The sequence below is a fragment of the Paenibacillus agricola genome (assembly GCF_011440305.1).
Taxonomy (GTDB): domain Bacteria; phylum Bacillota; class Bacilli; order Paenibacillales; family NBRC-103111; genus Paenibacillus_S; species Paenibacillus_S agricola.
This window is the reverse complement of record NZ_JAAOIW010000001.1, coordinates 865,073-969,877: the sequence shown is the minus strand read 5'-3', so window position 1 is coordinate 969,877 and position 104,805 is coordinate 865,073. Positions and strand designations below refer to the sequence as shown.

Here is a 104,805-nt window from a genome sequence, read left to right as displayed (position 1 = left end):
TGAGTACCCTGAGGTCCTTGAGTACCTTGAGGTCCTTGAGTACCCTGAGGTCCTTGAGTACCCTGAGGTCCTTGAGTACCCTGAGATCCTTGAGTACCCTGAGGTCCTTGAGTACCCTGAGGTCCTTGAGTGCCCTGAGGCCCTTGAGTACCTTGAGGTCCTTGAGTGAGTGCCCTAAGTGCCCTAAGTGCCCTAAGTGCCCTAAGTGCCCTGAGTGCCCTGAGTGCCCTGAGTGCCCTGAGGCCCTTGAGGCCCTTGAGGCCCTTGAGGCCCTTGAGGCCCTTGAGGTCCTTGAGGTTCTTGAGGTCCTTGAGGTCCTTGAGGTCCTTGAGGTCCTTGAGTGCCCTGAGTGCCCTAAGTGCCCTGAGGTCCTTGAGGCCTTGAGGTCCTAGGAGTCCTTGAATACCTTGAGTACCTTGAGTGCGCTGAGTGCCCTGAGTGCGCTGAGTGCCCTGAGGCCCTTGAGGTCCTTGAGGCTCTTGAGTACCTTGAGTGCCCTGAGCGCCCTGAGGCCCTTGAGGTCCTTGAGGTTCTTGAGTACCTGTTCTTCCGGTTGCACCGGTCAGACCGGTCTGCCCGGTCTGGCCGGTCTGACCGGTTTGCCCAGTCTGCCCAGTCTGTCCAGTTTGTCCCGTCTGTCCATCTACCATTTCAATACCCCTTTCATGTTAATCTAATAAAGTATATGTAGTTGGATTTTAATGGAAACGGTAAATGACTCAGACTATTGGTATGAAATAATGTTAAATAGAAGAAATAGGCCTTTTTAGCCCTTTACATCATGCATCTATCTAGGAAATGTATAAATTACTATACTTGATCGACGTGAAATGAGCGTAAACAAGAGGATTGCAAACTGCGGATGCGGGCGTTGATGAAGCTGCACCATGAGTTTTATAAAACGTTAAAATATAATTAATAAATAATAGGTTTCGAGCTAGCCTGCTACATACTCTATCTTATAATTGGGAGAACTTAGTCTCCAGAACGTATGGTTATAGATTGTAAAAAGAGACAGCTTTCATTAATAGCCTATTTTAAAGCGGAGTCCGGCAAGAGAACTGGGTTTGTTTAGTCCCGACCATTATGAGGTGGGAGGTTCCATGTCATGGTTCAAGGGATGTAGCAAGTGGACATTTACACACTAAATCAACTTTGTCAGGCACTTGTTGATGCTATTATCCCGCCTACACGGCATTTAGCGGGAATATTAGAAGTTGAACCAGTTCGGCCACGCACGATTAATCTATTAGACCAACTTGATATCTCTTCAAAAAAAACGGAACGAGTTGGTTCATATCACGGTCGAAATTTTGCGAAAAGCGTCAGATTGGCCAGCTGCCTTGATGATTCATATGGAAAGTACCATGAGGATAGGGTTTGTCGTCGATCTAAACTGTGAAGCCTAAGTATTTTAGTTAGATGCTTATGATACATATCGAGGGGCATTTTGGTAATAATAATAAAATAAGACAAGATGGAGATGAGAATCTATGAATTTATTGGAAATATTGAAGGATGCAATTAATCCATTCACAGATGGAGAGAAGCCTCCTTTACATGTTGGGGAAGTTATGAATCTTTGGTTCTTTTTGACAGCTACAGAACAAACGTTGCGAGGTGAACAAGTGTCCTATAACATTGTGCAAGATCATGAACTTAAAGAAAAACTGCAAGATGTCATAAACAATGTTCACGAACCGATTCTAAAAGAATTAACCCAATTTTTGAAAGAAGAAGGGGTTCCTCTACCACAATCCACACCTGAGAAACCGATTGGTGATTATCGAAGCGTTCCGGAGGGAGCCAAATTATCGGATGAGGAAGTTGCTAATCTTTTGATGTTCAATATAATACTAGGGATTACATATGCTTGCCGGGGAATGACGGAGTCCGTACGGCCGGACGTAGCAGCCATGTTCGGAAAATATCAAATAACGAAGATTGCATTTTCTGTAACTTTAAAGGAACTAGCAGCAAAAAAGGGGTGGTTGAGAATACCTCCATACTTTGATGCAGGAAAATTTGTTCAGCAGACGTAAATTAAACATTCCGGTCTACAAACAAATAATTGTGAAGCTGTACCATAAGTTTTGTAGGAGTAGAATATGAATTTGTAACGAGTCTGCCTCGGCAGGCTTGTTTGTTGTTAACGGTGCATGATGAGTATGGTCCATGCTCCATGGCGATATTGCAAATCTATGAAATCAAGGTTACTATGGATTCGGAAATGTTTTTTTGGGAGGAGTTATTTTGTCTGTCTCATATTTAGAACAAATCGATCAGTATATCCAATTTTTACATGTGCAACGAAAAAGTCATAGTATTGAATTTCATCTGCATCAAGGCTGCGAAATTTACTTTCTCCTTCAAGGGGATGTGAAATACTTTGTAGAAAAAATGGTATACCCACTGCAGTTTGGCGATTTGATCATTACGAACCAGCATGAAATCCATAAACCATCCTTTTCCTCAGAGGTTCTTTATGAAAGAATCACGATTGAGTTCGATCCTCAAATTGCTGCGTTGTACCAAACAGCGGATTTTAATCCTTTATCCTGCTTTTATGACAGACCCCTAGGCAAAAAAAACAAGCTCTCGCTGACGAGTAATGATTCATCAGTATTACTTAGTCTATTTATGAAATATGATGCTCTAAAAAAGCATCCGTCCTTAGGAAGCGCAATCATTAAGATGGGTTGTTTTATGGAAATCATTGTTCATATTAACCGTCTGTTCCAAGAGCAGAAGCATACGGATCAAGGGCTTGCTTTGCATCATAAGCTTTCTCCGGTTCTGGACTATATCGAACTGCATCTGGGAGAGGATCTGAGTCTGGATCTATTGGAAAAACAGTTTTTCATAAATAAATATTATTTAATCAAGCTCTTTAAAAAATATACAGGAAATACGATCCATGAATACATTATTTATAAACGTATCTCTCTGGCCAAAAAATTACTTGCCGAGGGAAGTAGTGTTACAGAAGCTTGTTTGGTCAGCGGTTTCAACGATTACACTAGCTTTTTACGTATGTTCAAGAAAAAAGTAGGGATCCTTCCTAAGGATTATCAAAAGGGATATTTAGGATATGAAAAGTAGTACACATGGATGAATGTCTATATTGGAAAGTATGCATCCATTTCAACTTTTATAGTTACGGCAATAAAATTTTATGTTCTTTGTGGTATGGCTTTTTGATGATTTGGACGGATTGTTATTTTCTATGACTTATATCACTTACCTATTTAACCGAACGACTTATAATCATTTCTATAAGTAACTAAGTTAATCATTAATAATGTGGGGGGTATAATTTATGGAAATCATCAAAAATACCGAATCGAACAAGAAATTCAGTGGGCTTGGAATAGTTATTATTCTAATGGGTCTAATTACGATCTCACCGATTATATACTTTCTGATTATCTGGGGGCTTGGCGATGTGCCCACGGTTTCCGGAGGAATCATGAAGTAAACAGAAAACTATACCAAATGGCTGAGCTTATTTGAATACACTACACCTGAAGGATATACCTACGTTAGGGAAAGTCAGGGGCGCATAGCGAAGTTACGAGGGCAAAATAAAGAACCTCCATCCCACTTATAAAGTGGAGGGGAGGTTCTTTTTCTTACAGTTCTCCAAGATACACATACTCGTTCGATTTGGCAAGCACCTTGTCTTTAGAATCCTTAACTATGATTTCAACATTCCATGGAAACTTATTCATGAGAGTAGGTTGTATTTCAGCAGTTAACTCATTTTTGCTGATCCAATTTGTAGCCATTTGCTGACCGTTAATCCGTACTATACTGTTAGGGGGGAGGTCGCTGCCTACAATCTTTAGCAGCTTGCCATCCTTGAAGGCTTCCGTTCGAAGCTGGCTAATGACCATGCGGCCAGAGCCGAGTGTATAGTCATGGTTTTTGATCTTGTTTTTCATGCTATTGTATCCGTATTGTTCCCCAAATATAATATCATACTGTAGCTTCTTATATAGATTCAGGTTATCCTTGTTAATTTTCATCTCCGCATAATGGTTTTCAGGAGGGATTACTGGCATAGATTGCGACAATTGGTATAAATAATCGGTGAAATAGCTTCCCGTCCTTTGTGATAATTTCAAAAGATAGGGCCCCAGAAACGAAGGACTCATATCAAGGCTTTCTTTTTCCTTGGGCAAGTAATTATTCCAAACCAGGATGGGTACACGATACATCTTGTTAAGAAAATCAGGATCATTTTCTTTTAAGAAACCGATGTCCTTATACGCTTTATAATCTTGGCCGAGGCTCGGCTTATGGTCTCCAAAAAAAACAAGAATAGTCGGCTCATTGAGATTTTCATAATGTTCCACTAAACGTTTGAGCATGGCGTCCACATCGACAAGGCCTTGGGCATAGGTTTCGAGCAGCCCTTTGGATTCACCCGTAACTCCCGTAATTTCAATTGTATTTTCTTTGAATTTGCCAGGATAGTAATGGTAATGGTTTTGCATCGTATTCGCGTAAATAAAATCGGCACCTTCACTATTCGTGCTGGTTTCTATGATCTCGTTAGCGACCTCACGGTCAGCCAAATAAGGACCTTCATAATCCGGTTTGAAAAATTCCTGTGGAATATAGTTGGCAAAGCCGAAGTTTTCATATACTTTTTTGCTGTTATAAAACCAGCTGTGAAAAGGGCTGATCGCCGTGGCCAGATAGCCCTGGCGAGTCAAGATACTGCCTAAGGAATCAATTTCCTTATTTACGTATTGGTTGTAAGGAATCGAGCCTTGTGGCAAGAAGCGCATGGAATTGCCTGTAAGCACTTCAAATTCAACATTTGCCGTCCCACCACCGAATTGGGGGCTCAGCAAGCTGCCGCTGCTATAGGTTTGAATCATCTCATGATAGAAGGGAAGCGGATCTCGGCTGAAAGTGAGACCCTTGGCTTGTGTGGCATCCCAGAAGGACTCGCTTAATACGATAATAATGTTAGGTTTAATTTCTCCTGCATCTGCGACGGCTGGGACGATTGAGGACGAGACGGCTTGAATCGATGCATTGTCATAGCTATCAGGCTTATCCAGATAGAGGAACTTCAGGTTCATGATTGTCGATAAGAGAAAACCATTGGCGCGGACGTTTTCGGCCTGGTCCCAGGCCAAATTCTGAACATTGGTCAAATTTTTCAATGATAGGGCTTCGTCCGTATAAAGGGAGCCGATGAGAAGAGCTGAAGCGATTCCCATAATCGTGCGGTGCTTCCAGTTTAAAATGAGCGCAAACCAAGGAAGTTTGTACAGCAGAAAAATACTTATGGCTATAAATGTGGTTAAACCCGATAACACCGTAAAGTTAAAAAAGCCTGTGATATAGGGTGCTACATCTTTCGTTTCATCAGTCAGCAGTAAATCCCATGGCAGAAAAGGTACTCCCAAGATTGCCAACTTGATTCCACTAATTGCAGCAAAAACCAAACAAGTCGTACTGACCAGCCAAAACGAGATATGGAGCTTCCCCGTGATTGCTGTCACTAGAAATAACAAGCTTAGCACCAAGACGATATTCAGTAGAAGCTCAGGCAAGGCACGAAACGGCCATCCCAAAGAATCACCCCACTGGCCTCTGCTCATCAACTCTACCAGAAGCACAATCCAAAACGATAGTAGGACAAAAGGAAGCCTTTTTGCCGCCTTCCATCCCGCATTTTTAACTACAAACTGCAGCTCACCCATAGTTAGCACCACACTTACATTATTAATATTTCGTAAACACCTCCCCTAGTATAGCATATATTTTCTGTGATTTATTGATAAAAAAAACGGTTCCACAATTGTGAAAGTAGTGCTCTATCTTTTGGCAACAGGTATCCATATTTCGCTTTTAAAAGTAGGAGAGGTTACATCCTTATCCGCGTTCCACAACAGCTCTGGCCCTTCTATTTGTTCATAGCTGGAGGCTGGAAACCATTCGGAATAGATGCGTCCCCAAATATTTTGCAGGGTGTCAGGAAAGGGGCCGACGGATTCGAATACAGCCCATGCTGAAGCTTTAACCTCAAGCTGAATCAGGTGATCCGGGCATGGCTTAGTGGTTGCCACACCAATATAATGGTCAAGCTCTCCTTGTTCCTCCATGCGGCGTTCAGAAAAATTCGTGGATGCACTAAGCAGTCCCAAGGGCTCGACATTGGAAAGCTGCTTAAGCTCAGTGATCGTCTCCATACTTAATTGTTTCCACATGGCCGCAATCCCTGGGTTAACACCGTGGAAAATAATAGGTACCCTTTTCTTGATACCGACGATGCCAAACGCTGCTTTTTCTTCAATACGATAGTTCATTTCAACACCTCCTTTAATAGTTAACTGAAAGGTCATTCGTGGATAGGCTTTTAGTGGCTGGCCATGACGCCTGGCTTCTGACGGTGTTATCCCATGCAGGCTTTGAAAAGCTCTTGTAAAAGAATCCGGTGAGCTATACCCGTATTTGATCGCAATGTCAATGACCTTTGCGGGGCTATGAATAAGCTCAAAGGCTGCAAGAGTAAGGCGTCTGTGGCGGATGTATTCAGACAACGTAATTCCGGCAAGGAAAGAAAACATCCTTTTAAAGTGATATTCGGAGCAGCAAGCTTGCCTTGCTATTTCTTTAAAATCTATCTCATTGTCTAGATGGTCTTCCAAGTAATGCAAGGCTCCATTCATTTGTTCAAGCAAATTCAAACGTATCACCTCCTTCTCCTCCAAAGAATAACAGATAATAAAAGTGTCCATCCGACATTCCATGCCCAATTATGCAGGGGTAGACCGATGTTAGCTGCAACCTTTAATGTAACCTTCACGTTAGTAGATTTGAAAGATACAAATTATAGACCAAGAGGAGAGAAACCATTATGAAAAAAATCGCAACCTTATCGATAGCTTCCTTACTTCTAAGCAGCATGACTTTCAGCACCGCCTTCGCATTCACGGATGTAGGTGAATCACAGGCAGCAGCGGTGAATGCTTTAAAAGACCGCGGGGTCGTGAGTGGCGTGGACAGCGAGCATTTTGTGCCTAAGGGAATCGTTAGCTACGCACAAAGCGTACAGATGATCGTAAAAGGCTTGGACTTGAATCTGGACTTGCTGCGCTTTTTTAAACAGCCCTTGGCCTCGGATACGTATACGAACATCCCTAATGATGCTTGGTATGCAGATGCCTTTATTATTGCCCAATATTCCGGCTTGGACATTCCCAAGGATGTGTTACCCCATGCGACGATTACGCGGGAACAATTCGGGGATTTGCTTGTTCGTGCTTTAGAGAAGAAGGGCGACTTTCCATTAGTGAAAATGTTTATACAGATCAAGGACGAGGATCAAGTGAATATTGATTACCAAGGAACCTTGCAGCGGCTATTGCTTTACAAAATTGCTGCACTGGATCAGGACGGTAAGTTTAATCCTAAAAGCGAGCTCACACGCGGCGAAGCGGCAAGCTGGGTCTATAATGCGATTCGCGTGTTGGAAGCCAATACGCAACAGCCTGCTACACCCGTAGAAGCGGTTTCAGTCACTGTGGACAAGATAAACGCGGATGTAAACCAAGTGACACTCTCTCGAGGTGACAAGCCGAATGCAGGCTACGGTATTGCTATCAGCAGCATCCGATTTGACCAGGCTGGAAAGGCTGTTATCAGCTATACATTAAGCGATCCACAGCCGGATAAGATGTACGCAAATGTGATTACTGAAGCTAAAGCGATCACATATCTTCCAGCCAACTATACAGCCGTAGCTGAGCTTGCTGCTGTTGCTGCTCCAATGCCTGCTCCGGGTACGGCGCCAGCCACTGATATAAGCAAGCAGCTTACTGAGCTAGTTGAGCTTGCCAAGCAAGGGAAAGTGCCAGGAGTCCCGTTTGCCGCGCATACAGGATTGATTGACGACGTAGAGAAAGAGTGGGGGAAGGCCGATCTTCAGGATTCTGAAGGCAAAGGTTTGGTTTATGCAACCTACAACCAGAAAAATGCGGTCATTGGCTTTAACAAGGGCAGCCAAATATTCGACGTTCGCTCCAGCCAGCCTAATTTACAGGAGCTAACCCTCCAGCAAATTGAGCAAGCTTTAGGAAAAGCGGATGACATGAAACTAAACCTAGACGACAAGATCTATATTTACCAGGTCAATGAGCAATTCCAGCTTAAGTTTATTATCCCAGGGTCAACGGGCAAAGTGAAGCATATTTCCGTCATTTCTCCGCAGGATGCAGTTAATCTAATGGCTGAGTAATTAGCTGGACTTTATGAAAGCTGAAGGAGAACCACAATGCGACTAATCCTCGTATTGTGGTTCTTTTGTATGTATAAGTCATTTTTTTTTCAAAAAAGTCAACTTCGTTTCTTATGTGGGTACGTACGGCTGGGTACAATATATTTAGAAAAATCAACAAAGAGGTGGCTTATGAAACCGCAGATGGTATCACAGCAAAGTCCGAAACGCCGTGGGTTATCCCGCCAACAATGGGTGGAGACACTTACAGGTTATGTCTTTATAGGTCCTATGGTTCTTGGATTATGCGTGCTTACGCTTTTCCCGATTATTGCTTCTTTATTGCTCAGCTTTACGGATTGGAATTTTGTTGCGGGCTTCAGCAAAACAAAGTTTGTCGGCTTTGATAATTTTACGAATTTATTTTCGGATAGCCTTTTTATTACGTCATTTGTAAACAACATTATTTTTATGCTAGTGGTGCCGATCACTTTGGGTGTTTCATTGGTACTGGCGGTAATCATCAACAAGAAGGTGTACTTCAAGGATTTTTTCAAGGTCGTCTATTTTATGCCTTATATATCCAGTGTTGTAGCGGTTGCTATAGTATTCCAGGTGCTTTTCCATCCGACTTATGGGCCTGTCAATCAAACACTGATGTCATTGGGATTTGCCAATCCACCGCAATGGCTGGCTGATCCGACATTCGCCCTATATTCGGTAATGGCGATTATGATCTGGATTGGTGTTGGCTATAATCTGATTATTTATATTGCAGGGCTGCAATCCATTCCGAAGGATCTATATGAAGCCGCAGATATAGATGGCGCTAGTCCATGGAAGCAGTTTATGAAGATTACCCTTCCGCTGCTTTCACCCACATCCTTTTTTCTGCTGGTAACGGGGATCATTGGATCGTTCAAAGCATTTGACGTTATTGCCGTTTTAACCAAAGGGGGGCCGGCAAATTCTACATCCGTTATGGTGTATTATTTATATGAAACAGCATTTATCAAATTAAAAACAGGTTATGCCTCATCAATGGCGGTTATTTTGCTCCTTTGTGTGCTGTTAATAACGCTAATCCAATGGTACGGGCAACGTAAATGGGTGAATTACTAGGAGGTGAAATGGAGAATGGCCGCGCGAGAATCTTTAGTGAAAGTACTAATTACAATAATTATGGCCGTATTCGGCCTGATGTTTTTACTGCCATTTTTATGGATGCTAACCTCTTCTTTTAAACCTGAAGTTGATGTCTTTAAATATCCGATAGAATGGATTCCGAGTACTTGGAACGCTGTAAGCAACTACACACAAGTATGGGCCAAATCGGATTTTCCGATCTATTACTGGAATTCCATTAAGATAGCGGTATCCACAACGGCTTTGTCCGTTATGTTCTCCTGCATGGCCGCATACGGATTTTCCAAAGTGAATTTCAAGGGGCGGGAAGCCATCTTTATTCTGGTGCTCGTCATTTATATGGTGCCGCACCAAGCGATTCTTGTACCCCAATTTTTAATCTATAAATGGATTGGATTGTTCGATAATCACTTTGGCCTAATCTTATTAAACAGCTTCAGTGTATTGGGAACTTTCTTGCTTCGTCAGTTTTTTATTGGCATCAACAATGAATATTTGGAATCAGCACGCATGGACGGAGCCGGACATTTCCGCAGCTTCTTCTCGATTGCACTGCCTCTTGTCCGTCCTGCGATTGCGACTTACGCGATTCTTCGTTTTATATGGACGTGGAATGATTACCAGAATCCGCTTATCTTCTTGAGAACCAAATCATTATTCACTCTGCAGCTCGGAATCAATTCCTTTGCTGATATGAACGGTGATTTCTATTCCCTGATTATGGCGGCTGCGGTTTCAGCTATTCTTCCGTTATTGATTGTATTTATCGCAGGTCAAAAAAATGTAATCGAAGGTATAGCTATGGGTGGGGTTAAGGGTTAGCATTTAACATAAAAACGATGAATTCAGGAGGATAACAATGAAACAGATGAGAAACATGAAAAAGTGGTCTACAACAATCGTGAGTGCTTTATTAGTAACTGCACTTGCAACCGGATGTGCCAGCCAGGGTGACTCTGGTACAGCGTCGACAACAGACAAGGCGGGAGCTACAGCCAAAACAACAACGATTAAGCTACACACCTGGTACACAGAGGAGGCTGGTAATTGGAACAAAACCATTGCCGAATTTGAAAAGAAAAATCCGGATATCAAGGTAGAGTTTGTAGGCCTGTCCGAAAAAAATGATTCCCAGGAAGGTCTGAAAAAGCTGGATTTGCTGGCTGCCTCAGGAGAAGACCTTGATGTGATCATGTTCTCCAATGCCGCTTACATGTCTCAACGCGCAAGTATCGGTCTGCTTGAGCCCATGGATGAGATGATTAAAAAGGAAGGCATTACACCAAAAGACGAATACAAAATAGATACAAGCGTTGACGGCAAATATTATGCATTACCGGGCAAATATATCGAATATTTGGTATTGCTGAACAAACAGATGCTTGATGATGCCAAGCTTCCGGTTCCTACAGACTGGACCTGGGCAGAATATATGGACTACGCCAAGAAGCTCACCAAAGGAGATGGACCTTCCAAGCAATATGGAACCTATCTGCACAACAACTGGGCGGAATATTATACATTGGCGTTGCTTAATCATCCTACCGATAATACCATCCTGAAAAAAGATGGATCCTCCAATTTGGACAGCCCGCTTGTAAAGAAATCACTTGAAATGCGCTACCAGATGGAGAATACGGATAAATCCTCCGTACCTTTTGCAGAAATTATTTCTCAAAAAATGAATTACCGTAATGTATACTTCGGCCAAAAGGCAGCCATGCTAATGCAAGGTAACTACATGGTGCCAGAGGTTGCTGGAACGGAGAAAGTGCCTGCTACTTTCAAAACGGCATTTGCCCTTTATCCCAAAAATGAAGCCAGCGATCCGGCGGGTTTGACAGCTGTAAACTCCGACTTCCTAACTATTGCGGCGAATTCGAAAAATAAAGAAGCTGCTTATAAATTCATTCGCTGGTACAGCACAGAAGGCATCGAAGTACAAGGAAAGTTCTTCTCTCCTTGGAAAAAAGCAGACATCAATAAAATTGTTGACAATATATTGGCGCAAGCCAAGAATCCTGAGATGGTTGACAAAGAATCGTTGATTCGTGTATTATCCAGTTCTAAGGGTGCCGATTTCACAGTGCCAAAGGACTATTATGAGGAAGCCAGAACCTTATATTTCACAGAGGTTGAGAAGTTCTTGCTCGGCAAGCAGGATGTGGACACTGCTATTAAGATAGCTAAGGATAATGTTCAAAAAGTAATTAATGCCAATAAAAAATAATACGGAATTACAGGAGGGAACCCAGTGGGTTCTCTCCTCTTTTGCATCGTGCCCGGCTTGGAGGAGTAAGGATGAATCGCTTGCGTCGTTTGTTTCGAAGACTTTCCATAAGGCAGAAGCTGATGGCTTCGGTTGCCATTTGTTTACTCTTGCCCGGATTGATTGCTGTAAACATCTCCAATTATTTAACAAAGGATGTCCTTCAGGAAACTGCGCAGAAAACAGCCTCAGAAGCTTTTGGGGTCGTAGACCTGTATATGTCCAACATGTTCAGCAACATGATGGATGTCACTAACTTGATTCAATTTGATGATGAATTGGCTCCTCTTTTGAAAGAACTTGGAAAACTGGATGCTACAGATGATTTGAACAATTGGGTTCTTGATGGGCAAAAGGTGACCAGAAGGCTGGAGCGCATGGTCTATGAGAAGGATTCCATGTACATTTCCATCCTCCTTCCTAACGGGCGATACTTCTCCAACCATACGTTGGATTTATCACCATCTGATATAATGAATGAACCATGGTTTGCACAGACCCAACAGCTCAAAGGCTATGATATCTTATGGTTGGGAACCCACAATACTTATTTTAAATCAAGGGCACAGGAAAGCCCTTATTTAATTACGATTTTGCGTCCCCTTAGAACCGCTTCGTTAACCTATGGATATGTGGTGATAAGCATTGAGGAAAAGCAAGTGCGCCAGGTGCTGCAAAAATATGCGACAACCCAAGAGTTCGCTTTGTTGAATAAGGATGGCCGCATCATGGCACACCGAAATCAAGCTCAAATAGGGGATGTTTTTCCATTCCAAGGGCTGCCCAACCAAGGAGAGGTCAAACAGGTAGAATTGGATGAAAAACAGTTTTTTTTATTAAGCAAGCCTGTCTTATCCTCGGGATGGCAATTAGTTAGCCTAACACCCTATGAGACTGCTATCGGCAAGATCAGCGACATCCGGCAGAAAGACTTTATTGTTCAACTGTTCTATGTGCTGTCATTTGCGCTGGTGCTTCTATATTTGTTAGACCAGCTAATGAAACCGGTCATTCGGATCAGCCGTGTATCAGCTAAAGTAGAGGAGGGTGATCTGGAGGTGCGGTCTCACGTGCGCGGGGACAACGAAATCGGTCGATTGGGTCATGCCTTTGACCGGATGCTTGACCGGATCGAATCGATGATTGAACAAATTACTCGTGAGCAGCAAAAGAAGCGTATGGCGGAGCTGAGTATGCTACAAGCGCAGATCAACCCACATTTTTTGTTTAATATCCTAAATTCAATCCGCATGAAAATTATGCTGAAGGGCGACGAGGAGAACGCGGATCTGCTTGGTTCATTGTCCACACTGCTGCGCATGACGATTAACAGGAACAATGAATGGATTCCGCTGCATGAAGAGGTCAATATTATCGAACAATATATCAAGCTACTCAACTTTCGTAGTAAAGAAACGATTGTTCTGGAGTTAAAGCTTGCTTCCGATACATTATTAGAGGAAGTACCCCGGTTTCTGATCCAGCCATTGATAGAGAACTCTTATATTCACGGATTGAAGCAAAAAAGCGGGACGATAAGTATTCAAGCTTGGAAAAATTCTGCTGAAACGTTATATATCATAGTAGAAGATAACGGGATAGGGATGGACAAGGCGCAAAAAAAGCTGCTTATAGCGAGCTTGGATGGAGCTGAAGGAAATTCTTCGCACAGCAGTGATGCGGGCTTGTCAGGGATTGGGCTCTATAATGTGATAGAGCGGTTAAGAATGATTTATCGGGATCAATTTGACTTCAATATCGATAGTATACCCGGTGAAGGAACGAAAGTGACGATCCAATTGAAGAGGGCGGTGAATAAGCATGGGACACCTACTGAAGGCGATTATAGTGGATGACGATTTGCCAGTGCTGGATTTTTTGACTGCACTCATTCCGTGGAAGGAATGCGGCTTCGAATTGGTTGGCGCTTTTGATTCCCCCATTGCGGCATTACAGCATGTGGAGTTAGAAAAGCCTGATTTGATAGTTACGGATATCGGTATGCCTGAGATGAATGGAATTGAGCTTCTAAGATCGGTGAAATCCCATTATCCTTCGATTAGAGCTGTCATCCTGTCTTGTCATGATGACTTCCATTATGCCCAGCAGGCAGTAAAGCTTCATTTGGATGAGTATATTCTAAAGGAGAGTATGAAACCGCAGGTTATTAAGGATCTGCTGATCAGGCTGGCACAAGATATTAGAACGGAGCAGACTGCGAAGAAGGAAAACTTCCGATTGAAATCCGGGGCCGAGCACAGCAAAGCATTGATGAAGCAGGGCTTCATCAGGTCGATACTGCAGTATCCTATTATGAATGTGGATACAATGAATTCACAGGCGGCGGAATTCGGAATCCGTCTGGAACAAGGTCTATACCTTCCCGTAATTGGGTATATCAATCGGTATCAAGAGGCAGTGACTAGATTTATATCGGAAGATTTACTTGTGTTCGCTGTGGAGAACATCGTGGAGGAGGTTTTGAAAGAGAATAATGAAGGGATAAGCTTCCGCTATGAAGGAGACCGCTTCTTCCTGTTGTTCCCCTATGCCAAGTTCATTCATACCTACAACGAGGCTCAGCTGGAGGCTATACTGAACCGGATATGTCGGGTAATCCAGAAATATATCAAGGTTATGGTATCCTTTGTTATCGGTGAGCCGACAACCCATGTATTTGAGCTAAAGGAACATTTGCAAGAGCTGTTGAAGTCATTGGGGCATCGCTTTTTTTTGCCAGAAACTTCTGTGATATGGTTGAAGGATGTGTTGCCTTATCAAGCAGGAATTAGAGAGCTTGATTATCATTTTGCGCAAGCCTCAGACGAATTTCGGCAGGTCATTTTCGAAGAAAATTTGGAGCAGGTTCCGCAGGTGGTCAGACTATGGATGGAACGTGTTCGGGCAAACCGCTATCATCCGGAGCTGGTTAAAGAATGGCTATTAAATATTTTGCTAGAGATCCAGATGAAGCTGAAATCCTTGCAGCAATTTCAAACGACTTTTTCCTCGGAGGTGCTCCATCATACCTTGTCCCAGATTCATTCCATCCATCATTTGGAGGCGTGGCTCATTGGTTTTATGACGGAAAAAATCATGCAAGTAGGACATATCAATAGCCTTTCCAAAAGGATGGAGATTCTGGCCTGCCACTCCTATGTGGAGACTAATCTGCACAGGAAATTGTCACAGGAGGAGATGGCGGCGTATTTACACCTAAATCCGAGCTATTTTAGCCGTTTGTTCAAAAAAGAAACCGGAGAAACTTTTATTGAATATGTAACACGTATCAAAATGGAGGCCGCCAAAAAGTGGCTGAATACATCAAACAAGTCGGTGGAAGAAATTGCCGAAATGCTTGGCTTTGACAATAAAAGCTACTTCTTGAAGGTATTCAAGACTTATACAGGAATGGGACCGAATGATTACCGGATGAGCTCGGGAGTTGTGTAGTAAAGAGTTGACCACAAGACGGGCTGGACTCGCTTGTGGTTTTTTTGAATTGACATTAACTGAACGATCGATTATTATAGTCAAACGCAGGATTTTAGCATTGTGCCCTATTCCTGAGGTTACAGCAAATTTATTCCAATAAGGGAGAATGAAGCTTCCATGCATATAAAGCGTATTGAGAATCATAGGGAAACCCATAAAATCAATGTTATTATTACCGGTGCCACTGGAATGGTAGGGGAAGGGGTGTTGCATGAATGCCTTTTACATGCCGATGTGGAACGCATATTGGTGATCAACCGTAAGCCATGTGGCGTGCAGCATCCCAAATTAACGGAAATTGTGCATCCTGATCTTTTTGATTTATCATCGATTGAATCACAACTGGAAGGCTATAATGCCTGCTTCTTTTGCCTCGGTGTATCGTCGGTAGGTATGGATGAGGCTAAATATAGCAGGATAACCTACGATTTAACGCTATATATAGCAGGCCTCGTGTCCAGTGTAAATCCAGGGATGGTTTTTTGTTATGTGACTGGGACCGGGACAGATAGTACTGAGCAGGGGAAAAGTATGTGGGCGCGTGTCAAAGGGAAAACAGAAAACCAGCTTCTAAAGCTGCCTTTCAAAAGAGCTTATATGTTCCGTCCCGGTTATATCCATCCCATTAAGGGGTTGAAAAACATGCATCGCTATTATGCCGCATTTACCTGGCTATATCCAGTGCTGCGCCGGCTTCTACCCAAGCATGTTATTACATTGAGTGAACTGGGCAAAGCTATGATTGATCTTGTCAACCATGAGTATGAGTCCAACATTTTGGAGAGTAAGGATATGGTCAAGATCGCTCAACGTTGAAAGATTTTGAATTCATTGCTTGAAGTATGTATGTTACACTAAGGAGGGAAGATAACGATTTGGAAGGGGCTGGGAGAATGGATCGGTTTCAACGTTTAACTCCGCTACTTAAGAGCTTTATGGAAAAAGGACCTGCTGGATGTGCTTGCACTGTTGTCAAAAACGGAGAAGTGTTATACGAGGAAAGCTTCGGGTATGCAGATTTGGCCAATCATAAAAAGATAGGCGCAGATACGATTTATCGGATTTATTCGATGAGCAAGGTGGTTACCTGCGCAGCGGCGCTAATGCTTTATGAAAAAGGGCTTTATCTGCTGAACGATCCGGTGGAAGCTTACTTACCGGAATTTAAGGATATATCGGTATACAGCTATAATGAGCTTGGTTCAAGAACTGTAGCTTCCGCTTCAGGATCGATACGGATCAAGGATTTATTCACCATGTCCTCGGGGCTTACTTATGGTGGGGAGCTAACAGAAACCGAAAGGCAAACTCGTACCCTTATGCAAAATGCGGTTTCAACGATGGATATGAGAGCGCTTTCCAAAGCGCTCGCTACCGTTCCGCTTGCTTTTGAACCCGGTACCCATTGGAAGTACGGTACAAGCCATGATGTCCTGGCAGCTTTGATCGAGGTGTTATCCGGTGAAAGCTTCGGCGAATTTTTACGGAAGGAAATTTTTGAACCACTCCAGATGGTTGATACCTCCTTTCGGATCGCCGAGGAAAAGCGCGACCGCCTATGCTTGATGTATGACCGTGCAGAAGATGGCAAGCTGACGCTTAATACGAACATGGACGCCCCTTATCAGCCAGGATGCAGCTATGAGAGCGGTGGAGGCGGGCTATTATCAACAATCGGTGATTACAGCCGGTTTGCGCAGGCATTGGCGCGGGGCGGTGAGCTTGCGGGGGCACGGATTCTTAGCCCGAAGACGATCCAATTGATGGGAACCAATCATTTGGGGCCACAGCAGCTCAAGGATTTCAATTGGACACAAATGAGTGGCTATGGCTATGGTTTGGGAGTCCGTGTCATGATGGATCCAGCAGCCGGGGGGATCAACGGCTCAATCGGCGAATTTGGCTGGGCCGGTCTAGCCGGGTCTTGGGTGTTAATTGATCCATTGGAGCAATTGTCTGTGGTTTACATGCAGCAAATGCTGCCAAGCCTGGAGCCGTACATTCATCCGCGGATGCGCGCTGTTATTTATGGAGCGCTGAAGTGAAATCGGAGCGCTTGTGAATGATTTACCTATATTTACCTAAACCTTGCTTGGCTATAAGCCATTCAAGGTTTTTTTGCTGATTTTAAGAGCGAGGGAGGATTGGAATGAGGACTTTTACCAAAAGCAGCGCATTATTGATTATGACATTACCCGGCTTGATTTTATTGATTGCTTTCCATTACTTGCCGATTGGCGAAGATGTACCAGACCACGATTTTATTGCCCTATTTTCTGTCTTGGATTGCAGTTAGCTACCTGTTCTATGGATTTCTGAGTGTCGATTGTATTGTTTATCTCTCTTCGATTACGGGAATTGATCCGGATTATTATGAAGCCGCCGCGCTTGACGGCGCATCGAAATGGGTTCCGCTGAATGCCGGTGCATTGTTTGACGTCACCAATGTCATCGAGACCTACGTGTACCGTGCCTTGATCAATAGTGGTGATATCGGGATGTCCTCAGCCGCGAGCACGTTCCAGGCGTTTGTTGGTTTTGCCTTGGTGAATATAGGCAAAAAATGTGTGGCACCTCGCAATTGAATGGTTAATATGTTATAATACCGACAATCATAAATTAAGCGTTGATCAAAGACATGATTTCCAATGCGAACTGTCCAGAGAGAGAAGCTCAGGCTGAAAGCTTCTCCAGTTATCGGTTGTGTTTTTACCCCTTTGTAGCTGTGGCGTTGAACCCGATGATTTGTTTTCGCGGCATTATACGGCACCGTTTTATCCCCGTTATCGGATACCAATGAGGATCTTGCATCTGCTTACCTTGGCGAAAAGCTGAGGAATGACATGAGGTAGGTCGAATTAGGGTGGAACCACGAGTCGAACGCACTCGTCCCTTTCTGGGCGAGCTGCGTTTTTTTGTGTTCAAATTAATGGAATAATTAGGAATGGAGGCTAAATTATGGAGATCAATGTAACGTTGCCGGATGGAACAATTAGGAGGTATCGACAAGGAACGACAATCGAACAAGTAGCGGAATCGATTAGTACGGGCTTAAGGAAAAATGCCGTAGCAGGCAAAATAAACGGCAAGCTGCTTGATCTTAACCATCAGATTGAGCATGATAGCCACATGGAACTAATTATGTTGGATAGTAAAGACGGACTTAACCTATACAGGCATAGCACAGCGCATGTGATGGCTCAGGCGATTAAACGGATCTATGGGGATAAGGCAGTGAAGCTGGGGATTGGTCCGGTCATCGAAGATGGATTTTATTATGACATCGATATCGAGCAGCCGCTATCCAGTGATGACCTTGGCGCCATTGAGCAAGCCATGGCAGTTATTATCCAAGAGAACCTGCCTATTGTCCGGCGGGTCGTCAGTCGGGCAGAAGCGTTGAACATATTCGAGGAGCTTGAGGATGCTTTGAAATTGGAGCTTATACGTGACCTCCCAGTCGATGCCGTTATTACGATTTATGACCAAGGTGAATTTTTTGACTTATGCCGCGGGCCGCATCTTCCCTCTACAGGTCGTATCAAAGCATTCAAGCTGTTGAGTGTGGCGGGCGCCTACTGGCGTGGAAACTCTAATAATAAGATGCTGCAGCGCATTTACGGAACTTCTTTTCCGAAGAAAGCCCAGCTTGAGGAGCATTTGCACTTTCTGGAGGAAGCCAAAAAGCGTGACCACCGTAAGCTTGGCAAAGAACTTGAATTGTTTATGTTCTCTGAGGAAGCACCGGGGATGCCCTTCTTTTTGCCAAAGGCGATGGCGATCCGCAATGAGCTTGAAAACTTCGCCCGTGAATTGCAGAGGCAGCGGGATTACGACGAGGTTCGTACACCACTGATGATGAATAATCGGATTTGGGAGCAATCCGGGCATTGGGAGCACTACAAGGACAATATGTATTTTACGAACGTGGACGAAACGAAATTTGCTCTTAAGCCTATGAATTGCCCGGGACATATGCTTATTTTCAAAAACAGTCTGCATTCCTATCGAGAGCTGCCGATCCGCCTTGCGGAATTTGGGCAAGTACATCGCCATGAATTTTCCGGTGCGCTTAATGGTATGATGCGAGTTCGTACATTTTGCCAGGATGACGCCCACCTGTTCGTGTTGCCGGAGCAGATTGAGGATGAAATTGGGCGTATCATTGAGCTAATTGGGCATATTTATCAAGTATTTGGTTTTGAATATAAGATCGAGCTGTCCACACGTCCCGAGGATTCAATGGGCTCAGAGGAGCTATGGAACCAAGCCGAGCAGTCTTTACAGAATGTACTGGAAAATCGAGGTATTGAATACCGGGTCAATGAAGGCGATGGAGCCTTTTACGGCCCCAAGATCGATTTTCATATTTTAGATGCGCTTAAACGAAGTTGGCAGTGTGGGACGATCCAACTGGATTTCCAGATGCCCGAAAAATTTGACCTTACTTATATAGGCGAGGATAACCAAAAGCACCGGCCGGTCGTTATACATCGTGCTGTTTATGGGTCGATTGACCGCTTTATGGGGATTTTAACCGAGCACTTTGCCGGTGCCTTTCCCCTGTGGCTGGCACCCGTCCAAGCAAAGCTATTGCCTGTTTCGGAGCACTATATCGATTATGCCTACGAAGTGAAGAAGTCGTTGGAGGCAGCCGGGATTCGGGTTGAAGTCGATGTGCGCAATGAAAAACTCGGGTACAAAATTCGTGAAGCCCAGCTTAAAAAATCACCCTATATGCTCGTGGTTGGCGAAAATGAGAAAAATTCCGCCAGTGTGTCTGTGAGAAAACGTGGTGAAGGCGATCTGGGTTCAAAAAGTATCGTGGATATTATATCGCAAATAAATGAGGAAATTCATGACAAGCAATTAAGCTGATACCTATTTGTTTTAGTGCTTTGTCATAATGGAAAAACGGTTCCGGAGGTAGGCCTCCCCGCCCAAAAGGTGCACCAACAGAGCGAAATGATGAAGTGTCTTGGTCTTATTCGAGCACGCCGTTCCGATTCCAGTCTACCCGTGATCGCCCTCCAATTCTTGGTCATGAACTTGGAGCGATGACTACGGGTTTTTCTTTTTCCTTTTTTTCATTAATCAGGAAGGGAGGAATGAACGATGATAAGAAGGATACAAGCAACTCTAGTATTTCCCCACCTAACAGTATTCTCTGAGGAAAACTTCCGTGGAGCCAGTCGTATTTTCAGAGGCAATCTTGGTATCCGCAGCACAGAATCTATCCTGGACGGAGCAGAAAGTCTGCGTTTTTTCTCTACCAGCCAGAATGCAACGCTTGTCGTGTTTACGAGAAAAAATTTCAAAGGTAATTTTATCGTGTACAGAGGCAATCGCAACTTGCGGGATCTCGATGATCTTATACGCGGAAACGATGTCGAATCTTTAATTTCTTTCAATCAACTTTACCCAGAGGGTTCCGCCGCATTTGACAGTGGATCTGGAGGCTTTTTCTTTGGGACTGGGTCCTGGTCTGGCTAATACTGCTATGAATCCACAAGCTTGATACAGACGAGGCAACTGCTGGGATATTGTATTGCTCCACAAGAATCGTTTTTTTTCGGCCACATGAAGGATCATGTAAAGAGTCTTCCGTTACCCTGCTGCGACTCACACCCGTAACTGAGAAATCCATGTCCACCAATTATGTAACTTTCGATTGATAGACATTTATTTAGCTAGTGTTAGAATGGTAGTACCAAAAATTTATTTTATGCGAAATGAGGATAGGGATGCTACCATCTAGTATAGATCAGCTGGGCAGGGAGCTGTCTCAGCTTAGACTGCACTTCGAGCATATTTTTAATAACATTGACGTAGCTATTTGGTCTTTAGAACCTCTATCCAATCATTTGACCGTATCTGCGGGCTATAAGAAACTGTTCGGATATTCACAGGAGGAGTTTAACCGCAATGAAAACCTGTGGAAGGAGCTGATCTACGTTGAAGATATCGGCTTGGTCGAGGATCAATTCGTCTTATTAATTTCCGGGCAATCGAGTACCGTTGAGCATCGGCTGGTTCTTCATAACGGTGAAATAAGATGGGTTCAATCTATTGGTACACCTGTGTTGGATAGCCAAGGCAAGGTTATTAGAATTAACGGAGTTGTGCTCGACATTACAGCGCGAAAAACGGTGGAAGAAGCTTTAAATCATAGTGAACAAAGGTATAAATCTTTATTCGAGTACAATTCCCACCTGATTTGCGAAATAGATCTTAATGGAACTATTATTTCTATTAATCGGGCTACCGAAGACCTTGCCGGCTTTTCCCTCCAACATTCCTGGGTCGAGCTTTTTGGGATTCAAGATGTACAGCGATTAAGTGAATTTCTTGAAAAAGCTAAGCAAGGATTGCCGCAAAATTATGAGACTTCCTCCTGTCACAAAAACGGAAAATTGTTTTACTGGGACATTAAGCAAGTACCCATCTATATCAATAATGAAATAGTAGGTGTATTTGCTATTTGTAGAGATATCACTTCGCAAAAATCAACCGAGAAAGCGCTGGCTACCAGTCAATGCAAATACAGATTGATAACTGAAAATATGTCTGATTTAATTGGGGTGGTGGATATTGAGGGTAATCTGCTTCATATTTCTAATCTAGCACTTGGCTTTGAGAGCGAATCGATAATCGGCACTTCAGGATTTGATTATATTCATCCTGAGGATCTTGATTATGTTCAAATCGAATTTGCTGAGATTATGAAGAATCAAACCAATAAGCTTATACAATGTCGCTTAGTCCATGCTGATGGACACACCATTCATACGGATGCCATGTTTTCACCTGTTATGGGAGATGATGGAGAAGTCATTCTAGTTGTGATAGTGGCTAGAGATATCAATGAAAAAGTTACAATGGAAAAGGAGCTTGAAGAAAGTGAAGAACGTTACAGGAGATTGGTCGAACTTTCGCCGAGAGCGATTTTCGTTCATGATCATTATAAATATACTTACGTAAATCCTGCGGGTCTTTCCCTATATGGTGCATCTAGTTTAGAGGATATAATTGGCAAGTCCGTATTTGATAATATCCATCCCGATGATAAAGTGAAGGTAGCAATACGATTGAAAGATGTGTATGAGCGATCAACGACCAGCCCTCTTGTTCAGCAAAAAATCATTCGTTTTGATGGAACGATCATTGATGTTGATTCGATAGCGACTTCTCTTCCCTCTAAGGGAAGAAATGCGGGCCTTACCATGATGGGTGATATTACGGAACGAAAAAAAGCAGAAGATGACCGCAAACAAGCGGAGCAAATGATTCGCGAGAGTGAAGAGCTTTATTATCTTTTACAGACAAGCCTGGATCGTTTTTCTCATGACCTCTTTTCAGTTATGAAAATAAGTGAAGTAGAGTGGAGACTAATTAAAGAGGTTCGAGAGATAACTGGAGCTGAAAAAGTAAGTATTCTGATTGTGGACCATAACAACAAGATATGGGTTACAAACGGAGATGACAGGCTTTCAAGTAAGCTTTTGCAGGACATCATGGAGCTTAATCCTAAAGATCTTCCCATATGTGAAATTATCACAATGCCAGATGCTTACTTAATCAAGATAGGAGAGTTTCGTGGACTAGGTTATTTCCTATGTATGGATGAGCAATCTGCATGCTTACATATCACTGCCCAAAGAGTGTGGCTTAAAACCATCACCCGTTATGTCAGTGTATTATATGATAATTTTCGGATTATCGAGGATTTGACCAAGGATCTGGAGCAGCTTGCAACCCATCAGATAGCGCCCTCTTGGCTATTACGTCTTTTGTTTAGCATATCCGAAAATGAAAGAAAACGATTGTCACAAGATTTGCACGATTCCGCTCTTCAAGAGCAGATCATCTGGTATCGTATACTGGATCAAATTTCTACGGATCTATCGGTTCCTAAACATTTTCGGGAGCACTTGCAGCAGGTTACGCAAGGCTTACTGGATGTCATCTATCAAATACGTATCACTTGTAATGAACTCAGGCCGCCAATGCTGAAGGAGGAAGGGATTGTATCTTCTCTTCAAGCACTTTTTGATTTAACTCAATTGCGTACCAACTTTTGCATACATTTTGATAGCGGCGATTTTCAACATAGTTTAACTGACGATTTATTAATAGGGGTGTACCGTATTGTACAGGAGCTTCTGGCTAATGCCAGTAAACATTCTAATTCCTCTAGGGTGCAAGTTAAGCTTTCGAGCCAACAGGACAAAATTTTACTGACTTACGAAGACAACGGGATTGGTATGGAATTAAGCCAGATGGAGGACTCGTTTAACAGCATGGGTGTTTATGGAATGAAGGAAAGGGTTCGCAGTCTGAATGGACGCATTAGTTTTCAGTCGGCACCTGACAATGGCTTTGCCGTATTCATTTCAATCCCCATACATTAGATAACTAAGAACTATTAATCACAATCGAGGTGTTGGAAATGATTCGAATTTTATTGCCAAGCAGATAATAACGATATCTTCGGATGTGGCGTAGCCAAGGGGAAAAGCAATAAAGAAATTGCAGCAATCGTTTTTAAAGAGCCAAAGGTCCTTGGAATATTGCCTAACCAATCTCTTTCAGAAATTACATATAAAATCGCGGATTAAGGCTACCATCAAGGCTAAGGAAATGGACTTACTGACAGATTCTGATTTTATAAAATCTTAATTTCTAACTATTTGCTAGCCTGATCATTCTGTCTAACCACTGGACGAGGTCGGGTTATTTGGCATGATTACTTAAATTCAACATTCGATAAAATCCCGCAAATTTCTTTGCGCAACCCCGCCGAACTTTTTCGGTTACGTGTAATAGATTACGACTTAATATAGATAGTACTAAAGAACTAATGTTAGGGGGAAATTAAGTTGAAACCATTATTAAGAACTTACAACCGAATGGAAAGAATGAAGGTTCTTGATTATGAGTTGGGATTGATATTGGGGGTTCCGTTGTCGGAAACTACTGCCCAATTAAATGCAATGTCAACAGAGGAGCTAGTCAGTTTTACTGATGACTTGATGAGGATTAGAGTTTATATTCATAATATGAATAGTAATCCTGAACAAGAAACTAAAGAAAAGCAGGTCAAATAAAACAAATATAAGGGGAATGACCTATGCAATGGTTTTATAATATGAAAACGGCGGTGAAATTAATATCCGCCTTTATTCTGATTGCTATAATTGTGGCTTTTGTCGGATTCTACGGACTTACAAATATGAGTACAACCAATGATGAGCTGTCGAAAATGTATGACAATAATTTAATACCGATCAGCGAACTATCCAATGCGCTACTCCTTTTTCAACAAATCAAAGTTGATGTTAGAGATATGAATACGATGGCAAAAACTAAAGCAGAGAATGATAAATATAAGGATACTATATTAGGCAATAGGAAAGAAATTGAGACCCGGATTGATACATACAGTAAGACTCGTTTAACTACAGAGGAGCAAGATATGCTGAGGAATTTCACTCTTAAATGGCAGGCTAACAATAAATTGTTGGATCAAGCTATGCAGATGAATGCTGAGAATATAAGCCCGGAGCAGTTTACGGAATTTCTATTAATAGGTGGTTTTAAGCAAAGTAATGATGAAATCGCAGTTATTTTGAATAATTTAATTGCACTTAATATTAAGCTTGCCAATCAATTGGATAAAGACACGGATGTTGCCTATGAAAGCTCTCGGAATATTACCTTGGTGATCATTCTAGTTTCACTAATTATCAGTGTTGGCTTAGGTTACTTAATCTCCCAGATGATCGCACGTCCTTTAATCCGTGTTGTGGCATTAGTAAGTAAAGTAGCGGGCGGTGACTTAAGAGAAACCATAGAGATCGACTCGAATGATGAGGTAGGTCAATTAGCGAGAGCTGTTAATGCAATGATTCTAAGATTAAGAACTACTGTAAGCGGTATTATGGCTTCCTCGCAAAGCGTCGCTGCTGCTGCTCAACAAATTTCGGCCAGCGCCGAGGAAGTAGCCAGTGGCAGTATGAGCCAAGCTAATGATGCTCAAATGATGAATGAGTTGTTTAAAGAATTATCCACCGCTATAAATTCAGTGGCGCGAAATGCGGAGCAAGCCTCGGAATTGTCTGATAAGACCATGGGTATTGCCCAAGAGGGAAGTGCGGTAGTTCGCATTTCCATTGAAGGCATGAGTCGTGTCAATCAGCAAGTGTCCCGACTCGAAGAGGATTCCAACAAAATCGGGGAGATTATCGATGTCATTGACGATATTGCCGATCAGACGAATCTGCTAGCATTGAATGCAGCCATTGAGGCGGCTCGTGCGGGGGATCAAGGACGGGGGTTTGCAGTTGTTGCAGATGAGGTTCGCAAATTGGCTGAACGCAGCAGCGAAGCTACGAAGAAAATTACTGCGATTATTAAAGGCATGCAAACCAATACACAGCAAAGTGTAAAAGCAGTAGGTGAAGGAGTTATTGCATCACAGAAAACAGGTGAATCCTTTGAGAATATCGTCAAGATGGTTAATGAATCCGCACAGAAAGTAACTGAAATAGCGGCTGCAAGCGAGGAACAAGCTGCTCAATCCACGGAGATGCTGACTTCGATCGAGAGTATTTCGGCTGCTTCTGAGGAAGCGGCCGCAAGCACCGAGGAAACAGCAACGACGGCCCAATCTCTTGCCCAGCTTGCTGAGGAATTGAATGATGCAGTATCCGTTTTTAAAGTGAATTAAGTCACGATTTGAGCAGGAACAATATGTCGAATTTGGCATCGAAAATGGAACACTATGCGATACGCATTCAGGATATTCATGAAATCATAAAAATTAAGGATATTACCCAAATTCCAAATGTATGGTCCTGTGTAAAGAAATCTATTTCGTCTTGGCTGCTTTTTCCGACTTACAGCCGCCGTCGACATATGTGGGTGGTATTGATGAACTGGTTATCGACCAGGCACGCATTCATCAGGTGGAACAAACCCAAAGAAAACATAGGGTCGGTGAAACCGTGAACGAGCTTGCTCAAATTTCCGACCATCTTTCGATGATTATTGGAGAGCTGCAGGAAAGTGTGATGAAGGCGAGGATGCTGCCGATTGACCAGCTATTCAACCGCTTCCCACGTTTGATCCGAGATTTGTCGAGAGATTTGGATAAAGACATTGAATTGGTTATAGAAGGAAAAGAAACCGAGCTCGACCGCACCTTGATTGAGGAAATTGCCGATCCCCTCATTCATTTGATCCGCAATGCGGTTGACCATGGGATCGAAAATCCGGAGAAAAGAGAACAATCCGGCAAAGCCCGCAAAGGAACCCTGAAAATTAGAGCGGCTCATGAAGATAATCAGGTTGTGATCTATGTGGAGGATGACGGGGCAGGTATTGACCCTGAACAAATAAAAAAATCTGCCTTGCAAAAAGGCGTCATTGGAATTGAAGAAGCTAAGCAGCTTAGCGATTTAGAGGCGATTGAGCTGATATTTCGCCCAGGGTTTTCTACAGCGGCCACAGTAAGCGATGTTTCAGGACGTGGGGTTGGGATGGACATTGTACGAAGCCATATTGAAAAGCTGAATGGGCTGATCGATATCGAAACTAAGCAAGGTCAAGGAACCCAATTTAAAATCAAGCTTCCTCTTACACTTGCCATTATCGACGGTTTGTTGGTAAAGCTTCATAAACAAACATTTATTATTCCGATGAGCAACATTGCCGAGATTGTTAGAGTGACTCACAATGAAATACAAACCGTAAGAGGGGCTCAGGTTATATTGCTGCGCAACAAGGTGATCCCGGTGGCTTGGATCCACGACCATTTTCAACTGCCCAAAATGCTGACTGGCAAAAATAATCCCTTAGTTATTGTAGGCTCGGCGGAAAAACGGATTGCTCTAGCTGTGGATGGATTGATCGGCAATCAGGAGATTGTTATCAAATCATTAGGGTCTTACATTGGCAAGGTAGATGGAATCGCGGGCTCGACCATTTTGGGTGATGGGAAAGTGGCATTGATATTGGATGCATCAGGAATTATTAGTAAAATGACCGAAAAATAAGATGGAAATGCAAGGTCTAATAGGGTTATATTTCACGATTTTTCGATGGGAGAGGTTTCTTCATGAATGTTGTCGAGCTTCCTTTTTATAGAAACATGTTTCAAACCCTCATTGACAATGCACCTGTTGGCATTTATGTCATAGAAGACGGTGCTTTTTCCTATGTAAATACTAAGTATTCTCATCTATTTGGATATGAAAGACAGGATTTTGCACTAGGCCTGATTTCTATTGAAAAAATTGTTCACCCGGATGATTTTGCTATAGTACAAAATAATATGAAGAAAAGATTATTGGGAGACAAGGAAGAAGCTCATTATAAAATCAGGAGTTTTCATAAAAACGGCAGCTTAATCTATACGGAAATGCACACAACAGCTATGGAGATTAGCGGAAAAATAATAGTATTTGGTAGTGTTATTGATAGTACTGAACAAGTGTTGGCACAACAGCAGCTCCAAGAAAGCAAGGAACGATATAAATCGTTGTTTGATAATAGCCCGAATGCCATATTTTCTTTTGATGACCTGGGAAAATTCCTTTGCGTAAATGCGTCTAGCGAACAGATCACTGGTTACTCTGAAGATGAATTATTGAACATGCACTTTACACCCCTTATTATTTCTGAGGATATTCCCCAAGCAACGAAAAATTTTATAGATGCAAAAAAAGGAATATCAAGCAATTCTGATCTCGCTATTACTCGAAAAGATGGTAAGAAGATACATTTAAATGTAATTCAATTCCCTATGAAGGTGAATGGAGAAATTGTCGGCTCCTATGGGGTAGCAAGGGACATCACACAGAAAATAGAGTATGACCAACAAATGGAACAATTCGCCTTTTATGACCCTCTGACAAAACTCCCAAATAGGAAGTTGTTCGAAGACCGCTTGGGACAGGTGATTAACTTTTCAAAAGAAGGTCGAAATCACTTTGCTGTGTTATTTATCGATTTAGACCGCTTTAAGTTTATTAATGACTCCTTTGGACATCAGTTGGGCGATGAGTTTCTGAAGCTGGTATCCGAACGGCTGCAGCTGAGTTTACGTAAAGTAGATACCTTGAGTAGATTAGGCGGCGATGAATTCACGATCCTGTTGCCCGATATCTCGGAAGAAGAGGTTATCCGATTTGCAGAGCATGTCAATCATATGTTGACTGAACCTTTTCAATTAGAAGGCCACTCCGTTACGATTTCAGCCAGTATAGGGATAGCTTTGGGCAAAGGGAAAGAAAATGGTGCTCAGGAGTTAATCCGGCATGCAGATATAGCTATGTACCATTCAAAAAAAAACAAAAAAAATACGTATGCCATTTATTCCAAAGAAATGGATATAACAACCACCTATAACCTTACAATTGAACGAGACCTAAAGTTTGCTATACCAAATAAGGAGTTGGAACTATACTACCAGCCAATCGTAGATTTGAAAAATGGACAGCTAAAAGCAATGGAAGCTTTAATTCGGTGGCACCACCCTGAGTTAGGCCTGATTCCACCGAGTGATTTTATCCCCATTGCCGAAGAAAGCGGACAAATTATTAAGATCGGAGCTTGGGTACTTCAAACTGCATGCAGCCAGTGGAAACAATGGGAGGCGGCAGGAATCCCTCCTTTTAAACTAGCGGTCAATATTTCTACCAAACAATTACAGTGTGATAGCTTTGTTGATTCTGTCATTCATATACTTGTAGAAACAGGTTTCCAACCAACGTGGCTAGAGCTTGAAGTCACAGAAAGTATATTACTAGATGACGTAGTTGTTATTAAAGAAAGTCTCATGAGGCTAAAACAATTAGGTATTTCGATATCTATAGATGATTTTGGTACAGGGTATACCTCATTAAGCTATCTCCGCCAATATCCATTTGATAAAGTGAAAATTGATCGCAGCTTCATTGATGATATAAGTCGAGATATGAATGGTAAGCGAATTGCATCTGCTATCATATCATTAGCCCACAACTTAAATATGAGTGTTGTTGCTGAAGGGATTGAGCATGATATGGAGTTCCAATATTTAATGGAAGAAAATTGTGATGAGGGACAAGGATATTTCTTCAGCCGTCCTTTGCCGCCCCATTTACTTCAACTCTTCTTGCACCAGCAATAAAGGAAGGATAAGAATTAGCCACACATACCTTTGGTTTCCGAGGCACTTTTAGTTAGCACTACCACGATTGTTGGCGTTGATGCCGGCAGTCGTGGTATTTTTGCTATTTAAAAGAGAATCAAAGTGCTGATGTTTCATTGTGCGTTTATATGGGTAAATAACCTTTTAAGCTTATTGAGATAATCGGAATTTAATTAAAAACAGCTTCAGGATATAGGGGTGTAATTAATGGAAACGGCAATTATATATTGTGAAAAAGAATTAGGAACGATGGATGGCAAGACCGCTAATGGATTAATCAGAAATTCGAAAAAATATCAAATTATCGCTGTGATCGACAGCTTGAGAGCAGGAATGGATGCAGGTGAATTTATCAATGGAGAACCCAATGGTATTCCCGTTTTTTCCAATCTTGATGAGACATTACAGAAGCTTTCCCAAAAGCCAGATCATTTTATATATGGAATTGCTCCTTCAGACGCTTTTCTCAAAGAGGATGAAAGGGCTATCATATTCAAGGCTATTGAAAATGGCATGAACATTGTGAATCCACTACAGGAATTTTTCACAGAGGATGAGCAATTCGTTAAGCATGCTGCTAAATATAAGGTGAAAATGATTGATGTCAGAAAGCCGAAGCATAAAAGGGATATGGGTCTTTTCTCGGGACGAGTATTAAATATTAATACGCCTATCGTTGCTGTTCTAGGTACGGATGGAGCTATCGGCAAAAGAACCACCTCTGTCTTATTGGAAGAGGCTTTGCTCAAAGCGGGCTTAAATGCTGTTTTTGTGGCAACAGGCCAGACCGGATTGATTCAAGGTGCCAAATATGGAGTTGCGATCGATGCCATTCCTTTTCAATATATGATAGGTGAAATCGAAAACGAAATTATGAAAGCGCATGACCAAGAGAACCCGGATATCATTATTATTGAAGGTCAAGGTGCTCTAAGCCATCCTGCCTATATTAGCTCCTGCGGAATTATTCGTGGGGCGAGGCCAGGAGCGATTATTGTCCAACATGCGCCTAAGCGAGAAAATTTGGGTGATTTTAATTTCATGAAAATGCCGCAGCTGGATAATGAAATCAAGCTAATTGAAGCATTTTCCCAGTCCAAGGTAATCGCCATTACGATTAACCATGAACGGATGTCGGATCAAGAAATCGATAGGGCGATTACGGAATATGAGCAGCAATTTAGCATTCCTGCAACGGATGTTCTTAAGCATGGCTGCGATAAGCTGCTGGACAGTATTTTTGACAAATATCCTGAATTGAAAAATAAAACAAAAAAAGCAGTTGCAAATTGATACATGCTTCAGTTACACCCAGAATCGAGATCAATCTAGCAAAAATTGCTTATAATGCAAACCAGCTTTTGCAATTATACGGTGCCAAGGGAATCGGAATTATGGGTGTGACGAAGGTAGTTTGCGGAAATCCCGCCATTGCCGAGGTGCTAGTCAATAAAGGGATCGGTGTCCTTGCCGACTCCAAGCTGGAAAATCTCAGGAAAATGCGCGAAGCAGGCATCCAGGCGCAATTCGTGCTGCTTCGAACACCTTCCTTAAGTGAGGTAAACGAAGTAATTGCTTACGCGGATATTAGCATGAACACGGAGCTCGCCATTATTCAAAAGCTTTCAGCTATAGCCCATGCCCAGAACAAGCGGCACCAAATTATTCTTATGCTCGAAATGGGTGATTTAAGAGAAGGCATTATGCCAGCAGATATGGCGGGCTTCATAGCCGAGGTGCTTGCGCTTCCGGGCGTTCAAGTTGTTGGTCTGGGAGCAAGCTTTGCCTGCTTCGGAGGGGTTAAACCAAGTGCTGTTAAGATGGACGAGCTATCTGCTATTGTACAAGGGATCGAAGACCAATTTTCATTGCCACTTATGTATATTTCGGGTGGGAACTCAGCAAATTATAACTGGCTGATGGAGGTCAAGGATACGGGAAAAATTAATAATGTACGATTGGGAGAATCGATTTATTTGGGACGGGAGCCGGTGTTCCGCGAAGCGATCTCTGGCTTGTTCACCGATGCGTTTACCTTTGTTACTGAGGTTATCGAAGCGAAAGTAAAGCCCTCCGTTCCTTATGGGGAAAAAGGGCAGGACGCTTTCGGTAACCTACCGCAATTTCAAGACCGTGGCATGATGCGCAGAGGGCTGCTTGGTGTCGGGGAGCAAGACGTGCTTGTTTCCGGGCTAACGCCCCAGGCGAATATTGAGGTGCTTGGCTCCAGCAGCGACCACATCGTGCTTGATCTGAAAAAGTCCAACCTGCAGGTAGGGGACGAGGTAAGCTTTTCTCTGAATTATAGCGCTTTGCTATCCGCTATGACATCGCCCTATGTGTTAAAAGCTTATACGCATTAAACCATAATGGCTCTTAGCGATCATAGTCCTTAGCCGCCGCAGCCCTTGGAAATCCCAAGGGTTTTTTGAAATATAAGAATTTATATGTTTGGGGTAAGCGGTGCTTACCCTTTATTTTATAAGGATTTATATGCGGCTCAACGCTCAAAACAGTGCTTGACGAAGTAAAGTTCTAATGAAGTAGACAAGAAGTCAGGAACAGGTTGAGAAAAATGAGCAATACACGAACAGTATGGAGCCCCTGGCCATCCCGTGGATGAAAGAGCTGGAAAAGCTCCAGTTAATTAATTTATAAAACCCTTTTCTAACAAATTAAAGGGAAAAACTACCGTTAATTCGAGGTAATAGGCTCGAATTGAAAAAAAAGAAGCTCATTAGCTGGAGTTTTTCCAGTAAAATGGATTATTACTACAGTTCCAGCACAATTAGCGGGAGAAATTCCAGCTCATTCATTTCATGGATTGTTGTAAATTCGTCAAGCACTGGTTTCGGTAGAGCCTTATATGCTTTTGGGTTTTAGGGCAGCCGAAGGGTTAGCCCTTATATGAATTTTTGATAAAAGGCCCAACGTCATCAAAGAAGTACAGAAATTTCGTGGCTCTGCGAATACGGGCTTTCACACAGGTTTAGGAATTAAAGAAGCAGCGACAAGCAGGGAGTAGAAGGAAGAGGACATGGGTATGGGGTGGAGGAGCGATAGCGTTCGCCTTTGAAGTTCGTGTTCCAACCGCTGGAAGCCAATAATTCAAGGAATACGAACTTCAACAGCGACTGGAACCCCATATCCATGTCCTCGCCCAACGTACAAAGGTATGGGTTTGCACAACAAAGGACCGTCCGATGGCTTCGGACGGTTTTTCTTACGTATTCTTTTCGTGCTACGGCTGGGGTCCGATGATTTTCCTGTAGCTAAGACGACGGATTCGGTGGCGTTGGAACGGCAGGCTCTCCATGCCTGCCAAGCCTTCTGCTTGCCGTTTCGCGTTTGCCGGTAGCAGCAACATGGCTGCCTGCTTTGGCGAGGCCGAAAATCGGCATATTGTTATAAACACTCTCGTATTGTCCTTCAGGTACCAGATACGTTTCATGGTAAATCCCAACAACACCGCCCGTTCCCACCTTTTTGTTGAAGCTTCGCCATGCCTCTAGATGGATCGCGCCATTGCGGGCATAATGCTCCAGCTCTTCGAAAGAGCGCCAGTATTGGACCAGGGATATCCCGCGCCAAGACATAAAAAAGCTGGTATCGAGAAAGCCCAAATCCCGATTTTGATATAGCTCTTTAACCATCGGTCCCATCGCCATAAACACAGGCAGCCATTTATGGATCGCCCATATTTTGTTGACCCGCATTCCAATAATGAAGACCACGAACGACCCCTCCATTTCAGCCGTATATCGCCCAGGTATTACTTTGCCCATGTCCGTTTCCTCCTCCTCTACCTCTGCTCCAGCAATTGAAGATGGATTTCGTAAAAATTCATAATTTCCGTGGATTCATACAATTGTGCAGACAAAAAGGCCCCGTAAAATATGGTGAATAATGTAGTGACTGCCATATCCACCGTGACATGCTTTCTTAGCCTACCATTCTGGTTCGCCTCTGCCATACAGCTTTGGAAGAGGGCAAACATATTAGGCTCCTGAGCCGCGATTACCTCATGGCCAGGGAAGAGTAGGCGAATTTCCGCATTGCTCAGCTCCGGCATACAAGGATGCATCTTCATTTCAGCCAGAAAAGAGATCAGGCTGGGCATTAAGCCTGGAGTTTCCCTGGCTTGCTCCGCCACTTTATTTAATAGATGCCGAACGGCTGAGAACTCCCTTTTACCTTCAGCTTCGATTTCAAGGATCCGGTTGGTTAACCAGACACGCATAAAATAAACGAGCAGCTCCTCCTTTCTCTGGAAATATTTGAAAAAGGTAACTCGAGACACCTCCGCTTTCCGGCAAATATCATCAAGCATGACCTCCCTGAACGTCTTATTTGCGATCAGTGATAAGCTGGCCTCATATAGGGCTACTTTATTTCGAGCCTTTTTCAATTCTCTTAAGGGGATATCTGAATGGGGCATGGGGTACACCTGCTGACTTTTGTATTAGTTAACTTCAATACATATATTAACATGAGTTAACTTATTTAGTCAAAGCAATCTTTGATTTTGCTATAAAGCTATACGCTAAAAAGTGGTGTAAAACCGCAATTCATGATAACATGATGGAACTGAAAGCTAAACGGATAGCACGGCGTTTTTGAAAGGAATATGGCGAAATGAAAATGAATAATCAAGAGCATTTTTTTCTCCGCAAGCATCTCGAAATTGGTGTAACTCTAAGCTCGGTTCAGAAGCAGGCAGTCCTTCAAACGGAGGGAGCCCTGCTTCTTTTGGCATCGCCTGGATCAGGCAAGACAACGACGATTATTATGAGAATCGGCTATTTGGTAGAGGTCATGGGCATTGCCCCTTCGCGGATTAAGGCGGTTACCTTTAGCCGTGCCTCGGCCATGGATATGAAGGAGCGGTTCAAGCGGTTTTTCCCAGAGCTTCCGCCGATCGATTTTTCCACCATACACAGCTTGGCATTCGAGATGGTCCGCGAGCATTTTCGGAAAACCAGAGTAGATTACCAGTTAATCGAAGGCAACGTGGAGCTAGCAGGCGAAGGACAGGGCCAGAGCCAGAGGAGCCAGGGTCAAAGTCATGGCCAAGGTGAGAGCTATAATCGGAACCGAAGCACACATGAAGGCATGCCCTTGCATAAAAAGCTGATTTTGCGCGATCTATACAAATCCCTTCATAACGAACCGATAACCGATGACCAAATGGAAGAGCTGACCACCTATATCAGCTATATTAAAAACAAAATGGTTCCCGAGGAAACCTGGCCATTAGTTAAATGTGAGGTGCCCAAAGCCGACAAGATTTTATGGGAATATGAGCGTTTTAAACGCACAGGCACCGACAGGCTGCTGCTGGATTTTGACGATATGCTGACGCTTGGCAATGAGATTATGGACAGGGATCGCGAGCTGCTGCACAAATATCAGATGAAGTATGACCATATGTTGACTGATGAAAGCCAGGATACCTCGCTGGTTCAGCATGCCATTATTGAAAAGCTGGTGCGTGGGCATGGCAATTTGTGCGTGGTAGCCGATGATGACCAATCGATTTACAGCTGGAGAGGTGCAGAGCCGTCCTACTTGCTCAATTTCAAGGAGGCTTACCCGCAAGCTGTCACCTTATATATGGAGCAGAACTATCGATCCTCCCAGGATATTGTAAGTGTGACCAACCAATTTATTAAACGCAACCGAAACCGTTACGACAAAAATATGTTTACGAATAATCCCTCCCATAAACCGATTCAGATAAAAAAGTTTGCCAACTATCAGTACCAGGTTAAATATCTGATTCAAGAGATTGGGAAGGTTGCGAGTCTTCGTGAGGTCGCTATCTTATATCGGAATAACGCTTCGTCAGTTATATTGATCAATGAATTCGAGAGGGCAGGAATCCCCTTTTATATGAAGGACCATGATCTGCGATTTTTCTCCCATTGGGTAGTAAGGGATATTTTGAATTTTATGCGGATGACCTTTACGGATAAACGCTCCGAGCTTTTGGAAGCTATTTACACGAAAATCAGCGGGTATATTACGAAGCAGCAAATGTCCGCACTGAAGGAAATCAACAACAATGAGTCCGTGTTTGATAACCTCCTGAATCATGTGGAGCTGCAGGAGTACCAGCGCAAGCACTTGCTTGAATGCAAAGAAACATTGGGCCAGATGAAGGACATGCCGCCGCTGCAGGCGATCAAAGTGATTCGGAGCAAGCTTGGTTATGACAAAGCGATTGAAAAGCTCAGCGAACGGCTTGGATTCAGCAAGGAAGCGGTTATTGGCATTTTGAACACGCTTGAGGAGATTGCCAACACCTTGGATACGATGACGGATTTTGCCCAGCGGCTGAAATATTTGGAAGCGGTCATGAAGCAGTCCAAGCACCAGCGCGACCACAATGTGGTGACCTTCTCTACGCTGCATAGCTCCAAGGGCTTGGAGTTTGAGCGTGTGTATATGATCGACCTGATCGACGGGATTCTGCCTTCAACGGAGGATATTGAAAAACAGGCCAAGGGCGACCCAGCACTGATGGAGGAAGCGGCCCGCTTATTTTATGTAGGCATGACACGGACCAAATCACAGCTGGAGCTGCTTACCTATCAAGAGCGTGATGGAGAAAAGGTGGTTGCATCCCAATTCGTGTCGGCGGTTCAGCATATTTTGGATCCGTCCTCGCAGCCGGTTGCGAGCAAAGCGAAGTCGGTGAAAATATTGGTGCAAAAGCCTAAGGGCTCTATAAGTCCCAATGCGATCAAAAGCAGCTCCGAGCTGGAAGTCGGGCAATTTATCCAGCATAAGGCGATTGGTCAGGGCGAAATTATGAGTATTGAGGAGGATCGGCTACAGATCCGCTTCAAAGTGGGGGTCAAGGTTTTATCGATCCGTGTTTGTATCGAGCTTGGTGTATTGGAGCGGGCTTCGGCATTATTTGATGAAAAGGCTTTTTAGTGAGATGATGAGATAGATTGGAAAATCCAAGTAGATAAAGGAGCGTGTGTGCATGTCAAACCAAACGATTAAATGGGGGATTGCCGGTCCAGGTAATATTTCCAAGCAATTTGTTAAAGATTTGGCTTTTGCTTCAGGAGCGGAAATCGTAGCTGTGGGCGGACGTAATCTTGAAAAGGCCGAAGCCTTTGCCAAGATGCATCATATTGCGAAGGCTTATGGCAGCCTGGACGAGCTGGCTAATGATCCGGATATCGATATTGTCTATTTGGGGACGCTGCATCCTGCGCATAAGGACAACACACTAACCTTTTTGCGGGCAGGCAAAGCGGTGTTATGCGAAAAGCCGTTTACGATGAACGCGGCGGAAGCCGAGGAAATGGTCACTTACGCGAAGGAGAATCGAATCTTCCTGATGGAAGCGATGTGGACGCGCCACCTGCCGGCAATCCATCAGGTAAGGCAATGGCTGGCTGAAGGAAAAATCGGCGAGGTCAAATTAGTGAAGGCCGATTTCGGCTTTAATATTGGCTGGAAGCCTGAAAGCCGTTTGCTGAATCGCGATTTAGGCGGAGGAACCTTGCTGGATGCGGGCATTTATCCGATTTCCTTTGCCTCGATGGTCTATGGCGCTCAGCCTACGAACATCCTAAGCAGTGTCAGGATGGGTGAAACCGGCGTGGATGAACAGTTTTCGCTCATATTCGAATATGAAGGCGGGCAGACTGCCGCGATTAATGGCTCGGTTCAGCTGGCAATGACCAATGAAGCCTACATATTCGGCTCTAAAGGGCATATCCACATCCCTTTATTCCTTTCAGCCCGTACGGCTACGCTTAGGGTAACAGGCGAAGAACCGGAAGTATTTCAAGATGAGCGTGTAGCGCATGGCTTTGTTTTTGAAGCGGAGGAAGCGATGGCCTGCCTGCGCGACGGACTGACAGAAAGCACCTTTATGAAGCTGGATGAAACCTTGGCTATTATGACTACTTTAGATACGATCAGAAAGCAGTGGGGTTTGGTTTATCCTGCTGATTAAACGCATTAATCCGCAGAGGCTGTCCCGAAAGTCATTACAATGGCTAAGGAACAGCCTCTTTATTGTCCGCTTCATTGTGCCACAACTTTCATTTGGGGCTTTTTTACGATAGAATTAGAGATTGTTGGATAAACTTTATTATAGAATGCTTATCAATAAATGAATAAGTGAGGATAGCCCAAACATGAAGATAACTTACACCATGCTGCTAACAATAAGTATTGCTCTATTCGTTGCCCTTTGCCTGCCTTCGCACACCTTCGCTGCCAATGATACCAGCACCACCATTCACCAATTCTATGACAATCCCAAGTCAGGTAAAATCATTGACTTTGTAGGCGATAGCACGACGGAGTCTGCTTCTGGCTTGTACGCTCGCATTTCCCAGCAATACGCGGCTCCTGGCGGTCCGCTGGAAGGAGTCACGGTCAATAACCGTGGAACGAATGGCGACACGTTACATAATTTTGTGAGTAATAGATCAACCAACTATAATACGCTGGATACGGTAATCCAGGATCATGCAGATCTCTATGTCCTATCTTATGGAATTAACGATATACGGCGAGGACCGGCACAAGGAAGCAGCCCAAATCAGATTAGAGCGGATCTGCAGAAGGCAGTGGATCGGATTCTTAATGAGACGACCGGACATATTCTTCTTCGTATCCCTAACACCTTTTTAACGAAAAATCCGCTAAAAAGTGAGCAAATCTCGCCCATTGAGAATGCCCAGTCCTATTCAGACCAATTATGGAATGTGTACCAGAGCTTTGAGGGCTACAGCGAGCGTGTCGATATTATTGACATCCCCAGCCTTATATTCGGGCGAGTAGCCATGCCGGAGCACCGCTTTATGCAGGATGCCTTACATCCCAATAGTATGGGGTACCGTGCCATAGCCGATGTGATCGTCGACAGAATTACAGGGGAAATTCCCTTAGGCGAGTGGCAAAATAAGTCCTTTGCGCCCAAAACCTTCACGGTGGAATTAAGACAGCCGACGCAGCTATATAATGACCAGAAGCTGAACTGGCAGCCGACCACTTTCTTAACCCCACAGGTGCTAACAGCGATGAAGCAAAATAGCTACTACGAAACGGCTACGGAAGCCTGGTTTCAAGTCGAGACGTGGCTTGGGAACAAATGGGTCCATGTGGACCACCCGATTATACGCTATAAGAGTTGGCTTACCAACATTCAACCCACCAACAGCAAAAAAGCCACGGTGGAGATAACTAATCAAACGTTGTTGTATAATGATGCCTATACCGACACCAGCACTTGGTATGTCATTACCCCGCAAACCGTCGAAGTAACGGATGTAGGGAATTATATGTACCGAATCAAGACTTGGGTGGGTGATAAGTGGATTCCTGCCGGAGCAACAAGCTCGCCCTTGGACTATCCCAATGGAAAAGTTGCCAATCCCGAGGACAATAAGATTGTCCCGATCGACCAGGTTCTCCAGCTTACGGCACCTACCGTTTTATCCGAATTGCCCACAACCGTGGCAACGAATAAATTAGGTGCATTGTCTCCCCAGAAGGTCAAAGCCTTTGAGAAAAAAGGTGATTGGTATCACATCCATACGACTTGGGCGGGTGATGCTTGGCTTTATCATGATATGTGAGTAAAAAAGCGTGCCTACAGCTTCTTCAGTATCCATTGAAGGGCTGTAGGCACGCTTTTTTGGTTTGTCAACGGTTGTCGGCTATATGAGCCACTTCATGGTCAGAGCTTGGCGGTTTTGCTCTTTTGGTCTAAGCTACCTTGTAAAAGCATTCCCATATTGTCACACCATTCCATATAGCTTCGCTCATAGCCCATCCTCAGATTAAGGATAGCAGCCGTTGAAAAAAGCGGGGTCTCGATATCACCATACTCCGGCCGAACGGCAAGCTCCTTCATTTTATTCGCATAAAGTAAAAGCTTTTCCTCATGCTGTCGTTTGCGGTCCGCAAGGATATTTATCATTTTTTCAGGCTCTAATAACCAGGAATTGAAAAGCTTAACGGTAAATTCGTCCCGAATTACATCGGTTTCACTAGGTGCAGCAATCCATTCCTTTAATTTTTCAAGCCCAGCGTCTGTAATTTCATAAATCTTTCTAGCAGGCCGATACCCATCTTGTTCTATAGCTTTTAGCTGAATAAAGCATGCCTTTTCCAGCTTGCCAAGCACGGGATACAGCTGGTTATTACTAATTTTCCAAAAAGGATTAATTTTGAGGTTAATTTGTTGCTTCATATCATAGCCGCTGAGTGGCTCCCGAGCAAGCAAGCTCAAGAGTGCATATTGGATGGTGTTCATACGAAATAACTCCCTTATCTTATAGTAAAGTTGAAAATATTACATGAATAAATCCGAGTTAATTTTAACCTATTCATAGATGTGCAAGCAAGCAGAAAAACCTATTGTTAAGATTATATGAAGATTGCGTTAGCAAGCAGTTTTTCTGAATAAAATTAGCTAATATAGAAGGGATACACATGTACATGGCCAAGCTCAAGCGCAGCACAATCAAGTTAGTCCTATACTAGGAGGATGAATGTTTGGTGACTACAAGAAAATGGACTACATATGCGGTATTGGCGACTTTTTTTCTAGTTGCTTATTTGGTAGTGGTGAAGCCATCTCCGGCTTCCAACAGCTATGCCGCAGTTCCCGATTCGAACGTTATTCATATTCGGGGTTCTGATACGGTACTGCCTATCGTTCAGCTCATCGCTGAAAGCTACATGGCAGACAATCCGCAGGAGAAGGTGGTTGTAAACGGTGGAGGTACAAGCCATGGAACCAAGTCATTAATCGATGATACGACCGATATCTCGATGGCTTCTGCAGGAATGACGGAAGATTTGGATCGAATGGTAAAGGACAAGAAGCTGAAATTCACCAACTATTTGATTGGTCGGGATGCGCTTGTTGTATTTGTACATCCGGAGAATCCCGTAACTGGGCTGACCCTTGAGCAGATCAAACAGATCTACAAAGGAGATATTAACAATTGGTCCGAGGTCGGAGGAGCTAATTTGGAAATTGAAGTCACCTCACAGGATCCTTCACAAGGCACCTACGAGACCTGGCGTGAGAAAGTAATGGGATCGACTTCATTTCTTACTAAGAAAACTCGCATACTTGAGTCTAGGGCGATCCAATCTTATACGGCAGCCCATAAAGGGGCTATCGGTTATATCTCTACCTTATCTGTGAACAAAACCGTCAAGCCTCTGCCTATTAACGGAATTAGCGCAGATGCCCATACAATTAAAGCTGAAACCTACCCTATTTCCAGAAACTTGTCCATTTATGTGAGGGAAGAGCAGTTGGCTCATAACAAATTATTTATAGATTACATCTTGGAGCCTGCGAAGGGACAAAAAATAGCACAAAACTACGGAATTATACCTGCGAAATAAAAGTGGAGGTGAATGGATATGAAAAAAGGGCTCATCATCTCGTTGCTATCCTTATGCTTGATGGCAGCTGCTTTATATGTAGGCTATTCGGCGTGGGCCACAGGCGAGGATAAACAAACCTTGCTGATTGCCGGTTCTTCCACGGTAGATCCATACACCGCTGTACTTGCAGAGGAGTATAAGAAAAAACATCCGAATGTGATTGTAAACCATACGGGCGGAGGATCGACACCAGGATTACTGGCCTTGAAAAAGGGTGCTATTGATTTGGCTACAATGTCGAGGGATCTCAAATGGACCGAAGAGGATGAATACACCAAGCAATATTTAATAGGGAAAAATGGTGTGGCGATAGTGGTTAATCAAGCTAATGCCCTGACCGACATTAGCTCGGATCACATTTATCAAATTTTAACAGGTGCTATAACCAATTGGAGTGCAATTGGCGGAAAGAATGAAGAGATTAAAGTGATGGGACGCGTCAAAACCTCCACGACCCGAATTATGGTTGAGGATTTAGTCATGAAGGGAGCCCCTTACACAGCGGCGATGCAGATCTTCCAGACCGCCGAAGAATTACGCAAGGCGATCGAGGATACACCCAATGCGATCGGAATATTGGGCTTGCAGGATGTAAACGACAGTATCAAAAAGCTAAAGGTAGGCGGTATTGAAATGACGCCAACAACGATCCTCACAAGCAGGTACCCACTAACCCGTTCCTTTTATTATGTTTTATATAGTGAGCCCGGTATGGAGGCTTTTGAAAAGACGAAGCTCGATTTCCTGGATTTTGTACGCAGCGAACAAGGACAAGCCATTATTGAAAAGCGCGGCGGCGTGCGAGTTTACTAAAAGGGGCAGGTGTAACGCGTGATCGACGAAGAGGTAGGCTCCAAGTTTTTGGAGGACTGGTTTCAAAAGATAATGAGCCATAAAATTGTCCGTTTGGCTTTGATTATTGTCCTTGTTGGCGTGGTTACTGGTATTTTAGGGTATTCCATATATTCCGTTATTCCCAAAAGCTATGAATTGAGCATTTCTGGCGGTGATATTTTGAGTAGCCGGCATTACTTCGCCAAAAAGCTGCAGGAGGAAGCGGAATCCAACAGGTTAAAGCTGCTTATTCAACCCGCAAACGGGAGCTTGGAAATTCTTGAGCAGGTGAATGAAGGCAAGCTTGATGTCGCTTTTATACAAGGGGGACTGGATAAAAAGTTTCCTAACGTGAATCATGTTGCTACTTTAGTACCCGAAATGCTGCATGTGCTGGTTCGTGGAGATCTTGTGGAGGATGATCTGAAAGGAACCGTCATTGACCTGGGACCGCGTGATGAAGGAACGAGAATCATCGGTAAAAAGGTACTGGATTATATGGGTCTCACGGAAGGGGTAAGCTACGTTGAAACCAATAATAGCGCCGAGGATTTAATCAGTATGCCTGCAAACAGGCTGCCTGATGTGATTTTTAATATTTCACTGACACCCTCCTATATTGCCGATTATTTTGTGAAGGATCGCGGCTACAAGCTGATGGAGCTGCCCTTTCCTAATTCTTTGGCATTACGGCAGGGTTGGGTGGCTAACGCTGAAATTTTGGCCTTTACCTACAATGTTGACCCGCCCGTGCCTGCCAAAGATATTCAAACAGTAGGAACCAACCTGCAAGTTGTAGCCAATTCCGAAGCTGATCCCAAAGCAATTTCGAAAATGCTGGAGATTTTGTATAGCCCGGCAATGGTAGGCAAGACCCGTCAAAATTTGAAGGAAGAAAACATCCTTATTGCAGCAAGCTTTCCCGTTTCGGCAGGTACGGAGTTATTTATGGCGCGTAAAGACCCGATATTTTCACAGGAGGATTTTGAGAAAATTCAAGGTATAGTCGGGATTGGTATTACTGTGCTTTCTACTCTGCTTATTGCTTTCCGCAAGAAGAAAGGGAAAGAACAGGATACAGATGATGCCGAATTCATCAGCTTGTTTAAAGAGCTTGCAGCCATTGAGACTGAGCTGAATCAACTGGATGCGAAAGGCGATTTCCAAGCGAGGCGTCTGGAGGATATCGTCTCAAGGCTGAACCAGCATAAGCAATGGGTACTGGAGCATTACGCAACCTCCGTATTGAAGGATGCCGGAATTGTGGATCGCCTTTTGTTTAGTATTAATGATTCCCGCAGCTATGCCCTGCTCCGTATTCAAAAAATACGAGGGCATGCGAGCTGAGAAAATTTTGTGGGATCCCCAGCAACCTTTATATGGAAATCACCGTCTAGAGATTAAGCGTGTAAAGGCAACGCAAAAAAGGGGGAATTCCTATGAAAATGCTCAAACAAGCAAGCACTGTAGCACTTACTTCCATGCTATTATTTTCCAGTATTCCAATGGCTATGGCAGCCGAAAGCCTGCCTGCAGCTACGAGTTCAAACGCTGCATCTGTTCCAGGAGGAGGTGACACGGGGGCAGCTTCCGTGAATGGAAGCCCAGCCTCTGATCCAGCAGCAAGCAGCTCGGCTCCTGTTTCTATGCCTGGCTCGATGCCCTATACTTCAATTCCTGCGCCCATGCCGGGCGGTGGCTCCTCCGTTTCTCCTGAGGAAGCGAAGATTACTAAGGAACAGGCGATTGAGCTCGCGAAATCTTATGTAGCCATACCGGATGGTTATGTAGTCCAATCGGTTAATTTGAGTTCGAATGGTATGGGGATCGACAGCAATAAAATTATTTACTGGAATATCAGCTTTACGAAGCTTGTGGAAGGCAAAAGCATCGGCAATATGAATGTAACGATTAATGGAGTCAGCGGCAGGCTTTTGGATTATTCCTCCTATAGCAACGACCCTAATGTTAAACCGAGCTATCCCCCGAAAGTGGACTATCAGAGAGCTAAGGAAATTGCGGCTCAATGGATTGCCAAGCTCAATGTGAATGAGCAAGGGCAGCTGCGCTTTAATGATATTTTGGAGCAGTCGCTGAAAGCGCCGCTAAACGGCTCCTATCAATATGCGATCAGGTATGACCGCATCCATAATGGTGTGGCTTTTCCGATGAATGGGATCAATCTGCAAATAAACGGGGACGGCAGCGTCACGAATTACAGCTTTAATTGGGATGAGGCAGCCACCTTTGAGCAAGCTACACCCATAAGCGAAGAAGCTGCGGCCAAAGCCTTCAGAGATAACGCTAATCTTAAGCTAAATTATATGATGCTTTATGAAGCGAAGGGTGAGAAAAAGCCTGTTATTACCTACAGCATGGATCCGCTGGTCTTGAAAGCGGTAACGGGAGAGCCTTGGAAGGAAGGACTTGCTGCCAAAGCAGTCCCTCAATCCGAACAGCCGTTGACGGAATCGCCAATAAGCGAGCCGCCGGCGAGCCATCTTAATTTGACGAAGGAACAGGCATGGGAAAAAATCAACTCTACATTTAAGCTTCCCGAGGGAGCTAAGCAAGAGGAGGCTTCCTATAATGAATCCACGAACCCGATCACAGGCGAGGTGCAATCTGTCTGGAATCTGAGGTGGAGCCAAGCGAAGGAAGACACCGTAATCGGGAGGGGTGGCTCGAACGTCTGGGCGACTGTAAATAGCAAAACTGGCGTAATTACCAGCTTTAGCCGTAATACGTATATTCCGTATGACGAACAGAAGCCAGTTGAGCCAAAGGTTACTGTGGAAGAGGCAAAAGCGAAGGCGATTGATTTTGTGAAAAAACAGCTGCCCGCGTATACCCATCAGCTAGTGCTGGATACATCCATGATTGATCAGATTCCTGCCGAACAATTAAAAATGATGAGCGCCTGGGATATTTCGTTTAAACGAATCATTGATGGTGTGTATGTGAATCAGGAAAACGTACAGGTTTCTATAGATAAAGCTACCGGCGATATGATGAACTACCATTTTAATTTCTCGAATATTGCTTATCCGGCTACGAAGCCGGCAACGATCGATGCGAATAAAGCCAAAGAACTATTACTTTCTCCTTATGTAATCAAGCTGAATTATGTAATTTTCAACCAAATGGCAGGCGGACCGATCCCGATGGAAAAGATCCGTGTGATGATGGCTGCCGGGGAGCTTCCTCCTGGCTCCGATGTTAATGGCAAGGTGGACAAAGAGGCTAAGCTGGTTTATGTGTTAACGTCGAAGTATAGTGGCGAGAGCTATTTCCTTGATGCAGCAACGGGTCAATGGAGGAGTAGCACTAATGGCGAAGTCATCTCTTTGGAAAAAATCCAGGTAACAGACCTCGAGGGCCATTGGGCTCAAAAAGAGCTGCAAATTATGCTGGATTACCAAGCTCTGGATGTAGCGGATGGGAAAGTGAATCCGAATGCTTCCATAACACGCGGCGAGCTAATCAAGATGCTCGTAATCACGATGAATGGCGGGCGTTCCGGAATCGCTTATGGAGCTGAACGCGCGGCATCATTCAAGGATGTAAGTAATGGTTCTACCTATTTTGCCTATGTAGAGAATGCGGTAGACCGTGGGCTGATTGACCTCGGGCAAGAATTTAATCCGCAGACAGTCATGACCAGGGAAGAGATGGCCGGACTCATTGTACGTGCACTTGGCTATAAGAAGCTAACGGCATATGATCATATTTTTAACAGCAGCTTCCAGGATGCAGGCTCGCTCAAAAATCGTGGCGAAGCCGCTATCGTACTTGGACTTGGCATCATGACGCTTGCTGAGAACAGCTTTAACCCTAAGCAGGAGGTAACTCGTGCTCAAGCAGCTGTTGCCTTCTTCCGCTATTTAGAGAAGCTTGCTGAATTGCAGCCTGATCAGCGTTATTATTAATAAAAGTAAGCCATTAGTTGGAATTAATGGCAATTAATTCTACTTTATAAAGTTTCCTTAAACCAGAACACGACTAACCATCGTATTCTGGTTTTTCTTTTTATCCGATCCGACTCTTCCGCTTTACATAATCTCCACATCAGAATGACACTCCCTTAATACTCAATGTTTATATTAGTAATATAAATGAGCACGAATGAACAAATAGTATCCCTAAATGTTTGAATGTGTGCGAGATTTTGTGCCGAGAGAGGAAACCATTACATGACGGATTTACTGACGCGCATTAAACAGAAGGCAGCAGGGCTCGATGAGCATGCGCAACAAAGAATTAATCTGGATCGAATCACCATTGAAGCCGGAGCCTTACAAGAAGTAGCGCCTTATCTTTTACAGAAGTCCTATCAGCAAGCTATTATCGTGGCGGATGCCACTACCTATGAGGCAGCAGGACGGAGACTTGAGGCGTTGCTTGCCCGAGCAGGGATCCAAGCGCATATAACGCTCATCAAGCCGGATCGGACCGGCGATGTATTAGCCGATGAAGCTTCGCTTATTCAGCTCATTCTCGATGTTCAACGCATGCACGCAGAGGTTGTGATCGCTGTAGGCGGGGGGACGATTCACGATATTGCGAGGTATAGTGCTTATACCACGCAAATCCCTTTTGTTTCTGTTCCTACAGCTCCATCTGTAGATGGCTTTAATTCAAAAGGAGCGCCGATTCTTATCCGTGGAGAGAAAACAACGATTTTGGCGGTTGGACCGGATGCGATTTTTGCGGATCTGGATATTTTAATGGGAGCACCGCAAGCTTTAGTGGCCGCCGGATTTGGCGACATGCTGGGTAAATATACATCTTTGTTCGACTGGAAGTTTGGTTCGCTAACCACTAATGAGCCTTATCTGCGAATAGCTGCCGATCTAACGCGGGAAGCGCTCATGCGCTGCGTCAATCAGGTGGGACAAATGGCGGGCAGGCAAGAGGAGGGCATCCACACACTAATTGAAGCCTTGATCGAATCGGGGCTTGCGATGCTGCTGTTCGGCCAATCGCATCCGGCTTCAGGTGCGGAGCATCACTTATCGCATTATTGGGAAATGGCATATATCCGTTTGGGCAAAAGGCAGCTGATCCACGGCGCTAAAGTAGGTGTAGCTACGATCCAAATTAGCAAGCTGTACCACAGAATTGCCTTGGAAGGCAGCAGACCGTGGGAGCTTGTCCTTCGAGGGGAGCAGGCAGGGCAAGCCTTCCAAATTGTCCAACAATGGGAGGCCATTTCCAAGGAACTGCAGCAAATTCCCAAGGAAGCTGAGCTTAGCGAGCTATTGAGGCAGGTTAACGCCCCTTTAACTGCTGAGGATCTAGGAGTGGGTGAGGAGCTGCTGGCAAGTAGCTTGCGGGAAGCCCATCATGTCCGTTATGGGCGGTCTACCATGCTTAAAGCCTATAACGAAATGAAGTACATGTGAATGGAGGATGGAGCTTGTTAGCAGCGGAACGGAAGCTCAGAATTATCGATTATGTAAGGCAATATAATACGGCTACAATTAGCACGCTGGCCAAGGAATTTAATGTTCATGAAGCGACCATACGACGTGATTTGAACGATATTGAACAAGAGGGAACGCTGAGACGAACGCACGGCGGGGTTATCGTCGAGCAGTGGACCCACGATGAGCCTTCCTTTGCGGAAAGATCCACACATAATTTGGAGCAAAAAATGAGGATCGGGCAAATGGCTGCCAGCCTAGTTGAGGATGGGGACCATATCATCATCGACTCAGGGACAACGACCCTGCATATTGCCAAAAATTTGGTGCATCGCTCCAACATTACGGTTGTGACGAATGATATGAATGTGGCCGCAGAGCTGAAGGATGCACCACGCATTAAGGTGATTTTAACTGGAGGCGAGCTGTATCCTTCCAGTTATATGCTCAACGGCATGTTCACCGAGCATGTGCTAAGGTCGCTGCATACGCTCAAGGCATTCATCGGGACGCCGGCGCTTCATCCACAGCATGGGTTAATGCATCCGGAAGCTCCGCTGGTTCCAGCGAAGCAGGCGATGATCAGGGCGGCGCGGGAAATTTTTGTAGTAACCGACGATACCAAGATTGGCAAGCTATCCTTGCATATGGTGGCACCTAATAGCTCCATTCATAATTTGATTACAGGCAAGGAAGCATCCGAGCAGGATCTCCATCCCTTTGTGGAAAGTGGAATCCGGGTATACACGGTGTGAAGCAAAAGCATGCATTTGATATAGAGTGAGGTGGTTTAGTTTGGCTTCAATTGAGTTTGTGAAGGTCACGAAAGCATTTGATAAAAGCATTATTATTAATGAATTGGATCTGAAAATTGCCGATGGCAGCTTCACGGTATTGGTCGGTCCCTCAGGCTGTGGGAAAACGACGCTACTCCGAATGATTGCGGGTATTGATCCGCAGACCTCCGGCTCGGTGCTAATCGACGGCAAGGATGTAACCGATGTGGCTCCGGGGCAAAGAGGCGTAGCAATGGTTTTTCAAAACTATGCGATTTATCCAACGATGTCGGTACGGGAAAATATTGAGTTCGGCTTAAAGAACAACAAGGTTGGCAAGGCGGAAAGAACCCAGCTCGTAGAAAGTATCAGTGCGACGGTTGGGCTGAGTGAGTATCTGGACCGCAAGCCTTCGACGTTATCCGGAGGGCAGCGTCAGCGTGTAGCCTTGGCCAGAGCGATGGTCAAGAAACCATCCGTATTTCTAATGGATGAGCCGCTTTCCAATCTGGACGCCAAACTAAGAGGGCAGATGCGTATTGAGCTGATTGAGCTGCACAAAAAGCTGGGAACAACCTTTGTTTATGTGACCCATGACCAAGTAGAAGCGATGTCGATGGCCGATACGATTATCCTATTGAACCAAGGGGTGATTCAGCAGGAGGCTCCGCCGGACCGGATGTACCGTCAGCCCAACAATTTGTTTGCAGCGCAATTTATTGGGGTACCACCGATGAATGTAGGCGATTTGGGCATGGATGGGGTGAGATTTGGTTTTCGCCCGGAGAGTGTCACCTTGTCCGAGGAGCCTGGAGACACCCATTATGCGATACGTGGTTTGATCGTGACGCGCGAAATGCTCGGCTCTGAAACGATCTACCAGGTGAGGCTTGAGGGGCATTCTTTTATGGTGAAGTGTACCGAAGACCTGTTCTCGGTGGGACAGCAGGTTTACTTAGGGGTAGAGGCAAGCAAGATCTATTTCTTTGGACCAGATGGCAACCGAATCAGCGAGGAGCATATCCGCTTTTATACCTATATGAAGGCTTTACGGGGACAACCTGATGAATAAAAAAAGAGTGTGGACCACCTTTCGCTCGTATCTGATGATCACCCCGGCTATGGCAGGCATTTTTATTTTCGTGATGTACCCGATCGTTTATTTAACTTACTTGAGCTTTTTTAAATACAATCTGATGAATAAAGCCAAAAGCAAGTTTATCGGCTTCGATAATTTCACGCAGATTTTCACCCGTGGCGATTTCTATAAGGCATTGGGCAATACGATGGTGTATACCGTAGGTGTCGTGGTGCTGACGCTCGCCATTTCTCTGCTAATTGCCATGTGGCTGAGCAAAAGAACCCGGTTTAATGCCATTGTCCAGGCTGGACTATTTACCCCGCATATCGTTTCGATTGTGTCTGTGTCACTCATTTGGTTATGGCTGATGGAGCCGAATCAAGGCTTACTCAATTTTCTACTCAAAACGTTGGGCTTACCCACCTCGCAGTGGCTGCAAAGCTCCAACACGGCACTATTATCCGTCATTATTGTCTCGGTCTGGCAAGGGATTGGTTATTACACCTTGATCATTGTGGCTGCCTTGCAAAGTATACCTCCTACGATCTACGAGGCGGCAGCGCTTGATAATGCAAGTAAATTCAGGGTGTTTACCAAAATTACGTTACCGTTGATCTCACCGCAGCTATTTTTCATCTTAATTATTATGACGATTGGCTCCTTTAAAGTATTTGATACGGTGCAGGTGATGACAGGAGGCGGTCCCAATGACGCAACAAAAACCATTGTCTATTACATCTACGGATTCAGGACAACCAATATTGGCTATTCGGCGGCTACAGGCGTAGTGCTGATGGCTATTATCGGAGTGCTAACGTTCATCTACTTCCGGTTGCTTTCCAAAAAGGTACATTACCAATAAATCGCCACTACGCTATGGAAAGGGGTTCGTTGCTTGAATACCTATGATTTTAAAAATATGGGCTCGGCGTTGAGTGTGGTCATGAAGGCGGCTGTTTTAATGATCTTCGTTTTCCCGTTTCTGTGGATGATCTCAACCTCACTCCAGACCTTTCGGGAGACGATGTCCTTCCCGCCTACATTGATTCCCGCAACGCCGCAGTGGAGCAACTTTGTTGATGCGATGAATGCCGGGCCTTTCCTGATGTACGCGAAAAATTCGATCATCGTGACCGGATCAATCATCTGCTTACAGCTGATCGTGATGATCCCGGCGGCGTATGCCTTTGCTAAGTATAAATTTGCCGGGAAATCGATTTTGTTCGGGATGATTTTGTTGGCGTTTATGATTCCTGGCCAGATCACCTTTATCCCTGTCTATCTGATGCTGGCCGATTGGGGAATTACGAAAACTCTGCTTCCGCAAATTATTCCCTTTATGTCGAATGCCTTTGGGATCTTCCTGCTGCGCCAATATTTCATGCAGATTCCTGAGGAAATTATTGAATCGGCGCGTTTGGACAATGCCACTGAATTTAAAATTATGTGGAAAATTATGATCCCTATGTCCAAGCCAGCACTTGCCACGATTGCTTTATTCAGCTTTGTCAGCCATTGGAACGATTATTTCTGGCCGCTCGTCATGACCGATACCGCTGGAATCCGCCCGTTGACGCTAGGCATTGCGATGCTTAGGGAAACGGAAGGGATCAGTAACTGGCATATTATTATGGCAGGCAACGTCGTACTGGTCGTTCCGATTTTGCTCATTTACCTCTTTTGTTCCAAGCAAATCGTCAAAGCTTTTGTTTACTCAGGAATTAAATAACACCAAAAACGGAGGGAATTTAAACATGAAAAACAAGTCCAGTCTACTTTTGTCCACAACGATGCTGGTCAGCTTACTTGCTGGCTGCACAGGCAATCAGCCACAGCCGACAGCAGCGCCCACACCAGGCTCAGCACCAACAACGCCGACAGCCTCAGCTACAACACCCGCTGTTACTGCGCCAGCAGCCCAGACATCGACTACTACAACACCCACCAAAGCGGGTAAAACAACGGTACAGTTCTGGCATTCCTTGGGTGGTAAAAACGGTGAATATATGGATGCCCTGATCAAACGATTCAATGAAAGCCATCAGGATATCGAGGTTGTTGGCAATTTCCAGGGCAGCTATGATGAGACGGTTACGAAGCTGCAGCAGGCGATTGCCTCCAAAACCGCACCGGATGTCAGTATGCTGGAGCGTGCCTATGTAGAGCTGTTTGCTGATGCGGATGTGTTGGAGGATCTCAACCCGCTGCTTAAAACATCTGGCCTCAGTGCGGATGGCTTTACCGCTGGCCTTATGGGGCACTCGACCTTCAACAATAAGCTGGTAGCCCTACCGCTTAACCGTTCGACTCCAATTCTACATATCAATAAAACAATGCTGGATGAGCTGGGGCTTGCTGTTCCTTCAACCTGGGAAGAGCTAAATAAAGCCGCTAATGCGCTTGTAGTTAAAGAAAACGGCGAAGTTAAACGTTATGGCGTGACCATGCCTTATGATACATGGTATCCGATTGCCTTGCTTTCACAGGCAGGCGGAAAATTTTTTAGCGATGATAAAAAAACAATCGGTTTTTATGACAATGGAGTAGGTGCTAAAGCCTTTAACTACCTGAAAGACTTACAAAATACAGGGGCTTTGTATTACCCGCCAGCGCAGGATTCCGGGAATATTACGTCGAAAATGTTTGTAGACGGCAAAGTCGGCATTATGTATGGATCGACTGGCAGCATCGGCGGCCTTGCCAGCACCGTTTCCTTTAACTATGTAACAGCGTTCCTGCCCAAGGACAAAGTGATTGCTACACCGACCGGTGGAGCCAATGTGGCCCTGCTATCATCCTCACCGAACAAAGCGGCTGCCTGGGAATTTGTGCGCTGGATGGAAACAGACCCTCAAGGTGCGTTGCCGTTCATTCTGCAATCCGGTTACCTGCCTTTTACCAAAGCCATGGTTGAATCCAAAGAGATGAAAGAGCTTTGGGCCAAAGAGCCTAACCGCAAGGTAGCTTATGACCAGCTTCAATATGCAGTGGATACCAATAAGGACGTAGCTTGGCCGGAAATTATGCATGAGTTTTTCTCGGCGATTGAAGCGATTATGTACGACAGCAAAAATGTCCAGACGACGCTGGATACATTCAAGAAGGAAGCAGAAAGGATTTTGAACCAATGAAAAAAGCCCTAGAAACGATAGAAGCTCTTGCTGATCAATCATCACTTATAGTTGCTGCCCATAGAGGCTATAAATCTGCTTACCCGGAGAATACACTGCTGGCCTTTCAAAAAGCATTGGAGCTAGGTGTAGATATGCTGGAGTTTGACCTGCGGCTGTCCAAGGACAACGTATTGATGGTGCTGCATGATGAGACGCTGGATCGCACAACAAATGGCACAGGTCCAATAGGTGACTACAGCTTGACTGAGCTCAAACAGCTGGATGCGGGAGGCTGGTTTAATCAGGTTTTTGAGGGGCTTAAGATACCTACGTTTGAGGAGCTGTGCCAGCTGCTTCAGCCCTATTCCGAGGTTCTGTTGAATGTGGAAATTAAAAAAAGCGAGAATGCGCAGGAGGCTGTGGATAAAACCATTGCCCTGCTTCAACAATACGGCTATTTGTCCCGCTGTGTGTTTACCTGCTTCGATGCTGATATTCTGGCTTATCTCCATGACAAGCACCAGGTTCGCACCCAAGGTTTTCTTGGGGACGTTATGTCCAATTTTGTGCCCGGCGATACCGGAACCTATTCTAAAATGTGGGCGGCGGGTATCAGTATGAGCTTGTTGACGCCGGAAGTAGTCGCATCGTTTCAGGATATGGGGATTTTAGCTTGGTGCTATTGCCCTGACGATGAACAGCAGGCAGCTTATGCGCTGGAATGCGGCGTTACCCTAATGACTTGCAACGATCCAGTACCTGCTCTGCGTATGCGACCAACGATTATAGCTTGAAACGTTGAAACGTTGTATCACCTGACAACCTGCAACAATCCAATGCAATAAACAAAAAAATCCTCTGAATTCACTGTAAAAGTGGAATCGGGGGCTTTTTTTATCCATGTGCTTATTTTTTCTGGGCTATAGACGGCTCCGATTTTGAAGGATCCGCTGCATCGCTGCCATGGGCGGGGCCAAAGAGGTTTAGTACAGCGACTCCAATGACGATTAAAGAAATGCCAATAATACTCCCTATATTGATTTTCTCTTTCCAAATAAGTACCGATATGGCAACAGTAGCAATCGTACCTAAGCCAGACCAAATGGCGTAGGCGGCATTTAAGGGTATCGTTTTGAGCGATAAGGATAAAAAGAAGAACGAACAACCAAAGCTAATAATCACTCCTAAGATAGGGAGCAGCTTTGTAAACCCTTGGGATGCTTTTAGCATGGAGGTTCCAATAAGCTCGCTTACAATGGAAATCGCTAAAAATAAATAAGCCATGCTTCACCATCCTTCCTTTATTGAATCTACCAACTGCTGGAAGGTTAAATATACCGTTTAGGCGGTACAGTTTCAAGCGTAGCCTCGAATGAGAAAGAAATCAACGCAACAAAATGAACCCTTTCCAACCTACCCATATGTTGCGAGGTTGGAGAGGGTTCATTATACAGTTACAACGGTAATTCCCAGATCCTGCAACCGCTCCAATGTTTCCTTGTCCAAGCGGCGGTCTGTAATAATAACATCGACCTCGGATAAATGGGCAACATGGGTGAATGCTTGTACGCCGAATTTACTGGAATCCGCCAAGAGGATCACCTGATCTGCCATGCCGATCATCCGCTCTTTGATGCGAGCCTGCAGCTCATTGGACTCACTGATGCCACGGCCCAGATGTACGCCCTTGCAGGAAAGGAAAACCTTGTCTACATGGTAGGCATCAAGCGAACGTTCGGCGAGCGGCCCCACAAAGGACAAGGAACGTTGCGCCAAAATGCCGCCCGTCGAGATCACCTGGATTTTCTCCTTGCTGCTAAGCTCCGTAGCGACCTTGATTGAATTCGTAAGCACGGTCAGAGGCAGATCAGGCAAGTCGGCAGCCATATACCAGGCCGTCGAGCTGGCGTCGAGGAGAATCCGGTCCTTGGAGCCGATCAGCTTGATCGCTTCCTGGGCAATCCTTTTTTTCTCTTCGGCGTGGGTAATTTCCCGTTCGGAATAAGGGATTTCCGGTTGCTGGTTATCTTTAACGCTAACCGCACCGCCATGCGACCGGCGAAGACGGCCGGCTTGCTCCAAGCGGTCCAGGTCGCGGCGAATCGTCTCCTCCGTAACCTGGCAGAGCTCGCTAAGCTCGGATACCCTAATGCCGCCTCTTTCGTTAACCAAACCTACAATCATCTCATAACGCTCCGCAACTAGCATGGCGTACCTCTTTTCACAAACAATATATGCAGCATAGGCTACTCGGCAATCCCTGTCAACTTTGTGAATTGGCCGTAGGCCTCAGCCCACAATTCCTGCTCCTCTGGCTCATAGGTAGCAAGCGGGAAGGAATCCCGGATCACTTGGCGTGCCTCCCAAATATCCTTGAATACACCTTGGGCGATCCATTGGACAGCCAAATTCCCAATGGCACTTCCTTCTGAAGGACCCGCCCAGACCGGCTTGCCTATTGCATTAGCTGACCACTGGCAGAGTAGCGTATTTTGAATGCCGCCTCCGACCATATGCAAGCCATTAAATTTCTGTGTGGATAGGCGCTCGGTCATCTCGAACACGAACCTGTATTTCATAGCAAGGCTTTCCAGAATGCAGCGGACGATTTCCCCAACGGACTCAGGCGCCTGCTGGCCTGTCTGTAAGCAATATTGCGTAATTCTTGCAGGCATATCGCCAGGTGCAAGGAACATCGAATCATCCGGATCGATAAAAGCTCCAAAAGGTTTAGCCACACCGGCCATTTGAACCAATTCGGGAAATGCATACGATTTTCCTGCTCGTTCCCACTCGCGGCGGCATTCCTGCAAAATCCATAAGCCCATAATATTTTTAAGTAAGCGGTATGTTCCCTCGACACCGCCTTCATTGGTGAAATTCAGCTTTTGCGCCAAATCGTTAATAGCTGGCTTTTGCACCTCTGTACCCATCAACGACCAAGTGCCGCAGCTTAAATAGGCAAAAGAACAGTCGGTTGCTGGAACAGCCGCTACGGCGGAGCCGGTATCATGCTCGGCTACTGCATAGACGGGAATCGACTTCATGCCGAGCTCCTCGCAAACGGAGGCTTGCAGCATACCGGCTTTACTGCCAGGCTGGAGCACATCGCCAAACCAAGATTTAGGGAAATCGAGCAGCTTGAGCAGATCTTCATCCCAATCACCCTTAATGGGGTTAAATAATTGTGTCGTCGTAGCATTCGAAAACTCATTGTGCATGTCCCCGGTTAGGAAGTATCTCAGCAAATCCGGGATCATAAGAAATCGGTTGCCTTCTTGCAGCCAGGGGGAATTAGCTTGTTTAAGAGCAAATAATTGGAAAATCGTATTAAACTGCAAAAATTGAATGCCTGTTTTTCCGAAGATAACAGATGCTGGAATTTGGGCAAAAAGCTGCTCCATAGCATCCTCCGTATGGCGGTCACGGTAATGGTATGGGTTGCCGACCAATTCGCCGTTTTTGCCGATAAAGCCAAAATCGACCGCCCAGGAATCGATTCCAATGCTTTGCACGTCGATTCCTTGGTTTTTGGCGATTAACAGCCCTTGCTTGATTTCGTGGTACAACCGCAATATATCCCAATGCAGGCGTTCGCCCACCTGCACAGGATCATTGGAAAACCGATGAAGCTCCGTTATTTCGATCTTGCCATCTACCAAGCGGCCAAGCAGCGCTCTGCCGCTGCTAGCCCCTAGATCAAAAGCGATAATATCACCCAAGGTTATCACCCTTACTCGTCAATTTGTATCCACTCCACACCATTTTATCGTTTAAGCAGCACTTCTTGCTCATAGCTTTTCACTTCGGCCAGCCATTCCTCGCGAACGGGAACGTTTTTGGAGGCACAATAGTAATCCCAAATCGCGCCAAACGGATACGATTTGAACTCTTCGGTCAAAGCAAGGCGTGTGGTGTAGTCGCCCTCAAGCTCAGCTTTTTTCAAAGCCTCCACCGGATCAAGCATAGCACGAAGTATAGCTTTAATGGTGTTGCGCGTACCGATTACCCAAGCAGCTACACGGTTAATGCTTGCATCGAAGAAATCGAGGCCGATATGTGTTTTGCCAAGCAGGTTGCCGCGTACTAATTCTCTGCCGATCTCAATTAACTCATCATCCATAGTTACAACGTGGTCGCTGTCCCATCTCATCGGACGGCTGACGTGCAGCAGGATACCATCGGTAAACAAAGAAAGAGCCGATAATTTATTGGAGATCACCTCTGTCGGGTGGAAGTGGCCGGCGTCGAGGCAGATCAGTTTGTTGTTCTGGATGCCATAGCCCATGTAGAACTCATGAGAGCCAACGACATAGGCTTCGGACCCGAGGCCAAACAGCTTGCTTTCAACGGCATCCAGGTTATGTGCGGGATTGAGCTCCTCGGCAAACACTTCGTCGAGTGCCGACTTCAAGCGTTGTCTTGGCGCCATCCGGTCAGCGGGGACATCCTTATAGCCATCCGGTACCCAGATGTTCGTTACGCAGGTTTGGCCCAATTGCTCACCGAAGTAAGCACCGATTTTTCGCGATGCTTTGCAGTGGTCAATCCAAAATTGGCGGATTTCAGGATCGGAGTGGCTTAATGTAAAGCCGTCACTGGATTTTTCATGGGAGAAGCAGGTCGGGTTGAAATCAAGTCCCAGCCCTTGCTCCTTGCACCATGCTACCCATCTTTCAAAATGCTTCGGTTCCAGATCATTAAGCTCAACCTTTTCATCTGTATCTGCATAGATAGCATGAAGATTGACCTTATGCTTGCCGGGAATCAAAGAGAACGCTTTCTCCAAATCTGCACGAAGCTGGGCAGGGGTTTGCGCCGCTCCGGGGTAATTACCTGTTACGGAGATGCCGCCAGTCAAATCCTGGTCACGATTCAAGAAGCCCTTTACATCATCACCTTGCCAGCAATGCATCGAAATTTTCACATTTTCCAACTGCTTAAGTACTTGATCTACATCAATTCCATGCGAGGCATATAGCTCTTTGGCTAATTCATAATTGGCTTGAACGTTTTTGTCCATGGGTTAGGCTCCTCTAACTTAGTATTGGATGAATGATTATACAATGAGATAAGCAATCCTTTATTTGACGGGATAAGCAATGACCGACATTAAGGCATTCTCAGCCTGGGTCGCATCCAAGCGGCTATATTGGACAATAACCGGAATATCACTTTTTACTTCAATTGCATAGGGTACGGCAATTGGGATCGATTTACCTTCTTTGGCTAAAGAGCTAGTGCGGATATGCTTCGTCCGGCGGGCTGGAACAACCTCCCATATATCCTCAATGGGCTCCCGATCCTCAAAAAAGATCGTAATGCTAAGCTGGGCATCCTCGGATGCGGTATTTAGTACACAGATCGATTCATGGCTGGTTAACGCTCCGGAGCTAAGCTCCGGAATGTAACCGTCAGGAATAATCCAAAGCTTTTCCCCTGTAGCTGACGGCATATAGGTAGTCTCCTTTATAGGTTAATCAAGATCAAGATCATCGATTAGCGAGTAAATGCAGCCGGTACGCCGCCATCGATAGTTAGCATGCAGCCTGTCGTTTTATCCGATTTCGAAGAAGCAAAGAAAGCAATGCCTTCGGCAATATCGCGTGGATAAATATTAACGAGCAGGGTTGTGCGTTTGCGATAATGCTCTTCCAATTGATCCGGCTCAATGCCGTAGGCAGCGGCACGCTCTGTACGCCAGCTTCCGTTCCAAATCGCCGAGCCTTGCAGGATCGCATCCGGCAAGATCGTATTGACGCGAATGCCGAACTCTCCGCCTTCTGCGGCGATGCAACGTGCAAGATGAGCCTCTAATGCTTTAACCGAGCTGTAGGCCGAAGCGCTTTTACCAGCATAAATGGAGTTCTTGGAGCCGATGAACACCATATTGCCGCCGATGGCTTGTTCCTTCATGAGAATGAACGCTTCGCGGGCAACGAGGAAATATCCCGTTCCAAGCACATTCATGTTCAAATTCCATTCCTTGAGCGAGGTTTGGTCGAATGGGCTAGAGGTAGCAAGACCTGCGTTATTGATAATAATATCCACGCCGCCATAAGTGATGGAGGTCTCGGCATAAGCAGCTTTAATCATATCTTCGCTGGTTACATCCATTTTAACGGCAATCGCCCGGTTTTCGCCGTATTTTGCGTTAATCTCGGCTGCAACCTTTTCCGCACCTTCAAGGTTAAGGTCTGCCAGCACAACATGCGCACCCTCAGATACAAGGCGACGTGCAGTTTCGCTGCCAATGCCACCGGCTCCGCCAGTGATAAAGGCAATTTTGCGGGAAAATTCAGCTTCCGCAGGTGCCAAGGACAATTTGTAAAGCTCAAGCGGCCAATATTCGACATTATACGATTCGTTTTCGACAAGGGAGACGAATTCGCCAAGGGCAGTAGCGCCACGCATAACGGCAATTGCACGGTGGTACAAAGCCCCGCTAACCTGCGACATAGCCCAGCTCTTGCCAGTGTTAATCATGCCGACACCTGGAATCAGAATAACACGCGGCGCTGCTTCGAACATCACATCGCCTTCGTTTTTGTTGCGGTCGAAATAAGCTTTGTACATCTCTTTGTAAGCAGCGACGCCTTCTTTAAGCTTTGCTTTCAGGCCATCGATATCGTCAGCATTCGGCGTCCAATCAATGAATAATGGAACAACCTTCGTGTGGACAAGGTGGTCAGGGCAAGCTGCACCTACTTGGGAAAGAGTTGCGGAATTTGTACCGCCAACGAATTGCAGGACATCATCAGCATCGTCGAAGGAGAGGATCATTTTCTTTGCATCGCTTACAGCGCCGCGGATCGTAGGCATCACTTGTGCGGCAACGCTTTTACGAACGTCAGCAGCTAAAGCGGCGTGCTTCACACCACCGAAAACTTGCTCTTCTTTAATGCGTGCTTCAATAAAGCTTTCGGCTTCAGTGATGATTTTGATCGTTTGGGCATAAGCCTCCTCGGAGGTTTCTCCCCATGTAACCAGACCGTGCTTCTCCATAAGTACCAGCTCGGCATTAGGGTTGTTAAGAACACCTTCAGCGATCATCTTGGAGAGGGTGAAGCCAGGACGTATATAAGGAACCCATACAAAGCGGTCGCCAAAAATTTCAGTAGCTAGCTCTTTGCCATTATCTGCGCAACAAAGGCTGATGATGGAATCGGGGTGGGTATGGTCAACATGTTTAAATGGAAGAAAAGCGTGAAGCAAGGTTTCAATTGAAGCACGAGGGTCCTTGGCATCGATCATGCAGTTCGCCAGGTAAGCGACCATTTCGGCATCGGGCATTTCCGGTTTGTCGAACAAAGGACGAATATCCTCCATGCGTAAGCCTGTAAAATTAGCCGCTTTCATCGAAGCCAAGTCGGAGCCGCTGCCTTTCACATACATAACTTCCACATCACGACCACGGAAATCCTTGACAACTGTCTTAGTTGAGGTATTACCTCCGCCAAAATTACATACACGACGATCAGTACCAATTAAATTCGAACGATAAACCAATTGATCAAGACCTGTTACCTTCTCTGCTGCTTTAGATGCTTCCCACAAACTTTGTACCATGTTTTTACCTCCGAATGTATGTTTATTTGGTTTTGTTTACAGTCTATCATATTTGTTTGTGTTTGAATACGTGTAATTTAAAGAAAAACAAACATGTAGAAGAAGAAAACAAGAGCAACTCGACTTAGATTTTCTTTTTGACAAAGGGTAGTAAATGCATTGTGTTCCCGTTATAGATGTTTGATCTGCGTTATTTCGTGTAACAATAAAATCAGTTACGCTATACATATAGATCGAACAAACGATCAGAGAGATTCTAGGAGGGTTCAATAGATGAATCAACAACTGAAAAAATGGTTACCGACCGGTATTGTGGCAGTAATGGGAATGAGTTTGCTTGCCGGATGCGGGAGTACGACACCAGCACCTGTAACAGATGCGAGCAAGCCGGCAGCAGCGAAACCTTTCGAGGGTAAAAAACTGACTGTTGTGACAGCCAATCACCCATGGGGCGAAGCAATCAAGCCATTAATTCCCGAATTTGAAGCACAATCAGGAATGAAGGTAGAGCTTCAAAGCTTTTTCGAAGACCAGCTCACGCAAAAATTAACGGTTCAATTTACTTCCAACTCTGCTACACCGGATGTGTTCATGTATCGTCCGCTGCAAGAGGGCAAGCTGTTCTACAAAAATGGTTGGGTACAAGCATTGGACGAGTTTACTAGCAAAGATGCCAATTATGATTTTGGCGATTTTACGAAGTCTTCCATTGGTTCTACCACAGTAGATGGCAAGCTTGCGGGAATCCCGATCATCACCGAGCAGGAAATCCTGTATTACCGTAAGGATTTGCTGCAAAAAGCGAATATTGCTGTGCCTAAAACAATCGACGAATTGATAGCGGCTGTAAAAAAGCTGCATGATCCGAAAGCTGAAATGTATGGATTCGTAGCCCGCGGCCAACGATCACCGCTTGTAACTCAAGTATCCTCGTTCTTATATTCAGAAGGCGGAGACTTCACCAAAGGTGACAAGGCAACGATCAATTCCCCGGAAGCTATTAAAGCCTTTACAACCTACAGCAGTCTATTAAAGGATTACGCTCCTCCAGGCGTTCTTAATATGTCATGGCCGCAAGCACTTGGTATTTTCGCACAAGGAAAGGTAGCCTTTATCACAGATGCAAATTCTCTTTATAAAAATGTAACAGATCCAGAAAAATCGACAGTTTCCGACAAGGTAGGTTATGCGTTGTTCCCTGGTGGTGCCGCGGGATCGAAGCCATACAACATTACCTCTTGGGGATTGGCCATGAATGCAAAAACAGCTAACAAGGACGCATCATGGGAGTTCATTAAATGGGCATCCAGTAAAGATGTTGTCTTAAAAACCCAGAAGCTCGGCAACCCGGGTGCCCGAACTTCTGTATGGGAAAAACCTGATGGTGTCTCCGGCTTCCCGGCAGAGATGGTTCAAGTCATTAAGGATTCCGCTAAAGGCGGCATTGATCACGATCGCCCCGTATTAATAGGAGTAGGTGAAGCTCGTGACGTGGTCGGAGGCGTTGTGCTACAAGGCATTACCGGTGGTGACATCAAGGCTGCTGCAGATAAAGCAAATGAAGAGCTGCAGGCTATTATGGATAAAGAAAAAGGAAAATAAGGTATGGAAAGGAAGGGGCCGGTGTTAGAGCCGGTCCTTTCTGTATTCTAGCCGAGAAAGGAAGAATCTATCATGAATCAAACCTGGTTTGACCGTAATATTAAATGGATTTACACGATGCCTGCCGTAATATTCGTTCTAGTTATGATGGTATTCCCAATTGTATACACGCTGCGCATCAGCTTCTATGAATGGAGCATGTCGGCGACGACTCCGCCCAAATGGGTCGGTCTTAGCAATTACACCGCTTTACTAACAGAAAGTCGGTTCTGGCATGCGGTTGGCAACACCTTTTATTTTACATTTGCAGCACTCATCCTGGAAACGGTATTAGCCATCGCGATTGCTTTACTCTTATATCGTGATTTCAAAGGGAAAAACATTGTCAAAACCTTATTTCTATTGCCGATGGTTGCAACTCCGGTAGCGATGGGTCTTGTCTGGATGCTGATCTATGAGCCGACAATCGGTATAGCCAACACGCTGCTGAAATCGCTTGGGTTGGACCCCTTACTGTGGCTAGCTTCGCCCTCCCAGGTTATTCCATCCCTTGTTATTGTGGATGTATGGGAGTGGACACCGATGATTGCGATGATTGTCATGGCCGGCTTGTCTACGCTGCCAAGCGACCCTTATGAAGCAGCTGACGTGGATGGAGCAACCGTGTGGCAAAAATTCATCTATATCACACTACCGTTATTGCGTCCGACAATTATAGTGGCTGTTATGCTGCGTCTGATCGACGTGCTGAAGACGTTCGATATCATCTATGCTACGACGCAAGGCGGACCGAATCTGGCCTCCGAAACGTTAAACGTCTACGGCTATGTGCTCGGCTTCCAATACTTCAAGCTGGGTATGGCTTCTTCGCTGCTCGTTATATTTTTTGCGCTGGTGATGGGTCTTACACTAGCCATGATCTGGATCCGTAAAAGGATGGAGGTGTAAGTGGATAATGAAAAAGAAAGGCGCTTATAATAGGGTCTATACGCTGTTAACGATCATTGTGATTCTTTTGTTTTCGTTCCCGTTTATATGGATGCTGTTGGCCTCGTTCAAGACACAGGCGCAAATCATGTCGTCCGGACAGTTTTTAGTCTTTAAGCCGACAATCAAAAACTACGTGAACGTGTTCGAGCAATACGAATTTATGCGTTTTATTGTCAATAGCTTTATCGTAGCTGTTGGCTCCACAGTTGGCTCCTTGCTTCTGGGTTTGCCTGCGGCATATGCTATCGCCAGATACCGTCTGCAAGGTCTTGGCCTGGTTATTTTAGTCGCTAGAATTATACCGGGGATTACGTTTTTGATTCCGTGGTTTATTTTGTTCTCAAATTTGCATTTGGTCGATACGTATACTGCGCTTATTTTGAGCCACATGCTGGTGGGTTTGCCTTTTATCATTTGGATTATGATCTCGTTTTTTGAGGGACTTCCATTGGAAATCGAAGAAGCTGGACTTATTGATGGTTGTACTCGATCCCAAGTGTTTGTGCGAATCATTTTACCGATATCAGGAGCCGGTATTATTACATCGTCGCTGCTTTCCTTCATTTTCTCATGGAACAACTTTATGTTTTCCATTATACTTGCTGGAGACAAAACCAAGACACTGCCGATTGCTGTATTTAATTTCTTGTCGTATTCAGATATTAACTGGGGTGCCTTAATGGCCGCAGCTTGCATTATCACACTGCCAGTGTTGATCATTGCCCTATTGGCTCAGCGGTATATCGTGAGCGGACTTGCCGCTGGTGCGGTGAAAGGATAACGCATTAGTTACAACCCGAATTACAGGGGAGGAGGAATAGGAATGGTTGCCAAAAGAAACACGTTTCGTAGAATGGTTCTTATCATCTTCCTCCTCTTAATTCCGATTGCCTGTGTCTACATGTATTCGAATCAAGTAAGCGTAAATGTGCTAAGGGATGAAATTCAAGAAAATCTATTAAACAGGCAGCAATTTTTTATATCCCAAGTTGACGGTTCCGTTGATCAATTATCCATGTTCCCTGTAATTGTCGGCCAGGATCCATTTATCAAACAGTATGTGGATAAGAAAGATAAAGTTTTGCTGGATAGGCTGCTATTGCAATCCCGGGTGATTGAAAAGCTCGGGCTGCAGAGCGTATCCAGTGACTGGACCAATGAATTAAGCATTTATTTACCGGAGGAAAGACAAGCATTATCCTCTAATATATTTGTTACCTATAAAGATGATTATATGAAGCAGATGATTAAGAAAAAATGGACTTATGATCAAGGAAACGGGAAGCCATTGAGTGAAACATTCATTCGTCAGGTAGCAGAGCCGGCATCAGCGGTGAGCTTGGATCAAGCGCGTGTCGTCTACGAGGTCCGATTGTCCGTCGAAAATATCCGGCTTATGCTGGATATTTTCAAAACGGGGGGCAAAGGGGATCCTTTTTTATTTATACCCGGTAGGCCAGCTATTGTTAACCATAGTGCAAATCCCAAGCTTTCACATGCAGTTTCACAAGACTTGGATTCCCAAGCTCTGGAGGCAGTTTCCGGCAATCGGATAGTTAGTCTAGAATCGGATAAGTACTTGGTCAATTATGTAAAGTCTCGTTCACTTGGATGGTATTTAGTCGATTATGTACCACTGGAGCAAACGCTGCAACCGATTACGGCGAGTCGGAATTTTTTTTACGTTTCCATGGCCCTTCTGCTTATTGCGGGAATGATTGCTACTTACTTGCTGTATCGGCATGTTCAAATCCCGATCGGAAAGCTGTTGAAGAGTGTTCAGCAGATCACACGTGGCGATTATTCGGGTCGAATCGAATATCAACCTAACAATGAATTTGACTTTCTGATCCGCCGATTTAATGAGATGACCGAGCAAATGCAGGAGTTAATTGAAAAAGTGCATGTGGAGCAATTACGTTCCCATGAAGCAACCTTAAAGCAGCTGCAAGCGCAGATCAATCCGCATTTTTTATACAATTGCCTATATTTCATCAGCAACATGGCGATGCTGGAGGACAAACAGTCTGTTGTCGCTATGGCCAACAATTTGGGCGATTATTATCGCTATACAACGCGGTTGGAAAGGCAACAGGTTACAATAAAAGAGGAACTACAGCTCGTCTCCAATTATTTGACCATTCAGAATTTACGCATGGATCGCATTGAGTATGAATTAGATGTACCGGAATCGATGCTGCTGCTGAGCATTCCTCGGTTGCTCCTGCAGCCGCTGGTGGAAAATGCGGTTATCCATGGACTTGAACAAAAAATGGGCAAGGGGTTCATCCGCATTTATGGAGAAACGGTTGGTGGGGAGCATCGAATTCATATTGAGGATAACGGGCTGGGGGTTTCATCTGAAAGACTCCAGGAGCTGAACACGACGCTGGACCAGTCCATGACAGAAGAAATAGGCTGTGGCGTATGGAATATTCATCAACGTCTAAAGCATCATTTCGGAGCGTCGTCAGGTTTGCAGCTTGCCTCATCTGACTATGGCGGCTTTAAAGCAACCGTGATATGGAGGGAACCAACTTATGTACCAGCTCTTGATCGTGGATGATGAAAGGCATGTCGTTGAGCGATTGGCTGGAACGATGGACTGGGAATCCTTGGGTATCGAAACGGTTCATCGGGCTTATTCGGCTCAAGAAGCAATAACTCTGCTCCATACAACGACTATTGATATTATCATCACAGATATTCAAATGCCCGGTATGACGGGATTGGAGCTGATTGCTATCGTGCGCCGAAAATGGGCGAAAACCCGGTGCATTTTGCTATCAGGCTTTGCCGATTTCAGCTACGCGCAAGAAGCCATTCAGCACGGAACTGCGGATTATTTGCTGAAGCCTGTTTCGGAGGAGCAAGTCCGTGATACCGTTCAACGTGTTTTACAGCAAATTCAAGCGGAATGGGCGGAGCTGGTTTCTGGGCAGCGTATCCAGCTAACCTTGAAGGAGAATTTGCCTCTCCTAAAGGGTAGTCTGTTAAACGAGCTGCTTCAGGGCAGACGTTACCCAGGAGAAGAATGGGAACGCAAGATGCTTGAGCTCGGAATTCCCAGCTTTCACCATAGCCCATTCGCCATGGTGATGGTGCGGATGGAGGAGCAGTTTTTGCATTATGACGCCCGCAGCTTGTCATTGTTCGAATATGCAGTCGGCAATATTGCCGAGGAATTATTTTCACCTCAATATGAGATATGGCATAGTAAAGATTCTCATGACTACTTAGTATTTATGCTGAAGTTGAGAACGGAAAGCACCGAGATCGAAGAATGGCAGCAGCATTTGGAGCGAACATCAAGTGAGCTGCAGAAGGCAGTGACCACCTATTTAAAAGGTAAAATATCGGTTCTCGTTAGTACGTGGGGACAATTTCCTGACGATGTAACAACGGTATACAACCAAGCTTTGTCCCTATTCCGTAAAAGGATTGGTAGCGAGCATAATTTATTTATGACGACCAAAGAGGATGAAGCACCGAAAGAATCACACCGTACCCTGCAGCATCTTTATGAGCTTCCGACCTTAACCCAGCTACTGGAGACAGGGCGATGGTCTGAGGTTGAAGAGAAACTGATTGGCGTTTTCAAGGAGTTAAATGAGCAATGGTCGCAGTCACAGGAGCATGTTTTGGAGGTTTTTTTTGCGGTTTCCGCTGCTTTCTCCTACATTACTCACAAAAATGGGAGGCAGCTTGCCGAGTTGATTGGGCCCGATTATTATAAAATGACCGAAGGTCTGCCTTTTCGTTCGGCAAGCTTGCTGCGTGACTGGAGCTTGCGTGTACTGGGCCAATTGAAAGCCGATATGGACAAGGAAGTGAATGATGCGCGTTCATCAATCGTTCATCGTGTTCAGCAATTCGTTGAGCAGAACCTGAGCGAGGATGTGTCGCTTCAAACGATAGCGGACCATATCTACTTGCATCCCGTTTACCTGTCCAAAATTTACAAGCTGGAAACCAAACAAAACATTACCGATTATGTATTCCAGCTTCGTATGGAGAAGGCAGCCTATCTGTTGAAAAACAGCCAGGACAAGATCTATGAAATTGCCGAAAAAATGGGTTATCAGCGGGCGCATTCATTTATCCATGTGTTTAAAAAGCATTACGGTGTTACTCCCCAAGAATTTCGCGACCAACAGATATGAGTATGACAAATATTCCTATTTTGATAAGCCTGCTACGGATATATCCTTCATGCTGCATTGACTGGTTACATTTTATAAACTAGCGCACCTTTTTTTCCATTCTTGTTGAGACCTTCAACCTCCACTATAATAAAATAGTTGCGCATGATGTAATTAAAAGGAGATGTCGTTCATGAAATACCGCAGACTAGGGAAAACGGAACTGAAGGTTTCAGTCGTTGGAGTAGGAACGTGGCAGTTTGGTGGAGCTTGGGGCAAGGATTTCACACAGGATGAAGTAGACGCTATCTTGGACAAAGCTTCAGAAGTCGGCATTAATCTTATTGATACGGCAGAATGCTACGGGCATCATCTTTCGGAAGGATTTATCGGAGATTATATCTCCCGCAGAAATAGCAGGGCAGATTGGGTGCTCGCTACAAAATTCGGCCATAACCACGCAGATCGGGAAAGTACACGTAATTATTGGTCGGCTGAAGAAGTTCTTATTCAATTGGAGGCTTCACTAAAGAGCTTGAAAACGGATTATGTCGATTTGTACCAGTTCCATTCGGGCGCCGACGATTTATTTGACAATGACCAGCTTTGGACGATGCTGGACAAGCAGGTTCAAGCGGGAAAAATAAGAAATTTGGGTATCTCCATCGGCAGTAATGATAATCTGCATCAAACGGATGCGGCAACAAAGGTGAATGCCAAAGCTATTCAAGTCATTTATAACCGCTTGGATCAAACACCAGAAAACCGCGTATTTCCATCCTGTGAGCGGCAGGATCTTGGCGTGCTTGCTCGTGTTCCTCTTGCAAGCGGATACTTAAGCGGCAAATATAAACCGGGTGCCGAATTCGCAGCTAATGATGTCCGTTCCCGACATGATAAGGAGCAGACTGCATTGAAGCTGGAAAGAGTGCAGGAGATCCAGAAAAACGAGCTGCCTAATGGCCTGAGTATGGCTGAATGGGCGCTTGCCTGGTGCCTCAAGCATCCTGCGGTTACTAGCGTGATCCCAGGCTGCAAAAGTCCAGAGCAGGTTCAGACTAATGCCAATGCAGCCGATCTTGATATGGTAAGTGACGATCATCCTTCCGCATGGAAAGCTTAATAGTCCTAGAAGGCTAGAACCATTGATGTTGCCAAATAACCTTCAACCCTCGTCTACAGTGGGCTAAAGGTTATTTGATATATACTTCAAATGCTAAACCCGGTGGACTTTGTGGAATTCCGATGCTTCTAGGATCAATTTGGCTGCCAGAGCCGACATGCGTGTTGACTTCATTAGTGGCTTGAATCCCGAACGCCTCCCCACAGACAAGCAGATAGCAGAGCAGACAGCAAACAGCAGATAGCAGACGTCCAGCGTAAAGCGGCACAAAAAAAGCGCCATTGCTGGCGCTTTTAGGAGTACACTCATATTTAATGGATATTAATGAAAGTAGAAGGCGCGCCCTGAGAGATTCGAACTCCCGACCTTTTGATTCGAAGTCAAACGCTCTATCCAGCTGAACTAAGGGCGCAACATAAAATTAACATAACTGATCATACCATAAAGCTGTAACGAACACAAGTTCCTACGCGTTATTAAATACACAAATGAAATGATTTTCTTCCTCTTCCATAACAACTACAGTATAATAATCTGGCTGAGAAAAATTGGGAGCCTACACGGAATGGGATGAAGAATGGTTATGGGTAAAAGTTCAGCAAGTGCTCCACTGGAAACTGCAAAGCCGATTATGACGAATTCACTGATGCTATTAATGGCTGTAGCCTGTGGAATGTCGGTGGCTAATCTTTATTATAATCAACCGCTACTCGCAGAAATCGGGCGTGCATTTAATGTTACCGCTGTGGAAGTGGGCAGCATCTCGATGCTAACGCAAATCGGTTATGCTGTAGGGATGTTTTTGTTCGTGCCGCTTGGCGATATGAAGGAACGCCGCGGACTGATTGTGGTCATATTATTAGCTGAAATGGTATCGCTGATTGGCGTGGCCACCTCACAGAATCTAACATGGATTTATATGGCGAGCTTATGCGTCGGTTTTACGGCTGTAACGACACAAATAATTATTCCATTGGCGGCTGATCTTGCTCCTCCCGAGGAGCGCGGCAAAGTGATTGGTACCGTCATGAGCGGATTGTTGATCGGGATTTTGTTGGCAAGGACGATTTCTGGAGTGATTGGCGGTTTTATGGGCTGGCGCTCGATGTACTGGATTGCTGCGGCAATGATGCTGGTGCTGGCGATTTTATTATGGAAGGTATTGCCCAAGGCCAAGCCAGCGAATCCAATCACTTATGGGCAATTAATCAGATCAATTGGCGAGCTGGTTAAGACCCAGCCCATGCTGAGGGAAGCCTCATTATTAGGCGCATTAATGTTTGGCGGCTTTAGCGTTTTTTGGACAGCGCTTGCTTTTTTTGTAGAGGGTACTCCTTATTATTATGGTAGTGAAATTGCAGGACTGTTTGGTTTAGTAGGTGTTTTAGGTGCAGCAGCAGCCCCGGTAGCTGGCAGGTTAACGGATCGTTTTAGTGCGACAGGAATGGTTGGTATATTTATTGTATTGGCTTTGTTGTCTTATCTTTCATTTTGGGTTATAGGGTTTTATTTGTGGGGACTCATTCTGGGGGTGATCCTTCTTGACTTAGGTGTGCAGGGCTCGCAAATTTCTAATCAAGCGCGGATCTATGCCTTAGTTCCAGAGGCGAGAAGCCGGCTTAATACCGTATTTATGGTTAGTACCTTTATTGGCGGGTCGATCGGCTCTACGCTGGGCAGCTATGCTTGGAGCATCGGGCAATGGAATGGCGTTTGTATCGCAGGTGGCTCTATGATTGGAGCTGCGGCGATGGTGTGGAGCGTTCAACGCAGGCGGAATAAGGCGTAGTCTTCCGTAGTGACTTCATTGAAATCTCCTCCATTTGTCAAAAAGCACCTCCGCCCCACTTTCAAAGTGGCTGCTGAGGTGCTTTTTGGCGATCACGCTCGTACATGTTTAGCACTATAGAATGAATACTAATCACAATTTATTAACGTTTTCCGATATAATATCTTGGTGATGCGCCGACAGCTGACTTTTACCCGAGTGCTGCGAATAGTCAAAAGTTTGGATCGGAGAACCGTTCCTCGTTATAAGGATTGGCCGTCATGGAGTAACCTCGCTGCTCCCAATACCCGGCCGCATCCTCTTTCATAAATTCAATGCCAGTTGCCCATTTGGAGCCTTTCCATAAGTAAAAGGAGGCAGGAGGAATAAAACGCAAAGGATATCCATGCTTAGGCGTAATATCCTGCCAATCGTGATAGGCATCCTTCCAACGGCATACGAATAAAGAATCATCGCCAAGCAAGGCTTCGAGCGGCATATTCGCCGAATAGCCAAACGGATTATTGTTGAGATATCCGTAAACCTTTACATATTTGGCATGCGGCTCAACCTCAACTAGCTTCAATAGTTCATGGAGTGCAATGCCTTCAAAGGTAGTATCAAACTTCGACCAGGTCGTCACACAATGCATATCGACAGTTGTGATCGTCCTGGGCAGCTTCATCATCTCTTGAAAGGATAGGTTGATTTCTTTACTAACCTCACCAAATAGCTTGAAATTCCACTGAGCTTCTTGAAAGCTGTAAACATCGCCTTCATGAAGAATCGGCCATTTCTCAGTCTCGAATTGACCGGGTGGCAATAACTTGTCCTTCGGGTTCATCATACTCATCCTTTCCCATAGCTGTATAGGATTCCTCATTTAATAAGTGGCTATTCGCCTATTATAACAATACAGTAAGGATATTGGAACTTTGTAGCGTTTTCTTCGTATGTGACTCCTAAGTTAACTGGAAGGCATTTTGTTATATATAAACTGTTAATTGGGTAATAGTACTAAAGCTACGAATTTACTTTAATTTACTTTCCTATAGGACTTGCCTGTATTAGCAGAAAAAGGGGGGAGCAAATGAGGAAAACATCGGTTGTTATGGATATTGAACGCTTCGAGCAGTCAATTGAACAAGTACCGCTTGCTCAGCTGGTAGAAGAAACGAAACGAATCATTGTAATCATCGGTGTTTATGCCGACGGGAATATCACGGTTGCCCGTGGTCTGCTGGCAGAGGTTTGCCTCTCTGCGGCACGTTATTATTACCATGTAACAGGGGACGAGCTGGGGATGGGCAAAAGCAATAATCAACTTCTGAAGGAAATGAATCGCCTAGGCAGCCTGAAGGAGTTATCCGATTACGTGACAGAGCTGGTTGCCCAGATTTGCATGAAGCTGGAAGCGCGTAAGAAAGGATATAGCTTGCTGGTCAATAAAATTCTTAAACATATTCATGAGCATTTTGCCGAGGCTGTCACTTTAACTTCCGTCAGCACCTTCTTTGACATTAGCCCCGTTTATCTAAGCCGCCTGCTAAGGGCGGAGACTGGCGAGAATTTCGTTGATATTTTGTGTAAAGCGAGAATTAAAGCTGCCAAACGACTGCTTGAGGACCCCAAATGCAAGGTTAACGAGGTCGGAGAAAAAGTTGGCTATAATGAATATGCCTATTTTTATCAGGTGTTCAAGCGGATGGTGGGCTGCTCACCAAAGGAATACAAAAACAAAATGTAAAGCCAATCTTAGATGGCGATGACAATTTGCAAGTATACAGCCGCAACTTTTGATCGAAATCATGGAATAAATTTGCTATATTAACTAGACAAACTTTATTAGGGAGCAAAAGCAGCTATTGGCTGCCTTTGCTCTTTATGGATGATAAGGAGAGGTTTATTATTTCGAATTTAGAGTCGTCGAATATCCATGGAGCTGGAACCAACCTGGCTTTGGGCAAGGCAGTTACCATTAAACAAGGTGGGACGCAAAAGAGCTATCCGGCAGAGCATATCACCGATGGTAAGGCTGATACGATGTGGAGGCCTGCAACTGATGCGCAGATAGATTTGGTTTTAGATTTGGGCAGACAAGAGCTGTTGAATAAGATTGTAATAGTGGGATACCAGCAGCAAACCATCCATTTATCCGTTCAAATTTCCGATGAGCCTCTAAACTGGACAGAGGTCTATAGCCATAGCTTAGACCCTTCGGACGATGGGCATCGAACGACAGAAATTAATGTGGACAATCTTTCCTCGCGATACATACGGATTTTTGCTGAGCCTGTTGGCGTTGATTTTGGAATTTATGAGCTTCAGGTATTTAACCTCGTAGCTGCCAAGGTCCATATGATTGAGCATTTGGGGCTATACGGGGGCGAGGCGCAAGCCATTCAGGCATCGCAGCCGAATTTTCACTTGTATTTATTTATTGGCCAATCCAATATGGCGAGTAGAGCGAGTATTGATAATGAGGATCTGCATCCGATAGACCGTGCCTATGTATGGAACGGGCTTAATCAATGGGAAAAAGCTGAGAATGGCTTGGTCACCAACCTTCCGCAAATTACGGCCATCCAAGGCTTAAACAGGTATGCTTCGGTTGAGGTCAGCACCAAGCTTAACGGATTCCATCTGGCAAGCACCTTTGCCCAAGTCCTTGTAGAGCAGGAGCAGGATACCCAAATCGAAATCGGGATTATAGCGAATGCAAGAGGAGGGACTGCGCTCGCAGAATGGCAAAAGGGTGCAGGCACCGGTCTTTACGAGGAAGCTATTAGAAGAACCCAAGAAGCGATGAAGTGGGGCACCTTAAAAGGTGTATTATGGCATCAAGGGGAAAGTGACCAGAATGACGCGGATACCTACTTTGCCCACTTGAACAGGCTTGTAGCTGACTTAAGGAATGACCTTCAGGCTCCTGGGGTGCCTTTTATAGTTGGTCAGCTATTGCCTACGAAGAATGCCGCTTTTAACCAAGCGATGACCACGATCGCCGAGCATATCCCTAATACCAATTGGGTTTCCAATGAAGGCACAAATTCCACCGGCGATGGAACGCACCTGGACAACGCGAGCCAAAAGCTGTTCGGACGTCGTTATGCTGAGCGAATCATTGAGCATTATAAGTGAAATCAAACCGTGAGGTGTTTCCAGCATGGACATAAAGTTGTTTCCAGCATGGACATAAAGCTTCTTTTTAATTGAAGTCTTGGCATATATCCAAGCTTTAAGCTTTGAGGATACGGAGGATGGTGTTTATCCCCTGCGGCCTACGCTGGAAAAGCCATCCTAAACTGTGTTAAGCTATATAGAGCAAGATCAATTTTAGGAGGCAAACTATAATGGCAATTACTTTTAAGCAAATGGTAGCAAAAGCACGCGAGAACGTTCCAGGAGTTACTTCGGCTGAGGCCAAGGAAAAGATTAAAGCAAATCCGAACACCTTTATTATTGATGTACAAGATGCAGACGCATCAGGCGCATGTGGATTAATTCCAAGCAGCCAAAATATTTCTTTGGGCATGCTGGCGATCCGTGCGGATTTGGAGCTTCCAGAAAGCTTCCGTAATCCTGAGCTTGCTGACCGTAACCGTCCTGTGCTCGTAACCTGTGGGGCAGGCGGACAAGCATCACTTGGAGCCTACCTGCTACAGCAAATGGGCTTTACAGATGTAGCTTACATAGATGGTGGAACTGCTGCTTGGAAAGCTGCCGGTTTTGACGTTGAATAAGTAATGAATCCAGATGATATCGTATAGAAGCAAAGCCTTCCACACTAGTGGTTGGCTTTTTTACTTGGGAAGGGATATTCTGGAATCCCCAGATCTCCTTGATAGTATGGATTTTAAGATTTCGACAAATGGTTGTAGATCAAATTTATTAATGAGATCGGTAAGAATTGGGGATATTAGCTGGAAAGTGGAAATGAGTGCAGCACTAGAGGAGGGGAACCCATTGACTAACGAGCAGATGAGGGTAGAAAAAGACTTTTTGGGCGAAAAGGCAGTGCCGGCTGAAGTGTATTATGGGATTCAAACGTTACGGGCGGTGGAAAACTTTCCGATTACGGGATACCGGGTTCATGAGGCGATGATTGTCGCAATGGCGATGGTAAAAAAGGCGGCCGCACTCGCCAATATGGAAATTAAGCAGCTCACGCCAAGCTTGGGCAACGTTATTGTGCAAGCGGCGGATGAAATTATAGCGGGCAATTGGCATGATCAGTTTATTGTGGATCCGATTCAGGGAGGGGCGGGCACTTCCTTTAATATGAATGCCAACGAAGTTATTGCCAATCGCGCCATAGAGCTATCTGGAGGACAAAAGGGGGATTATTTTCTAATCAGCCCTAACTCCCATGTAAACATGTCGCAATCGACAAATGATTGTTTTCCAACTGCCGTCCACATCGCCACGTTATCACTAATTGAAAAATTATTGGCAACGATGGAGGATCTGCATGGTGCATTTCGCAGCAAAGCCCTCGACTTCGAAGGTGTGATCAAAATGGGCAGAACCCATTTGCAGGATGCGGTTCCGATCCGGCTTGGGCAGGAGTTTGAAGCCTATGGCCGCGTATTGGAGCGCGATATAAAGCGAATCAAGCAAGCCCATGTAGCCTTGTATGAGGTGAATATGGGAGCAACTGCCGTAGGCACGGGGCTTAATGCCGATTTGTTATATATCTCAAGAGTGGTGGAGATCCTGGGCGGGGTAAGCGGGCTCCCTCTTATTCATGCAGAGCATCTGGTGGATGCCACGCAAAATACCGACGTGTATACGGAGGTTTCGGCTTCTCTGAAAATTTGTATGATCAACATGTCAAAGGTGGCTAATGACCTTCGCTTGATGGCCTCCGGACCGCGGGCTGGCCTTGGTGAAATCAATCTTCCTGCTCGCCAGCCAGGCTCCTCGATTATGCCGGGCAAGGTTAATCCGGTCATGTGTGAGGTCGTGAACCAGGTCGCCTTTCAGGTTATTGGCAATGACCATACCATTTGTCTTGCTTCAGAAGCCGGACAATTGGAGCTGAATGTGATGGAGCCCGTGCTGGTGTTTAATTTACTGCAATCTTTAAGTATGATGAATCAGGTGTTTGGCGTATTTAAAGCTTATTGCATTGATGGGATCGAGGTGAATGCTGGCCGGTGCAAGGAGCATGTGGAGCAAAGTGTTGGCGTCATCACCGCGCTTAACCCCCATCTTGGGTACGAGGCTTCTTCGAGGATCGCGCGTGAGGCGACAATAACGGGGCGATCCGTTCGTGAGCTATGCATATTGTACAACGTGCTGACTGAGCAGGAGCTCGATTGTATTCTGGATCCCTACCAAATGACACAGCCTGGCATTGCCGGCAAGCTGCTAATAGAGGAAATGTAGAAACCAACTAGACATATAACGAAGAATAAAGTATGCTTCTAGTAAATGATTACGTATTCAAAAAAGGGGCTTTGTTGCATGGTTTCTTCCAAGGATGTTGCCCGGGCAGCGGGCGTTTCGCAAGCTACGGTATCCCGCGTTCTTAATAACCCGGAAAGCGTGCGACCTGTGAAACGCAATAAGGTGCTTGAAGCCATCCAACAGCTTAATTACGAGCCCAATTTAATCGCACGTAGCTTGGTCACCAATAACACCCGTACGATTGCGTTTATTTCCGGCTCGATGCGCAACAATTTTTTTATTGATACGATGGATTCAATTATTAATTTGGCCAAGGACCGCGGCTACCGAACGATGATTTTTTTTGATGGCAATGAGAGCTTGAAGGATATATGGAGCACGGTCAAAGGGCATATGGTAGATGGTGTTATTTTGTCGCTGGTTAGCATGGATGATCCGGTGCTTGAGGATATTATGAACTCGGGGATTCCCCATATGTTTCTAAGCCGCCGCCCCCGCTTTGGGGGTAATTATATCGAGATCGATAATCGGCTTGCCGGCGAGCTTATTGCTTCACATGTTGTGGAGCTAGGGCATCGAAGGATTGCTTTATTGTCTGGTGAGCTTCAGTATTCGACATTTCTTGGGCGCAAGGAAGGCATTGATAAGGTGATGGCAGAGGCGGGTTTGCCGCTTGAGGCTGGCCTCGTTCATTATATCAATACAGCGACCCTGAGTGAAATTGAAAAGGTCGTTTGGAAAATGATGCAGTTTAACGAGCCGCCAACAGCTATTATTTGTACCTCCGATGCAATGGCGATTGCTTGTATGGATGTACTGCTGGGGATGGGGCTTTCCATTCCTGGTGATGTGAGCATTTCTGGAATTGATGACAGTAAGCTAGCCGCGCACCAATCTTTTCAGCTAACGACAGTTGGACATAAGATTTTTGAAATTGGTGAGATTGCTGTCGAGAACCTGTTGGAGATGATTGGGCACAAGGAAATAGATAAGAAAAGGCAAATTGTGCTTAGGCCGGAGCTGATGATTCGACGTACCACAGCCAGGCATGTTGAATAATTTTTTTGAATTATTTTGAATACGTATTCAAAAATGGTAGTAAATTAAATCAAATAAAGTTCTAAATTTCAAAAAAATATATCTAGAAAGCAGGTGTTTAGCTTGATCGGTAACCAATTACTTATGCCTGGCCAAATTATTTACGGAGCTGGCGTGTTTGCAGAGGTAGGTAATATTGCCATAGGTTTGGGCAAGAAAGCTTTGATCATCAGTGATCCCATTATGGAGCAAATTGGTGTAGTAGCAGAATGCCAGCGTTATCTGGAAGCGGTATCGCTGGTTTTTGCCACATTTACAGGTGTCCCATCGGAGCCAACGGATGCCTATGTGAATGAAGCCTTGGAGCTATGCCGCAAGGAGCAATGCGATTTAATCATTACCGTAGGAGGCGGAAGCTGTATAGATACAGCAAAGGCAGTAGCGGTGATGATGACCAACACGGGGTATATTGGCGATTATCGGGGCGCTAACCCTTTTAAGCAGGCGCCACTTCCGTTAATTGCGATTCCCACAACGGCTGGCACAGGATCAGAGGTAACCAAAGTAACCGTCATTATTGATACGGTTAATGATGTGAAGATGATGATCTCCCAGCCGGAGCTGCTGCCGCGTGTTGCGATTGTAGATCCGTTGCTTACGTTATCCTGCCCTCCCCATGTGACGGCGGCGACTGGCCTGGATGCATTATGCCATGCCGTAGAAGCTTATCTTTCGCGCAAGGCTCATCCGCTGACGGATACGCTGGCGTTAGGGGCGATTACGCGTATAATGAGCCATCTGCCAACCGCTTACGAGCAGGGTGCAGACCTTATTGCCCGCGAGCAAATGGCGATTGGCTCGATGATGGCTGGCGCTGCCTTTTCCAACGCATCGGTGACGCTTGTCCATGGCATGTCCCGCCCGATAGGGGCGTTATTCCATGTGCCGCATGGTATTTCCAATGCGATGCTGCTGGCAGCCGTCCTTGAATTTACCCGCCCAGCCGCTGAGCGCAAGCTGGCAGAGATCGGCCGTATGATTTGGCCGCATTTAACTGGAGATTCCGATGAGCGGCTGGCGGATGCTTTTATAAGCGAAATCAAACGCTTGTGCAAGCAGCTCAACATTCCTAATTTAAGAGGCTGGGGAATTGACGAGCAGAGGTTCACGAAGCTGCTGCCCAAAATGGCTGCTGACGCCATCCTTAGTGGAAGCCCCGGCAATAACCAGCGAGTGCCAACCGAGCAAGAGCTTACCCAGCTGTACCAGCTTTGCTTTGACTACAAGTTGTGAGAGATAAACAACAACTTTCATAAACCTACTATATAAACCTACTATATAAACCTACTATATAAACCAAGAGGAGACTAAATCATGACTACAAGGAAACTGGAAGTGCCAACTCTGCAAAATTATATCGGAGGCAACTGGGTAAATGCCCGCTCAACGGCTACAGAGGTCGTGCCTAACCCGGCTACTGGTGAGGCAATGGCCTACGTTCCCCTTTCCAATAAGGAAGACGTTGACGATGCGGTAATTAACGCCCAAGCAGCTTTTCAGCTATGGAGCAAAACAGCGGTGCCGCGCAGAGCAAGGGTTTTGTTCAAATACCAGCAGCTGCTGGTCGAGCATTGGGAAGAGCTGGCCACGCTGATTACCCAGGAAAATGGAAAAAGCTACAGTGAAGCGTATGGCGAAGTGCAGCGTGGAATCGAATGTGTGGAATTCGCGGCTGGTGCGCCTACCTTAATGATGGGCAGACAGCTTCCCGATATTGCTACCGGAATCGAATCCGGCATGTACCGTTACCCGATAGGGGTGGTGGGCGGTATTACGCCGTTTAATTTTCCGATGATGGTGCCTTGCTGGATGTTCCCGCTGGCGATTGCTTGCGGCAACACCTTTGTCTTGAAGCCTTCGGAGCGAACGCCGCTGCTTGCAAATCGTTTGGTCGAGCTATTCAGCGAAGCCGGACTTCCAGCAGGGGTGCTGAACATTGTACATGGCGCGCGTGATGTCGTGAATGGATTATTGGAGCATCCACTGGTTAAAGCGATTTCGTTTGTTGGCTCCCAGCCGGTAGCGGAATATATATATACCACAGCGGCGAAGCATGGCAAACGCGTCCAAGCGCTTGCAGGAGCGAAAAACCATTCCATCGTGATGCCGGATGCCGACATGGACTTAACGGTGAGCAATATCATGGGTGCTGCCTTCGGATCGGCTGGCGAGCGTTGCATGGCTTGCGCAGTTGTAGTCGCTGTTGGTGAAGTCGCGGATCTGCTTGTTGAGCGGCTAAAAGCGGCGGCTGATGCCATCAAAATCGGCAACGGCATGGACGAGAATGTATTCCTAGGCCCGGTTATACGGGCAGAGAACAAAACACGCACCGAAGCCTATATTAACAAAGGCATCGAGCAGGGTGCAGTAGTCGTTCGTGATGGCCGGAATGATCCTTGCATGACAGAGGCCGGTTATTTTATTGGCCCCACTTTGTTTGACCATGTGAGCACGGAGATGGCGATTTGGCAGGATGAGGTATTTGCGCCACTTTTATCGATTGTTAGAGTTAAAGATTTAACTGAAGCGATTGAGGTCGCTAACCAGTCTGAATTTGCTAATGGAGCTTGCCTGTTTACCGATAGTGCAAAGGCGATCCGGCAATTTAGGGAGGATATTGATGCGGGGATGCTTGGTGTTAATGTTGGTGTTCCAGCACCGATGGCATTTTTTCCTTTCTCCGGTTACAAAAAATCATTTTATGGCGATTTGCATGCCAATGGCTCAGATGGCGTCGAGTTTTACACACGAAAAAAAATGGTAACGGCGCGTTACTAATTCGCCTTATTTGCTGCACACAGCAACAAAAGACCAGGCAGATCCAAGCTGCTATTGGTCTTTTTTTTTGCATTTGGAGGGGGAAAATGGTTTGGCAGTGGATGGTTACAAACCATCGGCATATCGCTACGATAAGAGTATTCAAGAAGGGGATGGAGGTTAGATAGCTTGTCCGGTAAAGGTAAACTATTTGGTCGGAAAATCGTTATTGCTGGTTCCAGAAAAACCGATGAAATGAGCCTGTTGATCGAAAAGCAAGGTGGAATCCCAATCATTCGTTCCTTGCAGGGACTGGTCTACGTGGATGAACCAGCGGTCGAACAGGATTTGAAATACTGTGTGGGCAACAAGCTGGACTGGTTTATTTGTACAACAGGTACGGGGACGGAAGCACTCATACACGCGGCTTCGAAGCTGGGTATCGATGGTGCTTTACTCCAGCAAATGAAAACCTGCCTGATCGCGTCCCGCGGCTATAAAACCTATTCAAAGCTGAAAAATCTTGGAATGAAGCCAGATGTTGTTGACGAGGATGGAACAACGGAAGGCTTGATCCGGGCTTTAAGCCCTTATCAATTCAAGGATCAACGGGTGGCTGTACAGCTGCATGGCGAGCCGCAGCCGACGCTTGTTCAATTCCTTGAGGAGCGGGGAGCCCATGTTACTCCATTGCTGCTGTACAAGCATATTGCACCGGATCCGGCAACGTTAGAGTTATTGTGTAATGAGCTTACCGCAGGCCAGGTGGATGCCGTTTGTTTCACAACTGCCGTGCAAGTGCGATATTTGTTTCACTATGCGAGAGCAAATAATAGGGAGAACGCGATTAAAGCTGCATTTGGCGGGCAGGTTCGGGCGGTTGCCGTCGGCAAAGTGACAGCCGAGGCCTTGCGGGAAGAGGGCATTAATCTCGTGATTGCTCCCGAAAGTGAGCGGATGGGTGCGATGATTATTGGGCTGGTCAACCACTATAACAGCTATAAAGACAAACTGAACAAGGCTGAATAGGTCAATATCTGGAGGGATAAGCATGACAAAACGTAATGTCCGCGTAGCTATCGTACAATCGGCTCCTGAGCTTTACAGCAAGGCCTCAGCTTTGGCTCAAATTGCAAGCTGGACCCAGAAAGCAGCGAAGCAAGGCGCTAACCTGATTGTATTTCCCGAGGTTTTTATTCCGGGGTATCCACGGGGGTTTACGCTTGGCACGAAAATTGGGAGCAGGAATCAGGATGGCCGCAAGGATTGGGAGCGGTATTGGGAGAATTCCATCGATATTCCCGGAGAGGATACGTTCATTCTGGGTGAAATTGCCAAGGAAGCCAATGCTTATTTGGTAATAGGGGTTGTCGAAAGAGATCGTGAATTTAGCAAGTCCACCTTATATAACTCCATCGTATATATCGGCCCGGATGGGCAATTGTTGGGAAAGCACCGGAAGCTGGTGCCAACAGGTGCGGAGCGGCTATTGTGGGGACAAGGCGATGGCAGCACGTTAACGGTGATTGATACGCCGTTTGGGCGGATAGGCGGATTAATTTGCTGGGAAAATTATATGCCGCTGGCTCGTGCCGCGATGTATGCCAAAGGTATCGATATTTTAATTACGCCTACAGCGGATGCGCGGGATACTTGGCAATCAACCATCCAGCATATTGCCTGCGAAGGGCGCTGCTTCGTTGTTTCGAGCAACCAATATGTGACCAAGGATACGTATCCGGCGGACTTGGCATGTTATGATGAAATTAAGGATGAGCCCGATGTATTAAGCCGCGGTGGAAGCGCGGTTGTTGGGCCTTTGGGTGAATATGTAGCCATGCCTTTATACGGGCAGGAGGGGCTGATCCTTGCTGATCTCGATATGTCGCTTGTTGTGCAAAGCCGTTATGATTTCGATGCCGTAGGGCATTATAGCCGACCGGATATTTTTCAACTAAATGTTAATGAAGAAAAGCAGTCTATTGTTCGCTTTAACTAAAAGAAAATAGTCTCCTGTTCCATTTTAATAGTGGAGCCGGAGACTTTTTTTTGCATAGCTTATTTGGCTTATTTGCTTAGATGCTAGAGCGGTAGCTATTGCGAAATTGCTTTGGAGTGACACCTGTAACCTTTTTGAATAAACGGCAAAAATAAGAGAAATGGGGAATACCGACCTGCGAGCCAATCAGCTCAACGGGCGTCGATTCGGTTTTGAGTAGCCAACAGGCTTGGCGTATTCTTCTGGCGATCACATATTCGGTGATGCTGCTTCCCGTTTCCGTGCGGAATAAATGGGAGACATGATGCTTCGAGAGATGTAGCTCCTTCGCTAACTCGTCCAATTCGAATGGATTCGTGTATTGCTCCTCGACCCACTGCATAATTTTTTCGGCATGCCGCTCTGTACGGGGTACCCCTTGGAACTCGACAACTTCCTTCTGGGATTGCAAATAATGGAATAGATGAATAATCATCATGGCGGTGGCTTCCTGGTAATCGGCTCCATCCTGCTCTTGCTTCATATCATCGAAGCGTTCAAGTAAGGTTGAGATATAGGTCATGTCTGTGCCCATCCGAAACACCTGGTTAATAAGCTCATCCTTCCACATATGCTCAAAAAACCTTAGAGCGATCGGAAATGACCGCAAAAAAGGAAGGATGGAAGTAGGCTCAAAGTTGAGGATCGTACGCTCATAAGGGCTTTGGTCGCTCACTTCAAAATGCAGGCGGTGAAGCTGGAACGGCTGGATAAATACAAGGTGGCCAGCTTCTAGAGGGTGGAGCTTGCGGTTGAGAACGATATGCCCTTGGCCACGATGCACGAATAATAGCTCGATCCCACGATGATAATGATAAAAGCCGGGGTAGTTACCCGTTGAAAAATCGCGGTATCGAAAAAGCAGATGGCGGTTTTTTAAAATATCATCTGAAAATACCATTACATCCACCTCTTCTACGAATGGAGCTTTATTCAATTATAACAACGCAGTGCTATTTTACCACAGAAAAATATAACTTTGCATAAAGGAAATTTGGTAAGATAGCCTTAACCAATCGATAGTTGAGGAGGAAATGTGATGAGCTTTTCTGAATTTGTTACCGATGAGGAATATACGGATGTACTGGAAGGCGTGAAGGATTTACTAAAGGAGACCTACCGAATAACGGATAATGAAGCGATATCCGTTATTAGCAACAGCCGCGAGAAAGCGGATGAGTTTCTAATCGATTATTATCCTTATTTGAATAATATCAAGGACCTTCATAGCGGTCTAAGGGATACGCTTGATGTCCATTTCCAAGAGGTGGATCAAGCCAAAGAGCTGCAAATCAAAATGAGTCATGATGCTGCAGCCTGGCTTACATTCGAATGCATAAGAAAACTGTACACCAAGTCGTTCTCGAAAATTTATTGAACCGTCACTTCCTGTTGCTCTTGTGGATTCTGTAGGCTTTTACCCAATTGTGTAAGGATAATAGAAGCTGTGAGAAGCGGTGCCCTTAAAGGGTAACTGGCTTAGCACAGCTTTTTTGTTGTCCCGAGTTGACCGTTTGTGTCGCTGTGTTGACCGTTTTAGCTGATTTTATGGCTGTATTCTGTAAACAACGGGCATAACTACAACAATTTCTTTACTTGCCTCTAATCCTTGCATAACACTACGAAGTTAGAATCAATTAGGTAAGCCACACCAGAAAGCGTAAAGGAAGCATAAAGGAAGTATAAAGTAGGCTAAAGGAAGCAGAAGTGAAAGGAGAAAAACCAAATGCTATCTAAGGAAGCTATAGCTGTGGGCAACAAACCCGTACAAAGAGTCCAAGTCCAAGAACGCAAGCAAATTAAATCGCGTTCAAACCGTAAACGAAGAGAAGCCTGGACAGGGGTATTATATGCCCTACCTGCATTAGCATTACTGCTATTATTCCGCTATTGGCCGCTTGTATTTGGAATGTGGATCAGTTTATGGAAATGGGGCTATGTCCCGGAGCGGTTTATTGGCTTGGATAATTACATCCGAATTTTCACTGAGGAGCTTGTTGTACGTGACCCTTCCATGGGCTTACAGCTTGGAGACATCGGGCAGGCCTTTATGGTTACGATCTTTTACGCGATCGGCACGATTCCGCTGACTTTGCTGTTATCGTTTTTTATAGCGTATGTGCTTTTTCATCTAACAAGAGGGAAAACACTGCTGCGCATCCTTTTTTTCCTGCCCTACATTACATCCCATGTAGCGGCAGCGATTGTGTTTAAATGGATTTTTCATCCGAATGTGGGGCTTGCCAATGCAGCGATTCAATCTGCCGGCGGTAAAGCACAGCAATGGTTAACAGACCCTGACCCCATTTTGCTTAAGCTGATCGTTAATATGGGAGGACAGTGGCCGGCTGGGATCCCGACTGCTTTCGCGGGTCCAACCTGGGCGCTTGCTGTCATTATTTTGTTCTCCATATGGAGCAGCCTGGGCTTCCAGATCATCGTCTTTTTGTCCGGGATGACCCAAATTCCGCATGACCTGACCGAAGCAGCACGTATCGATGGAGCTCGTACCTGGAATGTGATCCGCCATATTACGTTGCCATTGCTATCACCTACTTGGTTTCTGCTCTTAATCGTCTCCGTAATTGGAGCTTTCGAATCCTTTAATGCTTTTTATGTATTTTCAGGTGGCGAGGGGGGACCTCTTGGCTCCACGATGTCGTTACCGCTCTATATTTTCCGCAGCTTCTATGTGTACGGCCAGATTGGTTATGCTTCTTCTGTGTCGATGGTATTGTTCCTACTTTTGCTAGGCTTGACTTGGATGCAGCTGCGTTTTGGGGAAAAGAAGGTTCATTATATGCATTAAAGGGCGATGCTAACGAAGCAAGTTTTCTACGAAAACTTTTAGGAGGGATGAAAAATGCAAGGAATGGTTGGGGCACGGCGTTCTTCCCGGATCATCTGGATGATCGTGCTGGCAGGTGTGGTGGTGCTGGCATGCTGTGTAGTATTCCCGTTTATTTGGATGCTGCTAACCTCACTCAAGACGGGAGAGGAAATTAATCGATTACCGCCAACCCTGCTGCCAGAGGTATGGAATTTTAAAAACTATGTGGATGCCTGGTTAAAGCCGGAATCGACATTCAAGCAATATTTTATCAATACACTCATTATCGCAGGGATCGGTACCTTGCTGCAGCTGCTCGTTTGTGTGCCGATCGCTTTTGCCATTACCCACTTTACCTTTCGTGGTCGTAATCTTATTTTTATGCTGGTGGTCATTACGATGCTGATTCCTTACGATGTTACATTGGTTCCTAACTTTGTAACGCTGCGGCATATTCCCTTTGCTGGTGGCAATGATTGGGCGGGGGCTGGCGGACAAGGCTTTTATGATAGCTATATGGGCATGATGCTGCCTTTTTTGGCTGAGGCCTTTACGATCTTTTTACTGCGGCAAGCCTTTCTGTCCGTGCAGAAGGAATATTGGGAGGCGGCGCAGGTAGATGGGATGTCCAATGGCCGCTACCTGTGGACAGTATTATTGCCGCTTGTGCTTCCTGCGCTGATCACAACGGCGCTGCTTGCCTTTATCGGCAAGTGGAATGGCGTGCTTTGGCCGCTGCTGATTACATCCAGCGAATCGTTGAGACCACTACAGGTAGGGCTGCTCTATTTTGTCAGCGAGGAAGGGCCTAATTATCATCTCTTAATGGCCGCTGCTACTTTTACAATAGCGCCGATTGTTTTGCTGTATTTGTTCGCGCAGCGCTGGTTTCATCAAGGCATCACGGCAACAGGGCTGAAAGGCTAAGATAAGGGAGGAATGGGCATGGATTGGATGGAGGATATTGAAGTCGTCCTGTTTGATTTGGATGGGACGTTGTACCAGGATAAGACGTTTTACAAACGTTATTTGGAGCTGTTATTCGGACAGGGTGAGCATGGTGGGAGATTGAATGAATTTTTGGCAGATATGGACGCTTTATTAGAGGGCAGGCACACGAGCGGTATTGGTGATTGGTACCATCCGGGCTCGGATACCTGGACACGGGGGACAGATCCGGCTTCGGTGTACAGGGATTGGTTAGGGGAGGAAAAGGTAGTTTCACCTCATTCTCAACCGGTAGAAATCGCCTCTATTTATGCGGGGGATGCTTGGAGCCTTTGCGGCATTTTTGCTGCCAAGTATGGTGTAAAGGCGGAGCAGCGCCAGCAAGCCTTCCAGCAGGTACGTAAGGAAATGCTCCAAGGCGCTTCAAGCTTTGAGCGCCATCATGGTTTGTACGAGGCCATTGGGAATTTAAACAGATTGCGCAAGAGGATATTGCTTACGAATTCGCCTGAACCTTCAGGGCGTGAATTTATCACGGCGCTTGCTTGTATGGAGCTGTTTGACGATATCGTATACGGGGCAGAGAAACCAGTTGGCATGGAACATTATATGAGCGCATTGCTGGCAAATGAGGGACTACGTCCTGAGCAAATCCTCTCGATTGGCGACCATGCTTGGAATGATTTGTATCCGGTACGTAAGCTTGGTGGCCGTACGGTCTGGGTGTCCCCCTATCCTTCTTCAGAGCCACAACAGTGGGATGTGCGATTGTCTACACTTGATGAGCTTGCGGCGCTGTTGGTTGACCTGCAAAACACCAAACCAATAAAACGAGTGGTCTAGGAGGAGTAAAGGATGATGAAATTACAGGAAGAACGGCTTACCTTTTACGGCGGACTGACAACGATTGGTGGCGTCCATATTATGTATAGCTGTGGTGATACCGGTTTCGTATTCGATCTTGGCATGGCACGCGGGTTTTTCAACGGAGATACGAGGGTTGAGCCTGACCACGGCATTGGCAGCTATTTATTGACACGGATGGCTCCGCCAATACTTGGCTTATATGATCCTATGCTGCTTGGTGATATTGGCGAAGCGGAGCTGCTGCAAGTATGGGGCAAGCCGTATTTGCCACAGGTGGCCAACCTGCATGGCTTTGTCAGCCATATTCACCAGGACCATATGGCTTTGCTTCCTTCCCTTCGTTCGAGCCTGCCGGTATGGATGCATCGCGATGCTTATGCTGTCTATGAGGCCATTGTAGCAGCGGGCGAATATGAAGGAACGCATGCCGACATCAGGCTTGTCGAGGATGGACAGATCGTTGACTTCGGTACGTTTCGTATCGAATTTATCGAGGTGGACCATGATTCACCGGGAGTTACTGGATTTATTATCCATGGACCTGGGCATACCATCGCCTTTACAGCGGATTGGCGTCGGCATGGCCGGAATGCTTACCGCTTGGACAGCTTCATAGAACGGTGCCGGAGCGTGGAGGTCGATGTGCTGATAACGGAAGGCACCAGATTGCGCCCGGATACCTTATTCCGTAAGCCGAAGGATCGTTTGGAGATTGATGTAGCGGTAGAATGCCGCCGAGCTATGGAAGAGACCCAAGGCCTGGTATACGTGAACATCCTCGCTCGCAATGTAGAGAGAGTGGCCGATTTGATCATCCGGACACAGGAAGCGGGCCGCCAGCTGGTGATGGATGAAAGCACGGCTGTCCTCTGGCATATCGCTTCTGCCAAGCTGGCTGTGCTGTCAGGACATCCGGCACTGGAGGCCGGCAACACGGTAATTCGCGTACTGCCGACGCCTCTATGGTCGAAGGGACCGCATCCGATCCAAGAGCTGGAGCTCCCCTTTGCTCCGATTACGACTAGTGAAATCGTTGTAGATAAATCGAGCTATGCGGTTTACCTAACTTATTCGCACACAGCGTTAATTGCAGAGCTGGAAGCTAGAGGCTCGCAGGATACCGGATCTATCTATGTACATGCCGATGGCAATCCGCTTTCGCCTAATGACGAAACGTTATTGAAGTGGCTTAACGAGTTTGGCGTGCAATATCGTTACTGCTCGACGGGCGGCCATGCTGCACCTCAGGAGATTACAGAGCTAACGGCAGCTATCGCACCACAGGTTGTGATTCCGCTGCATAGCAGCCACCCCACTTTATTTGACAGCAAAGGCGTACGCAAGGTTTTCCCTGCTCCTGGGGAGAGCTTTGAGCTTGGAGAGCTTGTTGACAGAAAATAGAGGGCTTCGAATATCCCCATGGTTTCGAATGATCAATCGGCACCGACAGTTTCAACGGTTTAACCAGCATTCGTTTGCCCATTACAAAAATCGAAGGAGTGGTATTTGTGTCCTTACTTAAATCAGTAACCCAATGGAAAGCAACGGCAGCCTCCCTGTTACTTCTTACAACAGCAGGTTGTGCAACGATGGAGCAAGCAGCCCCTGTCAGCGGACAAATGGAAAATAAAGCGGTTAGTCAAGTGGCACAAGGGATTGAGCTCGGCAAAAACGGACCCGTCACGATCGATTTTTGGCACATTCAAGCGACGATTTATGGGGACGCGATTAAAGAAATGGTGGCTGAATTTAATAAAGAGTATGAAGGCAAAATTATTGTCAAAGAGGTATTTCAAGGCTCTTACGACGATCTTAACAAAAAAGTCCGTGCAGCCCTGCAAGGCGGAGGGCTTCCAACCGTGGCAATGGCCTATGAGAGCGATACGCTCGAATATATGAAAGCCGATAAAATTGTCCCGCTTGATGCCTACATCGGCGATTCCGTGAACGGGCTGAATAAACAAGCGCTGGATGACATCATGCCGGGCGTGCTTAGCCGCCAACGTATTCCCGAATATAACGGGAAGACGATGAGTTGGCCGCATGGCAACTCTTCGATGGGTGTGTATTACAACATCGACCTTTTGAAGCAAGCCGGCTTTGAGAAGCCGCCTGCGACGTGGATGGAGTTTGAGAAGATGGCACTGGACATTACCGCTAAAACCGGAATGCCTGCATTGGTTATGGGCAACGCCAATAATGGGGGCACCTTCCGCACCTGGCTACGCACATACGGTATCGATCCGATTAAGCTGGATCAAAGCGGTGTAGATTATGATAATCCGCAAGCTGTGGAAATCGCCACGATGATCAAAAAGCTGCTGGACAACAAAGCGATCATGTTGGCCGAGAACACGGAGCAGGAGTTCACCAACGGCAGAGCGGCTATGGAGATTGGCACAACGGCCCGTACCAGCTCGAAGCTGGAATTGGTTAAGGACAAATTCAAATGGGGCATTACACTTATACCACAAGGCAAAAGCGGTACGAAGGTGACGGAGCTATACGGGGGCAACCATGTATTGTTCAAAACTACACCTGAGAAGCAATTGGCCGGCTGGCTGTTCCTGAAATATTTTGCCGATTCCAAAGCACAGTCGATTTATGCAGCCAAAACCGGCTACTTCCCGGCTACATTATCGGCGCAGAACACCGATTTGCTCAAGAAAAACTTTGCAGATAACCCGCAAAAAAAGCAAGCCTTTGATGAGGTGTTCCCTTTTGCACGAATCGATGTTTCCACCGCTGCACGCAGCAAGATGGATACCGTAGTTGGCGAGGCGCTGCAGGCGATGATTGCGGGCAAGATGGCTCCTGCAGATGCAATGAAAAAAGGGCAAGCGGACGCGATGAAGGCACTTAAAGAATTCAAATAGCTACAGACAGCTTTCAGGAGGTAAACAAACGTGAGCTCGATTCATCGTAGAAATGAAATTCTCATAGCCGTTCGCCGTATCGGCAGCGTTGCTGTGGATGAATTGGTTCAAACCTATGGAGTCTCGGTGGAAACAATCCGCCGGGATCTTCGTGTTTTGGACGAGAAGGGGTTCTTGCGTAGAACCTACGGCGGCGCCGTTAAAAAGGAGCAAACCACTTGGGATGTCCCTTATTACGAAAGGATACAGCTTAACCTGGATCGCAAGGAAGCGATCGCCCGCGAAGCGGTGCAGCTACTGGAGGAGGGGGATAGTGTTTTCATCGATGGCAACACCTCAGGTCTCGCGCTTTCGCGTTATGTACCGGACGACAAGAACCTTACAATTGTTACCAATTCAGCGATGGTCACACTGAACCTGATTCAGAAAAAAGGCAAGCTGAAGGTGTATATGGTAGGTGGCGAGGTGGACGAGGATGGCAAAACCTTTGGCTATAAGCTGCATTGTGAGCTGCGCCAATACCGGTTCGACAAAGCGTTGTTCTCCTGCATGGGCTTTGGCCTGGAAGGGATTTATTATTCCAAGTGGGAGCCGTTACAAATCGCCCAAATGCTTGTGAAGCAAAGCAACCATCTCATTCTGATGGCAGATTCCTCGAAGGTGAATCGCAGTGGCTTCCTGTATGGGATGGAGTTAAGTCGCATTCATACCTTGGTGACAGATGAAGGAACGCCACTGGACATGCGGGATAGCCTAAGGGAGTCTGTGCGCCATTTGATCATTGGCAAGAGTGAGAGTAAAGAGATCATAAAATGACCATTGAGCGCCGAAAATATATCCTCTATACTTAATTGTATGTAACCGTTTTATAGATCATAAACGGACTGCTGAGGATGGGGGGGGCGCTGGTGAACGATGGGAAGCGAACGACTTATTTCGTGGCGGGTTTGTTGGCAAGCTCTGTTATATGGGCAAGTTGCTCCTATTCAAGATCTGGTTATGTGGAGCCTCATAAGGAAGCCGGAGCCGGGGACCCGCTGCAAATTCAAATGATGGTGGAGCAAATTGAAGCTACGACTCCTGACATGAACAACGAATATTACACAGAGCTGCAGCGAAGGACGGGGGTCAGGCTGGATATGCAATGGATCCCGTCAGGTGACTATCCTAAGCATTTGGATACCGCATTAGCCTCGGGAAATTTGCCGGAGGTGCTTTCCTATGACACGCCGAGTAATCCGACACTAATTAAAGGTTTAAAAAAGGGACTGTTTTGGAATTTAACGCCGTTATTAGGAGATTTATCGGAATATCCGAATTTAAAAGCAAATGCCACTCGTGGGGTATTTAATTTTGTTAAATATAAAGCGGAAGTGTATGCGGTTCCGCGTTCTCGCTCTTGGATCGACAAGGGCATCAAAATTCGCAAGGATTGGTTGGACAAACTGCAAATCCCGCTTCCGAGGACACTGGATGAATATGCAGACGCTCTAAAGAGAATGGTGGATGAGGATCCCGATGGCAATGGAAAAGCCGATACGATTGGACTTGTAGACCCCCCTTTTACCGAAAGCTTTATGGGTGCTTTTGGGCTGTCTACCCCCACCTATAATGAGGAAGGCGGGCTAATTCGTGATCTATTGACCCCGCAAGCCATTGAACTGGTGGGCTGGTTTCATGGCTTGTACAAGGAGGGAGTATTGGCCAAATCGTACCCGCTTATCAAAAGATCCTACGCACAGGAGCTGCTGCAAAAAGGCAAGGTCGCTTCGTTAAGCTACAGTATTTATTATGACTATAAATGGCAGCAGGAAATACAGGCAAGCCAGAAGGGTGCGGAGCTAATCACCCTCCCGATTATTCAAGGCCCCTACGGAAATACGGCGTATTTGCAAAAGGGGTACACGGGAGCTTTTTATATTTCCAAAAAAGTGCCTGAGGCGAAGGTAAAGCGCATTCTTGCGTACTTTGACCAAACGGCTTCAAAGGAGCTAACCCATTTTGCCTATTATGGATTGGAAGGTGTCCATCACACCTTAGAAAACAATGAGCCCCGCCTAACCGAGCTTGGCCGCAAGCAAATGTCTGTCACTACGCTCCAGCCGTTGGCGACAGGGTATGAGCCCTGGTCCAAGGTACATAACTGGGCAGCGCCCAAAGCCTACAATGATGCCAAAAAAAGTGGGGTTGCCATGTATGAAGTAGAGGGCAAGCAAAATCCCTTTGATTGGCTGGCGTCGGATACCTGGAGTGAAATCTGGCCCCGTTATAAGGATGAATTCGATAGCAAGGTGCTGGCTGCGGTTACGGGGGCAATTTCGATGGAGCAGTTCGGTGCCTATGTTACCGAGCTTCGAAATAACGGGGAGATGAAAAAAGCGTTTCTTGAGTTTTCAGAGGCATTGCAGATATCACCGGCTGTTAAATGAAAACTAAAAGCTAGCAAGGATAGGAGGCTTTACCAACGTGAATGGATGGATAAAAAAGCTTTCAGAGAAACGCTCACGCTACTATTTCCGTTTATTTTGGTTAGGCTTTCTATGCATCTGCTTTCCGATTCTGGTGGGAGGCTTAGTGTTTTATTATTCAACAACGACACGTTTGCTGGAGCAGCAAAAATTAGATAGTGAAACGAAGCTGCTGCTTATGATGAACCAAACCGAACGGGAGATGCAGCAAATCGAAAAAGGCTCGCTCGAAATATCGGTGGACGCAAGTGTCAACCATTCCTTTTTAAACCCTGATTTTAAAACAGACCTGGCGGAGCAATCCAGTATTTTGAAAACGCTAACATTATTTAAGGTGGCACAAAATTCGATTCTGGACATCCTTTACTACAACCAGCCTATGGGTACATTAATTTCCCATGAGCGCGGCTCAATGCTCCCAGGTGATCTTGAAACGTCCGTTGATGCGGGAAAAGCGCTGGTATATCCAGATGAGGAGGGCTGGACGTTTTTGCCACAGGGGGTTGCGAAGGGGTTAATTTCTTATGTGCGTAAGCTTCCGGTTATGCATACGGACCAAGCGTCGGGGGTTTTGATCATCCACGCCGACATGCAGATTTTGTTCCCCCAGCTGCCTCGCTACCACCAATTATTTATTTTTGACCGCCAAAAAAATTTAATTTATCGTTCGGATTCTGTGGGCATGGATGGATTAACTGGGAAGGAGAAGGCGCTGCTTCGGGGCAGTCCAGTTGCTGGCACGGGAAATGGTGCCTTTCATTCCATCATCTCCAATGGTCCGGATGGCCATGACTATTTGTATACGATGGGCTCGACGAAAACGGGTCGAATGTTTATACTTGGCATTCCTGAGGCGGAGATGCTTCAGCAGCTAGATGGCTTCCAATGGTGGTTCGCTGGGACGGTGCTTATTTTTCTCGCGGTTGGCCTCGTGCTTAGCTATATTGGCTCGAAATATGCATATAATCCGATTGCCGAGCTTCGTAATCGTGTCGCCTGCTTGAATCAATCCTATCAGCCTGCGGAAACCGAGGATGAAATCGATTATATTAATGCCTGTATCGCCTATTTGAATCAAGAGAAGGAAAAGCTTGACGCTTATATTAAAGGCAAAGAGCCTACTTTACGTGAGGGTCTGCTGCAAAAGTTGCTAGATGGCCAGATGACCGGTGGCAGCCAAACGAGGCAAGCGTGCGAGGAATACCGGATTGCTTACGATAGTTGTTACATTGTGGTTATTATTTATATCGAGAAGCTTTATAAGGAAAATCGCTTTCAGTCCGGGGAGGATCATTTAATTGCCTTCGCCGTACAAAATGTAATGGAGGAGTTGCTCCAGAATCAGCTTTTAACGGGTTATATATTGGGGATTGAGCAAGGCAAAAATACCGTTCTGCTTTCCTTAGCTGATGACAGCAAGGAGGAAGAGGCGGCAGCCATAGCCAAAAAATATGCGGTAGCCGTAATCCAATCTCTCCAGCAATATATGAAATTCACAGCATCGGCAGGAATTGGCGGGCTGTATGCTTCGATTGCCAATGTATCGGCGTCCTACCAAGAGGCAGAGTCTGTCTTGCTCAATCGTTTGGAGAACAAAGCCGACCATGTCTATGAATGGAAGGAAATGAAGGAAACAAAGCAGGAGGTTTTTTTCATGTATCCTTTCGAATTGGAGCATGAGATTATCCGCTGCCTGGAATTCGATGATTTGCAGGAAGCTGAGCTGCAATTCGCCAAGTTTACTGAAGCGGTGATGGCGCTACATGCTTACCAGGCTGTCACTCAATGCTATTTGCTGCTCTTATCCTCCCTGATCCAATCGTTAGAGAGGCATCGTGGCGGCACGGGCGAGCTCTACAAAACGAATTTATTCGATAGCCTCAAGGAACGGCAAACCTCGGAGGAAATTCAGGAATGGTTCATTGAAATTCTGTTTCCGATGTACCATAACGTCATTCTCTCCGACAAAAACCCCATGGGCAAGGTAGCTGTCCAGCATATATGCCGTTATATCAAGGAGCATATTTCTGAGGACTTATCACTGGTTCATAGCTCTGAGCTGGTAGGCATGAGCACTGCCCATATTAGCCGGTTGTTCAAAAAAGAATTAGGCGTCAACTATATCGAATATTTGACGACCTGCAAGCTGGAGGAGGCGAAACGGCTGCTGGTGGAAACCGAGGACCAGGTCAGCGAAATCGCTAAAAAGGTCGGCTATACCGACCGCAGCTTGAACCGCGTGTTCCGCGCCAAGCTGGATATGCCGCCGTTGCAGTATCGCACGAAGTTTCGGTGAGGGGGCCTCAGCGAAACTTCGTGCGGCGTAATCGGTGCCCATCAAGCTTTTGTATATATATCCTTGACCGTCAACTGATTCATCATGGGCTCGCCTGCGCGATAGGCTGCAATGTTTCGGCAGATGATATCGAGAGAGCGGGCTGTCCGGTCAGGGACAGCCGGTGTACAATGCGGCGTAATCAACGTGCGCGGCGCATCCCAAAGCGGGCTGTCTGCCGGCAGCGGCTCGGCTGCGAATGTATCGAGGCCGGCGCCGGCAATGCTGCCCTCGCGCAGTGCTTCGAGCAGCGCTGTTTGGTCAATCACCGCACCACGTGCCAGATTGACCAAATAGGCGGATCGCTTCATTAATTGCAGCTCCCGCTTGCCAATTAAATGATGGGTGGCATTGGATAGCGGCAGCACAAGCGCAACGATATCGCTCTCGCGCAGCAGCTCATCAAAGGTATCCCCGCGGTCGGCGCAGAACAGCTTGTCGACATTGGCGGGGACGTCAGTGACGCTGCGGCGATAGCCAAGCACCCTCATATTGAAAGCTTTGGCCCGCAAGGCAAGCTCCGTGCCCGTATGGCCTAATCCCAGGATGCCCATCGTCTTGCCGTATAAGCCACGAAGCTGGTCCTGCCCCGGGATTCCCCATTGGTGGTCTTGCTGTGCCTTGTAGAAGGTGGGGAAATGGTAGCTAAGCGCCAAGGAGAAAAACATCACATGCTCAGCGAGCACCGGCGCGGAACGGCCGGCTGAGCTGGTAACGAGGATTCCCTTCTCGAACACCTCCGGGCGCGCCGATTTATTCAAGCCGGCATGGTCGCAGTGAATCCAGCGCAGCTTGGGCGCTTCCAGAAAACGCTCATCCAAATCACCCTGCAGCAAGGCAACATCCGCCTCCTCAAGAGCGGAGGCAATGCCAGCAGCGTCTCTCCGATCGACATGGATCACATGGGCGGGAGAAAATGCTTCCATGAGTCGATCCAAATGGGTTCCTGAATAATCAACAGTTGTTAGTACGGTTTTAATTTTCCGAAGGGTATTCACGCCATGTGTCTTCATGCCGAGTCCGTTCTCCATTCTAGCATTTGTCATCGTTACCTCTCCTTATTTCGTATATTGGGCTTGCTTATATTAGAAGCTCGGCGGAATCATTATCCTTTGACTGAGCCGAGTGTGACACCTTTGGCGAAGTGCTTTTGCAGGAATGGGTAGACGAACAGGATCGGCAGCATAGCAAGAACGATTGAGGCCATACGGATCGTTTCCTGAGGAACGGTAGCTTCATCGGAGCTGCCAGCTTGCCCAATGCCGGAGGCATCGGCTTCAATCACAAGCTGCTTGATCAATACCTGGAGCGTCCATTTTTTGGTATCGGAGATGTAAATCAGCGCGTTGAAATACGTATTCCAGTGCTGTACCGCGAAAAACAGTGTAAACGCAGCGATTGCAGGCATGGAGAGCGGGATGATGATTTTTACAAACACACCGATCTCGTTACAGCCGTCAATTCTGGCGGAATCCTCTAGTTCGGGATGGATGGATTCCATAAAGCTTTTGACCACGATTAGGCTAAAGGCATTGGTTAGGCTTGGCCAAATCAATGACCAATATGAATTCAGCAAGCCCATTTCTTTGACAAGAATATAGTTGGGAATTACACCTGCGTTGAAAAACAGCGTAATAATCACAGCGCCTAGAAAAAAGCTGCGGCCCGGCACCCATTTTTTGGTTAGCCCGTAGGCCATGGTGAAGGTAATCAAGATATTCAGCACAGTACCAACAACCGTAATAAAAGTAGTGCTTTTCAAAGCATTCAGGAAGCTTGGAGTCGAGAGAATATAAGCATAAGAGGCAAACGACCACTTATCGGGCAGCAAATAAAATTTTAGCGGTACATAGGCCTCGGGATCTGTTAACGAAATGCTCACGATATATAGGAAGGGAAACAAGCTTGATATCGCGATAAGCCCCAGCAGAGCATAGTTGGCCCAGTCGCCGACAGCCATTTTTTTATTGTAGACAACACTCATGGTACGCCTCCTCAGCAGCAGAATAGATCGGAAGTGGATACAAATGGATCGATGGATCGAAGGTGGTTCCTCCAGCTTTAATAAATCCCTTCGTGGCCCATTTTTTTGACCACATAATTGGAGCACAGCACCAGAACCAGCCCGATTACTCCTTTAAATAAGCCCACCGCCGTGCCCAAGCTAATCTCGCCCTGCTGGATGCCACGATAATAAACGTAAGTATCAAACACGTCGGCTACATTGTTAACAAGCGGATTCATCATTAAAAGCACCTGTTCAAATCCAACATCGGCCATATGCCCAAGCCTCAAAATAAGCAGGATCACAATAGTCGGACGGATCGCTGGCAGGGTAATATGCCAAATTTGACGTAAACGTCCTGCTCCATCTACGACCGCCGCCTCGTATCGCTGCGTGTCCACTCCAGCGACGGCAGCGAGGAAAATAACCGTCCCCCAGCCCGTTTCCTTCCATATATTTTGGATCGTCAGCAAGCCCCAGAAATATTGTGGCTCGGACAAGAAGGAAATCGTATCAAGCCCCAGATAAACCAGCAGCTTATTTACAAAACCCACATCTACCGACAGCATAAAAAATGTCATACTGGCGACAACTACCCAGGATAAGAAATGGGGTAAATACACGATCGATTGGTTAATTTTTTTAAACCATTCATGTCGCACTTCATTCAACATTAATGTCAAAAAAATCGGCACCGGGAAAAAAAAGCACAAATTCATCAAGTTAATAACCAGCGTATTTCGCAGCAAAATATAAAAGTGCTCATCCTGGATTAAATTGGAAAAGTGCTGCATGCCGACCCATTCGCTGCCGCTTATTCCGGCAAACGGGTTGTAATTCTGGAAGGCGATAAGCACACCCCACATCGGTAGGAATTTGAAAATAGCGAAGAAAACAAAGCCCGGCAATACCAATGCATAAATATAGCGGCCTGCCAGCATACGCTGCCAGGTTTTGCTGCCTGACCGCGAAACGGAATCGGATAACGCGATTCCAGGCGGCTTGGACGATTGTTCCAACCTCATGGCGTTCTTCCTTTCGTTAATAATAGATAGATTCAGCATCAGAGTCAGCATGGAGTCAGGACAAGATATTTACACACAGCTCCGGGGTAGCCCGTATCAAAGGTCAAAGGACAGGGAAGTGTTTATCGATAATGGGTTCTGTAATCGCTGGGAGACATTTTGAGCAGCCGCTGGAATACCCGGTTAAACGTCCGATGCGAATAGCCAACAGCCTCCGCAATATGGCTGATGTTAGCATCGGTTGCCGTGAGCAGCCTGCGGGCTTCATTCATTTTGCTCTCCGTTACAAAATCAAGGAACGAGCCGCCGATTTCTTTTTTGAAAAGCCGGCTTAAGTAGGCTGGCGAAATATGGAGCAGATCGGCGCATTCAGCCAGCGATATTTCCCGCGAAATATGATCCAGCACATGCTTGCGAACCTTTTGGGCAATCAACTTGCCTGATTTATGATAATTTTCGTCGCTAATTTGCTCGTATAGCGGGAAAAGGTGGTCGCTAAACCACTCGCACATTTCCGCACGGGTTTCTCTCGCCCTCAGCTGGTCGAACAGGTCGTATTCCAGCATATCCGGTATGCCGCCGCCCTTATGCTCGACCGAGGCAATAATAGCCGCCAGTAGCATCGGGTAGCATTGGGAGCTAATCGCATACGATTCCGAAGGCTGCAAAGCATGGGTGAACGCCTCCATGGCCAGCTGTGCTTGCTTCTTGTCCCCGATTGCGAGCGCATCCACAATCGAGTTTTGGATCGCGCGGGGATAACGGAAAGTGGGGAGCTTTTGCGTGCTTTCCAAATCGTCGATATAGAGGACAGACTCCTGCTCATTATATAGACGGTACTGGAGTGCCAGCTTGGACTCACGGTAAGACACACGGATATCAGCGATGTGCGGGTAGAACCGTCCAATACCCACTGATACCTGGAGCTTCAAATATTGTTGTATCGCAGCTTGGACGGACTCAGCGAATAGCTTTGTTTGATGGACCATCGAAGGGAGTGGGTCCTCCCGGTCAAAATACAGGATTGCTGTGCCTTGCCCTTGGCTGTCGTGAAGCACATAGCCACGCAGCTTGGGATGGCTCGATAGCAGCTCCCTCATCACATTTGTAACGGCAAAGGTAATAACAGGCTTATCCTCGGGGCGGAACCGCTCTCCTTTGAATAGATTTTCCACTTTGAACAGCAATACCACAAAGGTATGGTCTACAGGAATTCCATATTTGCGGCATTCATCATACATAGTTGGACTATGGATATAATTGCCTGCAAGCCATTGCTGTAGCAGCCTTTCCATCAGTGGCGGAATCAAGCGGTCGAGCTGCTCGCCCAAGGTTTGGGTTTGTTTATTCAAATGGTCGAACAGCTGCCTAATGGGATTGTAGGCACGCCTTAGGCTAATGATTGTAAGCACCATACAGATTGATATTAGCGCCAAAACTGCAGCCAGTGTTATCCAGCGAATCCATGCCAATTCACCAAGGATCGCCTGGTAAGGGGTGACGGATATGTACATATGGCCGGAGGTCGACTTTTTATAGGAATAGAAAAACGATTCCCCCAGGGAGCCATGGGCTTGAAAGCCTCCACTTTGCTGTGGAGCTGCAATTATGGTATGAAGGACTTCTTCGTTGAGATACGTTTGGGGATCATTTTCCTTTTGCATGTGAAACAACGGGCGCTGCTGCTCATCAAGGGCAATAATTGACTGGCTTTTAGCCAACAGCGACACATTGGCAAAATATTTTTTGATCTGGCTGACATCCACCTGCGTGACCAAAAGCCCCTGTGAATCCGTTTCGTCGGAGGAAAGCGTAGGCAGCCTTAATGCAAAAGAAATGTAACCATGCCGCAGCCCCTCAGGCAAATAAATCCATTGGCCATCCTGGCCGGTTATTTCCAATTGGGCGATGTCTTTGTTGAAATTAAAATCAGGTGTTTTTTGATGCCCGGCCTCGGTGGATAACACAAGATTAGCTTGGCGGTAGTAATAATAAATGTCTCCAATTAAGCTATTTTGGTATTTTTCTAAAGAGATTTTATTCAATAGCTCCATTTGTGCTACATAATTCGTTTGGTATTGCTGAAGGTTGAATGATTCGCCGATCGCAGGATCGAACGCTAATTGGAAGGATCGGTCCACGATATCCCGCATTACTTTTTCAGTAAATTGTTCCACCATAATTAAGGAAGTCTGGTTGGCCGACTGAATATTTGCGATTCCCCCCTTCATCGAAAACTGGTAATAAACCAAACCAGCCAGCATAATCGGCAAGCAAACCGAGAAGCAGCCAAACCATATAAATCGATAGAAATAGGCGGCCTTCATTCCATGAGCTTCTTTGTTAGTTACCACATAACATCATCTCCCGTAACCAAATTATAGCCAAGGATAGAAAGGGCAAGATATAGTCAATTTTTGATATTCGGCTGTGGCTGTAGCTTTAACGGCTTGAAAGAAGGTATTTCCTTTGATAGCAAAAGTTGACTATTGAGTGCCAGCCCCCCTTTGATTACGATGCGTATGTAAGACCTATTACACAAATGAGGGGATGATAAAAATTGGCTCCTAATCGCTCGAAGCTTGCAAGACTGTCTCCATGGAGGATATCCGTCAGTGGGACACTGGCGCTTCTGCTCCTGGCTGGCTGTACGGGTAACCCAAGCAATCCGAAGGCCAATGACCAAGTGATGTTGCCAAACACAAGCACTAGCACAAGCAGCAAACCGGTGGATGCTAACAAGCAAGAGCCGTTGGAGCTTCAAATGACCGTGCGGCTGTTTGAGGAAGTGCCTAATATGGAAAATGCCTATTGGAAAGAGTTTATGAAACGAACCAACACGAAGCTCAACCTCGAATGGATTCCAGACGGTGACTATAAGACGAAATTAAACCTGATCCTGGCCTCTGGCAATATTCCTGAAGTGCTCGTCATTCATGACCAGAAGCATCCTCCCGTCGTTAATGCTGTCAAAAACGGAGCCTTCTGGGATCTTACGCCTTTTCTCGGTGACTTCAGTAAATATCCAAATTTAAAAAATTCATCAGCACCCGATGCTTGGATCAACAGCCGGATTGCCGGTAAAAATTATTTGATTCCCAAAAACCGCCCACAGCTGTCAGGTGGACCCAAAGTCCGTAAAGATTGGTTAGATAAGCTTGGTATTGCGATGCCGCAAACCTTGGACGAATACCGCAGCGCCCTGAAAAAAATAGTTGAAGCCGACATCGATGGTAACGGCAAAAAGGATACGATCGGCTTGGTTTCCAAAGCCAATCTGCTTAGCGCAGGTGCGGGAGGCTTCGGGGATGCATTCGGCACAGGCAAACCGACGTTTAATGCGGAGGGCGGGCTTATCCACGAGCTCTTAACGCCACAATATGCGGATTTGGTTGCCTGGTTCCGTGAGCTGTACAAGGATGGCGTGCTGGCCCAGGAATTTTCCGTGATGAAGCCGACGCAAGCGGTGGAGCTATTCGAGGCCGGCAAAGCGGCTGCGCTAGTGAATGAAAGCTTCCGCTGGGACTACCAGTTCACCCAGACGATCAAAAAGGTGCAGCCCGAAGCCAACGTCGACACGACGCCTCCGCTGCAAGGCCCAGGTGGTTATTCCGTCCGCTATGGGACGGGCGTGGATGGAGGCTTCCTAATTTCAAAGAAGGTGCCTGAAGAAAAGGTGAAGCGGATCCTCGATTATTGGGAATTGACGAATAACAAGGAATTTTATGATTTCTCGGTCAATGGAATCGAAGGACTCCACTCCAATAATGTCAATGGCAATATGGTCTTAACCGATTTGCATAAAAAAGAGGTTGGTTCGACTTCACCTTGGCAGCCGATTACCCTTTTTTATGATAAATATGGAAAAATCACCACACCTGCCGCACCCAAAGAATATAACGAAGCCAAAATCAAATTGGTCGAGTCGCAGGGTTATTTTACCAAAGGCACCATCAGTCCGTTCAGTGTGGTTGAATCGAGCACATGGATCGCGACCTGGCCGAAATTCGAGCAGGAATGGCTTTCGATGTCCGTCAAAGCGGTCGTTGGCCAGATCACGATGGATGAATACAAGGCCTATGTGAAAAAAATCAACGATGATCCGAATATTAAAAAGGCGGGTCTGGAGTTTGCTGGGGGTTATAAGGAGTTGACGGGGAGGTAGCCAGCGTAGTCACCCACCCAAACCCTCGTGGAGCCACCCACCCAAACCCTCCCTACAAGGGAGGGCTCCAAAGGGCGCTGCCCTCTGGACACCCGTGGTGGTGCTTAGCTGCCTAGGTTCGTGGAACGCTACCGTCCCTACGGGACACGCTTGGACTGTAGGGATCCGACGTGGTGCGAGCAGGTGCGGGATGGACTAAGGTAATGCGTGGTGGGAGCGCTACCGTCCCTACGGGACACGCTTGGGCTGTAGGGATCCGACGTAATGCGAGTAGGCGCAGTTAAGGTCAGAGCGGAAGGGCAAGGGCGGGCTGTCCCTGCGGGAATCGCAAGAGCGAGGGCAAGGGCGAGCTGTCCCTGCGGGAATCGCAAGAGCGAGGGCAAGGGTGGGCTGTCCCTGCGGGAATCGCGAGAGCGAGGGCAAGGGCGAGCTGTCCCTGCGGGAATCGCAAGAGCGAGGGCAAGGGCGGGCTGTCCCTGCGGGAATCGCGAGAGCGAGGGCAAGGGCAGGCTGTCCCTGCGGGAATCGCAAGATCAACATCAATTTATGGGAGGATGAAAAAGATGAGTGGAGCGGCAAAATGGTGGGATGGACGGCCTTGGCGGGAGATCCAGACGAATCTAAGAGAAATTGATATGGTGGATATTGATGCGGAGCGGTTTGTGGCGGATTTGCAGGAGTTTAAGGCTAATGTGGTAATGATCAACACAGCGGGCATTATTGCGAGCTATCCGACGAAGCTGCCGTATCATTTTCAAAGCCCGTATTTAACAGGCGACAGCCTGGAGGATATTATTGCGGCTTGCCATAAGGCGGATATTAAAGTGGTGGCGAGAACAGATTTCTCGAAGGTGCGCAGGCCGATTTATGAGGCACATCCGGAATGGGCGTATGTAAGCCAAAAGGGTGAGATTATTGACTACAATGGCGATGTCCATGTGTGTCTGAGCGGTGATTATCAGCAGATTTTTGCTCCTGAAATTATTAAAGAGGCAATCACTACGCTGAATTTTGATGGTATTTTCTTTAATATGGGCGGCTATCAGGTCAAGGATTATAGCTATAACTACTATGGCATTTGCCATTGTGACAGCTGCCAAAGGCGGTTTAAGGAAATGTTCGACGCTCCCTTGCCGAAGGTGGAGGATACGACAGATCCGTTGTATGCCAAGTATTTGATTTTTAAACAACGGATGCTAAAGGCTTATGCCATCAAAATGCATGAGGTGATTCTCGGCGTTCGGCCGGACATAGCAATTGCTAACAATTTTGAATTAAAGGAAGGCTTTATTCGCCAGGAATCGAATACGGCGTTGGATCGGCCTTTGCCGCATTGGCAGTATAGTGCTTCGGAGAATACGAAATGGGCGGTTAGCTCCTATCCGAATATGGTGTCGAGCAATACGACCGTAGATTTTATTGATTACTATCATCGGCATGTGACGGTATCGCCTTTTCAGCAAAAGCTGCGGCTAGCCCAAAATCTCGCCAACGGAGGCGGGCTTGATTATTACTTAATGGGGCGGCTCGATAATCATGAGGATAAATCCGGTTATGAGGGCATTAAAGAAATGTTCCATTTTCACGCGGAGCACGAACAGGAATATTTGAACCTCTCATCCCAATCGACGATTGCTTTGCTGAAGGGATCCTCGGACAATGCTTCCGAATATCGGGGCTGGTACCGTTTTTTAACGGAGAGCCATTATATGTTTGATTCGTTGGTCGTACAGAATGCTTTGAATCTGTCCTGGGACAAATATCAGGCGATTATCATTCCTGATTACCAGCCTTTAAGCGATGAGTTTGTGGCGCGGTTAGATGCCTTTGCTGAAAAAGGAGGCACGGTTATTGCTGTAGGCCGCAGCGGCTTTCAGGATGAAAACTTTAATGCCAGAACTACGGCTCCTTTGCAAAGCATGGGTATCCGTAAACTTCAATCGGTGCGCGAGAACAATCAATCTGCCTATTTCAAACTGGACCACAAGCACCAATTCCCGCGGTTTCCCGTCAGCGAGCTAATCTATTTGGATAGCCATTATATATTTGCAGCCTATAACGACCAGGTTGAGTCTTATTTTAAATTGATTCCGCCTCATATGTTTGGGCCGCCGGAGCGCTGCTATTACACGCAAACTACCGACCACCCTGCATTTACTGTCCATCCCTACGGCAAGGGGCAAGGCATCTTTATTCCTTGGAAGCCGGGGGAGCTTTTTTACCGTCAAGGCTATGTGAATACAAGTGAGTTTATTGCCGATCTGCTGGAGCATGTGGCAGGCTTGGTGCCGATTCAGGGGAATATACCACCTATGGTGGAGGTCACCCTATTCGAACAAAAGGAGCGGGCATCGACGCTGCTGCAGCTTGTGAATGGAACGGGACATTTTGGCGTTACCTTTTATGCACCGGTTGCGATCTCGGATCTGGAAGTGAAGCTCCCTTACGATAAGGCGCCTCAGGCTGTGAAAAGCCTTGTTACCGGCGAGGATCACGAATATCAATACACAGAGGGCCAGCTTACGGTAAAGCTTAATCAATTGGAACTGTTCGAGGCGATAAAAATCAGCTGATAAGTGTTTACTGTGACTCTAAAGCTTACAGTGCATCTAAGTTTTCCAATAACTCAAATGAGGTGTTGAAGATGGCAAAAAAATGGCTCAAATGCAGCTTTCCGATTATGCTCAGCTTGCTGATTTTAAGTGCTTGCAGCGGTGGGGCAGGCAATAGCTCGGGAACGACGGACAATCAAGCAACGCCTGGTGGGGCGGCTGCAACGGAAAAGAAGGATGCGGGTCCCTTGTCGATCGAAATCCTGACGAATTTTTCAAACACCATACCAAAGCTGGACGACGGCTATTATACGGAATTGCAAAAGCTGACAAATACCAAGCTGAATATTACTTTTGTATTAGATGGGAACGATTACAATTCCAAACTGGATCTCGTGCTCGCTTCCGGGGATATCCCGGAGGTGCTGAAGGCGGATTTTACCAGGCCAACCCTGGTAAACGCGATTAATGAGGGTGCATTTTGGGACCTGACACCTTTGCTTGGCGATTTCTCCAAATACCCGAATTTGCGCGATAATATGGTGCCTGGCTCATGGAACTATGTGAAATATGATGGCAAAATCATGGGCATACCGAGAAGCAGGGCGGTGATTGACAATACGATCATGTTCCGCAAGGATTGGCTGGATAAACTCAATATTTCGCTGCCGAAAACCGTTGACGAATACAAAGAGGCGTTAAAGGCGGTTGTTAAGAACAATCCGGCAGGCGGCAACGGCACTATCGGTTATGTTATCGCTGATGCTACTGGCTCGGAATCGCTAAGGGCAGCCTTCGGTGTAGTTACACCAACTTACGATGCGGACGGTGGGCTCATCTATTTGTACTTGAATCCACAGGCGACCCAGATGGTCGAATGGTTCCGTGGCTTATATGCAGAAGGCTTGATCCCGAAGGAATTTTCCACCTTGACCGTGACCCAGCAAAAGGATTTGTTCAGTTCAGGCCGCGCCTTCGCCTTTGACGCCAGCGCCTATTATAGCTTCGTATACACGGATAATGTAAAGAAAACCCAACCTGAAGGAAACGTAGTGTCGAGCCAGCCTTTAAAAGGGCCAGGAGGTGACGGTGCGTTACTAAATATGGGAACGCGTGGAGGCCAATATATTAGTAAAAAGGTGCCTCAGGAGAAGGTATTGCAAATTCTCAATTTCTTTGAGAAAACCGCCTCCAAGGAGCTCACCGATTTAGGTTATTACGGCAAGGAAGGTCTCCATTACAACAATGTGAATGGCGAGAAGGTTTTGACTGACTTGGGTAAAAAGGAAATTACGGTAGACACGATTGCTGCGACAACCCCCGCTTATTCTAAATGGGGAAAGGTGAGCTATGCAGGAGCCTCAAAGGCTGATAACGATGCCAAGCAGAAGGAAATGGAGATTTATGAAAAGGTCGGAAAAACGGATGTTTTCGGCTATCTGTATTCACCAGCCTGGATCGATGTATGGCCTACCTATGAAAAAGAATTGCAAAGCATGAGAATCAAAGCGGTCGTCGGTCAAATTACGATGGAGCAATACAAGCAATATGTGGATAAGGTTAATGCCGATCCGAAGGTCAAGAAGGCCTACCAGGAATTTGCCAAGGACCTGAAGTCACGCATGCAAAAATAAGCAGCACTATAAGAGGGTGTGGATGCATGAGGGAGCTCTCAGGTTCTACTGATGCTCCAGCCTTTTTATAGTTTCGGAAGGAGGTCAACAATGGAGCGAACGATAGTAAAAAACAAACACATGGAGCGAATCATAGTAAAAAATAGACGCTGGGCGCGAATACGAAGAAATCGTTATATTTATTTGATGATGTCGGCAGGAATTATTTATTTTTTCTTGTTTAAGTTTTTGCCGATCTGGGGTCTTCTCCTGTCGTTTCAGGATTACAGTCCGTTCAAAGGATTTTTTGGGAGCAATTGGGTCGGCTTTAAGCATTTTTCCAACTTATTTCAAAGCGAGCATTTTTATATTATGGGCAGGAATACCTTTGTTATTAGCATATTCAACCTTGTGTTTTATTTCCCGGTGCCGATTGTGCTGGCGTTAATGCTGAATGAAGTCAGGCATGAGTTTTTCAAAAAAATCAATCAATCGATCGTGTATCTGCCGCATTTTTTGTCATGGGTGATCCTGGTCAGTCTTACTTTTTTCGTGTTCTCCTCTGATATCGGAATTATTAACAAATGGATTGTTGCTAGTGGCA

84 protein-coding genes, 1 tRNA gene and 2 pseudogenes (1 of these 87 running past the window's edge) are annotated in these 104,805 nt (G+C 45.8%); 67 read left to right on the top strand and 20 right to left on the bottom strand.

The window, feature by feature from the left end; all coding sequences use genetic code 11:
- Positions 1 to 388: 388 nt before the first annotated feature.
- A complete protein-coding gene (locus G9U52_RS40780) occupies positions 389 to 559 on the bottom strand; it encodes a hypothetical protein (protein WP_166144323.1) in 171 nt (56 codons plus the stop codon).
- A 934-nt stretch (positions 560 to 1,493) separates the two neighbouring features.
- Between G9U52_RS40780 and G9U52_RS04500 the strand changes: the two genes are divergently transcribed.
- The 3 genes from G9U52_RS04500 (at position 1,494) to G9U52_RS04490 (ending at position 3,478) form a co-directional block, all read left to right on the top strand.
- Positions 1,494 to 2,042 carry a DUF3231 family protein gene (locus G9U52_RS04500; RefSeq protein ID WP_166146573.1) on the top strand — a complete coding sequence of 183 codons (549 nt, stop codon included), beginning with the start codon at positions 1,494 to 1,496 and terminating at the stop codon, positions 2,040 to 2,042.
- Between the two features lie 211 nt (positions 2,043 to 2,253).
- Positions 2,254 to 3,102, top strand: coding sequence for an AraC family transcriptional regulator (locus G9U52_RS04495; RefSeq protein ID WP_166146571.1), 849 nt, complete (start codon positions 2,254 to 2,256; stop codon positions 3,100 to 3,102).
- Between the two features lie 217 nt (positions 3,103 to 3,319).
- Entirely contained in the window at positions 3,320 to 3,478 is a 159-nt protein-coding gene (locus G9U52_RS04490) for a hypothetical protein (protein WP_166146569.1), read from the top strand.
- Between the two features lie 154 nt (positions 3,479 to 3,632).
- Here the strand turns inward: G9U52_RS04490 and G9U52_RS04485 are convergent, their stop codons facing one another.
- Together G9U52_RS04485 and G9U52_RS04480 are read right to left on the bottom strand one after the other, a co-directional pair.
- Positions 3,633 to 5,723 carry an LTA synthase family protein gene (locus G9U52_RS04485; protein ID WP_166146567.1) on the bottom strand — a complete coding sequence of 697 codons (2,091 nt, stop codon included), beginning with the start codon at positions 5,721 to 5,723 and terminating at the stop codon, positions 3,633 to 3,635.
- Between the two features lie 114 nt (positions 5,724 to 5,837).
- Entirely contained in the window at positions 5,838 to 6,710 is an 873-nt protein-coding gene (locus G9U52_RS04480) for an AraC family transcriptional regulator (protein WP_166146565.1), read from the bottom strand.
- Positions 6,711 to 6,880: 170 nt separating this feature from the next.
- Here G9U52_RS04480 and G9U52_RS41570 point away from each other — a divergent pair.
- From G9U52_RS41570 to G9U52_RS04390, 20 genes and pseudogenes are all read left to right on the top strand, one after another.
- Positions 6,881 to 7,708: pseudogene (locus tag G9U52_RS41570) on the top strand (S-layer homology domain-containing protein); the annotation flags it as partial.
- 129 nt (positions 7,709 to 7,837) lie between these two features.
- Positions 7,838 to 8,260 (top strand): annotated as a pseudogene (locus G9U52_RS39740) (YjgB family protein); the annotation flags it as partial.
- 171 nt (positions 8,261 to 8,431) lie between these two features.
- Positions 8,432 to 9,361, top strand: a complete 930-nt coding sequence (locus tag G9U52_RS04470) for a carbohydrate ABC transporter permease (protein WP_166146563.1) — start codon at positions 8,432 to 8,434, stop codon at positions 9,359 to 9,361.
- A 15-nt stretch (positions 9,362 to 9,376) separates the two neighbouring features.
- Entirely contained in the window at positions 9,377 to 10,207 is an 831-nt protein-coding gene (locus G9U52_RS04465) for a carbohydrate ABC transporter permease (protein ID WP_166146561.1), read from the top strand.
- 37 nt (positions 10,208 to 10,244) lie between these two features.
- Positions 10,245 to 11,615 carry an ABC transporter substrate-binding protein gene (locus tag G9U52_RS04460; RefSeq protein WP_243767111.1) on the top strand — a complete coding sequence of 457 codons (1,371 nt, stop codon included), beginning with the start codon at positions 10,245 to 10,247 and terminating at the stop codon, positions 11,613 to 11,615.
- A gap of 71 nt (positions 11,616 to 11,686) precedes the next feature.
- On the top strand, positions 11,687 to 13,510 hold the full coding sequence (locus G9U52_RS04455) for a sensor histidine kinase (RefSeq protein WP_166146559.1): 1,824 nt from the start codon (positions 11,687 to 11,689) through the stop codon (positions 13,508 to 13,510).
- A complete protein-coding gene (locus tag G9U52_RS04450) occupies positions 13,476 to 15,107 on the top strand; it encodes a helix-turn-helix domain-containing protein (protein WP_166146557.1) in 1,632 nt (543 codons plus the stop codon). Before G9U52_RS04455 ends, G9U52_RS04450 begins: the two co-directional genes overlap by 35 nt.
- Before the next feature lie 159 nt (positions 15,108 to 15,266).
- Positions 15,267 to 15,965 (top strand): NAD-dependent epimerase/dehydratase family protein, encoded by a 699-nt coding sequence (locus G9U52_RS04445; RefSeq protein WP_166146554.1) that lies wholly within the window; start codon positions 15,267 to 15,269, stop codon positions 15,963 to 15,965.
- A gap of 77 nt (positions 15,966 to 16,042) precedes the next feature.
- On the top strand, positions 16,043 to 17,194 hold the full coding sequence (locus G9U52_RS04440; protein ID WP_166146551.1) for a serine hydrolase domain-containing protein: 1,152 nt from the start codon (positions 16,043 to 16,045) through the stop codon (positions 17,192 to 17,194).
- A gap of 104 nt (positions 17,195 to 17,298) precedes the next feature.
- Positions 17,299 to 17,445, top strand: a complete 147-nt coding sequence (locus tag G9U52_RS39140; RefSeq protein ID WP_207952770.1) for a hypothetical protein — start codon at positions 17,299 to 17,301, stop codon at positions 17,443 to 17,445.
- The gene (locus G9U52_RS04435) at positions 17,414 to 17,734 is read left to right on the top strand and encodes an ABC transporter permease family protein (protein WP_207952769.1); all 321 of its coding nucleotides are present in this window, start codon (positions 17,414 to 17,416) and stop codon (positions 17,732 to 17,734) included. Before G9U52_RS39140 ends, G9U52_RS04435 begins: the two co-directional genes overlap by 32 nt.
- Positions 17,735 to 18,107: 373 nt before the next feature.
- Complete coding sequence (gene thrS, locus G9U52_RS04430; protein WP_166146549.1) at positions 18,108 to 20,027, top strand: threonine--tRNA ligase; 1,920 nt, start codon at positions 18,108 to 18,110, stop codon at positions 20,025 to 20,027.
- A gap of 237 nt (positions 20,028 to 20,264) precedes the next feature.
- A complete protein-coding gene (locus G9U52_RS04425) occupies positions 20,265 to 20,642 on the top strand; it encodes a hypothetical protein (protein WP_243767110.1) in 378 nt (125 codons plus the stop codon).
- Between the two features lie 251 nt (positions 20,643 to 20,893).
- Positions 20,894 to 23,560 carry a PAS domain-containing sensor histidine kinase gene (locus G9U52_RS04420; RefSeq protein WP_166146547.1) on the top strand — a complete coding sequence of 889 codons (2,667 nt, stop codon included), beginning with the start codon at positions 20,894 to 20,896 and terminating at the stop codon, positions 23,558 to 23,560.
- A gap of 468 nt (positions 23,561 to 24,028) precedes the next feature.
- Complete coding sequence (locus G9U52_RS04415) at positions 24,029 to 24,256, top strand: hypothetical protein (protein ID WP_166146545.1); 228 nt, start codon at positions 24,029 to 24,031, stop codon at positions 24,254 to 24,256.
- A gap of 23 nt (positions 24,257 to 24,279) precedes the next feature.
- A complete protein-coding gene (locus G9U52_RS04410; protein WP_166146543.1) occupies positions 24,280 to 25,878 on the top strand; it encodes a methyl-accepting chemotaxis protein in 1,599 nt (532 codons plus the stop codon).
- A gap of 121 nt (positions 25,879 to 25,999) precedes the next feature.
- Positions 26,000 to 27,205: a chemotaxis protein CheA gene (locus G9U52_RS04405; RefSeq protein ID WP_166146541.1), complete on the top strand. Its 1,206-nt coding sequence runs from the start codon at positions 26,000 to 26,002 to the stop codon at positions 27,203 to 27,205.
- Between the two features lie 62 nt (positions 27,206 to 27,267).
- Positions 27,268 to 29,322: a sensor domain-containing protein gene (locus tag G9U52_RS04400; RefSeq protein WP_166146539.1), complete on the top strand. Its 2,055-nt coding sequence runs from the start codon at positions 27,268 to 27,270 to the stop codon at positions 29,320 to 29,322.
- Between the two features lie 228 nt (positions 29,323 to 29,550).
- Positions 29,551 to 30,636 carry an N-acetyltransferase DgcN family protein gene (locus G9U52_RS04395; protein ID WP_166146538.1) on the top strand — a complete coding sequence of 362 codons (1,086 nt, stop codon included), beginning with the start codon at positions 29,551 to 29,553 and terminating at the stop codon, positions 30,634 to 30,636.
- On the top strand, positions 30,633 to 31,706 hold the full coding sequence (locus G9U52_RS04390) for an alanine/ornithine racemase family PLP-dependent enzyme (RefSeq protein WP_207952768.1): 1,074 nt from the start codon (positions 30,633 to 30,635) through the stop codon (positions 31,704 to 31,706). The genes G9U52_RS04395 and G9U52_RS04390 overlap by 4 nt, the downstream gene beginning before the upstream one ends.
- A gap of 909 nt (positions 31,707 to 32,615) precedes the next feature.
- On the opposite strand, the gene G9U52_RS04385 is transcribed toward G9U52_RS04390, so the two are convergent.
- Both G9U52_RS04385 and G9U52_RS04380 read right to left on the bottom strand, forming a co-directional pair.
- Entirely contained in the window at positions 32,616 to 33,128 is a 513-nt protein-coding gene (locus G9U52_RS04385) for a DUF4188 domain-containing protein (protein ID WP_166146536.1), read from the bottom strand.
- 17 nt (positions 33,129 to 33,145) lie between these two features.
- Positions 33,146 to 33,781: a TetR/AcrR family transcriptional regulator gene (locus G9U52_RS04380; protein WP_166146534.1), complete on the bottom strand. Its 636-nt coding sequence runs from the start codon at positions 33,779 to 33,781 to the stop codon at positions 33,146 to 33,148.
- Between the two features lie 203 nt (positions 33,782 to 33,984).
- On the opposite strand from G9U52_RS04380, the gene G9U52_RS04375 reads away from it, so the two are divergent.
- From G9U52_RS04375 to G9U52_RS04365, 3 genes are all read left to right on the top strand, one after another.
- A complete protein-coding gene (locus tag G9U52_RS04375) occupies positions 33,985 to 36,285 on the top strand; it encodes an ATP-dependent helicase (RefSeq protein ID WP_166146734.1) in 2,301 nt (766 codons plus the stop codon).
- Between the two features lie 52 nt (positions 36,286 to 36,337).
- Positions 36,338 to 37,324, top strand: a complete 987-nt coding sequence (locus tag G9U52_RS04370) for a Gfo/Idh/MocA family protein (RefSeq protein ID WP_166146532.1) — start codon at positions 36,338 to 36,340, stop codon at positions 37,322 to 37,324.
- A 184-nt stretch (positions 37,325 to 37,508) separates the two neighbouring features.
- Positions 37,509 to 38,957, top strand: a complete 1,449-nt coding sequence (locus G9U52_RS04365; RefSeq protein ID WP_166146530.1) for an SGNH/GDSL hydrolase family protein — start codon at positions 37,509 to 37,511, stop codon at positions 38,955 to 38,957.
- Between the two features lie 101 nt (positions 38,958 to 39,058).
- Here G9U52_RS04365 and G9U52_RS04360 read toward each other — a convergent pair whose 3' ends face one another.
- Entirely contained in the window at positions 39,059 to 39,637 is a 579-nt protein-coding gene (locus tag G9U52_RS04360; RefSeq protein WP_166146528.1) for a PadR family transcriptional regulator, read from the bottom strand.
- A 245-nt stretch (positions 39,638 to 39,882) separates the two neighbouring features.
- Between G9U52_RS04360 and G9U52_RS04355 the strand changes: the two genes are divergently transcribed.
- The 11 genes from G9U52_RS04355 to G9U52_RS04305 all read left to right on the top strand — a co-directional run bounded on the left by G9U52_RS04355 (position 39,883) and on the right by G9U52_RS04305 (position 52,812).
- Positions 39,883 to 40,746 (top strand): phosphate ABC transporter substrate-binding protein, encoded by an 864-nt coding sequence (locus G9U52_RS04355; RefSeq protein WP_166146526.1) that lies wholly within the window; start codon positions 39,883 to 39,885, stop codon positions 40,744 to 40,746.
- Between the two features lie 18 nt (positions 40,747 to 40,764).
- Entirely contained in the window at positions 40,765 to 41,601 is an 837-nt protein-coding gene (locus G9U52_RS04350) for a phosphate ABC transporter substrate-binding protein (protein ID WP_166146524.1), read from the top strand.
- A gap of 18 nt (positions 41,602 to 41,619) precedes the next feature.
- Entirely contained in the window at positions 41,620 to 42,969 is a 1,350-nt protein-coding gene (locus G9U52_RS04345) for a TAXI family TRAP transporter solute-binding subunit (protein ID WP_166146522.1), read from the top strand.
- Between the two features lie 92 nt (positions 42,970 to 43,061).
- A complete protein-coding gene (locus G9U52_RS04340) occupies positions 43,062 to 45,551 on the top strand; it encodes an S-layer homology domain-containing protein (protein ID WP_166146521.1) in 2,490 nt (829 codons plus the stop codon).
- A 264-nt stretch (positions 45,552 to 45,815) separates the two neighbouring features.
- Positions 45,816 to 47,027, top strand: a complete 1,212-nt coding sequence (locus G9U52_RS04335) for a sn-glycerol-1-phosphate dehydrogenase (RefSeq protein ID WP_166146519.1) — start codon at positions 45,816 to 45,818, stop codon at positions 47,025 to 47,027.
- Positions 47,028 to 47,041: 14 nt separating this feature from the next.
- Entirely contained in the window at positions 47,042 to 47,803 is a 762-nt protein-coding gene (locus tag G9U52_RS04330) for a DeoR/GlpR family DNA-binding transcription regulator (RefSeq protein WP_166146517.1), read from the top strand.
- A gap of 40 nt (positions 47,804 to 47,843) precedes the next feature.
- Positions 47,844 to 48,896: an ABC transporter ATP-binding protein gene (locus G9U52_RS04325; protein WP_166146515.1), complete on the top strand. Its 1,053-nt coding sequence runs from the start codon at positions 47,844 to 47,846 to the stop codon at positions 48,894 to 48,896.
- A complete protein-coding gene (locus tag G9U52_RS04320; RefSeq protein ID WP_166146513.1) occupies positions 48,889 to 49,767 on the top strand; it encodes a carbohydrate ABC transporter permease in 879 nt (292 codons plus the stop codon). The genes G9U52_RS04325 and G9U52_RS04320 overlap by 8 nt, the downstream gene beginning before the upstream one ends.
- Positions 49,768 to 49,824: 57 nt before the next feature.
- Positions 49,825 to 50,634, top strand: coding sequence for a carbohydrate ABC transporter permease (locus tag G9U52_RS04315; protein ID WP_166146732.1), 810 nt, complete (start codon positions 49,825 to 49,827; stop codon positions 50,632 to 50,634).
- A 25-nt stretch (positions 50,635 to 50,659) separates the two neighbouring features.
- Positions 50,660 to 52,036: an ABC transporter substrate-binding protein gene (locus G9U52_RS04310; RefSeq protein ID WP_166146511.1), complete on the top strand. Its 1,377-nt coding sequence runs from the start codon at positions 50,660 to 50,662 to the stop codon at positions 52,034 to 52,036.
- Positions 52,033 to 52,812 (top strand): glycerophosphodiester phosphodiesterase family protein, encoded by a 780-nt coding sequence (locus tag G9U52_RS04305; protein ID WP_166146509.1) that lies wholly within the window; start codon positions 52,033 to 52,035, stop codon positions 52,810 to 52,812. Before G9U52_RS04310 ends, G9U52_RS04305 begins: the two co-directional genes overlap by 4 nt.
- Positions 52,813 to 52,924: 112 nt before the next feature.
- Here G9U52_RS04305 and G9U52_RS04300 read toward each other — a convergent pair whose 3' ends face one another.
- The 6 genes from G9U52_RS04300 to G9U52_RS04275 all read right to left on the bottom strand — a co-directional run bounded on the left by G9U52_RS04300 (position 52,925) and on the right by G9U52_RS04275 (position 59,587).
- Complete coding sequence (locus tag G9U52_RS04300; RefSeq protein WP_166146507.1) at positions 52,925 to 53,302, bottom strand: DMT family transporter; 378 nt, start codon at positions 53,300 to 53,302, stop codon at positions 52,925 to 52,927.
- 162 nt (positions 53,303 to 53,464) lie between these two features.
- On the bottom strand, positions 53,465 to 54,226 hold the full coding sequence (locus G9U52_RS04295; protein ID WP_166146505.1) for a DeoR/GlpR family DNA-binding transcription regulator: 762 nt from the start codon (positions 54,224 to 54,226) through the stop codon (positions 53,465 to 53,467).
- A 38-nt stretch (positions 54,227 to 54,264) separates the two neighbouring features.
- Positions 54,265 to 55,740 carry a rhamnulokinase gene (locus tag G9U52_RS04290; RefSeq protein ID WP_166146503.1) on the bottom strand — a complete coding sequence of 492 codons (1,476 nt, stop codon included), beginning with the start codon at positions 55,738 to 55,740 and terminating at the stop codon, positions 54,265 to 54,267.
- 44 nt (positions 55,741 to 55,784) lie between these two features.
- Positions 55,785 to 57,041 carry an L-rhamnose isomerase gene (gene rhaA, locus G9U52_RS04285; protein WP_166146501.1) on the bottom strand — a complete coding sequence of 419 codons (1,257 nt, stop codon included), beginning with the start codon at positions 57,039 to 57,041 and terminating at the stop codon, positions 55,785 to 55,787.
- 60 nt (positions 57,042 to 57,101) lie between these two features.
- Positions 57,102 to 57,473, bottom strand: coding sequence for a sensory rhodopsin transducer (locus tag G9U52_RS04280; protein ID WP_166146499.1), 372 nt, complete (start codon positions 57,471 to 57,473; stop codon positions 57,102 to 57,104).
- Positions 57,474 to 57,517: 44 nt separating this feature from the next.
- Positions 57,518 to 59,587, bottom strand: coding sequence for a bifunctional aldolase/short-chain dehydrogenase (locus tag G9U52_RS04275; protein ID WP_166146497.1), 2,070 nt, complete (start codon positions 59,585 to 59,587; stop codon positions 57,518 to 57,520).
- A gap of 273 nt (positions 59,588 to 59,860) precedes the next feature.
- Here G9U52_RS04275 and G9U52_RS04270 point away from each other — a divergent pair, with 273 nt between their 5' ends.
- From G9U52_RS04270 to G9U52_RS04245, 6 genes are all read left to right on the top strand, one after another.
- A complete protein-coding gene (locus G9U52_RS04270) occupies positions 59,861 to 61,189 on the top strand; it encodes an ABC transporter substrate-binding protein (protein ID WP_166146495.1) in 1,329 nt (442 codons plus the stop codon).
- Positions 61,190 to 61,261: 72 nt separating this feature from the next.
- On the top strand, positions 61,262 to 62,137 hold the full coding sequence (locus tag G9U52_RS04265) for a carbohydrate ABC transporter permease (protein WP_166146493.1): 876 nt from the start codon (positions 61,262 to 61,264) through the stop codon (positions 62,135 to 62,137).
- A gap of 7 nt (positions 62,138 to 62,144) precedes the next feature.
- A complete protein-coding gene (locus tag G9U52_RS04260) occupies positions 62,145 to 62,960 on the top strand; it encodes a carbohydrate ABC transporter permease (RefSeq protein ID WP_166146491.1) in 816 nt (271 codons plus the stop codon).
- 42 nt (positions 62,961 to 63,002) lie between these two features.
- Positions 63,003 to 64,745: a sensor histidine kinase gene (locus G9U52_RS04255; protein ID WP_166146489.1), complete on the top strand. Its 1,743-nt coding sequence runs from the start codon at positions 63,003 to 63,005 to the stop codon at positions 64,743 to 64,745.
- Positions 64,720 to 66,342, top strand: coding sequence for a response regulator (locus tag G9U52_RS04250; RefSeq protein ID WP_166146486.1), 1,623 nt, complete (start codon positions 64,720 to 64,722; stop codon positions 66,340 to 66,342). The genes G9U52_RS04255 and G9U52_RS04250 overlap by 26 nt, the downstream gene beginning before the upstream one ends.
- 172 nt (positions 66,343 to 66,514) lie before the next feature.
- Entirely contained in the window at positions 66,515 to 67,444 is a 930-nt protein-coding gene (locus tag G9U52_RS04245) for an aldo/keto reductase (protein WP_166146484.1), read from the top strand.
- 70 nt (positions 67,445 to 67,514) lie between these two features.
- On the opposite strand, the gene G9U52_RS39135 is transcribed toward G9U52_RS04245, so the two are convergent.
- Both G9U52_RS39135 and G9U52_RS04240 read right to left on the bottom strand, forming a co-directional pair.
- Positions 67,515 to 67,712 carry a hypothetical protein gene (locus G9U52_RS39135; RefSeq protein WP_207952767.1) on the bottom strand — a complete coding sequence of 66 codons (198 nt, stop codon included), beginning with the start codon at positions 67,710 to 67,712 and terminating at the stop codon, positions 67,515 to 67,517.
- Between the two features lie 70 nt (positions 67,713 to 67,782).
- A tRNA-Arg gene (locus tag G9U52_RS04240) sits at positions 67,783 to 67,856 on the bottom strand.
- Between the two features lie 171 nt (positions 67,857 to 68,027).
- Between G9U52_RS04240 and G9U52_RS04235 the strand changes: the two genes are divergently transcribed.
- Positions 68,028 to 69,233 (top strand): MFS transporter, encoded by a 1,206-nt coding sequence (locus tag G9U52_RS04235; protein ID WP_166146482.1) that lies wholly within the window; start codon positions 68,028 to 68,030, stop codon positions 69,231 to 69,233.
- Positions 69,234 to 69,444: 211 nt separating this feature from the next.
- Here G9U52_RS04235 and G9U52_RS04230 read toward each other — a convergent pair whose 3' ends face one another.
- Positions 69,445 to 70,065, bottom strand: a complete 621-nt coding sequence (locus G9U52_RS04230; RefSeq protein ID WP_243767109.1) for a molybdopterin-dependent oxidoreductase — start codon at positions 70,063 to 70,065, stop codon at positions 69,445 to 69,447.
- A gap of 237 nt (positions 70,066 to 70,302) precedes the next feature.
- Here G9U52_RS04230 and G9U52_RS04225 point away from each other — a divergent pair, with 237 nt between their 5' ends.
- The 9 genes from G9U52_RS04225 to G9U52_RS04185 all read left to right on the top strand — a co-directional run bounded on the left by G9U52_RS04225 (position 70,303) and on the right by G9U52_RS04185 (position 80,478).
- Positions 70,303 to 70,959 carry a helix-turn-helix domain-containing protein gene (locus G9U52_RS04225; protein ID WP_166146480.1) on the top strand — a complete coding sequence of 219 codons (657 nt, stop codon included), beginning with the start codon at positions 70,303 to 70,305 and terminating at the stop codon, positions 70,957 to 70,959.
- A 137-nt stretch (positions 70,960 to 71,096) separates the two neighbouring features.
- On the top strand, positions 71,097 to 72,353 hold the full coding sequence (locus G9U52_RS04220; RefSeq protein ID WP_166146478.1) for a sialate O-acetylesterase: 1,257 nt from the start codon (positions 71,097 to 71,099) through the stop codon (positions 72,351 to 72,353).
- A gap of 212 nt (positions 72,354 to 72,565) precedes the next feature.
- Complete coding sequence (locus tag G9U52_RS04215) at positions 72,566 to 72,955, top strand: rhodanese-like domain-containing protein (RefSeq protein ID WP_166146476.1); 390 nt, start codon at positions 72,566 to 72,568, stop codon at positions 72,953 to 72,955.
- 238 nt (positions 72,956 to 73,193) lie between these two features.
- Positions 73,194 to 74,603 (top strand): aspartate ammonia-lyase, encoded by a 1,410-nt coding sequence (gene aspA, locus G9U52_RS04210; RefSeq protein ID WP_243767144.1) that lies wholly within the window; start codon positions 73,194 to 73,196, stop codon positions 74,601 to 74,603.
- Between the two features lie 78 nt (positions 74,604 to 74,681).
- Complete coding sequence (locus tag G9U52_RS04205) at positions 74,682 to 75,683, top strand: LacI family DNA-binding transcriptional regulator (RefSeq protein WP_166146472.1); 1,002 nt, start codon at positions 74,682 to 74,684, stop codon at positions 75,681 to 75,683.
- A 123-nt stretch (positions 75,684 to 75,806) separates the two neighbouring features.
- Positions 75,807 to 76,955 carry an iron-containing alcohol dehydrogenase gene (locus G9U52_RS04200; RefSeq protein ID WP_166146728.1) on the top strand — a complete coding sequence of 383 codons (1,149 nt, stop codon included), beginning with the start codon at positions 75,807 to 75,809 and terminating at the stop codon, positions 76,953 to 76,955.
- Positions 76,956 to 77,036: 81 nt separating this feature from the next.
- Positions 77,037 to 78,500: a CoA-acylating methylmalonate-semialdehyde dehydrogenase gene (locus G9U52_RS04195; protein ID WP_166146470.1), complete on the top strand. Its 1,464-nt coding sequence runs from the start codon at positions 77,037 to 77,039 to the stop codon at positions 78,498 to 78,500.
- Positions 78,501 to 78,668: 168 nt separating this feature from the next.
- Positions 78,669 to 79,508: a uroporphyrinogen-III synthase gene (locus G9U52_RS04190; protein WP_166146468.1), complete on the top strand. Its 840-nt coding sequence runs from the start codon at positions 78,669 to 78,671 to the stop codon at positions 79,506 to 79,508.
- A 22-nt stretch (positions 79,509 to 79,530) separates the two neighbouring features.
- Positions 79,531 to 80,478, top strand: a complete 948-nt coding sequence (locus G9U52_RS04185; RefSeq protein ID WP_166146466.1) for a carbon-nitrogen hydrolase family protein — start codon at positions 79,531 to 79,533, stop codon at positions 80,476 to 80,478.
- Positions 80,479 to 80,554: 76 nt separating this feature from the next.
- Here the strand turns inward: G9U52_RS04185 and G9U52_RS04180 are convergent, their stop codons facing one another.
- Entirely contained in the window at positions 80,555 to 81,418 is an 864-nt protein-coding gene (locus tag G9U52_RS04180) for an AraC family transcriptional regulator (RefSeq protein ID WP_166146464.1), read from the bottom strand.
- A 138-nt stretch (positions 81,419 to 81,556) separates the two neighbouring features.
- Between G9U52_RS04180 and G9U52_RS04175 the strand changes: the two genes are divergently transcribed.
- The 9 genes from G9U52_RS04175 (at position 81,557) to G9U52_RS41290 (ending at position 92,802) form a co-directional block, all read left to right on the top strand.
- The gene (locus G9U52_RS04175; protein WP_166146462.1) at positions 81,557 to 81,895 is read left to right on the top strand and encodes a hypothetical protein; all 339 of its coding nucleotides are present in this window, start codon (positions 81,557 to 81,559) and stop codon (positions 81,893 to 81,895) included.
- A gap of 348 nt (positions 81,896 to 82,243) precedes the next feature.
- A complete protein-coding gene (locus G9U52_RS04170) occupies positions 82,244 to 83,326 on the top strand; it encodes a carbohydrate ABC transporter permease (protein ID WP_166146460.1) in 1,083 nt (360 codons plus the stop codon).
- Between the two features lie 54 nt (positions 83,327 to 83,380).
- On the top strand, positions 83,381 to 84,274 hold the full coding sequence (locus G9U52_RS04165) for a carbohydrate ABC transporter permease (protein WP_166146458.1): 894 nt from the start codon (positions 83,381 to 83,383) through the stop codon (positions 84,272 to 84,274).
- Positions 84,275 to 84,292: 18 nt separating this feature from the next.
- Positions 84,293 to 85,138 carry an HAD family hydrolase gene (locus G9U52_RS04160; protein WP_166146456.1) on the top strand — a complete coding sequence of 282 codons (846 nt, stop codon included), beginning with the start codon at positions 84,293 to 84,295 and terminating at the stop codon, positions 85,136 to 85,138.
- A gap of 12 nt (positions 85,139 to 85,150) precedes the next feature.
- Positions 85,151 to 86,563 carry an MBL fold metallo-hydrolase gene (locus tag G9U52_RS04155; protein WP_166146454.1) on the top strand — a complete coding sequence of 471 codons (1,413 nt, stop codon included), beginning with the start codon at positions 85,151 to 85,153 and terminating at the stop codon, positions 86,561 to 86,563.
- A 107-nt stretch (positions 86,564 to 86,670) separates the two neighbouring features.
- Positions 86,671 to 88,038, top strand: a complete 1,368-nt coding sequence (locus tag G9U52_RS04150; RefSeq protein WP_166146452.1) for an ABC transporter substrate-binding protein — start codon at positions 86,671 to 86,673, stop codon at positions 88,036 to 88,038.
- 30 nt (positions 88,039 to 88,068) lie between these two features.
- Positions 88,069 to 88,854, top strand: coding sequence for a DeoR/GlpR family DNA-binding transcription regulator (locus G9U52_RS04145; protein ID WP_166146450.1), 786 nt, complete (start codon positions 88,069 to 88,071; stop codon positions 88,852 to 88,854).
- 92 nt (positions 88,855 to 88,946) lie between these two features.
- A complete protein-coding gene (locus G9U52_RS04140; RefSeq protein ID WP_166146448.1) occupies positions 88,947 to 90,467 on the top strand; it encodes an extracellular solute-binding protein in 1,521 nt (506 codons plus the stop codon).
- Positions 90,468 to 90,504: 37 nt separating this feature from the next.
- Positions 90,505 to 92,802: a helix-turn-helix domain-containing protein gene (locus G9U52_RS41290; protein ID WP_166146446.1), complete on the top strand. Its 2,298-nt coding sequence runs from the start codon at positions 90,505 to 90,507 to the stop codon at positions 92,800 to 92,802.
- 41 nt (positions 92,803 to 92,843) lie between these two features.
- On the opposite strand, the gene G9U52_RS04130 is transcribed toward G9U52_RS41290, so the two are convergent.
- The 4 genes from G9U52_RS04130 to G9U52_RS41285 all read right to left on the bottom strand — a co-directional run bounded on the left by G9U52_RS04130 (position 92,844) and on the right by G9U52_RS41285 (position 98,225).
- On the bottom strand, positions 92,844 to 93,887 hold the full coding sequence (locus G9U52_RS04130) for a D-2-hydroxyacid dehydrogenase (RefSeq protein WP_243767108.1): 1,044 nt from the start codon (positions 93,885 to 93,887) through the stop codon (positions 92,844 to 92,846).
- Positions 93,888 to 93,946: 59 nt separating this feature from the next.
- On the bottom strand, positions 93,947 to 94,825 hold the full coding sequence (locus G9U52_RS04125) for a carbohydrate ABC transporter permease (RefSeq protein WP_166146444.1): 879 nt from the start codon (positions 94,823 to 94,825) through the stop codon (positions 93,947 to 93,949).
- A 77-nt stretch (positions 94,826 to 94,902) separates the two neighbouring features.
- Entirely contained in the window at positions 94,903 to 95,871 is a 969-nt protein-coding gene (locus G9U52_RS04120) for an ABC transporter permease (RefSeq protein WP_243767107.1), read from the bottom strand.
- 122 nt (positions 95,872 to 95,993) lie between these two features.
- The gene (locus G9U52_RS41285; protein WP_166146442.1) at positions 95,994 to 98,225 is read right to left on the bottom strand and encodes a helix-turn-helix domain-containing protein; all 2,232 of its coding nucleotides are present in this window, start codon (positions 98,223 to 98,225) and stop codon (positions 95,994 to 95,996) included.
- A 206-nt stretch (positions 98,226 to 98,431) separates the two neighbouring features.
- On the opposite strand from G9U52_RS41285, the gene G9U52_RS04110 reads away from it, so the two are divergent.
- The 5 genes from G9U52_RS04110 to G9U52_RS04090 all read left to right on the top strand — a co-directional run.
- Positions 98,432 to 100,036, top strand: a complete 1,605-nt coding sequence (locus G9U52_RS04110) for an extracellular solute-binding protein (RefSeq protein ID WP_166146440.1) — start codon at positions 98,432 to 98,434, stop codon at positions 100,034 to 100,036.
- Positions 100,037 to 100,300: 264 nt separating this feature from the next.
- Positions 100,301 to 100,594: a hypothetical protein gene (locus G9U52_RS04105; protein WP_166146438.1), complete on the top strand. Its 294-nt coding sequence runs from the start codon at positions 100,301 to 100,303 to the stop codon at positions 100,592 to 100,594.
- Positions 100,595 to 100,599: 5 nt separating this feature from the next.
- Entirely contained in the window at positions 100,600 to 102,609 is a 2,010-nt protein-coding gene (locus G9U52_RS04100) for a beta-galactosidase trimerization domain-containing protein (protein WP_166146436.1), read from the top strand.
- Between the two features lie 71 nt (positions 102,610 to 102,680).
- Positions 102,681 to 104,222: an extracellular solute-binding protein gene (locus G9U52_RS04095; RefSeq protein ID WP_166146434.1), complete on the top strand. Its 1,542-nt coding sequence runs from the start codon at positions 102,681 to 102,683 to the stop codon at positions 104,220 to 104,222.
- Positions 104,223 to 104,312: 90 nt separating this feature from the next.
- A protein-coding gene (locus G9U52_RS04090; protein ID WP_166146432.1) for an ABC transporter permease crosses the window boundary here: on the top strand, positions 104,313 to 104,805 show its 5' portion. 461 nt of this gene lie beyond the right edge of the window; only the first 493 of its 954 coding nucleotides appear in the window; the start codon lies at positions 104,313 to 104,315; its stop codon lies off the right edge, out of view.

Excerpts from the sequence above, each read along its gene's own strand:
- G9U52_RS04500 (WP_166146573.1), top strand. The coding sequence starts at position 1,494 with ATGAATTTATTGGAAATATTGAAGGATGCAATTAATCCATTCACAGAT.
- G9U52_RS04490 (WP_166146569.1), top strand. The coding sequence starts at position 3,320 with ATGGAAATCATCAAAAATACCGAATCGAACAAGAAATTCAGTGGGCTT.
- G9U52_RS04485 (WP_166146567.1), bottom strand. The coding sequence starts at position 5,723 with ATGGGTGAGCTGCAGTTTGTAGTTAAAAATGCGGGATGGAAGGCGGCA.
- G9U52_RS04470 (WP_166146563.1), top strand. The coding sequence starts at position 8,432 with ATGAAACCGCAGATGGTATCACAGCAAAGTCCGAAACGCCGTGGGTTA.
- G9U52_RS04465 (WP_166146561.1), top strand. The coding sequence starts at position 9,377 with ATGGCCGCGCGAGAATCTTTAGTGAAAGTACTAATTACAATAATTATG.
- G9U52_RS04460 (WP_243767111.1), top strand. The coding sequence starts at position 10,245 with ATGAAACAGATGAGAAACATGAAAAAGTGGTCTACAACAATCGTGAGT.
- G9U52_RS04455 (WP_166146559.1), top strand. The coding sequence starts at position 11,687 with ATGAATCGCTTGCGTCGTTTGTTTCGAAGACTTTCCATAAGGCAGAAG.
- G9U52_RS04450 (WP_166146557.1), top strand. The coding sequence starts at position 13,476 with ATGGGACACCTACTGAAGGCGATTATAGTGGATGACGATTTGCCAGTG.
- G9U52_RS04445 (WP_166146554.1), top strand. The coding sequence starts at position 15,267 with ATGCATATAAAGCGTATTGAGAATCATAGGGAAACCCATAAAATCAAT.
- G9U52_RS04440 (WP_166146551.1), top strand. The coding sequence starts at position 16,043 with ATGGATCGGTTTCAACGTTTAACTCCGCTACTTAAGAGCTTTATGGAA.
- G9U52_RS39140 (WP_207952770.1), top strand. The coding sequence starts at position 17,299 with ATGAGGACTTTTACCAAAAGCAGCGCATTATTGATTATGACATTACCC.
- thrS (WP_166146549.1), top strand. The coding sequence starts at position 18,108 with ATGGAGATCAATGTAACGTTGCCGGATGGAACAATTAGGAGGTATCGA.
- G9U52_RS04425 (WP_243767110.1), top strand. The coding sequence starts at position 20,265 with ATGATAAGAAGGATACAAGCAACTCTAGTATTTCCCCACCTAACAGTA.
- G9U52_RS04420 (WP_166146547.1), top strand. The coding sequence starts at position 20,894 with ATGCTACCATCTAGTATAGATCAGCTGGGCAGGGAGCTGTCTCAGCTT.
- G9U52_RS04410 (WP_166146543.1), top strand. The coding sequence starts at position 24,280 with ATGCAATGGTTTTATAATATGAAAACGGCGGTGAAATTAATATCCGCC.
- G9U52_RS04405 (WP_166146541.1), top strand. The coding sequence starts at position 26,000 with ATGGTCCTGTGTAAAGAAATCTATTTCGTCTTGGCTGCTTTTTCCGAC.
- G9U52_RS04400 (WP_166146539.1), top strand. The coding sequence starts at position 27,268 with ATGAATGTTGTCGAGCTTCCTTTTTATAGAAACATGTTTCAAACCCTC.
- G9U52_RS04395 (WP_166146538.1), top strand. The coding sequence starts at position 29,551 with ATGGAAACGGCAATTATATATTGTGAAAAAGAATTAGGAACGATGGAT.
- G9U52_RS04385 (WP_166146536.1), bottom strand. The coding sequence starts at position 33,128 with ATGGGCAAAGTAATACCTGGGCGATATACGGCTGAAATGGAGGGGTCG.
- G9U52_RS04380 (WP_166146534.1), bottom strand. The coding sequence starts at position 33,781 with ATGCCCCATTCAGATATCCCCTTAAGAGAATTGAAAAAGGCTCGAAAT.
- G9U52_RS04375 (WP_166146734.1), top strand. The coding sequence starts at position 33,985 with ATGAATAATCAAGAGCATTTTTTTCTCCGCAAGCATCTCGAAATTGGT.
- G9U52_RS04370 (WP_166146532.1), top strand. The coding sequence starts at position 36,338 with ATGTCAAACCAAACGATTAAATGGGGGATTGCCGGTCCAGGTAATATT.
- G9U52_RS04365 (WP_166146530.1), top strand. The coding sequence starts at position 37,509 with ATGAAGATAACTTACACCATGCTGCTAACAATAAGTATTGCTCTATTC.
- G9U52_RS04360 (WP_166146528.1), bottom strand. The coding sequence starts at position 39,637 with ATGAACACCATCCAATATGCACTCTTGAGCTTGCTTGCTCGGGAGCCA.
- G9U52_RS04350 (WP_166146524.1), top strand. The coding sequence starts at position 40,765 with ATGAAAAAAGGGCTCATCATCTCGTTGCTATCCTTATGCTTGATGGCA.
- G9U52_RS04340 (WP_166146521.1), top strand. The coding sequence starts at position 43,062 with ATGAAAATGCTCAAACAAGCAAGCACTGTAGCACTTACTTCCATGCTA.
- G9U52_RS04335 (WP_166146519.1), top strand. The coding sequence starts at position 45,816 with ATGACGGATTTACTGACGCGCATTAAACAGAAGGCAGCAGGGCTCGAT.
- G9U52_RS04320 (WP_166146513.1), top strand. The coding sequence starts at position 48,889 with ATGAATAAAAAAAGAGTGTGGACCACCTTTCGCTCGTATCTGATGATC.
- G9U52_RS04315 (WP_166146732.1), top strand. The coding sequence starts at position 49,825 with ATGGGCTCGGCGTTGAGTGTGGTCATGAAGGCGGCTGTTTTAATGATC.
- G9U52_RS04310 (WP_166146511.1), top strand. The coding sequence starts at position 50,660 with ATGAAAAACAAGTCCAGTCTACTTTTGTCCACAACGATGCTGGTCAGC.
- G9U52_RS04305 (WP_166146509.1), top strand. The coding sequence starts at position 52,033 with ATGAAAAAAGCCCTAGAAACGATAGAAGCTCTTGCTGATCAATCATCA.
- G9U52_RS04300 (WP_166146507.1), bottom strand. The coding sequence starts at position 53,302 with ATGGCTTATTTATTTTTAGCGATTTCCATTGTAAGCGAGCTTATTGGA.
- G9U52_RS04295 (WP_166146505.1), bottom strand. The coding sequence starts at position 54,226 with ATGCTAGTTGCGGAGCGTTATGAGATGATTGTAGGTTTGGTTAACGAA.
- rhaA (WP_166146501.1), bottom strand. The coding sequence starts at position 57,041 with ATGGACAAAAACGTTCAAGCCAATTATGAATTAGCCAAAGAGCTATAT.
- G9U52_RS04280 (WP_166146499.1), bottom strand. The coding sequence starts at position 57,473 with ATGCCGTCAGCTACAGGGGAAAAGCTTTGGATTATTCCTGACGGTTAC.
- G9U52_RS04275 (WP_166146497.1), bottom strand. The coding sequence starts at position 59,587 with ATGGTACAAAGTTTGTGGGAAGCATCTAAAGCAGCAGAGAAGGTAACA.
- G9U52_RS04270 (WP_166146495.1), top strand. The coding sequence starts at position 59,861 with ATGAATCAACAACTGAAAAAATGGTTACCGACCGGTATTGTGGCAGTA.
- G9U52_RS04265 (WP_166146493.1), top strand. The coding sequence starts at position 61,262 with ATGAATCAAACCTGGTTTGACCGTAATATTAAATGGATTTACACGATG.
- G9U52_RS04260 (WP_166146491.1), top strand. The coding sequence starts at position 62,145 with ATGAAAAAGAAAGGCGCTTATAATAGGGTCTATACGCTGTTAACGATC.
- G9U52_RS04255 (WP_166146489.1), top strand. The coding sequence starts at position 63,003 with ATGGTTGCCAAAAGAAACACGTTTCGTAGAATGGTTCTTATCATCTTC.
- G9U52_RS04250 (WP_166146486.1), top strand. The coding sequence starts at position 64,720 with ATGTACCAGCTCTTGATCGTGGATGATGAAAGGCATGTCGTTGAGCGA.
- G9U52_RS04245 (WP_166146484.1), top strand. The coding sequence starts at position 66,515 with ATGAAATACCGCAGACTAGGGAAAACGGAACTGAAGGTTTCAGTCGTT.
- G9U52_RS04235 (WP_166146482.1), top strand. The coding sequence starts at position 68,028 with ATGGGTAAAAGTTCAGCAAGTGCTCCACTGGAAACTGCAAAGCCGATT.
- G9U52_RS04230 (WP_243767109.1), bottom strand. The coding sequence starts at position 70,065 with ATGAGTATGATGAACCCGAAGGACAAGTTATTGCCACCCGGTCAATTC.
- G9U52_RS04225 (WP_166146480.1), top strand. The coding sequence starts at position 70,303 with ATGAGGAAAACATCGGTTGTTATGGATATTGAACGCTTCGAGCAGTCA.
- G9U52_RS04220 (WP_166146478.1), top strand. The coding sequence starts at position 71,097 with ATGGATGATAAGGAGAGGTTTATTATTTCGAATTTAGAGTCGTCGAAT.
- G9U52_RS04215 (WP_166146476.1), top strand. The coding sequence starts at position 72,566 with ATGGCAATTACTTTTAAGCAAATGGTAGCAAAAGCACGCGAGAACGTT.
- aspA (WP_243767144.1), top strand. The coding sequence starts at position 73,194 with ATGAGGGTAGAAAAAGACTTTTTGGGCGAAAAGGCAGTGCCGGCTGAA.
- G9U52_RS04205 (WP_166146472.1), top strand. The coding sequence starts at position 74,682 with ATGGTTTCTTCCAAGGATGTTGCCCGGGCAGCGGGCGTTTCGCAAGCT.
- G9U52_RS04200 (WP_166146728.1), top strand. The coding sequence starts at position 75,807 with ATGCCTGGCCAAATTATTTACGGAGCTGGCGTGTTTGCAGAGGTAGGT.
- G9U52_RS04195 (WP_166146470.1), top strand. The coding sequence starts at position 77,037 with ATGACTACAAGGAAACTGGAAGTGCCAACTCTGCAAAATTATATCGGA.
- G9U52_RS04185 (WP_166146466.1), top strand. The coding sequence starts at position 79,531 with ATGACAAAACGTAATGTCCGCGTAGCTATCGTACAATCGGCTCCTGAG.
- G9U52_RS04180 (WP_166146464.1), bottom strand. The coding sequence starts at position 81,418 with ATGGTATTTTCAGATGATATTTTAAAAAACCGCCATCTGCTTTTTCGA.
- G9U52_RS04175 (WP_166146462.1), top strand. The coding sequence starts at position 81,557 with ATGAGCTTTTCTGAATTTGTTACCGATGAGGAATATACGGATGTACTG.
- G9U52_RS04170 (WP_166146460.1), top strand. The coding sequence starts at position 82,244 with ATGCTATCTAAGGAAGCTATAGCTGTGGGCAACAAACCCGTACAAAGA.
- G9U52_RS04165 (WP_166146458.1), top strand. The coding sequence starts at position 83,381 with ATGCAAGGAATGGTTGGGGCACGGCGTTCTTCCCGGATCATCTGGATG.
- G9U52_RS04160 (WP_166146456.1), top strand. The coding sequence starts at position 84,293 with ATGGATTGGATGGAGGATATTGAAGTCGTCCTGTTTGATTTGGATGGG.
- G9U52_RS04155 (WP_166146454.1), top strand. The coding sequence starts at position 85,151 with ATGATGAAATTACAGGAAGAACGGCTTACCTTTTACGGCGGACTGACA.
- G9U52_RS04130 (WP_243767108.1), bottom strand. The coding sequence starts at position 93,887 with ATGACAAATGCTAGAATGGAGAACGGACTCGGCATGAAGACACATGGC.
- G9U52_RS04125 (WP_166146444.1), bottom strand. The coding sequence starts at position 94,825 with ATGAGTGTTGTCTACAATAAAAAAATGGCTGTCGGCGACTGGGCCAAC.
- G9U52_RS04120 (WP_243767107.1), bottom strand. The coding sequence starts at position 95,871 with ATGAGGTTGGAACAATCGTCCAAGCCGCCTGGAATCGCGTTATCCGAT.
- G9U52_RS04105 (WP_166146438.1), top strand. The coding sequence starts at position 100,301 with ATGCGAGTAGGCGCAGTTAAGGTCAGAGCGGAAGGGCAAGGGCGGGCT.
- G9U52_RS04100 (WP_166146436.1), top strand. The coding sequence starts at position 100,600 with ATGAGTGGAGCGGCAAAATGGTGGGATGGACGGCCTTGGCGGGAGATC.
- G9U52_RS04095 (WP_166146434.1), top strand. The coding sequence starts at position 102,681 with ATGGCAAAAAAATGGCTCAAATGCAGCTTTCCGATTATGCTCAGCTTG.